Genomic DNA, 115,343 nt, shown 5'->3' on the forward strand with positions numbered 1-115,343 from the left:
CGCCGGCCAGCGCGGTGCAATAAAATCCATGCCGCCGCTGCCGTCGGGATAGCGCATCTGCAAGGGCAGGTCGAGAATGACATCGCTCGGATCTTGCCCCGACAGTTTGAGCAGGCGCAAGGTTTCGGTATAGGCGCCCAACAGGATATGCTGGCCATTGTCCAATACAGTGAGTTTGTCCTGCGCCTCGCGTTCAACCTTGCGCGCGCGGCCACCGAGGGTGCGCGCCGCTTCGTAGACGGTGACGGCATGGCCGGCGCGCGCCAGTTCCATGGCGGCGGCGCAACCGGCCCAGCCGCCGCCGATGACGGCGACCGACAGTGCTTGCAAGACTGCCTTAGCCACGTATCCAGGTCTTCCAGGCCAGCCACAGTTTGCGGATAGGCGTCAGCGAGATACGCTGCTTGAGCACATGGTAGCCGTCGCGCTCGACTTCATTGAGCAGGGTGCGGTAGATGGCGGCCATGATGAGCCCCGGGCGCTGGGCGCGGCGGTCTTCCGCCGGCAGCAGCGCGAAGGCCTCGTCATAGGTCTTTTGCGCGCGTGCCACCTGGAAGCGCATCAGGTTTTCAAAGTTTTCGGTGTGGCGCGCGTTCAGCAGGTCGGCCGCCGTGACATTAAATTGCTGCAATTCGCTGATCGGCAGGTAGATGCGCCCCTTGCGCGCATCTTCGCCCACGTCGCGGATGATATTGGTCAGCTGGAAGGCATGGCCCAGTTTCTCGGCGTACAGCAGGGTTTCCGGGCGGGTCGCGCCAAAAATACTGGCCGACAAGATGCCCACCACGCTGGCGACATGCCAGCAATAGCGGCTCATGGCCTGGTAATCGAGGTAGCGGGTCTGGTTCAAATCCATTTCCATGCCGTCGATAATTGCCTGCAAGTGCTTTTCTTCCAGCTTGTAGACGGCCAGGTGCGGTTCCAGCGCGCGCATCACGGGATGGGTGGGGTTGCCCTCGTACATGGACTTGACTTCCTTGCGCCACCAGACCAGCTTGGTACGTGCCACGTTTTCGTCCGTGCAGTCGTCCACCGTATCGTCGACCTCGCGGCAGAACGCATACAGGGCCGTGATCGCCTTGCGGCGCTCGACCGGCAGGAACAGGAAACTGTAGTAGAAGCTGGAGCCGCTCTGGGCGGCCTTTTGTTGGCAATATTCGTCGGGAGACATAGTCAAAAGTGCAAGGGTTACAGATCGAAGCCGCTATTCTATCGTCTTAGCGGGTAGGCGACGGTGGAAATAGCGGGTTTTCTTGAGCGGCGGCCGCCACGCTTTTGCGCGACATGCGCAGGGCGCGCCAGAAAATCACCAGCCAGTCGCGCCTCGACAGTTTCGGGCGGCGCCGGAATACGTCGTAATTGACGGCCTCGATCATTTCCAGGATGCGCAAGCCGCCTTGCACCACCAGGCGCAGCTCCCAGCCGATGCGTCCGCGCAGGCGCAGGGCCAGCGGCGCGCCGGACAGCATCAGCGCGCGCGTGCGCGCCACTTCGAAACGCATCAGCGCGCTCCATTTGCCATGCGCTTCGGGCCGTTCGAAGGCGGCCGGCGAGACGGCAAAGCGGTTCAGGTCTTCCATCGGCAGGTAGATGCGCTCCTTCTGCCGGTCGATCGCCACATCTTGTAAAAAATTAATTAGTTGCAAAGCAGAACATATTGCGTTGGAATCGCGTACATTCTCTTCATCGGCCGCCTTGTACAGGCTCAGCATCAACAGGCCGACCGGATTGGCCGAGCGGGCGCAATAGTCGAGCACGTCGGCATGGCTGGCGTAGCGCGTGGTCACCACATCCTGCTTGAAGGCGGACAACAAGTCGTAAAACGGCTGCATCGGCAGCTCGAATTTGGCGATGGTGGCGGCCAGGCGCACGAACATGGGGTTGGTTTCCGGCTCATGGCGCTCGATGCGTCCCAGCGCCGCCTCGTATTCCTGCAGGGCGGCCAGGCGTTCGGCGGGCAGGGCGTCGCCTTCATCGGCCAGGTCGTCCGCGCTGCGGGCAAAGGCATAGATGGCCTCGACGGCGGGTACCAGGCGGCGTGGCAATAAAACAGATGCTACAGGAAAATTTTCGTAATGGTCTACAGGCATGAACACACTTCTCTCATCATGCACGGCCAGCAACGGCCGATGCAAAGGTGACACAGTAAATAGTTATCGACGCAATAAAACAATGATTAATGACGCAAAAGTCACTAAAAAAATACCGCCACGATTATAATTACTAACCAGAAAGTCAGTAAGGAAAGACACTTCCTCGCCAGACTGTCTGCCATTGTCACAAATTTAAGGATATTGCGTGAGAAAAAGTTTGGCGCTACCCAGTCGGCAGGCAAAAAGTTTCCTCATATAAAAATCTAACAGCCCGCATAGTAAAGGAAAATACCTTGTTTGCCCTGAAAACCCTGCGCCGCGAGACCGGCGCCCCAGCTCTTCCCGCCCTGCGCCTGCTGGCGGCGGCCGCCCTGGCCGCCACGCTCGCCGCTTGTTCCAAGCCCGCGCCCAATGTCGACGACGTGCGCCCGGTGCGCGCCATCGTGTTGGCCAGCAGCAATGTCGATGTGAATGCCGAGTTCTCCGGCGAAGTGGTGGCGCGCGTGACCTCGCAGCTGGGCTTCCGCGTGGGCGGCAAGATCGTCGAGCGCAAGGTCGACGTGGGCGCCGTCGTCAAGCGGGGCCAGGTGCTGATGCAGCTCGATCCGCAAGACTTGCAATTGTCGCAGGCACAGGCCAAGGCCAGCCTGAACAGCGCGGAAACCAGCCGCGACCTGGCGCGCGCCGAACTGAAACGCTACCAGGATTTGCGCGAAAAGAATTTCGTCAGCCAGGCCGTGCTCGATGGCAAGGATGCCACCTACAAGGCGGCGCAGGCGCAGGTCGAAGCGGCGCAGGCTGTCTACCGTGGTCAAAGCAACCAGTCCGGCTACGCCAGCCTGTTGGCCGACGGCGACGGCGTGATTACCCGCCTTGACGGGGAAGTCGGGCAGGTGGTGTCGCCGGGCACGCCGGTGGCCGTGCTGGCACGCAATGGCGACAGGGAAGTGGTGATTGGCATTCCGGAGGACAAGGTCGAGACCATGCGCGGCGTGAAAAACGTGGTGGTGCGCCTGTGGGCCGACCCGAAACAGGCGCTGCCGGGCAAGATCCGTGAAGTGTCTCCGGTGGCCGACCCCGCCACCCGTACCTATCTGGCCAAGGTGACCATCCCCAACGCGCCCGAGGCGCGGCTGGGCATGACAGCGGTGGTGCAATTCGCATCCACCACGGCAACGCCGCAAATCAGGGTGCCGCTGACGGCGCTGTTCAATGAGAAATCGCAAAGCTCGGTGTGGGTGGTGGAGAATGGCGCCGTGAAACTGGTGAATGTCACCGTCGGCGGCGTGGCCGGCAATGATCTGTTGCTGAGCTCTGGCGTGAAAGAAGGCCAGACGGTGGTCACGGCCGGCGTCAATCTGCTGAAACCGGGCCAGAAGGTGACGATCCTCGGCGCCGAGCTGGTGGCGCCCGCCAAGGCCGCGCCTTTGGGTACCGCAGGGGCCGCCAAATGAAGGGCGGCTTCAATCTGTCACGCTGGGCGCTCGAGCATATACCACTGACGCGCTACCTGATGGCGGTGCTGCTGATCGGCGGCATGCTCAGCTATGCCAACCTGGGGCAGGACGAAGATCCGCCGTTTACCTTTCGCGCCATGGTGCTGCAGGCGTACTGGCCCGGCGCCACCGCCCTGCAGATGGCCGAGCAGGTGACCGACAAGCTGGAACGCAAGCTGCAGGAAACCCCGTATATCGACGAGATCACCAGCTATTCCAAGCCGGGCGAGACCTTGATTTTGCTGGAATTGCGCGAATCGACGCCGCCGAAGGAAACCTCGGCCGCCTGGTACCAGGTGCGGAAAAAAATCGGCGATATCAAGAATACCTTGCCGGCCGGCGTGGTGGGGCCGTTCTTCAACGATGAGTTCGGCGACACCTATGGCTCCATCTTCGCCCTGTCCGGCGATGGTTTTACCTATGCCGAAATGAAAGATTACGCCGATGACGTGCGCCAGCAATTGCTGGGCGTGTCGCAAGTGGCCAAGGTGGAACTGTTTGGCGTGCAGGATGAAAAGGTCAATATCGTCTTTTCACACAAGAAATTCGCCCAGCTGGGCATCCCGTTCGAGGCCATCGTCAATCAGCTGTCGGAACAGAACAGCATCAACGCCACCGGCGTGCTGGTCACGCCGACCGACAATCTGCAGGTGCGGGTCACGGGCGCCATGGTGAAAGTGAAAGACCTGGAAAACCTGGAGCTGCGCGCCAATGGCACCACTTTCCGCCTGGGCGACTTTGCCACCGTGAAACGCGAATTCATCGATCCGCCCAAGGACAAGATGCGTTTCAATGGCAAGGAAGTGATCGGCCTCGGCGTCTCGATGGAAAAGGGCGGCAATATCATCGAGATGGGCAAGGCCTTGCAGGCGACCGTCACGCGCATGGAAAAAGCGCTGCCGGTCGGCATCCAGCTGCAACGCGTGTCGAACCAGCCGGCGTCCGTGTCGGCCTCGGTCGGCGAATTCGTCCATACCCTGATCGAAGCCATCCTGATCGTGCTGGCCGTCAGCTTTGTCGCGCTGGGCTTGCATACAAAACCGCTGCGCATCGACGTGCGCCCGGGCCTGGTGGTGGCGCTGACCATCCCGCTGGTGCTGGCCGTCACCTTTTTGTTCATGCGCATGCTCGACATCGACCTGCACAAGATTTCGCTGGGCGCCCTGATCATCGCGCTGGGCCTGCTGGTGGACGATGCCATCATTGCGGTGGAGATGATGGTGCGCAAGATGGAGGAGGGCATGTCGCGCTTCGACGCCGCCACCTTCGCCTATACCTCGACCGCCATGCCGATGCTGACCGGCACCCTGATCACGGTGGCGGGCTTTTTGCCGATCGGCCTGGCCAAATCGACCGCCGGCGAATACACCTTTTCGCTGTTCTCCGTCAATGCGCTGGCGCTGATCATCTCGTGGGTGGTGGCGGTGGTGTTTACGCCCTATATCGGCTATTTGCTGCTGAAGGTCAAGCCGCACGCCAATAATGACCATGAGCTGTTCGATACGCCGAACTTCCGCCGTTTCCGCCGCGCCGTCACCTGGTGCGTGGAATGGCGCAAGACGACGATTGCCGCCACCCTCGCCATCTTCGCGCTGGGTATCTATGGATTCAATTTTATCGAGAAGCAATTTTTCCCCGATTCCAGCCGGCCGGAACTGATGGTGGAGATGTGGTCGCCCGAAGGTACGACGTTCGCGGCCAATGAAAAGCAGGTGAAGAAATTCGAAGCGTTCGTGAGCAAACTCGACGGCGTGGACAGCGTGACCAGCTATGTCGGCACGGGCAGCCCCCGTTTCTACCTGCCGCTGGACCAGATTTTCCCGCAGACCAATGTCTCGCAGATCGTGGTCCTGCCGAAGAGCCTGGCCGACCGTGAATTGCTGCGCAAGAAGATCGTCGATGTCTTCAAGCAGGATTTCCCGGAAGTGCGGGGCCGTGTAAAACTGTTGCCGAATGGCCCGCCGGTGCCGTATCCGGTGCAGTTCCGCGTCACCGGCACGGAAGTGGCCACGGTGCGCCATATCGCCGACCAGGTCAAGGATATCCTGCGCGCCAATCCGAATACGGTGGGTGTCAACGACAACTGGAATGAGTCGGTCAAGGTGATGCGCCTGGACCTTGACCAGGACAAGATGCGTGCGCTGGGGATCACGTCGAAGACCGTGATGCAGGCCGCCAATACCATCCTGTCGGGTACGGTGATCGGCCAGTTCCGCGAAGACAACAAGCTGATCGACATCCAGGTACGCCAGCCACTGGAAGAGCGCAACACGATTTCCGTGCTGAACGACACGAATATCCCAACCGCGAATGGCAAATCGGTGACGATTTCGCAGATCGCCCGCGTCCATTTTGTGTGGGAGCCGGGCGTGGTCTGGCGCGACAAGCGCGAATGGGCGATTACCGTGCAGTCCGACGTGGGCGACAATATCCAGGGCGCCACCGTCTCGACCCAGCTGGCGCCGCAACTGGATGCCTTGCGGGCAAAATTGCCGCCCGGTTACCGCATCACGCTCAAGGGCGTGGCGGCCAACAGCGGCAAGGCCGAGGCGTCGATCGCGGCCAATCTGCCGCTGGCAATTTTCCTGATATTCACCTTGCTGATGCTGCAGCTGCACAGTTTCTCGCGCGCGCTGCTGGTCTTCCTGACAGGGCCGCTCGGTGTGGCGGGCGCCGCGTTTGCCTTGCTGGCCTTGCACCGTCCGCTGGGCTTTGTCGCCAACCTGGGCGTGATCGCCCTGTTCGGCATGATCATCCGCAACTCGGTGATCCTGGTCGACCAGATCGAGCAGGATATCAAGGACGGTTCCGCGCCGTGGGACGCCATCATCGACTCGGCCGTGCGCCGCTGCCGTCCCATCGTGCTGACGGCCGCCGCCGCCGCGCTGGCCATGATCCCGCTGTCGCGCTCGGTGTTCTGGGGGCCGATGGCGGTCGCCATCATGGGTGGGCTGATCCTGGCCACGGCCTTGACCTTGCTGTTCCTGCCGGCCCTGTATGCGGCCTGGTTCCGCGTCAAGAAGCCGGTGGCGCTGGACAAGTAGTCCATCAGGGCGGCCCGCAGTAAAAAAGGCGGCATTCCTCAGGGAAATCCAGTAGAATGCCGCCTTTGCTCTGGCAGCCAGCTTTTATGGCAAGTAACATCAGCCATGCCAGAGCGAGGTAGCCAGATCGCTCCCGAGTTGTTAAAATCAGGAGTGTCTGGACCAGGCAGCAGAAGTAAGCGGTAAGCGGATGTGGTGGAATTGGTAGACACGCTGGTCTTAGAAGCCAGTGCTTCGGCTTGGGAGTTCGAGTCTCCCCATCCGCACCACCCCAGGCGGTTCCAGCCTGGACGTGCAATCAGGTTTTTCTCCGGCGAACATGCCATTCTCTCCATTTGATCGTTTCAGTCAGCTTTCGAAGCGCCATTTCGGCCGTTTTTCTGCATTTCAGCGTAAAACAGGCGGTTTTTGCATGAAAACTTGGCCCTTTCGGTATTTCTTTGTTTGGGGCGTGGCGGCAGATGACATATACTAATAGACGAAGCGGGCTGGAAAGCCTCGTTTCAGGCGATAACAAGGAATGCCGGAGATAGCGGCACAGACAGGGGGCAAGCAGGTTGTGGTGAGTCATTTGCCGCCGCCGGTATTCTCTGTGTCCGGGCCGCAAACCCGGGCCACTTTTCCAGGTCCTTTGTTATAATGCCACGCTTTACCGAATGAAGCCCGGCCCTGCGATTTATACATGAAGCAGTGCCGGACAGTCGGAGCCCTGCTGCAGTTTGAAGACAGCGGATTGTCTGGTGCCTGGTGATTATCGCCGGGCAGACCGGGTCCATTACCCTGTCGTCATGCTGGGCAGATGAATATGCGAGCGAGTGAAGCTGGACCCATGTCTTGCCGCCAGTGATGGCGCAAGGGGTCGGGTCTTCTTTTCTCGCACCAACAGTGTTTATTTTTTGGACGATTTTTTACATGGCAACTGCAGTCGAAACCTTGGGCAAACTCGAACGTCGTATCACCATCTCCTTCCCGCTGACGGACGTCCGCACGGAAGTCGAGAAGCGCCTGAAAGTGCAAGCCCGTACGGCCAAGGCACCGGGCTTCCGTCCGGGTAAAGTGCCGTTGAAAATGGTCGCGGCACAATACGGCTATCAAATTGAATCCGAAGTGCTGAATGACAAAGTCGGCCGCGCGTTCAACGACGCCGCCAACGAAAACAATCTGCGCGTGGCCGGTTTCCCGAACATCGTGCCGAAAGAAGAAGCCGCCGAAGGCCAGCTGGCATTCGACGCAACGTTTGAAGTGTATCCGGAAGTCACCATCGGTGACCTGGCCGCCGTTGAAATCGAAACCGTGCAAGCCGAAGTGTCGGAAGCCGAAATCGACAAGACCATCGACATCCTGCGCAAGCAGCGCGTGCACTTCCACACCAAGGGCGAAGCCGGCGAACACGGCGACGGCGGCGAGCCAGTCGCTGCTGAAGGCGACCGCGTGACGGTGGACTTCGTCGGTTCGATCGACGACGTGGAATTCCCTGGCGGCAAAGCTGATGGCTACGCTTTCGTGCTGGGCGAAGGCCGCATGCTGCCGGAATTCGAAGCAGCGACCCTGGGCCTGAAAGTGGGCGAGTCGAAGACTTTCCCATTGTCGTTCCCTGAGGACTACCATGGCAAGGACGTGGCCGGCAAGACCGCCTCGTTCACGATCACCCTGCAAAAGCTGGAATGGGCGCACCTGCCGGAAGTCGACGGCGAATTCGCCAAGTCGCTGGGCGTTGCCGATGGCGACCTGGCTAAAATGCGCGAAGACATCAAAGTCAACCTGCAACGCGAAGTCGCTGGCCGCGTGAAAGCACGCAACAAGGAAGCCGTCATGGACGCGCTGGTCAAGGTTGCCGAGCTGGACGTGCCAAAAACGCTGATCACCCAGGATTCGGACCGCCTGGCTGAAATGACCCGCCAGGACATGGCGCAGCGCGGCATGAACGTCAAGGATGTGCCTTTCCCACCAGAACTGTTCGCGGAAAAAGCCGAGCGTCGCGTACGCCTGGGCCTGATCCTGTCGCAACTGGTTGGCGACAACAACCTGCAGGCAACGCCTGAGCAAGTCAAGGCGCAAATCGAAGATTTCGCCCAAAGCTACGAAGACCCGCGCGAAGTGCTGAAGTACTACTACAGCGACCGTCGTCGCCTGGGTGAGATCGAAGCCCTTGTATTGGAAGAAAACGTCGTCACTTACGTGTTGGGCCTGTCGAAAGTGACCTCGAAAGCAGTTGCTTTCGATGAACTGATGGGAAGCAACGCACAAGCGTAAACCAGTTGGCATCCGGATGCCGCCATCTGCCGCAAGGCCGGGGCGGCGCCCTCTAACTGCTTCACAAGGAAATGAAATGACAGGTATGAACCGTAATCCAGCGCTGGACACACAGATGCTCGGCCTGGTGCCGATGGTGGTGGAACAAAGCGGCCGCGGCGAGCGCTCGTATGATATTTACTCGCGCCTGCTGAAGGAACGCTTGATTTTCATGGTCGGTCCGGTCAATGACCAGATGGCCAACCTGGTCGTGGCCCAGCTGCTGTTCCTGGAAAGCGAAAATCCGGAAAAGGAAATCTCGCTCTACATCAACTCGCCAGGTGGTTCGGTTTCGGCCGGCATGGCCATCTACGACACGATGCAGTTCATCAAGCCGGACGTCTCGACCCTGTGCACCGGCATGGCCGCCTCGATGGGCGCGTTTTTGCTGGCCGCAGGCGCCAAGGGCAAGCGTTTTTCGCTGCCGAACTCGCGCATCATGATTCACCAGCCGTCCGGTGGTTCGCAAGGCATGGCGTCCGATATCGAGATCCAGGCGAAAGAAATTCTCTACCTGCGTACACGTCTGAACGGCATCATGGCCGAACGCACGGGCCAGTCGATCGAACAGATCGCCAAGGACACCGACCGCGATCGTTTCATGTCCGCCGACGAGGCTGTCGAGTACGGTTTGATCGACAAAGTGTTGACCAGCCGCGCTTGATGTGCCCCTACCGGTATTGCTAAGTATTTAAGTAAACGCCCGGGCGCTCAAACGTTCGGGCGTTTCGCTTTTATTTCGGGTAGCATGGTGCTTGTGCATGCTTATCCGACTTGCGCCATGGGTGCCAGCCTCACGGGGTTGGCACCGCCTTCCCGGCCAGCGATTTTGCAATATTGTTAATGCAGTTCCAACCAAAATGCCTTATGTCAGACAAAAAATCCTCTAGCGGCGAAAAATTACTGTATTGCTCGTTCTGCGGCAAAAGCCAGCACGAGGTGAAGAAACTCATCGCCGGTCCATCCGTCTTTATTTGTGACGAATGCATCGACTTGTGCAACGACATCATCCGTGATGAAACGTCGAGCATCGAGACGGTGACCGGCGCCAAGTCGGACCTGCCGACTCCGCAAGAAATTGCCGCCATGCTCGATCAGTACGTGATCGGCCAGCAGACTGCCAAGCGCATCCTGTCGGTGGCGGTGTACAACCATTACAAGCGCCTCAAGCACCTGGGCAAGAAAGACGACATCGAACTGGCCAAGAGCAACATCTTGCTGGTCGGTCCTACCGGTTCGGGCAAGACCCTGCTGGCCCAGACCCTGGCGCGCATGCTCAACGTGCCGTTCGTGATCGCCGATGCGACTACCCTGACCGAAGCCGGTTATGTGGGCGAAGACGTGGAAAACATCATCCAGAAGCTGCTGCAAAGCTGCAACTATGATGTCGAGAAAGCCCAGCGCGGCATCGTCTATATCGATGAGATCGACAAGATTTCGCGCAAGTCCGATAACCCGTCCATCACGCGCGACGTGTCGGGCGAGGGCGTGCAGCAAGCGCTGCTGAAGCTGATCGAAGGCACCATGGCCTCGGTGCCGCCACAAGGCGGGCGCAAGCATCCTAACCAGGACTTCGTACAGATCGACACGACCAACATCATGTTCATCTGCGGCGGCGCGTTCGACGGCCTGTCGAAGGTCATCTCGAACCGTTCCGACAAGAGCGGCATCGGCTTCTCGGCCAGCGTGAAGAGCAAGTCGCAACGCTCGGCCAGCGATCTGCTGCTGGAAGCGGAACCGGAAGACCTGGTGAAATTCGGCCTGATCCCGGAACTGGTGGGTCGCCTGCCCGTCATCGCCACCCTGGCGGAACTGACGGAAGAGGCGCTGATCCAGATCCTGGTCGAGCCGAAGAATGCGCTGATCAAGCAATACTCGAAGCTGCTCGACATGGAAGGCGCGGAACTGGAGATTCGTCCGGCCGCCCTGCATGCGATCGCCAAGAAGGCGCTCGCGCGCAAGACCGGCGCGCGTGGTTTGCGTTCGATCCTGGAGCACGCCCTGCTGGACGTGATGTACGAACTGCCGAGCCAGCAAAACGTGGTGAAGGTCGTGATCGACGAAAACACCATCACCAGCGGCGCCAAACCTTTATTGATTTACCAAGAGACCGCCAAGGCCTCCGGAGAAAATTGATTACTGCTGAGACATTTGCATGAAAAAGGGTTTTGATTCCTTAATGCATGGCAGTACAATTTAAATCAATAATATTGCAGGCTTCAATCGGAAAGCCACTCGCGGCAGACCTGCTGCGCGTGGCTTTTTTACTATGAATGCCGCATTTATTAGAGTCATGCGGGTGTGTTTTGCGAAATAAACAAAAGAAAGTTTGTTTCACAGAATTATTTATTCTCGCCGGTCTTGTGTTTTGGCAGCGAGCGCCAACATCGTAAACACGCTTTCTATAAGGTACGCCATGACAACTTCCAAATTAACTGAGCAAACTCAACTGCCGTTATTGCCGTTGCGGGATGTCGTCGTTTTCCCGCATATGGTGATACCGCTGTTCGTTGGCCGTCCAAAGTCGATCAAGGCGCTGGAAGCTGCGATGGAGCAGGGCAAGAGCATCATGCTTGCCGCTCAAAAAGCAGCTGCGAAGGACGAACCATCGCCTTCGGACATCTATGAAATTGGCTGCGTCGCCAATATCCTGCAAATGCTCAAGCTGCCCGACGGCACCGTCAAGGTGCTGGTCGAAGGCGCACAGCGTGCCCGTATCAACCATATCAGCGATGCGCCCACGCACTTCATCGCCGACCTGACGCCGCTCGAATCCGAGCCGGGCGACGAGTCGGAAGTCGAAGCCATGCGCCGCGCGATCGTGCAGCAGTTCGACCAGTACGTCAAACTCAACAAGAAAATCCCGCCAGAAATCCTGGCGTCGCTGTCGGGCATCGACGATGCCGGCCGCCTGGCCGACACGGTCGCGGCCCACCTGCCGCTGAAGCTCGAACAGAAACAGGTCATCCTGGAAATTTTCAGCGTGGCCAAGCGCCTCGAACACCTGCTGGGCCAGCTCGAAGGCGAGCTCGACATCCTGCAAGTGGAAAAACGCATCCGTGGCCGCGTCAAGCGCCAGATGGAAAAGTCGCAGCGCGAGTACTACCTGAACGAACAGGTCAAGGCGATCCAGAAAGAACTGGGCGAGGGCGAAGATGGCGCCGACCTCGACGAGCTGGAGAAAAAAGTCGCTTCGGCCAAGATGCCGAAGGAAGCGCTCGACAAGGCCACCAACGAGCTGAAAAAGCTCAAGCTGATGTCGCCGATGTCGGCCGAAGCGACCGTCGTGCGCAACTATATCGACACCCTGGTCAACTTGCCGTGGAAGAAAAAATCCAAGGTCAACAATGACCTGGCGAATGCCGAAAAAGTACTCGAGGGCGATCACTATGGCCTGGACAAGGTCAAGGAACGCATCCTGGAATACCTCGCGGTGCAACAACGCGTCGACAAGCTGAAAGCGCCTATCCTGTGCTTCGTCGGTCCTCCGGGCGTCGGTAAAACCTCGCTGGGCCAGTCCATCGCCCGCGCCACGAACCGCAAGTTCGTGCGCATGGCGCTGGGCGGCGTGCGCGACGAAGCCGAGATCCGTGGCCATCGCCGCACCTACATCGGCTCGATGCCGGGCAAGATTTTGCAATCGCTGTCGAAAGTCGGCGTGCGCAATCCCTTGTTCCTGCTCGATGAAGTCGACAAGATGGGCGCCGATTTCCGTGGCGATCCGTCGTCGGCCCTGCTCGAGGTGCTGGACCCGGAACAGAACCACACGTTCTCCGACCATTACATCGAAGTCGATTTCGACTTGTCGGACGTGATGTTCGTGGCGACCTCGAACTCGTACAATATTCCGCCGGCCTTGCTCGACCGCATGGAAGTGATCCGTTTGTCCGGTTACACGGAAGACGAGAAAACCAGCATCGCCCAGCGTTACCTGCTGCCGAAACAGATCAAGAACAACGGTCTGAAAGAGGAAGAGATTTCGGTGGCCGAGTCGGCATTGCGCGACATCATCCGCTACTACACGCGGGAAGCCGGTGTCCGTTCGCTGGAACGCGAAGTGTCGAAGATCTGCCGCAAGGTGGTCAAGATGCTGCTGCTGAAAAAGTCGGACAAGAAGGTGATCGTCAACTCGAAGAACCTGGATAAATTCCTCGGTGTGCGCCGCTATGATTTTGGCGTGGCCGAGAAAGAAAACCAGGTGGGCCAGGTGGTGGGTCTGGCATGGACCGAAGTGGGCGGCGATCTGCTGACCATCGAAGCCGTGTCGATGCCGGGCAAGGGCGCGATCATCCGCACGGGCACCCTGGGTGACGTGATGAAGGAATCGATCGAAGCGGCCCGCACCGTCGTGCGCAGCCGTTCCGCGCGCCTCGGCATCAAGCCGGAAGCGTTCGAGAAGAGCGATATCCACATCCACGTGCCGGAAGGCGCGACGCCGAAGGACGGTCCGTCCGCAGGCGCCGCGATGACGGTGGCGATGGTGTCGGTGTTTACGGGCATCCCGGTGCGCGCCGACGTGGCGATGACGGGCGAGATCACCTTGCGCGGCGAAGTATTGCCGATCGGCGGCCTGAAAGAGAAGCTGCTGGCGGCCCATCGCGGCGGCATCAAGACGGTCCTGATACCCGAGCAGAACGTGAAAGACCTGGCCGATATTCCGGACAACGTCAAGAACAAGCTCGAGATCGTGCCGGTGCGCTGGATCGACAAAGTGCTGGAAATCGCCCTCGAACGCATGCCCGAAGCGCTGGCCGAAGTGCCTGCGGTGGAGCCTGTCGCTGCCGCGGCGGCCAAGCCTGACGCCACTGGCGAGGTAGTAAAACACTAACGTTTTACGGCCGTTTTACCCAAACAAGCGCTTTTAGAGCGCTTGTTTCATATTGAAACGTGAATTGCGGCCCCAAAGCGCTTGACACATATACAGTGCGGCTTGTTTAATACGGCTGCACATTTTTTTCGCCGCACCGCTGTAGCGCCAAAAGCGCCGCAACAGCGCGGTAAACGTTTTATACCTTTGTAATTGGGGATGCTAGTGAACAAGACTGAATTGATCGACCACATTGCTGAAACAGCTGACATTTCCAAAGCCGCCGCTGCGCGCGCACTCGACGCTGTTATCGGCGGCGTGACGGAAACCCTGAAAAACAACGACAGCGTGACACTCGTTGGTTTCGGCACTTTCTCGGTAAGCGAGCGTGCAGAACGCACCGGCCGCAATCCACGTACCAAGGAAGCGATCACCATCGAAGCGGCAAAAGTTCCAAAATTTAAAGCTGGTAAAGCTTTGAAGGATGCTGTAAACTAACGGACTTCGGTGAGGTGACAATCACCGAAAACATCTGGCGGCGCTTTCGGGTGCCGTAATTCAGCCCAGGTAACTGGCTGAAACAGATGCAAGTCGTACTGTGTATTTTTCGGAGTGGTAGTTCAGTTGGTTAGAATGCCGGCCTGTCACGTCGGAGGTCGCGGGTTCGAGTCCCGTCCGCTCCGCCAAAAAAATACGCTCTTAGGAGTGGTAGTTCAGTTGGTTAGAATACCGGCCTGTCACGTCGGGGGTCGCGGGTTCGAGTCCCGTCCGCTCCGCCAGAATATGAAGACCCGCGCTGCATGAATATGCAGCGCGGGTTTTTTGTTTTATGCGCCCGATTATCCTGATGCCGGCCGACGTAATTCCCTCGGCCTGTTTTTGATTATCAAATCCACCTTGTTTTAAATCTTGCTTAAGCCTGGACGGGTTTAATGCCGTGGCCGCCATGGCCGCTTGCGGGCCGGGCGCGCGCCCTGATTTACCCTTGCTATAGCGCTATGGGCATTGTAGAATCAGGAGGTAAAGGGGAAGTGGGCTTGTGTCCCGTCCATTCCGCCGAAGAAATCAAGGCGAACGCATGTTCGCCTTTTTTTATAGTGATCCACTCATCCCGAATTGGCTGACCATGTTTGAATTTATTCGTACCCATCGACGTTTGATGCAGTTTCTCCTGATGCTGGTCATCGTCCCGTCATTTGCACTGGTCGGTATCAGTGGTTATCAAAGCTTCGGCGACGGCGCGAACACCATCGCCAAGGTCGGCGACCAGGTCGTGACGCAGCAGCAATATGAAGAAGCGCAACGCCAGCAGATCGACCGCTACCGCCAGATGATGGGCGAGCAGTTCGACCAGAAAATGTTCGATACGCCGGAAGCGCGCCAGAGCATCCTTGACAACCTGATCGCCGAGCGCGCCGTGGCCGCCGAAGTCGGTCACAGCAAGCTGGTCATCAGCGACGCCGTGCTGCAGAAGGAAGTGCTGGAGATTCCTGGCCTGACCATGGCCGACGGTAAATTCGACCTGGAAAAATACAAGGCCATGCTGGCCGCCCAAGGCATGACGCCGCAGATGTACGACGCGCGCCGCCGCAGCGATCTGGCCCTGCAGCAACTGGCCGGCGCCGTGCAGAATACCGCATTTGCACCGAACACCGTGTCGAAGCGCTTGTCGGACATCACCTCGGAAGAGCGCGAAGTGCAGGAGTTGCTGTTGCCGGTGGCCCAGTTCGTGCCGGAAGTCAAAGTGACCGACGCCATGGTCAAGGATTTCTACGACAAGAACGGCAAGTTCTTCGAGATCCCTGAGCAGGCCAAGATCGAATACGTGGTGCTCGACGCCGCCGCCGTGGGCGACCAGGTCGACGTCAGCGACGCCGACGTGCAAAGCTACTACGACAAGAACCAGAAGGCCTACACCACCGCCGAAGCGCGCAACGCCAGCCATATTCTGGTGACCGTCAAGAAAGACGCATCCGCCGCCGACAAGGCCGCCGCCAAGGCCAAGGCCGAAGCCATCCTGGCCGAAGTGCGCAAGGCGCCGGCAACCTTTGCCGCCGTGGCCAAGGCCAAGTCGGAAGATCCGGCTTCGGCCGAACTGGGCGGCGACCTGGGTCCGGTCGTCAAGGACGCGCTGCCAAAACCGCTGGAAGAGGCCGCCTACAAGCTCAAGCAAGGCGACATCAGCGATGTCATCACCTCGGACTACGGCTACCACGTGCTGACCGTCACCAGCGTCAAGCCGCAGCACATCCAGACGCTGGACGAAGTGAAGGGTCAGATCACGGCCGACCTGCGCAAGCAATTCGCCGCGAAAAAATACTCGGAAATGGCCGAACAGTTCACCAACACCGTGTACGAGCAATCGGACAGCCTGAAACCGGTGGCCGACAAGCTGAAACTGAAAGTGGAAACCGTCGCCAACCTGTCGCGCACGCCGTCGCCAGCCCTGGGTACGGCGCCGTACAACAACGCCAAGTTCCTGACCGCCATCTTCTCGAACGATTCCCTGAAGGACAAGCGCAACACCGAAGCCGTATCCGTTGGCGCCAATACCCTGGTCGCCGGCCGCGTAGTGGAATTCAAGCCAGCCTCGAAACGCCCGTTGGCCGAAGTCGACGCCATGATCCGCCAGCGCGTGACCCTGGAAGAAGCGGCCAAGCTGGCCAAGAAAGCCGGCGAAACCAAATTGGCAGCGCTGAAAACCTCGGGTGACGCCACCGGTTTCGGCGCCGCGCAGTGGGTCTCGCGCAGCAAGCTCGACGGCGTGAACCGCGCCGCCATCGCGCAAGTGATGAAGGCCGACACCAGCAAGCTGCCAGCCTATGTGGGCGTGGAATTGCCGGCCCTGGGCTATGGCATCTACCGCGTCGGCAAGGTACAGCAGCCGGCCGAAGTGGACGCCGCGCGCCGCCAGCAAGAGAAAGACCAGATCGGCGGCATCCTGGCGCAACAGGAAATGTTCGACTACGTCGAGTACCTGAAACACAAGGCCAAGGTGAAGATCGTCAAACCGGTCACCGCCGCCGCCCCGGTCGCCGAAGCGCCGTAAGCTTCTTCCGCCGCAAAAAAATAGCCGCTTTCGAGCGGCTATTTTTTTATCTGACCAAACTGTCGGATTACGCCGCTGCGCGGCTAGTCCGACCTACCTTGCCCCCAATAAGGGCGACAACTGCGGCCATATATTTTTCAGAATGACCGGATGCGCCTGGGCGTTCGGATGCAGGCGGTCGGCCTGGAACCATTGCGGCTTGTCCATGATGCCTTCGAACATGAAGGGTACCAGCGGCGCTTTCCATTCTTTCGCCAGCTTGCCGTACACGCCGTAGAACTTGTCGGCATAATCGCGGCCGTAGTTGGGCGGCATGCGCATGCCGACCAGCACCACTTGCGCGCCGGTCTTCCTGGCCGCGTCGCCCATGGCGCGCAGGTTTGCTTCGGCGGCTGTCACGGGCAGGCCGCGCAGGCCGTCGTTGGCGCCCAGCTCGATCAGCACCACGTCGGGATTATGCTTGGCCAGCAGGGCCGGCAGGCGCGCGCGTCCGCCGCTGGTGGTCTCGCCGCTGATGCTGGCGTTGACGATGCGCGTGTCGTTCTTTTGCGCCTTCAGGCGTTGTTCCAGCAGCGCCACCCAGCCCGTGCCGCGCGCCAGGCCATATTCGGCCGACAGGCTATCGCCCAGCACCAGCAGCGTTTTTGGTGCAGAATAGGCGTTCGTCATGCTCGATACCAGCAGCAGGGCTGCCGCAGGAAGCAAGGACAGGGAGCGCCGCCGCGACTGGCTCGTATTTCCGGTACTTATTTGTTCACGAAATTTTTTAAGATAGATCAGCATGCCCGAATTCCCTAAAGCGACTTCCACCAATTTCATTCCCCAGGCAGCATCCGGCCATCAGCCGGCGCCCTCCGCAGCGAACCGTAGCGGCCAGCAAGCCATCGAAGTGGTGGGGCTGGCCAAGCGTGTACCCGATGCCGATGGTGAACTCACCATCCTGCATCAACTTGATTTTACCGTGCAAACGGCAGAGACGCTGGCCATCGTCGGCGCGTCGGGTTCCGGCAAGTCCACCTTGCTCGGTTTGCTGGCCGGCCTCGATACGCCCAGCGCCGGCAAGGTGATCCTCGACGGCACCGATATCTTCGCCCTGGACGAAGACGGCCGGGCCGGCTTTCGCAAGGAAAAACTCGGTTTCGTGTTCCAGTCGTTCCAGCTGCTGGCCCACCTGACTGCGCTGGAAAACGTGATGCTGCCGCTGGAACTGCGCGGCGACCCGGACGCCAAGGAAAAAGCGCAGGCCATGCTGGGCCGGGTCAACCTGGGCAGCCGCTTGAAGCACTATCCGAAATACCTGTCCGGCGGCGAACAGCAGCGCGTGGCGCTGGCGCGCGCCTTCGTGACCGAACCGCCACTGCTGTTTGCCGACGAACCGACCGGTAGCCTGGACGCCGCCACCGGCGAAGCCGTGATCCAGCTGATGTTCGAGCTGAACCGCGAACGGGGCTCGACCCTGGTGCTGGTCACGCACGACACCTCGATCGCGGCGCGCTGCGGGCGCACCATCACGATTGCGGCGGGGCGGCTGGTATAGCGTCAGGTTGACAGCGCGTTGATCAACTTGCGTATCGCGGGGATCAATTCGCCGGCCGTCAGGCCGATCGGCCCGGCGCCCGAGGCCACCAGCGCATCGGCCGCCGCGCCATGCAGCCACACGGCGCCCAGCGCCGCTTCCCATTCCGGCCAGCCCTGCGCCAGCAGGCTGCCGCACAGGCCCGCCAGCACGTCGCCGGTGCCGGCCGTTGCCAGCGCAGCGCTGCCGCTGGTGTTGACCACCACGCCGCCATCCTGGGCCGCAATCACCGTGCCCGAACCTTTTAATACGACGATCACGCCCAGTTGCGCCGCCAGTTGGCGGGCGGCGGCCAGGCGGTCGGCCTGCACTTCGGCCACCGTCATGTCGAGCAGGCGCGCCGCTTCCAGCGGATGCGGCGTCAGGATGGTGGCGCCGGCGCCGCTGCGCGTGGCCAGCGCCGATTGCAGTTCCGGTTCGGCCGCCATCAGGTTCAGCGCGTCGGCATCGAACAGCAGCGGGCTGTCGCTGTCGATGGCCCGCTGCAGCAGTTCCACGCTGTCGCTATCGCTACCCAAACCCGGGCCGGCCACCAGCGCGCTGAAGGCGATGCCGGCGAAATCCATGTCCTGCGCCCGCTTGCACATCAGTTCGGGCTGGCCGCTGTCATACGCCGGCGGCGTGCCTGCAAACGCGACATGCACGCGGCCCGCGCCCGCATGCAGGGCCGTGCGCGCCGACAGGATGGGCGCGCCCGCCATGCCGGTGGCGCCGCCGATCACGGCCACGCTGCCATGGCTGCCCTTGTGCGTGTTTTGCCGGCGCGGCCGCAGGTGGCGCGCGAACAGGTGCAGGCCATTCAATTGCGCGCCGGCCTGCGGCAGCAGGGCCGGCGCGATCGCCAGCGCCGCCACTTCCACCTCGCCCGCATGGTCGCGGCCATCGGCCGTGTGCAGGCCCGGCTTGTCGCCGATAAAAGTAATCGTGTGCGTGGCGCGGACAGCCACGCCATCGACGGCGCCCGTGTCGGCATGCAGGCCGCTGGGCACGTCGAGCGCCAGCACCGGGCAGCTTTGCTGGTTCACCAGTTGCGCCATCTCGCGGTACACGCCAGCGAGCGGGCGCGTGGCGCCGATGCCGAACAGGCCGTCGATGATCAGATTCCATGGCGCGGCATTGATGGCGGCGCTGGCCATGGTGGTGGCGCCATCGATAAAGCGGGTGGCGCTGTTGCGCGCGCGCGAGGCGGCCTGCTCGCGCTCGGGCGAGGTGGACGATGCCTCGGGCGCCAGCCACACCAGCACTTCGATGCCGGCGCCGGCCAGGTGGGCCGCCGCTTCCAGCGCGTCGCCGCCGTTGTTGCCGGGGCCGGCCAGCACCAGCACGCGCATGTGGGCCGCATCGCCGTCTTCCAGGTGGTTCAGTATTTTCAGGGCGGCACTGGCGGCGGCCTGGCCGGCGCGGGCCATCAGGGTGCCTTGCGGCAGGGCGGTTGCAGCGGCCGCTTCGATGGCGCGGATCTCGGCGATGCCGTAGAGCGGGGTGGCGGTGGCAAGCAGGGTCATGGGGCGTTTCCTCAGTCAATATGCGACCAACATAAGGCCGATGGACGCGCAATGCAAGGCGCACGCGTGCAAAACGCCGGGCAATCGAGCGGCTACAATAAGCATCTCACTTAGCGGAGGCACCATATGGACTGGCAATTCTGGATCGACCGTGGCGGCACCTTTACCGATATCGTGGCGCGCCGCCCCGATGGCAGCCTGGCCACGCACAAGCTGCTGTCCGAGCATCCGGGCCAGTACCGTGATGCCGCGCTGGCCGGCATCCGCCAGTTGATGGCCGTGGCGCCCGATGCGCCGTTGCCGGTGGACGAAATCGGCGCCATCAAGATGGGTACCACGGTGGCCACCAATGCGCTGCTCGAGCGCAAGGGCGAACCCACCGTGCTGGCCATCACGCGCGGCTTTCGCGACGCGCTGCGTATCGCCTACCAGAACCGCCCGAAACTGTTTGCGCGCCAGATCGTGCTGCCCGAACTGCTGTACCGCGAGGTGATCGAGATCGATGAGCGCATCGGCGCGCATGGCGAAGTGGTGCTGCGACTCGATGAGGCGGCCGCGCGCACGGCGCTGGCAGCGGCTCATGACCGTGGCCTGCGCTCGATCGCCATCGTGCTGATGCACGGCTACCGCCATCAGGCGCATGAAGCGGCGCTGGCGCGCATCGCGCGCGAGGTAGGCTTCACCCAGGTATCGGTATCGCACGAGGTGAGCCCGATGATGAAGCTGGTGGCGCGCGGCGATACCACCGTGGTCGACGCCTATCTGTCGCCGATCCTGCGCCGCTATGTCGACCAGCTGGCCGAAGAACTGCCCGGCGCGCACCTGCAATTCATGCAGTCGAACGGCGGCCTGACGGACGCGCGCGCCTTCCAGGGCAAGGACAGTATTTTGTCCGGCCCGGCCGGCGGCATCGTCGGCATGGTGCGCGCCAGCGCGCTGGCCGGTTTCGACAAGGTCATCGGCTTCGACATGGGCGGCACCTCGACCGATGTGTCGCATTACGCGGGCGAGTTCGAGCGCGTGTTCGAGACCCAGGTGGCCGGGGTGCGCATGCGCGCGCCGATGATGAGCATCCACACGGTGGCGGCCGGCGGCGGCTCCATCCTGCACTTCGACGGCGCGCGCTACCGCGTGGGTCCGGACAGCGCGGGCGCCGATCCGGGACCGGCCAGCTACCGGCGCGGCGGGCCGCTGGCGGTGACCGACTGCAACGTCATGCTGGGCAAGCTGCAGGCCGCGCATTTCCCGAAATTGTTCGGCCCGAATGCCGACGAGGCGCTGGACGTGGCCGGCGTGCGGGCCCAGTTCGAGGCGCTTGCGCGCACCGTGGGCAGCACGCCGGAAGACGTGGCGCAGGGCTGTATCGCAATTGCGGTCGGCAATATGGCCAATGCCATCAAGCAGATCTCGGTGCAGCGCGGCCATGACGTCACCGGCTATGCCCTCACCAGCTTTGGCGGCGCGGGCGGCCAGCACGCCTGCCTGGTGGCCGATGCGCTGGGCATGAAAACCGTCTTCATCCACCGCCTGGCCGGCGTGATGTCGGCCTATGGCATGGGCCTGGCCGACCAGAGCGCGATGCGCGAGCGGGCCATCGAAGAAAAACTGGGCGTGGACTTGCAGGCGCCGCTGGCGGACCTGGGCGCACAGGCGCGGGACGACCTGCTGCGCCAGGGCGTGGAGGCGTCGCGCATTACCTTGCTGCGGCGCGTGCACCTGCGCTACGAAGGCACGGATTCGGCGCTGGTGGTGCTGTTCGATAGCGATGCGGGCATGCAAGCCCAGTTCGAAACGGCCTATCAACAACGGTTTTCCTTCCTGATGCCGGCGCGCGCGCTGATCGTCGAAGCGATTTCCGTCGAAGCCATCGGCGCCTCGAACGCGCCGGCCGAAACAGCGCCCGCGTGGCCGGAACGGATTGGGCCGCTGGCGCCGATCGATACCGTGTCCATGTACTGCGATGGACAGTGGCGCGACAGCGGCCTGTATGCGTTTGATGCGCTGCGCCCCGCTGACGCCATCGACGGCCCGGCCATCATCACCGACGCCAACGCCACCACCGTGATCGAACCGGGCTGGCGCGCGCTGGTCTCCACGCAAGGCCACCTGGTGCTGCGGCGCGTGGCGGCCTTGCCGGCCCGGCAGGCGATCGGCACGCAGGCGGACCCGGTGATGCTGGAGATCTTCAATAACCTGTTCATGTCGATCGCCGAACAGATGGGTTTGCGGCTGCAGAACACGGCGCATTCCGTCAATATCAAGGAGCGGCTCGATTTCAGCTGCGCTATTTTCGACGCTAGCGGCAACCTGATCGCCAACGCGCCCCATATGCCGGTGCACCTGGGCTCGATGGGCGAGAGCATCCGCACCGTCATGACCCGCAATGCCGCCAAGATGCGGCCCGGCGACGTCTATATGCTGAACGATCCTTACCACGGCGGCACGCACTTGCCCGACGTGACGGTGATTTCGCCGGTGTTCGACCTGGCCGGCGTCACCATCCTGTTCTATGTCGGTTCGCGCGGCCACCATGCCGATATCGGCGGCACCACGCCCGGCTCGATGCCGCCGGACTCCACGCGCATCGAGGAAGAGGGCGTGCTGATCGATAATTTCAAGCTGGTCGACGGCGCCACCGGCCTGCTGCGCGAAGCGGAAACCCTGGCCCTGCTGGCGGGCGGCGCCTGGCCCGCGCGCAATGCGCGGCAGAACCTGGCCGACCTGCGGGCCCAGGTGGCGGCCAATCAAAAAGGGGCGGACGAACTGCGCAAGATGGTGGCGCATTTCGGCCTGGAGGTGGTGCAAGCGTATATGGGTCATGTGCAGGACAATGCCGAGGAAGCGGTGCGCCGCGTGATCCAGCAGCTGAAAGACGGCGCCTACACTTTGGCGCTCGACAACGGTGCGCAGATCCAGGTGGCGATCCGCGTCGATGCCGCTAGCCGCAGCGCCACGATCGACTTTACCGGCACGTCCGCCCAGCTGCCGAACAACTTCAACGCACCGTCGGCAGTCTGCATGGCGGCGGTGCTGTATGTGTTCCGCACCCTGGTCGATGACGAGATCCCGCTGAACGCCGGCTGTTTGAAACCACTCACCGTGATCATCCCGCCCGGTTCCATGCTCAAGCCGCAGTATCCGGCCTCGGTCGTCTCGGGCAATGTGGAAACCTCGACCTGCATTACCAATGCGCTGTATGGCGCGCTGGGCGCGATGGCGGCGTCGCAGGGCACGATGAACAACTTCACCTTCGGTAACGACAAATACCAGTATTACGAGACGATTTCGGGTGGCTCGGGCGCCGGCCCCGGTTTTGACGGCACCAGCGTGGTGCAGACGAACATGACCAATTCACGGTTGACGGACCCGGAAATCCTCGAATGGCGCTTTCCCGTGCGGCTGGACAGTTACAGCATCCGTGTAGGCTCGGGCGGAGCAGGGCGCTGGCGCGGCGGCAATGGCGGCGTGCGCCGCATGCGTTTTCTGGAAGCGATGACGGCTGCCATCCTGTCGAATAATCGCGTGCATCCACCGTTCGGCATGGCTGGCGGCGCAGCGGGCGCGCTGGGACGCAATTATATCGAGCGCATCGACGGCTCCGTCGAGCACTTGCCGCATATCGGCAAGGCGCAGATGCGGCCGGGCGATGTGTTCGTGATCGAGACGCCCGGCGGTGGCGGCTACGGCATGCCCGAATAAGCCGGCTGCGCGCCCGTCAGCTGCGCGCGCAACCGCCCCACGTCGCGCATCGGCGCGCGGCCGAACTGGCGGCTGTATTCGCGGCTGAACTGCGATTCGCTGGCGTAGCCGACCCGGTAGCCGGCTGTGCCGGCGTCGATTTGTTCCACCAGCAGCAAGCGCCGCGCTTCCTGCAGGCGCAAGGTTTTCTGGTACTGCATCGGCGTCATGGCCGTAATTGCCTTGAAATGGTGGTGCAGTGACGACACGCTCATGTTGGCCACGCCAGCCAGTTGCTCGATGCGCAGCGGCTCGCAGTAATTATGCTGTATCCATTTGATGGCTTGCCCGACCTGGTGCGACTGGCTGCTGGCCAGGGACATATGGCGCAGCCGCGCGCCGACCGGCCCCTTGAGCAGGCGGTAGGTCAGTTCGCGCTGGATCAACGGTGCCAGCGCCGCGATATCGGATGGCTGATCCAGCAGGCGCACCAGGCGCAGCATGGCGTCGAGCAGGTCGCCCGGCACTTCGCTGACGGAAATACCGCGCGTGACCGGGATCTGGCGCGAGAAGGACGCGTCGTCGCGGGCCGTCAGCGCGGCCACGTCGGCGATATCGATGCCCAGCACCACGCACAGGTGCGGCGACTGCGCGCTCGCTTCGACCACGCGCGCCTGCACCGGCAGGTCGACCGACGTCAGCAGATACTGCATGCGGCTGTAGTGAAAGACCTCGCTGCCCAGTGTCACTTCTTTCGCGCCCTGGGCGATGATCGCCACGCTGGGGCGCGCCGCATGGCACAGCGAATCGGTCGGCGCGTCGCGGCGCTGAAAGGACAGGCTCTCGATCGCCGTGCCGTAATCACCGCTGCCGGGGGCATGGCGGCTGATCAGGGCGGCGATTTCATCTTGCGGTAACAGGATAGGTGTCATGGTGGCGCCAGTGTAGCAGGGCGGCGCTGCAAGCGCAGCGTGTTGCCGGCCACATTCGGACTATCGTGCAAAGTTCTTGCAGGATCGCGGTAACGTGCGCTGCCGTGCTGGTGCACACTGTGACCTGTCGCATGCACGCCATGCGTGATCCCCGCAACCAGACCACAGGAGTGTTCAATGACCACCACCGCCAAAGGCTACGCCGCACTGAGCCCGACCAGCAAACTGCAGCCATTCACGTTTGAACGCCGCGCCCCGCGCGAAGACGACGTCGCCATCTCGATCAAATACTGCGGCGTATGCCACTCCGATATCCACCAGGCCCGCGACGAATGGGGCGGCGCGGCGTTCCCGATGGTGCCCGGCCATGAAATCGCCGGCATCGTCACCGCCGTCGGCGCCAATGTCAGCAAGTTCAAGGTGGGCGACCATGTGGGTGTGGGCTGCTTCGTCGATTCCTGCACCACCTGCAAGACGCGCAATGTCGACCTGGAACAGTATATGCCCGGCCTGGTGCAGACCTATAACAGCGTCGAAGCGGACGGCAAGACGGCCACCCAGGGCGGCTATTCGGACAGCATCGTCGTCAAGGAAGGCTATGTATTGTCGATACCCGACAACCTGCCGCTGGACGCCGCCGCGCCGCTGCTGTGCGCCGGCATCACGCTGTATTCGCCGCTGAACCATTGGAAGGCCGGCCCCGGCAAGCAGGTGGCGATCCTGGGCATGGGCGGCCTGGGCCACATGGGCGTCAAGCTCGCCCACGCCATGGGCGCCGAGGTGACGGTGCTGAGCCAGACCCTGTCGAAGCGCGAAGACGGCCTGCGCCTGGGCGCATCCCATTACTACGCCACCAATGATGCCGAAACCTTTACCAGGCTGGCCGGCACCTTTGATCTGATCATCTGCACCGTCGGCGCGTCCATCGACTGGAACCAGTACATCAACCTGCTGAAAGTCGATGGCAGCATGGTCATCGTCGGCATTCCCGACGGCGCCGTGCCGCCGATCGGCGCCTTCGGCCTGGTCGGCGCGCGCCGTAGCCTGTCCGGCTCCATGATCGGCTCGATCAAGGAAACCCAGGAAATGCTGGATTTCTGCGGCAAGCACAATATCGTCTCCGATATCGAAGTGATCCGCATTCAGGATATCAATGAAGCGTTCCAGCGCGTGGTGAAAAGCGATGTGCGCTACCGCTTCGTGATCGACATGGCGTCGCTGGCGGAGTAAGCTGCAATTTGTTGTTGTCGCTGAAATATAATCAAATAATTCAATTATTCATAAATAATTGGTGAAATTGATTTTATTTGTTGTTATCGCCTGCTGGTCGTGACACAATTACTTGTGAGCATCGCATAAGGATAGCAAGCAATGAGTCAGGACAGCAGTCAGGCAGTGACAAAGACGGGCAAGCCCGGTGCGATCAGGAAGATCGCCACCGGGCAGTTGCGCATGGGCATGTATGTCCACAAGCTGGTCGGCTCCTGGCTGACGACGCCATTCTGGCAAAGTTCCTTCCTCGTCGATTGTCAGCAGACGATCGACAAGATACGCGCCAGCGCCGTCACGGAGCTGTGGATCGATACCGGCAAGGGCTGCGACGTACAGGTGGTGTCGCCCGAACCGTGCGGGGCGCCCGCCGTCGCTGCGGCCATGTCCGCCGTGCCGGCGCCCGCGCCGGCTTTCCGTTTCGCCCCCGCCCCCCCCGCGCCCATGGCCCAGGAGCTCAAGCGGGCCGTCGCCCTGATCGATAAATCGAAGGTGGCGGTGCTGTCCATGTTCCAGGACGCACGCATGGGCCGCGCGATCGACCTGGAGGGGGCTTTGCCGATGGTGGACGAGATCGCCGGCTCGGTGATCCGCAATGCCAGCGCGCTGATCGGCCTGGCGCGGCTGAAAACCGCCGACAACTATACCTATATGCACTCGGTGGCCGTGTGCGCGCTGATGATCGCGCTGGCGCGCCAGCTGGGCCTGGACGACGCCGTCACGCGCGAACTGGGACTGGCCGGACTGCTGCACGACGTGGGCAAGATGGTGCTGCCGATGGCCATCCTGAACAAGCCGGGCAAACTCACTGTCGAGGAGTTCGATATCGTCAAAGGCCACCCGGCGGCGGGCCACGCCATGCTGCTGGGCGCCGGCGGTATCGGCGCGGTCGCGCTGGATGTGTGTTTGCACCATCACGAAAAATTCGACGGCAGCGGTTATCCGCATGGCCTGCGCGGCGAAGAGATCAGCCTGCATGCCCGCATGGGCGCCATCTGCGACGTGTACGACGCCGTCACGTCGAACCGCCCGTACAAGGCGGGCTGGGGACCGGCCGAGTCGCTGCGCCGCATGGCCGAGTGGGGCCGGGCCGGGCATTTCGACGAAAAAGTGTTTGCCGCCTTTGTCAAATGCCTGGGCATTTATCCTGTCGGCACGCTGGTGCGCCTGCGCTCGGGCAGGCTGGGCGTGGTGGCCGAACAGCCGGCGAGCGGCTCGCTGCTGCTGCCAAAAGTGAAGGTATTTTTTTCCAGCAAATCGCAGACCTATATCGTGCCGCAGCTGCTGGACCTGGCCCAGCCTGGGGTCGCCGACCCCATCGTCTGCTGCGAGGAGGCCAGCTCATGGGGGCTGGTCGATATCGACCGTTTCTGGATCGGCGAAGGCTGTGGCGGCCGCGCCTGAGCCTGTCTCTCAGGCGTGGTGCGTGTCACTGAAGCGCGCCTGGATGTCCAGCAGGCGCGGCATGATCCCGATGAACAGCGAGGTCAGCACAGGATCGAAATGGCTGCCGGCGCCGCCCTGCAGGTGCGCGATGATGTCGTCGATGTTCCAGGCCGGCTTGTAGGGGCGACGCATGCTGAGCGCATCGAACACGTCCGCCAGTGCGACGATGCGTGCCGACTCCGGGATGTCCGCGCCCTCCAGGGCGCCCGGATAGCCGCTGCCGTCCCATCGTTCGTGGTGCCTCAGGGCCACTTCGGCCGCCAGCCGGAATACCGGCGCCTCGCTTTTGCTCAGGATGTCGTGGCCGACCTGGGGATGCGTCTTCATGATGATCGATTCGTCCGCGTCGAGCGGGCCCGGCTTGCGCAGGATAGCCTGCGGCACGCCCAGCTTGCCGGTGTCGTGCATGGGTGCGGCCAGTTCCAGCTGCGCGCAGCGCGCAGGTTCCCAGCCGGCGGCGCCTGCCAGCGCGGCGGCATAGGCTGCCATGCGCCAGATATGGGCGCCGGTATCGGTGTCGTTATAATGACCGGCATGGCCCAGCATCAGGATGGCCTCGCGGTAGCTGCGTTCCAGCGCGGTGGCGCGGACCAGCGACAGATGGGCCGCCACCCGGGCGCGCACCAGCGGCGCGAGCACGGGCTTGACGATGTAGTCGACGCCACCCGCCGCGAAGCCGGCCGTTTCCTGTTCCTCGCCGCAGTTGGCGGTGACGAAGATGACTTGCAGCGCCTGCGTCGGGTCGATCTGGCGCAGCTGCGTGCACAGAGCATAGCCGCTGATGTCCGGCAGGCCTATGTCGAGCAGCACCAGGGCCGGACGGTGCTTGAGCACGGCTGCAATGGCCTCGGCGCCATTGCGCGCGTACACCAGGCGGTAATCGCTGCCCAGTATGCTGCGCAGCAGGGCCAGGTTGGCCGGCTCGTCGTCGACAGCCAGAATGACGGGCAGGTTCATGGCTCACTCCTCGATGGATGAAGGGTGGCGCATGGACAGGCTGCGTGCCGCCGTTTCGGCGCCGCGGAAATCGAAACAGGACAGTGGCGCCGCAATCAGCTCGATGTCGCCGGCCGGCAACAGCAGGCGCAGTTGATCGAGCAGTGCTTCGGCCGGCGCCGGATCATCGGCGTCCAGTGCCGTGATCAGCCGTTCCAGCAGGGCCTGCGCACCGGTGCCGCAGGCCGCCGTGGCGCGCAAGGCGGCCGGGCTGTCCCGCAAGTAGGCCGCGATGGCGTCGACGGCGCGCGCCAGTTCCGCCGCCAGCGGCGCCAGCGAGCCGCGCGCTTCGGCGCCGCTGGCCAGCAGGCGTTCGGTTGCCTGCGCCGCGCGGTGCAATGCCGGCAGCGCCAGGTTGCCGGCGATACCGCTCAGCTTGTGCGCCAGCGCCAGCGCGGCGCCGGCTTCCCCGGCATCGAGGTAGCGGCCGATCAGGGCCGCGCTGCCGCCATGGGCGTCGCCGAAGCGCTCCAGGTGCTGCCGGTAAGGCGCCTCGTCGAGCCACAGCGCCAGGCCCTGCCGCAGGTCGAATGCGCGCTCGCGCCCGCCGTCCGTGGTGGCCGCCGGAATCACTGCCAGCGGCCGTGCGCTGTGCGCGCCGGACTGGCGCCGGTGCAGCCGCGCGATCAGCGCGATCGTGGCCGGCACATCGAATGGTTTGCCGATAAAGGCGGCCATGCCCGCCTGGAGCGCCGCTTCCTGCTGCGCCTTGAACGCGCCGGCCGTCAGTGCGATCACGGGCAAGCTGTCGAACTGCGCCATGCGCCGTAGCCGCCGGGTCGCCTCGATGCCATCCATGACCGGCATCTGCACATCCATCAGCACGATGTCGGCCAGGGCGGGATGGGCGCACAGCCAGTCCAGCGCCTGCTGGCCGTCATGGGCGAACACCGGCCGGGCGCCCTGATCGCGCAAGATCTGGCCGGCCACGTCGCGGTTGATCTCGCTGTCGTCCACCACCAGCACGCACACGTCCTGCAGCGCGCGTCGCGGCGGCTCATGGGCCGGCAATCCGGCCGGGCAGGGTGGGATGGCCGGCAGCAGCCGCAAGGCAATAGTGAAGGAAAATTCGCTGCCCACGCCCGCTTCGCTCTGCAACGCCAGTTCGCCCCCCATCAACTGCACCAGCTGGCGGCAGATGGTCAGCCCCAGCCCGGTGCCGCCGAAGCGCCGGGTGGTCGAATTGTCGGCCTGGGTGAAGGCCGAGAAGACCGCCTCGCGCATGTCGGTGGCGATGCCGATGCCGCTGTCGCGCACGCAAAAGCGCAGCCGCACCACGTCCCCCACGCAGCCCTCGACGGCGATACGCAGCTCGACCTGTCCGGTGGCGGTGAACTTGACCGCGTTGCCCGTCAGGTTGACCAGCACCTGTTCCAGCCGCAGCGCGTCGACCAGCAGCGCCAGCGGCTTGCCAGTGGCCGCCACGGCCATGCCGGAGGCAACTTTGTCGAGCACGTCGGCCAGGCAAAACGGCGCCTGCTCGATCTGCATGTGGCCCGCTTCGATCTTCGAGACATCGAGCACGTCGTTGACGATGGACAGCAGGGACTGGCCAGCGGCGCGGATCTTGCGGGTCATGGCTTGCGGTTCCGGTTCAAGCCGCGCCCTCTCGAGCAACCACGTCATGCCAAGGATGGCATTGAGCGGCGAGCGGATTTCGTGGCTCATGTTGGCAAGGAACTGCGCCTTGCTGCGATTGGCCGCTTCGGCGGCGTCGCGCGCCCGGGCCATGTCTTCCTCGGCGCGCTTTTGGGCCGAAATATCCTGGGCGAAGATCAGCGTCGCCGGACCATCGGCCAGCATCACCCGCGTGGTGGTCTTGAGCACGGGTACCGGCCGGCCCTGCTTGCCCAGGCCCAGCGCCTCGAACCGCTGTTCGCTGGGCGAATCGGCTTCGATCAGCGCTTCATGGCCAGCGAGCACGGCGCGCGACTCCGCCGCGATCATGGCGCGCCACGGCAGGCCGGCAAGATCATCCTCGGCGGCATAGCCGTGCAGCGCGCGGTAGCGCGGATTGGAGTAGATGAAATGGCCGCCGCGCAGGATGGCGATGGCCAGCGGCGCATCTTCGATCAGGGTGCGGAAGCGAGCCTCGCTGCCGGCGATGGCCAGCATGGCCTGGCGTTCCTCTTCCTGTCCGGCGCGCCAGCCGGCCAGATGGGCGCGGCGCCGCTGCATCCAGTACAGCACGGCGGCGGCGCATAGCGCCAGCAGGCCGGAGACCAGCAGGTAGGCACGGGCCTGCCCGCGCAGCGGTGCGGCGATGGCCGCTTCGTCACGGCTCAGGCCGATCACGATGGCGCGGTCCATATGCAGCGATGGCGGGCGGATTGTCTCGAGCGCCATCACGCGCTGTTCGCCGGTGAGGTAGACCTTGCCGCTGAGGATGTTCTGCCGCAGGGCGCTGTCGCGGTGACGCCGGAAAAACGTGCCGGGACGATCCAGGTTGGTGCCGTCGATGCCGGGCCTGCTCGGATAATTGAGCAGTTGCCGCCCATCGCCATGGGCCGCCACTGCCCAGACATCAGGGGCGTACATCGCCGTGCGAAATTTGGCGGTAAAGTACTTCGGATCGAGCGTGGCCAGCACCACGCCGCCGAAACCGCCGTCCTTGCGCGGCACCATGCGCGCCACAGAGATGATCAGGTCGCCACGGATCGAGCGGTAGGGCGCTGCCACGTACAGCGTGGCCGCATCCGGCGCACGCAGCATGGACTGGAAATAGGCGCGCTGCGAAAAATTCCTGCCGATCACGTCAGGCATGCTCGATGCGGTCGCCACGCCGTCGCGGTCGAGCACCACCAGCGCCCGCACGCCCGGCATGGCGCCGACCATCGCGTCGAGCCGTCGCGGCAGTTCCAGCGCCACCGCGGGACCGGGCGGTGCGCCGAGATAGTCGTGGATAATGCCGGCCAGCGCCGCATTGGTGGCTTGCAGATCCGTTTCGATGTTGTTGGCCAGCAATGCGGCCAGTACGCGCAGCCGCTCATGCTCCGTTTCCTGCTGGCGCGCGCTTTCGGCCAGGTGGGAGAACGCCAGGCCGCTGCCGGCCAGCAGCAGCACGGCCCCGAGCGCCAACCACTCGGCAAGGTGGCGGCGCAGTGTCGTTGGGTCGGTTTTTTTGGCCATGCCACGATGCTATACCGTGCCCTTCCTATCGACAATGATATAGGTGACTACCATCATGATAGTGTTGCTAAAATGTAAAAATCTAAGGCGGGTCCGCATTGAATGCGACCCGGTTGCGCCCCTGCTGCTTGGCGCGGTAAAGCTCGGTGTCCGCTGCGCGCAGCAGCACGCCGGGACTGGACTGCCGATGCGGCAGGCAGCTGGCCGCGCCGGCGCTGATGGTGGCGATGCGGGGGCCGCCGGCCGGCAGGTGCGGGATTGCCAGCGCGCGCACCGCTTCGCACAGCGCCAGCGCCAGCGCAGCCGTGCCGGCCAGGTCGGTGCCCGGCAGCAGGCAGACAAACTCTTCGCCGCCATAGCGCGCCAGCAGGTCGTGCGGCCGCTTCAGGTGGTGGCGCAGTGACGCGGCGATCGCGCGCAGGCAGTCGTCGCCGGCCTGGTGTCCATAGTGATCGTTATAGCGCTTGAAATGGTCGACATCCATCATGATCAGTCCCAGCGCGGTTTGCTCGCGCACGGCGCCCTGCCAGGCGATGTTGAGACGCTGATCGAAGTGGCGGCGATTGGCCACGCCGGTCAGGCCGTCCATGTAGGCCATTTCACGAAATGCATCGGCCTGGAATTTCAACGCCAGGTGGGTGCGCACGCGGTTATGCAGCGTCACGGCATTGACCGGCTTGACGACAAAGTCGACGCCGCCAGCGTCCCAGCAGGCCATTTCCGCTTCGGCGCCTTCGTCGCCGGTGACAAAAATGACCGGGATGGCATGTGTTTCCTGCCCCAGTTTGAGTTCCCTGCACACTTGCAGCCCGCTCAGGCCGGGCATTTGCACGTCCAGCAGCACCAGGTCGGGCAGTCTCTCGCGGCACAGGCGCAGCGCCTGCGCGCCATCGGTGGCGACCAGCACTTCGTGCTCGGCGCCGAACATGCCGAGCAGCAGGCGCACATTGCCCGGCTGGTCGTCGACCACCAGCAGGCGGCCTCGCCGGCCATGCAGATCGTAGGGGTTGGGGCTGGCTTCATTCACGCTGTGTTTTCCTTGAATTTGATGGCGCGCAGCATGACGGCGGCCTGTTCCAGCGCCTCCGCGAAGCGCAGTTCTTCGACCGCCGCAGCGAGCCTGTCCATGCCGTCCGGCGCGGTCGCGCCATGGCGCGACCGCAGCGCATCGAAACAAGGCAGGGCCGCGCCATTTGCGCCGGCCAGCAGGCGCATCAGCGCCTCGAGCCCCTGCGCCAGTTCGCCCGCCGCCGGTTCTTCTTCGGGCGGCCGCTCATCTTCGCCGGCGGCCTGGCGCGCCGCGGCGCAGGCCGCCGGCAGCGCCGCCAGCAAGGCCTCGATGGCCTGCCGTGCGGCGCCGCCATCCTGCGGCGCCGACTGCTCCGCCTGCCGTGCCAGCGCGGCGACACGTTCGGCGCCGGCTGTCGCGGCCAGGCCCTTGATCTGGTGCAGCAGGGCGGCATCCGCGGCGGGCGCGTTGCGCAGGCGCGCCGCCAGTGCCTCGATCTCCGGCACGAAACCGCGCAGCAGGCGCCGGTAGAGCGCCACCTGGCCGCCGCAGCGGCCCAGCGCGGCGGCGGCGTTCAATACGGGCTGCGCATCGGACGGTACGGGACGCGTCCGCGCCGGCGCCGCAGGCACTCCACCGGTCAGCGCCAGGATCACGGCGACCAGCTGCTCCAGGTCGAACGGCTTGCCGACATGCTGGTCCATTCCGGCCGCCAGGGCCGCGGCGCGGTCGCCGGCCATCGCATTGGCCGTGACGGCGATGACGGGCAGCCGGCCGGCATGCGGCAGCGCGCGGATCGCGCGCGTGGCCGCATAGCCGTCCATGCCGGGCATCTGCACGTCCATCAGCACGGCGTCGCAGCGTTCCGCCGTGCCACCGAGGATATCGAGGGCGGTCTGGCCACAATCGGCCAGGGTGATCGCCGCGCCTTCGTGGCGCAGCAGCTCGAAAGCGAGCTGGCGGTTGAGCGCGTTATCCTCCACCACCAGCAGGTGCAGGCCGGCCAGGCGCTGGCCTGGCCTGTGCCGCGGCTTGGCCAGCGTCGCCGCCGTGCGGCAGGCCGTGATGCTGTCGTACAGGGCGGACGCGGTGGCCGGCTTGACCAGCAGGGCGTCGGGCTGGTCCGCATCGGCATCGTCCGCGCGAGGACCGCCGAGCGCGCCGGCGTGGCCGTCCAGCAGCGCGACCAGCTTGCCGTCCGGCGCCATGCCGCGCAGTTGCCGGCACAGCGCGGCGCTATCGGGGCTGGCCATGTCCCAGTCGAGCAGCATCAGGTCGTAGCGGGCGCCGCCGGCCGCCAGCGCGAGCGCGGCGGTGGCGCTGCCGGCGATGTCGACGTGGCAGCCGAACGACGCCAGCATGGCCGCCAGCACGCGGCGCGCACCGGCATGATCGTCGGCCAGCAGGCAGCGCAGTCCCTGCAGGTCGGCCGCCGGCAGCGGCGTTCCGGCCGGAGCCTGGGTCGCCGTGCAGTCGATCTCGAAGCTGAAGGTGCTGCCGGCGCCGGGCCGGCTGTCGACCCGCAGCTCGCCGCCCATCAGCCGCACCAGGCGCTGGCTGATTGCCAAGCCCAGTCCGGAACCGCCATAGCGCCGGGCGGTGGACGCTTCGGCCTGCGAAAAACCTTCGAAGATGCGCTCGCACTGGTCGGCGGCGATGCCGATGCCGCTGTCGCGCACGAAGAAAGCCAGCCTGAGCGGTTCTTCGGGACCGCTGGCGCGCCGGCATGACAGCACCACTTCGCCGCTGTCGGTGAACTTGATGGCATTGCCGGTCAGATTGATCAGCACCTGCTGCAGGCGCAGCGGATCGGCGATGATCCAGGCCGGCAGGCCCGCTTCGAGGTCGTACAGCAGTTCGATGCGCTTGTGGCCCAGGTTGGCGGCCAGGATCACCGCCGTTTCCGCCAGCAGCCGGTCGAGCTTGAACGCATGCGCTTCAAGGCTCAGCTTGCCGGCTTCGACGCGCGAGAAATCGAGGATGTTGTTGAGCAGGCCGAGCAGGGCGCGTGCGGCCTGCTCGGCCTTGTTGGCATGGTCGGCCTGGCGCGCTTGCAAGGGGCTTTGCCGCAGCAGCTTGAGCATGCCCAGCACGGCGTTCATCGGGGTGCGGATTTCATGGCTCATGTTGGCCAGGAAGTCCGATTTGGCGCGATTGGCCGCTTCCGCTTCGCTGGTGCGCACTTCGAGCGCATGGCGCGCGGCGCGCCGTTCGCTCAGGTCGGCCGCCATGCCCAGGTAACCGATCAGGGTACCGTTTTCATGCTTGAGCGCGGTCACCGACAGCAGTACCGGCACGCGTGCGCCGTCCTTGCACAGGAAGGTCCATTCGTGTTCGTTGGGCAAGCCCCGCAGCGCCTTGGCGACGAGTACATCGAAGCCCGTCGCGAGCGGCTGGCCCAGTTCGCGCGCAAATTCCGCGGCCCGCGCCGCCACCTCGTCCGGGTCATGAAAAATCATCGGCGTGACCCGTCCGATGACCTCGTCGGCGGCATGGTCGAGCAGGCGCTGCGCCGCCGGATTGAAGACGGTGACCAGGCCGCTGATATCGCTGGCGATGATTGCATAGGCGGCGTTGTCGAGGATCGCCTGCTGCTGCGCGGCCAGGTCGCGGATTTGCGCGGTGCGCTCGATCACCTGGCGTTCCAGCGAGCGGTTCAGCTCGAGAATCTGCGCCGCGCTGGCCTTCTGTGCGCTGATGTCGCGCACGGTCTTGGCCGCGCCGATCACATTGCCGTTGGCGGCGCGGATCGGTGAAATCGTCACGGACACGTCGACCAGAGTGCCGTCCTTGCGGCGCCGCCTCGTCTCATGGCTCGATATCACCTCGCCGCCCCGGATACGTTCCAGTATCTGGCGCTCCTCCTCCACATCGCTGCCCGGCATCAGCAGTTGCGCCAGCGGCCGGCCGCAGGCTTCCTGGGCGCTATAGCCGAAAATCCGTTCGGCGCCGCCGTTCCAGCTGGTGATGACGCCGTCGAGTGTCTTGCCGATAATGGCGTCATGGGAGCTGGCGACGATGGTGGCCAGTTCGGCCCGCTCGCGCGCCGCGCGCCGCCGCAGCCGGTACAGCAGCAGCAAGGCGCCGCTGCCCAGCAAGGCGCCGCTGAGCGTGACCAGCAGGGTATGGAGCCTGGCGGCGTTGATGGCGGGCGCCAGCAGCGCTTCGGGCAGGGCGACGATCAGCGTCAGGTCGCGTTGCCGCCGCTCGGGATCGAGGCGCACACGGCTGACGGCGAGATATTCCACTTCCCGGCCAAGGCGCGCGGCCATGCCGTCGGCGCGCCGCACCGGCTGGTGCTCGTCCTGCCAGCGCCAGCGCTGTCCGCGTTCCTGGCCGAAGCTGCGCGCGGCATCCGGCTGCAGCAGATAGCCGCCGCCGCCATCGAGCAGGTACATGCGGAAGTCGCCGCTCTGGCCGGTACTCAGGCGCGCCAGCGGCGCATCGAGGTTCAGGTTGAGCACCACCACGCCGGTGAGGCGGCCGTTTGCGCCGAATACCGGCGTGGCCGCGCGCAGCACACGGTGCAGCGGATACTCGATGCGGCCGGCCTCGCGCTGCAGGCTGAAGTCGGACATGTGCACCTGGCCTGGCGCCAGGGCGGCGGCGGCTCGCACGTAGTCGCGCTCGCCGAGCCGTTCCAGCCGGCCGGCGGGCGCCACGCTGATGCGCGCACCACGCCGGTCGACATGCACCAGTTCCCGCCAGCCATCGGCCACGCCGATCAGGCGTGTCTGGCCCAGTTCCGGCTTGGAGGCAAGAAACGCCGACAGGACCTGCGGCAGCTGCGCGCTGTTCCTGGCCGAGGCACCGCCTCGGCCAGGAACAGCGCGTCGCGCCGCAGCTGTTCGATGTCGGCGGCCATGCCGGCGGAGCGCAGCTTGACCGAGGCGGCCATGCGCGACTGGTGCGACGCCAGTAGCTGACCGCGCTCGCGCTGGCCGGCCAGGTACGCGAGCAGTATCGTGCTCAGCACGAGCAGCGCCAGGCACGACGCCACCAGGATCGCCGTGCGGCGGGTGCTGGCGGCCGGAGGGTGGGCAATGGAAGTGGACATGAAGGCGCGCCTGGTTGATGGATAAATTATTGCCGGTAACGTATGTTTCCACAAATAAACAATATAATCAACAAATATAACGATTTAAATGAATATGTGGTTTTTTTACGCGACACTGCCGTGTGTCAATCCGCTTCGGCTTGCCGGTATCCCGCCGCACCGGGAAGCCGCAGGGAAAAGGTGGAGCCGTGGCCGGGGGCGGAGTCCAGCCTGAGCGCGCCGCCCATCAGCGCCGCCAGGTGCGAGGCGATCGACAGCCCCAGGCCGGCGCCTGCGCGGGCGCGGTTCGGCGCGTCGTCGGCCTGGGAGAACTTGTCGAAAATCCCTGCCTGCAGCGCCGGCGCGATGCCGGGGCCACTGTCGGCTACCTCGAAGGTCCAGCCTTGGGCATCGGCGGCCACCCGCAGCGTGACATGGCCGGCGCGGGTGCAGCCGACCGCATTGTCGAGCAGGATGTCGAGCACGCGCACCAGCTTGGCGCGGTCGGCATGCAGCGGCGGCAGGCCCTCGCGCAGTTCCAGTTCCAGCGCCAGGCCCTTGCTCCTGGCCTGCGCGCGATGCGGCGCCAGCGCCTGTTCCAGCATCGGTGCCAGCGCCACCGCGGCGCTGGCCACGCGCAGCTGGCCCGATTCGAGCGCGCTCAGCTCGAGCACCGCCTCGATCATGGTCAGCAGCCGGCGGCCGCTGTCGCGCACCGCCTGCGCGAATTCCACATGCAGCGGCTGCTGCAGTTCGTCGAGCAGCAGCTCCGAAAACCCCATGATGCCGTTCAAGGGGGTGCGCAGTTCATGCGACATGTTCGACAGAAAGCGGGACTTGGCCTGGTTGGCGGCGATGGCGCGCTTGCGGCTGGCGATCAGGCGGCCGACCAGCACAAGCAGCGCGCCGCAAAACAGCATGATGGCGGCCGTGCTGACGCCAGCGAGCAGCAGCGACTGGTTGCGCCGCGAGACATACTCGGCCAGCACCGCATCGCTGTCCAGCCCGACAAGCATGTACAGCGGATAGCCGGCCAGCTTTTCAAAAGCGTAGTAGCGCAGCACGCCGTCGACCGGGCTGCGTTCGATGAAGGTGCCGCGGTCGCGCCCCTGCATCTGCGCGAACAGGGCGCTGGCGCCGAGATACTGGCCGACCGAATCGATGCCGCCGACACGCCGCGCGCGCACCACGCCGTCGGTGCCGATCATGGTGATCGAGCTGCGCTCGCCCAGGTCGACCTCGTCGTACAGGCGGGTGAAATAATAAGGGTCCATCGACACCACCACCACGCCCTTGAAGGCGCCATCGGCATCGTTGATGCGGCGCGTCATCTGGATCGACCATTTTTTCGAGACCCGCCCCAGCACCGGCTTGCTGATAAAGAGCCCGCCGGTATCGCGTTGCATGTGCACCCGGATATGTTCGCGGTCGCTCAGGTTGGTCGGCTTGAATGGCTGGCTCGACAGCACGGTGTCGCCATGCGCATCGACGATGGTAAACAGATTGTAGAGATTGCCCGGGTTCAGGCCGTTCCTCAAGTCCTCGCGGATATCGAGCGCGCGCCCCATCGCGTTGTAGCGGTAGCGCAGGTAAGTGACGGCCTGGTCGGCCGCTTCGATCGTGCGCACCGCGTGTTCGTCGAACACGCGCGCCATGCTGCGCGCATCGCGCTGCGCGTCGGCAATGGCGCCGGCCCGCGCCTCGCGCAGCTGCCACCAGGTGGCAGTCCAGATGCCGGCCGTCAGCAGTACCACGAACACGCACAGCAGCGCGCGCGCATCGATGCGTTCCCAAGCCCGGCCCTTGCTGTCAGCAGACATGGCGACTCCTGATATGTCAGTGTGTAAAACACGAGTATAACCACTAAACAAATAAAAGAAATAAATTAAATCCAATAAATAATTCAATTTATTCGTTATAATTGACAAAAAATGACATGATATTTCTTGGGGGGAATATGAAGGTACTGCTGGTGGACGATGATCAGATGAATCTGAGCCTGTTCTCGCACATGTTGAAGAAAGTGCCCGACGTGAAGGCCGTGGCCATGAGCGAGCCCCTGCAGGCGCTGGCCTGGTGCGGCGCGAACCGGCCGGACCTGGTGCTGGTCGACTACATGATGCCCGTGATGGACGGGCTGCAATTTCTCGCCGCGCTGCAGGCCGCTTTCCCCGCCGATCCGGTCGCCGTGATCATGATCACGGCCGCCAGCGACAGGGAGGTGCGCCACCGCGCGCTGCAGATGGGCGCCAATGATTTCCTGACCAAGCCGGTCGACAATATCGAATTTCAGGCGCGCGTGGGCAACCTGCTTGCGCTGCGCTCGGCCCAGCGCGAGCTGAAAGAACGCGCCGAGACGCTCGAAGAGGCGGTGGCCCAGGCCACGCGCACCATCGCGGCCGGTGAGCTCGAAGCGATCCATCGCCTGTCGCGCATGGCCGAGTACCGCGATCCGGAGACCGGCAGCCATCTGCTGCGCATGGCCTGCTATGCCCGGCTGCTGGCGGCCAGCCTGGGGCTGGACCTGCGTGAGCAGGAACTGATCTATGCGGCCGCGCCGATGCACGATATCGGCAAGATCGGCATTCCCGACCATATCCTGCTCAAGCCGGGCCCGTTGGATGGCGCCGAGATGGCCGTCATGCGCACGCATTCGCAGATCGGCGCCACCATCCTGCACGGCAGCGCCTCGCCGCTGCTGCGGGCGGCCGAGCTGATCGCGCTGCATCACCACGAACGCTATGACGGCAGCGGCTATCCGTTTGGGCTGGCCGGCCGGAATATCGCCCTGTATGGGCGTATCGTCGCCGTGGCCGATGTGTTCGACGCGCTCACCTCGGAGCGCCCCTACAAGCCGGCCTGGGACTGCGAACGTGCTTTTTCCTATTTGCAAGAGGGTGCTGGCAGCCATTTCGACCCGGCCTGTGTGGAGGCGTTCCTGCGCCAGCGCGAGGCGGTGCTGGCCATCCATGACATGTACCGCGACAGCTTGCCTTGCTTACCGCGGCCGGGTTTTTATCTTATTTATCAAGGAGGTATCATGAAATGGTTTGAGAATATGAAAATCGCCGGAAAACTGGCCCTGTCGTTCGGCGTCGTGCTGCTGCTGGCGGCGGCGATGGGCGCGTTTGCCCTGCTGTCGATGTCGCGCATGGACGATGCGTCCGATGAACTGTCGAAGAACTGGCTGCCCAGCGTCGAGGCGGCGATGCAGATGCGCATCGAACTGGGCGAGGCGCGGCGCTGGGAACTGGCCCACCTGCTCAGTACCGACGCTGCCAGGATGAGCGACTACGAGGCGCGCGATGCGCGCACGCTCGATGCGCTCAGGAAGGTCCAGGCGCGCTATGCGACGCTGGTCTCGAGTCCGCAGGAAGACGCGCTGTACAAGTCCATCGTGTCGCTGTCGGCGCAGTTCATCGAGGAGCATGGGCGCATCATCGCTCTGTCGCGCGCCATGAAAAAGGACGAGGGGCGCGCGCTGACGCTGGCCAAATCGGCGGCGCTGATGGTGCAGCTGAGCGAGCGCATCAATGAGCTGGTGGCGCTCAACGTGGCCGGCGGCGAAAAGGCTGGCGTCACCGCCAACGATACCTACCTGCAGGTGCGCCTGTGGACTGGCGTGCTGCTGGCGGTCTCGCTGGCATTGGGCGTGACGGTGGCGATCATCCTGGCGCGCGGCGTGGCCGGCCCGCTGGCGCAGGCGGTCGGCGTGGCGCGGCGGGTCGCCGCCGGCGACCTGGGCGCGCGCATCGACGTGCGTTCGAACGACGAGAGCGGACAACTGATGCAGGCCCTGCGCGACATGAACGCCAGCCTGCACTCCCTGGTGGGGCAGGTGCGCGGCGGCAGCGACGCGATCGCCACCACCTCGGCGCAGATCGCGGCCGGCAACCAGGACCTGTCCTCGCGCACCGAGCAGCAGGCCGGCTCGCTCGAGGAAACCGCCTCGTCGATGGAGGAGCTGACGGCCACCGTGCGCCAGAACGCGGACAATGCGCGCCAGGCCGATACGCTGGCCAAGGCGGCGTCGGAACTGGCCGTGCGTGGCGGGGCGGTGGTGCGCGAAGTGGTCGGCACCATGGCGGCGATCAATGCCTCGTCGCGCCAGATCGCCGAGATCATCTCGGTGATCGACGGCATCGCTTTCCAGACCAATATCCTGGCGCTCAACGCCGCCGTCGAAGCGGCGCGCGCCGGCGAGCAGGGCCGCGGCTTCGCGGTGGTGGACACCGAGGTGCGCAACCTGGCGCACCGTTCGGCGGTTGCGGCGAAAGACATCAAGCAGCTGATCGATACCTCGGTGGGGCAGGTTGCCGCCGGCTCGACGCAGGTGCAGCAGGCCGGTACGGCGATGGATGACATCGTTGGCGGCATCACCCGCGTCACCGACATCATGGGCGAGATCAGTGCGGCCAGCCGCGAACAGACGCTGGGCATCGAGCAGATCAATGAAGCCGTGGCGCAGATGGACCAGGTGACGCAGCAGAACGCGGCGCTGGTGGAGCAGGCGGCGGCCGCCGCCGAGTCGATGCAGGAGCAGGCGCGTTCGCTGAGCGAGCTGGTTGGCACGTTCCGCCTGGAACCGCAGGACGCCGGGGTGCCCGTCCATGCCGCGCGGCCCGCGCCGCGCGCCGCCGGGCGCGCGCTGCTGGCCGCGGCCTGAAGTTCGTATTTCTAGAGGCGCGCCAGCCAGCGGTTGACGACCGCGTTGAGCTGGGCCGCGCTGAACGGCTTGGACAGGTAATCGTCCATGCCGGCCTGTTCGCATTGCAGGCGGTCGTCGTCGGTGGCGCCGGCCGTGAGGGCCACTACCGGGGTGCGCGGCAGCGCCAGGCGCGCCTCTTTCTCGCGCAGCGCGCGGCAAGCCTGGTAGCCGTCCATGACCGGCATCATGCAGTCCATCAGTACGACGTCATAGCGCTCGCGCGCCAGCGCGGCCAGCGCCAGTTCGCCGTTTTCCGCGATATCGATCCGGTGGCCGTGCCGGCGCAATTGCAGCGAGACCAGCTGGCGGTTCATGTCGGTATCGTCGACCAGCAGGATGCGTGCCGGCGCATCGGCCTGTGCGGGGGGCGATAAAAGTGGGCGGGCCGGCGCCGCGAGCGCATCGGCATCGGGCATGGCGTCTGGCGCCAGCACGCTGACGCAGACGATGCGAAAGGTGAAGCGCGCGCCAGCGCCGGGCATGCTGCTGCAATCGATGGTGCCGCCCATCAGTCCGACCAGGTGTTTGCAGATGGACAGTCCCAGCCCGGTGCCGCCGTACACGCCGCTGATGCCCTGGTCGCCTTGTGAAAACGGCAGGAACAGGCGCTCGCGCTGTTGCGGCGTGATGCCGATGCCGCTGTCCTGCACCGCGAAGTCGAGGCAGGGCCGGCCGTCTTCCAGCGCCGGCGCCAACGATACCGTCACCTGGCCGGCGGCGGTGAACTTGACGGCGTTGCTGACCAGGTTGCCCAGCACCTGGGCAATGCGCGCGCGGTCGGAACAGGACAGCGGCGCCAGCGCCGGGTCGATCTCGGCGCGAATCACGACACCCTTCCTGGCCGCCTGCGCCTGGTGCAGCGCGATCACGTCGGCGACCAGTGCGCGCGGATTGAACCAGTTCGCTTCGATCGCCATCTGGCCTGCCTCGACCTTGGACAGGTCGAGAATATCGTTCAGGATATGCATCAGGTCGTCCACCCCGGCGCTGACATGGCCCGCGTACTTGCGCTGGTCCTCGTCGAGCCGTGTCTCGAGCAGCAGTTCGGCCATGCCGGCGATACCGCTCATCGGCGTGCGTATCTCATGGCTCATCAGGGCCAGGAAGCGCGACTTGGCGGCATTGGCCTCTTCGGCCGCCGCCTTCAGCGCCAGCGCCAGCGCCGTGTCCCGCTCCTGCCGGCGCAGCAGCGACGCCATCAGCCACAGCACCACCGACAGCGCGGCCAGGTTCAGCAGCGCCGCGCCGCCCATCGCGCGCAGCATGCGCCGCCAGTCGGCCAGGAAGACCTTTTCGGTGACGGTCACGTTGACCACCAGAGGATAGCCCCGCACCAGCCGCGCCGCGCCCAGGCGGTGCACGGGCTTGCCGCCTTCTGCGGCGCGCGGGGAGCTGGTCTCCAGCACGCCGTGCCCCGCGCCCTGGTCGATGATGCGGCGCGTGGTGCCGCCCAGGTTCTGGCGGCCCATCTGCTGCGGCGCCTCGGGCCACCGCGCCAGCAGCGTGTAGTCGCTACGGTACAGTGAAAAGGCGGCGGCCTCGCCGATGCTGGTGCGCCGGAAAAAATCACTGAAGAAATCGCAGGAGAGGCCGACCAGCACCACGCCGAGGAATTGCCCCTGTGCGCCGTCGATGCGCCGGCTCAGGTAAAACGTCCATTTGCCGTTGACCTTGTTCTGCACCGGCGCGCTGACATACGGTGCGGCGCCGGGGTGGTCGCGGTGATAGGCAAAGTAGTCGCGCTCGGCCAGGGTGATGGCCGGCGTGGGGTAGGCGCGCGTAAAGGCGATCAGCGCGCCGTCGGCGCCGATGATGCTGGCGACGTCGATCTGCGGCACGCCGCCGATCTTGTGGCGCAGCATCTGGTGTGCTTGCAGGGTGGCAAAGGTGGTGCGCAGGGGCGATGCGCCCGCCGGCGTGCCGTCGGCCACTTCCCTGGCCACGCTGTCGAGCACCAGGCTGGCCGCCGTCATGCTCTGCGAGGTATTTTCAGCCAGCAGCAGCGACAGATTGCCCAGGTCCTGGCGCCAGTCGTCGATGGCTTCCTTTCGCAAGATCCAGGCCGAGGCCACGCTGCGCAGGGCCAGCGCGCTGATCAGCACGGCGCCGATCAGCATCAGCGTGGTGCGCGGGCGATAGCGGCCGGCCAGGCGATGCAGCAGCGGGCGGACGCCGCCCTCCAACCTCATCGGACAGCGCCGCCATGGCCGGCGATGCTGTGCCGCACTTCCTCGCATGTCAGCGCGAACAGTTGCGCCACGCGCTGCAGCGCGGCTGCGCCGGGCAGCTCACCGCGGCGCGCCTGCCGTTCCAGTTCGGCCAGCAGCGTGCTGATCTCGTGTGCGCCCAGCAGCACGGTGGTGCCGCGCAGCGTGTGGCAGGCATGGACGACGGGCGCCAGCGCCCCGGCGCCGCAGGCCTGGTCCAGGCGCGCCAGCAGGGCCGGGGCCGTATCGAGAAAAGTCAGGGACAGGCTGTGGAACAGTTCCTGGTCGCCGCCGGTGGCTGCCAGCAGCACCAGCGGGTCGATCATCCGGTAGAGTTTGCTCATGGCGCGCTTTGCGGAAAAAGGGGCGGCGAAAGAGTGAAAGGGCGTTCAGCTGTTGCCTGATGCGCGCCGGGCATGGTCTGCGCAGCAGGCGCGCAAATAGCCGCGCAGCTCGTCATAATTGACCGGTTTGGAAAAGAACACGACCCCGGGCGGTACGCCGCCGCGTTCGGCCAGGTCTTCCGTCGACAGGCTCGACAGCATGGCGATATGCATGTCGGCCAGTTGCGGATCGGCCATGATCGTGCGGATCACTTCGTAGCCATCCATGCCTTCCATGACAATGTCGGCCAGCAGGATGTCGGGCTTGTGGCGCGCGATCTCGATCAGCGCCTGGTAGCCGTTCTCGCAGAAGCGCAGGTCGGCCCGCAGGGCCCAGGAACTGATCTGCTTGTCATACAGGGCACGCTGCAGCGGAATGTCTTCGATCACCAGGATGGACACCGGCGTTCCTTCGGCCGGGCGCATGCGCCCGGCGCGCGTTTCCTGGCCGGTGGCGCCGCCCTTGTAGGCCTGCACGGCCGCCAGGGGAATGCGGCGGTGGCCACCCTTGGTTTTCCAGGCTTCGATCACGCCCGCCTCAACCAGTTGTTGCACCGAGGTAACCGAAATACCGAGGATTTCGGCGGCTCTTTGGGTGGTGCAGACTTCAGCGCTTTGCATGGACGGAGAGAAAATGGCGATTTAAAACCCCATCATACAGATATGCAATAAGAAAATCAAATTCAACAAATAATGCAATTTAATGGAAGGTGCGGAGGCGACACCTGGTCCGCCGGCGTGACACCAGCTTGCGCGGCGCGGGCATGGTCAGGTCGCGATACCGTACTTGTGCTGCGTCGCCACGTATTGCTGCCTCAGCGATTCGAGCTTCGGATGCTTGGGATCGATCTTGCGGATCACCTGCAATTGCTCCTGCAGCTGTTCCGCCAGCACCGGTTCCCAGCCCAGCATGTTCAGCTGGCGCAGGATCGCTTCCACCGAGGCGAACAGCACCGGCATATTGCCCGGCGTGCGGCGCAGGGCCTGGCGCAGCATGAAGACGGCGCCCTTGAACTCGCCGCTTTCGGTCTTGCCGGCGGCGTCTTCCAGCAGTTCCTGCACCTGGTTCTTGATCTGCTGGCCCAGGCCCTTGGCCAGGTCGTGGCGGCCGGCCTTTTCAAACACGTCCACCGCCTGTTCCATGCTGACGTCGCTGTCGGCTTCGTTGACCATCTTCATCATGACTTCCGAGGCGGCGTCGTCGAGATTGTTTTTTAGACAGCTTTGCACCAGGCCCACCTTCAGCTGGGTCGACAGGCCCTGCGCCATGTTGGCGGCGTTGGCGGCCTGCTGCAGTTCACTGGCGGCGCCCAGGTCGTTGCCGGCCAGTTCATGCAGCATGGCGGCCGAGATGGCGCGGCAGGCCTCGACATTGGCGCCGCCGCGCAGCGAGCGTTCCATGTCGCGCAGCACGCCGCTGGCCTGCGGGCCATCGCCCTTTTTCACCAACGTTTTCACCAGGTTGACATGGTCTTCCGGGTCGCGGAATTCCGAATATTTGGCCTTGATCACCACCTGCTTGTAGGCCCGTTCGGCCGCGCCGATATCGCCCGACTCGAACGCCATGCCGCCCAGGCGGCGCAGGCGGCGCACCACGTGCGGGGAGATCGTCACCGCGTCCTCGAGGATTTTCTTGGCCTGCAGCGGCTGGCCCATCGCCTCGTGGTTTTGCGCCAGCAGGTCGTAGGCGGCCATGAAGCGGGGGTTCTGCTCGACCAGCACGCCCAGCGCCGCTTCCACTTCCTCGTGGCGCTGCTGCGCGAACAGGGTGCGCGCCAGGCCCAGGTGGACCCAGGCCATGGGCCGCGTGGCCAGCATGTCGGCATAGATCTGCTCCGCCTCTTTCCACTCGCCCAGCGACAGCTGCAGCTCGGCGCGCAGGCGCACGAAATCCGCAGCCAGGCGCGGATGCTTCGCTTCGGCCGCCAGGCAGGCCTTGACGGCGCCATGCAGGTCGCCCTTGTCCATCAGCTGGTAGGCGGGCAGGAAGAGGGCGCGCCGTTCGATGGCGCGCGCGATGCGCCCGCTCAGCACATCGACCGTAAACGGCTTCAATATGTAGTCGGACGGCGTCAGTTCGGCCGCGCTGACCACCTTGCTGTGGACGGCCTCGGAGGTCAGCATGATGAAGATGGTCCAGGGCTTGACCAACTGGTGGTGGCGCAGGTCTTCCAGCAGTTGCTGGCCGTCCTGGCCGTCCGAGCCACTACCAAGATCGTATTCACACAGGATGATATCGAAGGATTTATTGGTCAGCAGGCGGATCGCGGTGCCGGAATTGACCGCGTATTCGACCTTGCTGATGGCCGCCTGGTTCAGCATATTATGCAAATTGCCGCGCATGCTGGGGTTGGGGTCGACAATGAGGACAGATAAGTTGCTATTTTCTGGCATCGTTCAGCTCTCGTTGATCCGTCCGGCCGTCAGGGGCCGACTGCAGACAGGTGGTCGTGGCAACAGCGTTTTTATCAGCATACTGCAAAGCTGCGCACCGTGACCATTAACATAGCGTGTATCGGAACGCGCTGCGCGCCAGCACTGCATGCCAGCCAATTTCGGCTAAAAAGAGGGGGTAAAAACGGGTATAATGCGCGCAAAGGAAATTTGCCACACCATGATCTTGTCTTGTCATACCTACCTTTAACCCGCAGCCACGCTGCATCAACCACCTTCCAACCATGTTGATACTGCCGGGTTCCAATGCCCTGTCCGCTTTCCGTAGCACCCGTTTGCTCACCCAACTGCAAGCCGTTTCGCCTGCCATCGTTGCGGTGCAAGCACGCTATGTCCATTTCATCGATGCCAGCGCGCCCCTGTCGGAAGACGACAGCACGCGCCTGGGCGCCTTGCTGACCTATGGCGAGCCGGCCCAGCCTGACAATACCGATGGCGCGTCCGAAGAGTTCTTCGTCATTCCCCGTTTCGGCACCATCTCGCCGTGGGCCTCGAAAGCCACCGATATCGCCCACAACTGCGGCATGGCGCACATCAAGCGCGTCGAGCGCGGCGTCGCCTTCCGCATCAACCTGAAATCGGGCATCCTGGGCAGCGCCATCGGCGCCGGCAAGCTGGCCGCCGAACAGGTGCAGGCTGTAGCCGACCTGCTGCACGACCGCATGACCGAATCGGTGCTGCGCAGCGCCGACCAGGCGCAGGACCTGTTCCGCACCCTGGAAGCGCGCCCTCTGGAGTCGATCGACTTGCTGGGGCAGGGCAAGGCCGCGCTGGAAACGGCCAACGTGGAGCTGGGCCTGGCCATGTCGGAAGACGAGATCGACTACCTGGACGCCGCGTTTACGAAAGCCGGCCGCAATCCGACCGACGTCGAACTGATGATGTTCGCGCAGGCGAACAGTGAACACTGCCGCCACAAGATCTTCAACGCCGACTGGACCATCGACGGCGTGGCGCAGCCCAAGTCCCTGTTCGGCATGATCAAGAACACGCATGAACTGCAGCCGAAGGGCACCGTGGTTGCCTACAGCGACAATTCGTCCATCATGGAAGGCGCCACCGTCTCGCGTTTCTACCCGCGCGGCGCAGGCCACGAATATGCGGCATCAAGCGAACTGACCCACACCCTGATGAAGGTCGAGACGCACAACCACCCGACCGCGATCTCTCCATTCCCTGGCGCCTCGACCGGCGCGGGCGGCGAGATCCGCGACGAAGGTGCGACCGGCCGCGGCGCCAAGCCGAAGGCCGGCCTGACCGGTTTTACCGTGTCGAACCTGTCGCTGCCGGGCGCCGTGCGCAGCTGGGAAACCGCCGCTTCCGTGACGGCGCCGCTGTCCGGCCGTGAAGAAGCTGCGCAGTACGGCAAGCCGGAACGCATCGCATCGCCGCTGCAGATCATGATCGAGGGACCATTGGGCGGCGCCGCGTTCTCGAACGAATTTGGCCGTCCGGTGCTGGGTGGTTATTTCCGCACCTACGAGCAGAACGTGGGTAGTGACAAAGACGCCGTGTTCGGCTACCACAAGCCGATCATGATTGCCGGCGGCATCGGCAATATCTCGGCGCAGCACACGCATAAAAACGATATCCCGGTCGGCAGCCTGCTGGTGCAACTGGGCGGCCCCGGCATGCGCATCGGCATGGGCGGCAGCGCCGCCTCGTCGATGACCACCGGCAGCAACACGGCCGACCTGGACTTCGATTCGGTCCAGCGCGGCAACCCGGAAATGGAACGCCGCGCCCAGGAAGTGATCAACGCCTGCTGGCAGATGGGTCCCGACAATCCGATCATCTCGATCCACGACGTGGGTGCGGGCGGCTTGTCGAACGCCTTCCCGGAAATCACCAACGACGCCAAGCGCGGCGCGATTTTCGACCTTCGCAAAGTGCCGCTGGAAGAGTCGGGCATGGCGCCGAAGGAAATCTGGAGCAATGAATCGCAGGAACGCTATGTGCTGGCGATCGCGCCGGAAAGCCTGCCACTGTTCAAAGCCATGTGCGAACGCGAACGCTGCCTGTTCGCCGCCGTCGGCGTGGCCACCGAAGAGCGTCAACTCAAATTGATCGACACGGAACTGGGCAACGAGCCGGTCGACATGCCGATGGACGTTTTGCTGGGCAAACCGCCGAAGATGCAGCGCGACGTGGTCCACGTGGCCAACGACTTCCCTGCCATCGATCTGACCGGCATGGACCTGGTCGACGTGGCGCAAAAAGTGCTGCTGCTGCCAACCGTGGCCGACAAATCCTTCCTGATTACCATCGGCGACCGCAGCGTGGGCGGCATGACCGTGCGCGACCAGATGGTGGGACCATGGCAGGTGCCGGTGGCCGATTGCGCCGTCACCACCATGAGCTTCGAGGGTTATCTGGGCGAAGCGATGGCGATGGGCGAGCGCACGCCGCTGGCCGTGATCGACGCCGCAGCCTCGGGCCGCATGGCCGTTGGCGAAGCCGTCACCAATATAGCGGCCGCCGCGATTGCCGACATCTCCGACATCAAATTGTCCGCCAACTGGATGGCCGCCTGCGGCCAGCCTGGCCAGGACGCGGCCCTGTACGACACCGTGAAAGCGGTCGGCATGGAACTGTGCCCGGCGCTGGGCATCAGCATCCCGGTCGGCAAGGATTCGCTGTCGATGCGCACCACCTGGAAAGACGAAGACAATGGCGCGGCGAAATCCGTGACCTCGCCGGTGTCGCTGATCGTGTCCTCGTTCGCGCCGGTCACGGACGTGCGCAAATCGCTCACGCCGCAACTGAAAACCGACGCGGGCGACACCTCGCTGATCCTGATCGACCTGGGCCGCGGCAAGAACCGCCTGGGCGCTTCGGCACTGGCGCAAGTCATGGGCCAGCTGGGCAACGCCACGCCGGACGTCGACAGCGCGGAAGACCTGAAAGGCTTCTTCACCGCCATCCAGCAACTCAATAGCGACGGCAAGCTGCTGGCCTACCATGACCGTTCCGACGGCGGCCTGTACGCCACCCTGGCGGAAATGGCCTTTGCGGGCCATACCGGCATGTCGGTGAATCTGGACATGCTGACCATGGAAGGCGAGCATTCCAGCGACTGGGGCGACGCCAAGAACTGGACCGGCCAGGTGGCCGAGCGCCGCAACGAGCTGACCCTGCGTGCCTTGTTCAGCGAAGAGCTGGGCGCCGTGATCCAGGTGCGCGCTGAAGAAAAATCCATCGTCATGGACGTGCTGCGCACCTTCAACCTGGGCGCCTGCAGCCATATCATCGGCAAACTGAACGACCGCGACGTGGTCGAATTCACGCGCGATGCCAAGCTGATCTACACACAGCCGCGTGCCGAATTGCACCGCCTGTGGAGCGAAACCAGCTGGCGCATCGCCCGCCTGCGCGACAACCCTGCCTGCGCCGACGCCGAATACGACCGCCTGCTGGACCTGCAAGACCCGGGCATGACGCCTGTCGTCACGTTCGACCAGAACGAGAATATCGCCGCCCCGTTTATCGCCACCGGCGTGCGCCCGCGCGTTGCCATCCTGCGCGAGCAGGGCGTCAACTCGCATATCGAAACGGCCTACGTGATGCACCAGGCAGGCTTTACCGCCATCGACGTGCACATGAGCGACCTGATCGCCGGCCGCGTGAAACTGGACGACTTCCAGGGCGTGATTGCGGTGGGCGGCTTCTCGTACGGCGACGTGCTGGGCGCCGGCGAAGGCTGGGCAAAAACCATCCTGTTCAACGCCAGCCTGGCCGACCAGTTCGCGCGCTTCTTCGCCCGCACCGACAGCTTCGGCCTCGGTATCTGCAACGGCTGCCAGATGATGAGCAACCTGAAATCCATCATCCCCGGCGCCCACGCCTGGCCGAAGTTCACGCGTAATAAATCGGAGAAATTCGAAGGCCGTTTCGCCATGGTCGAAGTGATGGACTCCCCATCGATCTTCTTCAACGGCATGACCGGCACGCAAGCAGGCATCGCCATCGCCCACGGCGAAGGCTGCGCCGACTTCTCGCAAACCGGCGACATCACCCAGGTCCACAAAGCCATGCGCTTTGTCGACAACAAGGGCGCCGCCACCGAAGGCTACCCGTACAACCCGAACGGCTCGCCGGAAGGCATTACCTCGGTCACCACGCCGGATGGCCGTTTTACCGTGCTGATGCCGCATGCGGAGCGGGTGTTCCGGAGCGTTCAACAGTCGTATCATCCTGAGGCTTGGGGTGAGGATTCGCCGTGGATGCGCATGTTCAGGAATGCACGGAAGTTTGTGGGGTAATCTGGCCCTGATAGCGCGGCGCTTTGAGATTGAAGCGCCGCTGTTGGGGTAGGAATGAGAAAGCCGCTGTCGGGAGATAGCGGCTTTTTTCGCCTTATTTACGGAGAAAATGGAAGGCTATAAAAACTTGGCGACTTCAACAATGATGATTGCCGACGGCACCAGCAAGAACTGCGCAATCACCGTTCCCGCCAATCTGCTCCCTACCAGCCACACCACCGCCCGCCTGAATTGCGATTCCTCGATCTTCCCTTCGATAACATCATCCGTCATGCCCGACATATGCGGGTCGATAAACACTGCCATCATGACGGTGGCGCCACCGTTGATAATCGACGACAAAGTGCTGGACGTGACGCGCACGCTGGGATCGAGCACGCCCGCGTACAGGGCCGCGAACACGCCCACCGTCCACAGCGCCGTGGCGATCACGTTCATGGCGGTCATGGAGACGGATACCCCCGAGTCTTTGCGTAAACCTGTCACGTTGGCGGGCTTGGGCAGGCTGGCGGACGTCCTGACGTAAGACAGGCCACCCTTGAAGACACCGTGCAGTATCAGTTTCGGTACCGAGCGGTGCACTTGGAAATGTTCGACGGCGCGGCAGAAGACGCGCTGGAAGGTGGGGATCAGGATGGCACCGATAATCGTGGCCAGACTGGCGGAGAGCAGCAGCCAGCGGAAATCCACGAGCAGGGCGTCGGCCGTGATCTGGTGATCGATACCGGTTTCGACGCGTTTGGCAAGGAAAGGGCCCAAGAAGGAATTCGAGGTGCGCGAGACCAGCATCAGGATGCTGAACAAGGCCAGTGACACCGCGATGCGCCGCGTGCGGATGCCGGCGATGCGCACTGAATACGCGAGCGTGCCAATAATATGGATGATAAATGTCAGGGCGCAAATCAACAGCAGCTGCTTGTCCATCACTTCCTTGTCGTATATAAAAATGTAGCGCCATGCTGCCATGAAGTTACCTGTTTTTCAACTATAAAGAGCGCAACCTTATTGCGATTGCCAGAGGGTGATCGCCGTTGGCGGCATCTCGTACGGCGACGTGCTGAACGCCGGCGAAGGCTGGGCAAAAACGAATCTGTTCAATGCGAGCCCGGCCGACCAGTTCGCGCGCTTCTTCGCGCGCACCGACAGCTTCTGCCTGAGCATCTGCAACGGCTGCCAGATGATGAGCAACCTGCAATCCATCATCTCCGGCACCCACGCCTGGCCGAAGTTCACGCCCAATAAATCGGAGAAATTCGAAGGCCGCTTTGCCATGGTCGAAGTGATGGACTCCCCATCGATCTTCTTCAACGGCATGACCGGCACCCAGGCTGGCATCGCCATCGCCCACGGCAAAGGCTACGCCGACTTCTCGCAAACAGGCGACATCACTCAGGTCCACAAAGCCATGCGCTTTGTCGACAACAAGGGAGCCGCCACCGAAGGCTATCCGTACAACCCGAACGGCTCGCCGGAAGGCAATTACCTCGATGACCACGCCGGATGGCTGCTTTACTGTCTTGATGCCATATGCGGAGCGGGTGTTCCGTTCGGTACAGCAGTCTTATCATCCTGATGCATCGGGTGAGGACTAGCCTTGGATGAGGATGTTCAGGAACGCGCGGAAGTTTGTGGGGTAAGTTACCCAAAAAGGGGTATTTATAAAATCAGGAACTTTTCTGTCTTGCCACAGGAAAGTCATTTTTTGACAATTTCTTTAAGAAAATTGACGAATTTTTTTATGGTCGGTTCAAAACTTTGGAAATCGCAACCCATGGAAAAATTAACATATTTCACAATAAAAATATTTATCTTTTTCATAAAATGTGGGAAAATATATTTTTAATTTTTTTGAAGGGGAAAAATGAAGACTATATCCATAGGTGTGCTGAATATTGTGTTGCCTCCACCTCACAGCCCCGAGACGTATATAGCGCTATGGCGTGCCGCATTCAAGAAACGTAAGCCTGTTATGATAAGGGGAGATGTTGGAGGAATGATCGGCTCGCTTAAGCGAGAGTCAGAATTTGAGTGGATTTCGGGTGACTTATACAAATTTCTTAATATTGATAACAATGGAAAATGGTTGGATTTAAGTACTACTGAGCCAGCGGCAGCTGAAGATGTAGCTCAGAATGTTTCAATTCCACCACACTATCGGCCAAATTTGCGAAGTTTGCCCTATATCTTTGTTCCAGAGAAGCATAGATTGCTTTTTATCTCACGACTTGATCAATCTAATAATTTGTCACCTAGTATGGCAAAAAATTTAGTCGAGAGACTGTTAAATTCAGCAGAGCTTCAGAAGGTTTATGGCGAAGTTACAGTTACAATTGAACCCGCTTATGATAGTTTGGATAGAATTTTTGAACTTCAGCAAATCAGAAGTTTGAAAATTGAAGTGAGTCCTCCTAACGCGTTAGGGGATGTTGAGAGAGAACTTTTTGATTGGTTGGATGAGCAAAATGCGACAAATTTCAAACAAGAGTTAGAATCAAATAGTGCAGATGGTTTGCAGCCAACCGAGAAAGTGAAAGAAATCGCAGAAGTTGCAAAATCTAATGGTTTTGTTGAAGGTAGAGGGAAAAATGAAGATGGTAGAGTTGTTACATTATCAACAAAAGATCATCCATTTGAGGAAAGACTAATTTTTGATCAGAAAATTCAAAATCTTTTAGATGCTTTTGTAGAGGCTGTTCCGAGTATCTTAGGGAAAATTTTGAATAAAGTTAGGAGAAGAAGAAAGGGATGACATGTCTAAAATTCCAAACGAGCAAAAGAGAAAAGAAATTCGCATTATAGTTCAATATAAGGATTTTTTTGATATTTTAAGTCGTTACTGGGCTGCTCACGGTAGTTGTCAACAAAGATGTCGCGTCAAGTCATGCAGCTTTTCTTAATTCCTCTGGCGGTTTCCGCTCCGGATTCAGCCAGACCTCATCGTTCAATTCCCAATCCCGCGTAGTCCCGGTCCAGCGCTCTGGATGACGTTGCTTGGCGGCCTCGTAGACCTGCTTGCGGTGCTTGAGGATCGCTCCGTCCCGGCCATCATGGCGTTGCGCAGGCGTCACGAATTTCAGGCCGCTGTGCTTGTGCTGATGGTTGTACCACTGCACAAATGACAGCGTCCATTGCCGCGCCTTTTCGATACTTTCAAACGGCTTGCTCGGATAGTTCGGCCGGTATTTGCAGGTCCGGAACAGCGACTCGGCGTAGGCATTGTCGTTGCTCACACGGGGCCTGCTGAACGACGGCATGATCCCCAGCTTTTCCAACGTCGCCAACATTGTGGAGCCTTTCATCGAGCTGCCATTGTCCGAGTGCAGCACCACCTCACGCCCGGCCAGTCCCTCTGCCAGACTGGCTTTGCGCATCAGCAGCGAGGCCATTTCCGCCGACTCGGCGATGTTCACTTCATGCCCGACGATCTTGCGGCTGTAGACGTCAAGAACCATGTACCAGTAAAAATATAAACCCCGCACACCGGTCGGCAACCAGGTAATGTCCCACGCCCACAAGCGGTTCGGTTCGATTGCGCAGTGGCTCGTGACGACCCTTGTGCTGGGCTTCTTCGCCCGACCGCGGTGATGCTGCTGCTTCTCTTCTTTCAAGATCCGGTAGACGGTCGATTCTGATGCCAGATACTCGCCCCGGTCAGCCAAGGTCGGCACGATCTGGCTAGGCGGACTGCTGGCAAATTCAGGGCTGTTGGCAACCGTCAGAATCTGCTGGCGTTCCTCTTCGCTCAGCTTGTTGGCCGGCGCCCTGCGGCGGCTGCCTTTGCGCCCGTCGGCCTGGCTGCCATCACTGTCGAGCATCCAGCGCTGATAGGTTCGAAGGCTGATCTCCAGCGCACCACATGCCTGCGCACGCCGACACCCGCCGTCAACGGCTTCTTCAACCAATATCATCACCTGCTGGCGATCTGGGGTGCCGATCAATCGTCCTCGGGCTCCCCCCAGATCGCCTGTGCTTTTTTTCTGAGAATGATCAGCGCCGCTGCCTCTGCCAGTGCCTTCTCTTTGCGCTGCAAATCCTTCTTCAATTGCTTGATTTCTTTGCGGTCGCTTTTGCCTTGCTCGCGCAGTTCCCGGTTGCGCTCGGCCGGCGCTTCATTGGCCTGCTGGCAAGCCTCGCGCCAGTCGGCAACCTGTTCGACGAACAAGCCTTTGCCCCGACAGTATTGAGCCAGTTCGGCCTCGTTCATGCGTGCCGTTTCCAGCACCACCCCAAACTTATCTGCCGACGACCACACGACGGCATTCTTTCCATTTCCCGGCACCGGCACTCCCTGAGACTGTAGATTTCGTCGCCAAGTATAAAGTGTCTGTTCCGAGATGCCATTCTCCTTCGCCAGGGCCGACACCGGCCTGTTCTCCGGCGGCATCATCTGCCGAAGAATGGCTTCCTTGCGTTCTGCTGGATACTGATTCACTGTACGTCTTTGCTCCGCCCCCGGATGGATTAAAGTGATTCAAGTGACGCGACATCTATCCTGACATAGGGGGCTCATGGGAAGTGGTCAGATATTATATATTCCCCTTATTTTCATATAGCTGTTTTTATAAGTGCTATAAGTTCAAATTATTGGTTGAGTCATAATTGGTATGAGCCTGCTTTAGCTTCGTTGCCAACCCTCCTTGGCTTTGGGGTTTCCGGCTACGCGATATGGATTGGCTGGGGTAACGATAAAATGAGAGATGCCTTAATTAAGCTTAACTCTCCTGGAGCCGATTCTGCATATATACGTGTAAGTGCTATTTTTGCCCATTTTGGACTTGTTCAAGTTACTGCACTTATATTAGCAATTATATGTCAAGCATTAAATTATAGTCCATCTCAAAATAGTATTTTGGCTATGGGGTTAAATTTTGTGGGATTGTCGAAAGATTTTTTTCATTTTTTTAAACCTGTTGGAGATGCATTCGGTTATTTCTTTTTTGTTTATTCTATAATGTCTATATTGGAAGCTACTTTGGCTCTTTTTCGATTGGCTACATGGTTTCAGCGACTTGGAAGAACTTAATTTTAGAAGATGTTAACGATATCTGTAGGATTTAATTTTCTCTTTCTGAATTTTATGAGAGATGTTTGTAATGTGGATGAAATTGATTAAGTGTTTTTATTGGTTCAAGTTTAGCGTGTGTTGTATTTGACTTGTATTTCAACCACGCGCCCCCAGCTAGGTTCTGGTGGTAGTGTTCATCGCTGCTCAATCCCAACCAACCCGGAGATCCCCCATGAGTTTCGATTCCTTTCTGTCCAAACTGAAGACCAAGGCAAGTGAACTGAAGACCGAAGCGCTGAAGTACAAGAACAAGGATTTCCTGAACGCCGCGATGGCGGGCTCGGCCCTGATCGCGATGGCGGACGGCAGTGTCAGTGCGGAAGAGAAGCAGAAGATGGTGAAATTTATCGAGAGCAATGATGCGCTGTCGGTATTTACCACCACCGATGTGATCAAGGCCTTCCAGGACTTTGTCAGCCAACTGGAGTTCGACAAGGATATCGGCGAGGCCAAGGCTTACCAGGCGCTGGGCAAGATGAAGTCGAACGTGGAAGCGTCGCGGCTGCTGGTGCGCATGATTATTGCCGTCGCTTCATCGGATGGCAACTTCGACGCCAATGAGCATCGCGTGGCCAGCAAGATTGCCAAGGAACTCAATCTGAATCCGGCCGAGTTCGAACTGCAGTAAGGAGTGTGCTGGCGTCCGCCGCCAGCAGCTTCTACGCCAGCCGCTGCAGATTGTCGAACACCAGTTTCTGAAGCGGTTTGTCGTGCTGGTCGCAACGGGCGCGCAGCATGGCCAGTTCGACACTTTGTTTGTCGGCAAACGGATCCTTGAGTACCTGTGTGTGCCAGGCATAGTCGAGCCAGCCGGTGCTGGTCTCCTGCATTTTTTTGCCTCCTGGTATGCGTCGGGGTGCCAGGTAGCCTGTGCCTGGCGGTGGCGCGGCTGCGTACTGTAGCAGCTCAGGTTAATGTTGCCGTAGTGGCGATAGCCATTATGACTAATGGCCAGTGGATATGTCTTCTGATCGGATCTGATTCCTGCCAAGCCCCTCTAGTCAGGGACATCGCAAAAATTGTGATTGACTTTTTTATCAGATTTGCCAGCATAATGCCCGGTACGGCAATCAAGGCTACGCAAATGCTTGCGCCTAGCAGCAGCAAAGTAAATTTCGCATCGATGTTGTCAGCCAGATGCTCATTGCCAACTAGCCCTAGAAATACTGGTTCCCAGGGCAGCTGTAGCACGGCGGATAACAGGAAAAACAGGGCCGGCCAGATGGCGTTGACCAAGTTTCCTTTCCAGCCTTTGCCTGAAGGTTGTATCAGTAACGCTGAGGTGAACAGGAACAGGCAGTAGATGATCACGGCGTTGGCTATATGCCGTTGCTGTCTTGCAATTGCATATGTGAAAAAGAAGGCAAAGATGCAGCTGACTCCGATACCAATGATTTCCTCGGGAGGACGTGGCAGATGCTGGTTTTTTGTTTCTGACGAGGTCCAGCGGTGCTTGCTCATGACGGCGTATACGTGCGAACAAAAGCTGAGGAAAGACAGGTAAAACGCGATTCTGCACAGGATGCCGATATAGCCATCAAGTCGATGAAAATGCTGCAAGTTCAATAATCCCGACATCACTTCCAGGATGCTGCTGATAGCCAGGACGCTCCCTGATATGGATAAAACGATAAATGATTTTTGCATGCTGTCGACTCCCGCTCGTTGGGACCATCATTGCAGGTCCAACGGCTATGGAAGCATGTTCGCTTTGTCGTCGTCGTGTTCAACTTCAAGCTTGCCGTTGAGCTTGCGCATCGCAGGTTCAATTTCAACTGGCATGTAGCATTTCAAGTGGATCCCTCAGTCAAGACACTTTGCCGACTAATTTAAGCTGTACCCGTTTCGATTGCTTCAGCTGCTCGGCGGTAAGCGTCGTCCCACCGCCGTCTACCCTTGAGCATCGCACGATGCCATGATTGAATTTGGGACACAAATTGGTTGTGTCCACAAATTTATTTATGGACACAATCATTCAACCAGTTGCAATTAGGGCGAAACGCGGGCCGTATCGCCGTCACAGCGATGAATTCAAGCGTGCCGCTGTCGCACGTACGCAGGTCGATGGCGCCTCTGTCTCGCTGATCGCCCGCGAACTCAAGATCAACACCAATCAGTTGTTCAGTTGGCGCAAGCGTTTCGGTGACCAGGCGCTTGCCGGCGGCAATGCGCCAAGCCAGCTGGTGGCCGTCACAGTGCTCGACACCTTGCCCGCAAGTGCACCGGTCGCCAGCGTCCCGCCCGGCGTGATCGTGCTCAGCGTGGGCCAGGCCCAGCTGCGTCTGGAAGGCCAGGTCGACGCGACCACGCTGACGCTGTTGCTGGCGCGGCTACTGCCATGATCGGTTTGCCAGCAGGCACGAAGATATGGCTGGCCGCCGGCGTCACCGACATGCGTGCAGGCATGAACGGGCTGGCCGTCAAGGTGCAGGCGGCGCTGGCCGAAGACCCGTTCAGCGGCCACGTGTTCGTGTTTCGGGGGCGGCGCGGCGACATGCTCAAGGTGCTATGGTGGAGTGGTGATGGCCTGTGCCTGCTGTCCAAGCGGCTTGAGCGCGGGCGCTTCGTCTGGCCGCAGGCCGCCGACGGCAGTGTCGCCCTGACGCAGGCACAGCTGTCGATGCTGCTCGAGGGCATAGACTGGCGTCGGCCAGAGCGTACCTGGCGCCCGACAGCGGCCTTGTAAACGTCACGAACCTCGCGTAAACTCGGCCCATGCTCAACCCTGCCGACCTGCCCAACGACATCGATGCCCTGAAGGCATTGCTGTGGGCACGCGAGGTCGAAGTGGCGGGTTTGAAAGCGCAGTTGAATACCCGCGCCGCCGAGATCGAGCATCTGAAACTGCAGATCGCCAAGCTGCGGCGCATGCAGTTTGGCCGCAAGTCCGAAAAACTCGACCACCAGATCGAACAACTGGAGTTGCAGCTTGAAGACTTGCAGGCCGACGACGCCGAGGCCGAACGGGAGATGCCGGCAGCGGACCAGGCGCCGCGCAAACGGGCGGCACGCAAGCCTTTGCCCGAGCATCTGCCGCGTGATGAACAGCGCTACCTGCCTCCCGATGAAGCCTGCCCGTCCTGCGGCGGCAAGCTGCATCAACTGGGCGAGGACGTGGCCGAGCAACTCGAGTTCGTGCCGGCCAGCTTCCGCGTGATCCGTCACGTGCGCCCGAAACTGGCCTGCGGCGGCTGCGACGCCATCGTGCAGGCGCCGGCGCCAAGCCGGCCGATCGCCCGCGGTATCGCCGGTCCGGGCCTGCTGGCGCATGTGCTGGTGGCCAAGTTCGCGGATCACCTGCCGTTGTACCGGCAGTCGGTGATCTACGCACGCGAGGGTGTCGAGCTGGACCGGGCCCTGCTGGCCAGCTGGGTCGGCGCTGCCAGTGCGCTGCTGCGCCCGCTGGTCGAAGCGATCCGTCAACACGTACTGGCTGGCACCAAACTGCATGCCGATGACACGCCGGTACCAGTGCTCGCGCCTGGCAACGGCAAAACCAAAACCGGGCGGCTGTGGACTTACGTGCGTGATGATCGGCCAGCTGGCGACAACACGCCGCCGGCGGTGTGGTTCGCCTACTCGCCTGATCGTAAAGGCATCCATCCGCAAAGCCACCTGGCCCAGTTCAAGGGCGTGTTGCAAGCCGATGCCTACGCCGGCTTCAACGCGCTGTACGACAACGGCGATATCCACGAGGCAGCCTGCTGGGCGCACGCGCGGCGCAAGTTCCACGACCTGCATGCCGCACGGCCATCGCCGCTGACCACCGAAGCGCTGCGGCGCATCGCCGAGCTGTATCTGATCGAAGCCGAAATCCGTGGCAAACCGCCGGACCAGCGCAAGTCAGTGCGGCAGACAGAAGCATGCCCCTTGCTCGATGACCTGGAGCGCTGGCTGCGCACGTCTCTGGAAAAGCTGTCCCGCAAGTCGGACACGGCAGCGGCCATCCTGTATGCCCTGAACCTGTGGCCGGCCCTGACGCGCTACTGCGACAACGGCGCCATCGAGATCGATAACTCGGCAGCCGAACGGGCATTGCGCGGTATCGCCATCGGCCGGCGCAACTACCTGTTCGCCGGCGCCGACAGCGGTGGCGAACGGGCGGCCGCGATCTACTCGCTGATCGGCACCGCCAAGCTCAATGGTATCGACCCCGAAGCCTGGCTGCGCCATGTGCTGGCCAACATCGCCGATCATCCGGTCAACCGGGTTGACGCCTTCCTGCCCTGGAACTGCACCGCGCAGCTCCCTTCAGCCTAAACAACACGCCGCTTCCCAGCGGTGTGAGGCCATCATCTAGCAAATCAACACCCAGTTCAAGACGGCGCTGGCTTTACGCTTACGCTCGGCGTTGACCCACTCGTAAGGAAAATTGACACCTAGCCGCCTCCAGTCGGGTGGATAGGGCAGGTCTATAGCAAGGGATAAGGCAGACTGAGCTAGCCCGGATTTGATGGAGGGTCACCAATTTGAGAAAATAGTGACCTCCAAAGGAATCCTCAACGCCCGGCAAACACCGTCGACGCGATTCTTTCCTGCGTCACGCCTCCACCGGCCAGGTTTTGCGCCGGCACCACCATCACCAGTTCGCCGCCCACGCTGCCGTCATCGTGGTGGTCGATGCGCACTTTCAGCTTGCGGTCGAGGGCCACAAAGGCATTGCGGCTGCTGGCGATGATGCGGTGTTCTTCCTGCTTGCCGATGCGGGCGTACATTGCCGCACCTTCGCGGCGCAATTCCAGCGTGTCGCCGTTGGACAAGTCGTAGCCGCCGGCAAATTGCTTGAATTCGTCGCGCCACATGCGATACGGCCTGGCCGGCAGGTCGATCGACAGGTTATGGGCTGGCACGGCCACGCGCTGGCTTTCCGGGATGGGCTCGCTCTGGTCCTGGCTTTGGCTCTGGGCCTGGGCGGTGCCGGCAAGCGCGAGGGCGAGGGTGGCGCTGAGTAAAACGGATTTCATGATGAACTCTCCATTGGTATTTTTTGACAGGCCGCAGGCATGTGCGGTTTGAACGGACTGGCCTCGATGATGTGACTTGCAAGCAAGACAAGATGCGGGGGCTGGAAGGCAGTCTAGGCAAGGGCGTGGGCGTGCGCATCCTCCATACGGTGGAGATGTGGCAAAAAAGACAGTTTTCTCAGTGCGGCGTGGCGCCAGGATGGGGCAGGCTGGCAACGCATTGGTGGATCAGCGCCATCAATTCGCCCTGGCGCCGGGTGCCGGTCTTGCCGTAGACATGATGCAGATGGGTCTTGACGGTGCTGGCAGTGACGCCGCAATGACTGGCGATGTCGCCGATGGCGTGGCCGCGCGCCAGCGCCTGGCAGATATGCGCCTCGCTGGGCGTCAAGGCAAACAGCTGTTGCAGCGCCGGCGCGCAGGTGGTGCAGGCGTCGGGGTCGTGGGCCAGCAGCAGGGCGCAGCGTACGCGCGCCTGCGGGCCGGCTGCAGCCTGGAACGGGGCGACGGTCAGGGTCAGGGGCGCGGCATTGGCGCGCGGCAGTCGCAGCGACTGGCAGGCTGAACAATGCGGCCCGGCCTGGGCGATCACGGCCCGTACCGTGTTGCACAGCTGCGGCGCCACTTGCCAGCGCAGGCCGGCCGTGGGCGGCGGATGCGGGCAGGCGGCGGCCGATGGGCTGAACAGCCTGAGCGCTGCCGCGTTGGCATGCAGCACGTTCAACTGCGCGTCAAGCAGCACCACCGCCACGCCCAGCACGTCCAGCACTTGCGCGCTGTAGTGCTCCACCGCCGCGCCGCCGGCCGGGTAGCGGCGGTATTGCAGCGCCCGCTGTAGATGGGGCAGCAAGGTTTTCATGATTGAAAGCAAGCGTTCCGGCGAGAGGCCGGTCAAAACAGCATAGTCGCCGCGTCAAATCGATGTCAAGCTGGGCATGTTGCCGGTCAATACCGGGCGCGTGGCAAATGCGCGCGAGCAAAGTGTATCCATAGGGTAAGCTTCGTCTGTAAGCTATTTCGCAACTCTATCAAAAATACATGACGCCAATAATGATTCCCGATGTCGCCCTGGTCGACAATACCGAACAACGCACGCCGCTGGTGCTGGTGCTGGACTGCTCCGGCAGCATGGCGGGCGAGCCGATCGACTTCCTGAACCAGGGCCTGGCGCTGCTGGAACAGGAGCTGAAATCGGACGTGATCGCGGCCAAGCGCGTGCGTATCCTGGTGATCCAGTATGGCGAGCACGATGAAGCGATGGTCGCGCGCAACTGGTGCGACGCGATGGACTTCACGGCGCCGCGCCTTGAAGCGAACGGCACCACGCCGACCGGCGCGGCCGTCGAGCTGGCACTGGCCGAGATCGAGCAGGAAAAGCTGCGTTTCCGCCAGGCCGGCGTGGCCTACACCCGGCCCTGGCTGTTTCTGATGTCGGACGGCGAGCCGACCGACCGCTGGCAGCGCGGCGCCGAACAGGCGCGTTCCGCCGAGCAGGCCAACAAGGTGGCGATCTTTCCGATTGCGGTGGGCGAGGGCGCCAATCTCGACATGCTGGGACAGTTTTCCAGCCGTGGCGAACGCGGTGTCAAGCAACTGAAAGGCTTGCAGTTCCGCGAACTGTTCCTGTGGCTGAGCGCCAGCATGCAGGTGGTGTCGCAGTCGCGCCCGGGCGCGCAGGCGCAGCTGGCCTCGACCGATGGCTGGTCGGTGGTGCCGACCTGAGATGGCGGCAATTGACTTGAAAGAAACCTGCTGGCGCGTGTTTGGCGCTTCCGTGGCGGGCAAATCGCACCTGGACAAGGGGATACCTTGCCAGGATGCGCATGCGCACGTGAAGGTGGGCGCGTCGCTGGTGGCGGTGGTCTGCGATGGCGCCGGTTCCGCGCGGCACAGCGAGCTCGGTGCGCAATTTGTCGCCACCACGCTGGCGCAGGCACTGGCACATGAACTGCGGCAGGGCGCCAGCATCCAGGACCTGCACGACGGTGCGCTGGCGTGCGCCATGGCGCAGGTGCGCGGAGGGCTCGAAGCGCTGGCCGACAACCATGGCGCCGTGCTCGACGACTACGCCACCACGGTGGTGGGCGTGGTAATGGGGGCGTCGGTGGGCCTGTTCTTTCACCTGGGCGATGGCGTGGGCGTGGCGCAGCTGGACGATGGCGGCGAAGTCATTTCGCTGCCGGCCAATGGCGAATACGCCAATGAAACCTGGTTTCTCAGCGGCGAACGCTGGCCCGACCAGCTGCGCCTGCTGCCGATACCGCGCTGCGTGCGCGGCCTGGTCCTGATGAGCGATGGCTGCATGCCATTTGCCATGAGCAAGCACAATGCTTCGCTGTATGCGCCGTTCATGGGCGCGGTGCAAAATTATTTGAGCTGCATGGACGATATCGTGCTGGGCGAAGAGGCGCTGGCGCACACCTTGCTGGACCCGCGCACGCACCAGATCACGGGCGACGACAAGACGCTGCTGATCGCCTTGCGCGCATGAGCGTGGACAAGACGGCAGGACCAGGCGACACCGTCTGGCTGGACGGCAAGCGCAGCCTGGTGCTCGGCAAGCTGATCAAGAGCGGCGGCGCCGGCAGCGTGTATCTGCTGCCCGGTTCGCCCGCGCAGGTAGCCAAGCTCTACCATCCGCATATCGACCTGGCCGCCAACCGGCGCAAGCTGGGCGGCATGCTGGAGCTGACGCCCGAGCTGCCGGACAAACTGGAAAACGGCAAGCGCTACGTGCAGATCGCCTGGCCGCAGGCGGCGGTGCGGGACCGGCAGGGCAACTTCCTCGGCTTTGTGATGCCGCTGCTGGACATGGCGCATACGGCCGAGCTGGAGCAGGTGCTGCAGGAACGCCAGGCGCGCGCGGCCGGCTTGCCGACAGGCCTGGGCGCCAAGGTGACGCTGGCGGCCAACCTGGCCGGCGTGCTGGCGGCGCTGCACCAGCAACAGCATTATGTGGTCGACCTGAAACCGGTCAACCTGCGTTTCTATCGCGATTCCCTGTACATCGCCATGCTCGACTGCGACGGTTTTTCCATCCAGGGCAAGGGCGAGCGCTACAAGGCAGAGCAGTTCACCAGCGACTACCTGGCGCCCGAGTATCAAAGCAAGGGCATGCCGGCCGGCGCGGAAGCGGCGCAGGACCGCTTTGCGCTGGCGGTGGTGATTTTTCAATTGCTGAACTTTGGCATCCATCCCTACAGCGGCCGGCCCGCCAACGCGCATGTGCCGACCGATCTCCCGGGCCGCATCCGCGCAGGCTATTATGCGTATGGCGTCAAGCGCCACAAGGCCATTGCGCCAAACGTCACCAGCGGCCACGGCTTGATGCCGCCCGAGGTGCGGGCGCTGTTCGACCGCGCCTTTGGCAAATCGGGCCACGCGCGGCCGTCCGCCAGCGACTGGGCCCAGCTGCTGCGCGGCCTGGCGCTGCGCCATGCCGATCCGGCGCAAAACGGCATCGTGGTCTGCCAGGTGAATCCCGAACACCAGCATTTTACCGGCCTCGCCTGCGCGGCCTGCGCGCGCGACAAGGCCATCGCGGCCGCCGCTGCCGCTTCGCTGCTGGCGCAGCCGGTGGTGCGGCGCCAGCCGCCCGGACGTCGCGCGTCCACCGTAACACCGATCCTGCCGCCGGCCCAGGCGCCGATTCCGTCGGCCGGCGTGTCGGGCAAGAGCTGGGTGGTGATCGTGGTCCTGATCGTGCTGTTCCTGATCGGCTTTTCGGCCTATACCTCGGCGCCGGGCACGCAGGCGCAAAAGCAGGCCGACGCGGTGCTGGCACAGCAGAATGCCTCGCTGTACCAACTGCAATGGCAGCAGCGCAGCCGGGTGGTGGCGGAAGCATCGGCAGTGCGCGCCAGCATCCGCTCGCTCGACAGGGCGCTGGCGGACCGGCGCGATGCCGACGTGCAACTGGGGCTGCAATTGCTGGCCAACATGCAACAGGATGAGGGACGCAGCGACCCCACGTTGTCGCGCCTGCGCCGCACGCTGATGGAAGCGTCTGGCTGGGGCTTCGGCATGGATGCGGCGCAGGCCGACAAGTTGCGCGACCAGCTGATTGCCCAGCCGCGCGACTACTTGGTGGCAAACGCCCTGGGCAGCATGCACCTGGGGCTGCGGGAAACCGAGGCCGCGCGCCAGTATTTCGAGCAGGCGATCTGGGCGCTGCCGACCGACGCCGTGGCCTGGCTGGGCCTGTCGGCCACGGCGCTGCGCGGCAACGATGGCAAGCTGGCCATGCGCATGGCGGCCTTCGCTTACCTGGCCGCCGTGCGCCACCCGGAAGCGGGCGGGCAGGGCAATATCGACATGCGCATTCGGCGCACCACCACCATGCTGGGCCTGGCCATGCCGCCCGAGACCCGCAAGCAGTGGACGGCGGTGCTGGCGGATGGACAGCAGGAAATGGTTCGGCTGGCCGCCTTGCCGCGGCTGGCCGACCGGCCCGCCGGCGTCGAGCGCGACAGCCTGCAGGCCGTCCATTACGATGACGCCGGCCCGCTCAAGCTGGCCGGCGACAGCACGCTGACGATCAGCATCGACGCATCCGGCCTGCCGCAAAAAATCGTCGCCAGCAAACCGGCCCACGAAAAGCTCAATAAGGCGTGGCTGGAGCAAGCCAGGAAATGGCGCTACCTGCCCGCCATCAGCCACGGCAAGCTGCAGGCATCGACGGTGGAAGTGCTGGTGCGCTACCGCGACGGCAAGAGCAGTTTCAGCCCGGCACCAAAGCCAGCTGCGGCCGCAGGGGACGCATCGTGAAGCCTGGCGACACCATCGTCCTCGAGGATGGGCAAACCCTGGTACTGGGCAAGCTGATCAAGAGCGGCGGCGCGGGCAGCGTGTATCTGCTGCCCGGCTCGCCCACCCAGGTGGCCAAGCTCTATCATCCGCACCTGGACCGCGAGGCCAACCGCAAGAAGCTGGCGGCCATGCTGGAGTTGTCGCCGGAACTGCCGGACCAGCTGGAAAACGGCAAGCGCTACGTGCAGATCGCCTGGCCGCAGGCGGCGGTGCGGGACCGGCAGGGCAACTTCCTCGGCTTTGTCATGCCTTTGCTGGACATGGCGCACACGGCCGAGCTGGAACAACTGCTGCAAGAGCGCCAGGCGCGCGCGGCCGGCTTGCCGACCGGGCTGGGGGCGAAGATGACGCTGGCGGCCAACCTGGCCGGCGTGCTGGCGGCGCTGCACCAGCAACACCATTATGTGGTCGACCTGAAACCGGTCAACCTGCGCTTCTACCGCGATTCCCTGTATATCGCCATGCTCGACTGCGACGGCTTTTCCATCCAGGGGCGCGATGAGCGCTACCGCGCGGAACAGTTCACCACCGATTACCTGGCGCCCGAGTGCCAGGGCAAGGGCATGCCTGCGGGGGCGGAAGCGGCGCAGGACCGCTTTGCGCTGGCGGTGGTGATTTTCCAGTTGCTGAACTTCGGCATCCATCCCTATGGCGGCCGGGCCGCCAGTACCCTGGCGCCGACCGAGATTGGGGCGCGCATCCGCGACGGTTACTATCCGCATGGCATCAAGCCGCACCGCGATATCGTGCCGAACGTCACCAGTGGCCATGCGCTGATGCCGCCGGAGCTGCGTACCCTGTTCGACCGCGCCTTTGCCGGCCCGGCGCACGAGCGGCCATCGGCGCCCGAGTGGATGCGGCTGCTGCGCCGCTACGCGCTGCGCAATGCCGACCCATCGTCGAATGCGCTGGTGGTCTGCCGGGCCTATCCCGAACACCAGCATTTTGCCGGCCTGGGCTGTGCCGCCTGCGCGCGCGTGGAAGCGATTGCCGCTGCGGCGGCGGACGCCTCGGCCGCCAGACAACAGCTGCAGGCACTGGCGCAGGCACAGCTGCCGACGATTTCCGCCACGCACTACCTTTATACCGGGGCACCGCTGACACGGCGCGCCTCGCTGGGCACGCCGGCCCTTCCGCCGCGCTGGTCGCTGGCCATCTCGGGCAGAAGCTGGACCCTGATCGTGGTGCTGGTGGCGCTGCTGCTGTTCGGCTTCAGCCTGTATACCTCGTCGCGCAACCAGGCTGCGCAGCAAGTGGCCGCGCCCGCGCAGGCGCAGCCCGACAGTTCGGTGCGGCTGCTGGCATGGCAGCGGCGCGCCAGCACGGGCACCGAGCCGTCTTCGGTGCGCATCGCCATTCGCGCGCTGGAACAGGCGATGGCGAACAAGCGCAACGATGAAGTGCTGCTGGGCCTGCAAATGCTGTACCGCATGCAGCCCGATGACAAAAGCAAGGCGACGGCGATGGAGCGCTTGCGCCGCAGCATGATGGAAACCGCCATCCTGCCGTCGGCCATGGACGAGCGCCTGGCGGACGCCTACCGTGACCAGCTGATTGCCGATCCGCGCGACCATATGGTGGCGTCCGTGCTGGGCCGCATGCATCTGGCGGCCAACGAGCCGTTGGCCGCGCGCCAGTATTTTGAACAGGCCATCTGGGCGAGGCCGGCCGATGGCGTCGCCTGGCTGGGACTGGCGGCCATCTCGGTGCGCCGCAAGCAGGGCCTGCCGTCCTTGCGACAGGCCGTGCTGGGACTGGTCGTTGCGCAAAGCCAGGCGGATGCGGCTGGCAAGGAAGAGGCCGGCAAGCGCATGGAGCGCGCGGCCAGCATCCTGGGCCTGGGCATGGCGCCGGACCGCCTGGCCGAATGGCAGGCCACCCTGGCCTACGCCGGCGAAGTCGCGCGCGGCGTGCTTGAAACCGTGCCGCCACCGGAGCGTGCGGCTGCGGTGGAGCTGGACTCCCTGCAACCGCTATCGTATGACGAGAATGCCGCCACCGGCAAGCTGAGCGGCGAGAACACGCTCACCATCGCCTTCGATGCGGCCGGCGTGCCGCAGAGCATCACCGGCAGCCAGCCCGCGCACCGGCGCCTGAACGAGGCCTGGCTGGAAGCGGCCAGGCAATGGCGCTACCTGCCGGCCGTGCGGCGTGGCGACTTGCAGCCGTCTTCGGTGCAGGTCGTGGTGCGCTATGCCGGCGGCAAGATGGCGTTCAGGCCGGCGTCGCCGCAAGTCACTACTATTGGAGTTGGAGAAAACAGATGATCGCATTAGCTACCTTGGCCCGGCTGCTGCCGCTGTTGCTGCTGGCCTGGCCGGCCACGGCGCGGATGGAAATCGTGCAGAGGCAAGTGATTGCGGCCATTTCAAGCGAACCGGACAGCGAAGGCGCCGATGTGCTGACCCTGGCGGCCCCCACCGGCTGCGGCGGCAACCAGTTGCGCATGGATGCCCGGACACTGGGCATGAATGATGCCGACTATGCGGCCATGAAGCCGGAGCTGGCCAAGCGCATCCGTGACAAAACGCCGCTGCTGCTCAGCCTGGATGGCTGCCCCCGGCCGGGCAGCACCGGCGAGGCGGCGGTGCCCGTGATCCGCAAGCTGGTCGGCTGCTCGCCGTCCTTGTGTGCGGACGGCAAGGCGCGCCTGTATCTCGATGAAAACCTGTTTCCGCAGGAGCGGCGCCGTGCGCCCTATGCGCTGGTAGTGCCGCTGCCGCCGGGCAAGCAAAAGAATACCTGGAAGGTCGATATTTTTACTGTGCAGCAAGGCAAGACCTTGCGCCTGGCGACCCATGTCGATGGCCCCGACTATGTGTATGGCAACCGCGTCGGCGGCTACACTTTTTATTATCCGAACGGACAGATCGAACAGCGGGTGCCGCAAAACGACTATGGCCGGCAGGAAGGCGAGTCCGTCAGCTTTTATGAGGATGGCACAGTGCAGTCGCGCAGCCACTGGCGCGACGGTTTGCCGGAAGGCAGGCAAAGCGATTATCACAAGACGGGCCAGCTGCGCGAAGCCGTCGAATACCGCAACGGCGCGCGGATCGACGGCCCCGCCGAGACCTTCGATGAAGACGGCAAGCTGCGCACGCGCATGACGTATGTCGACGGCAAGCTGGAAGGCGAGATGCTGACGTATTACCCGGATGGCACGGTGGCCAGCCGCAATGTCATGAACAAGGGAAAATTCAACGGCCCCAGCACCATTTACTATCGCGACGGCAAGCTGCGCAGCACCGTCAACCAGATCAACGATGCGCCCGAGGGCGAGGAGCGCGAGTATCACCCGGACGGAAAACTGGCCAGCCTGCGCGTCTACAGCGACAATGGCGTCTTGCGCAGCGACCAGCAATACAATGAACAAGGCGTGCTGCGCGTGCAGCGGCAGTGGGACCGGCGCCAGCGTGAACAGGGCAGCTTCCGCTCATGGTACGACAACGGCAAGCCGCAGCAGCTGGTGGAGTATGTCGACGGCCAGCGCGAGGGCTGGAGCCGCACATGGCGCGAGGATGGCAGCGTGGAAGGCGAATGCCGGTTTGTGAAGGGGGAAGGGCAGGGGTGCGGCAACTGATGCTACCGCACCTGTGGTGACTTATCGATGCGGCGGCGTCAGCACGCTGGCGATTGCCTTGGGCAAGGTCTCGGGATAATCGCGGCTGAAGTGCAAGCCGCGGCTTTCGCGGCGCGACAGGGCGCTGTTGACGATCATCGAGGCGACATCGACCAGGTTGCGTAGTTCCAGCAAATCGTGCGTGATGCGGAAGTTGCGGTAGTACTCGTCGATCTCTTCCTTGAGCAGGGCGATGCGGTGCTGGGCCCGCTCCAAACGCTTGGTGGTGCGCACGATGCCGACGTAGTTCCACATGAAGCGGCGCAGTTCGTCCCAGTTGTGCGAAATCACCACTTCCTCGTCGGCATCGGTCACGCGGCTTTCATCCCAGTCGGGCAGATACGGCGTGCCGAGTTTTTCCTTGCTTTCGATATCCTGGGCGCAGGCGCGGCCGATCACGATGCATTCCAGCAGGGAATTGCTGGCCAGGCGGTTCGCGCCATGCAGGCCGGTGCAGGCCGTCTCGCCCACCGCATACAGGCCCGGCAGGTCGGCGCGGCCGGCCAGGTCCGTCACCACGCCGCCGCAGGTGTAGTGGGCGGCCGGCACGATGGGGATAGGCTGTTTGGTGATGTCGATGCCCAGTTCCAGGCAGCGCGCGTAAATGGTGGGGAAGTGTTCGATCAGGAATTCGGCCGGCTTGTGGCTGATGTCCAGGTGCACGTAATCGAGGCCGCGTTTCTTGATCTCGAAGTCGATGGCGCGCGCCACCACGTCGCGCGGCGCCAGTTCGGCCCGCTCGTCGTGGGCCAGCATGAAGCGCTGGCCGGCCGCCGCGCCCGCTTCCGGCGGCAGTTTCAGTAGGCCGCCTTCGCCGCGGATCGCTTCGGTGATCAAAAAGGATTTGGCATACGGGTGGTACAAGCAGGTCGGGTGGAACTGGATGAATTCCATGTTCGACACGCGGCAGCCGGCGCGCCAGGCCATGGCGATGCCGTCGCCGCTGGCCGTGTCCGGATTGGTGGTATACAAATACACCTTGCCGGCGCCGCCCGTGGCCAGCACGGTGTGTTCGGCGGCAAAGGTCAGTACCTTGCCGGTCTGCTCGTCCTGCACGTACAGGCCGTGGCAGTGCGGCTGGGCATTGCGCTGCACCGGCTTCATGCCCAGCTTGTCGGAGGTGATCAGGTCGATCGCGCAATGGTGTTCGAACAGGGTGATATTCGGATGGGCACGGACTTTTTCTTCCAGCGTCACTTGCACGGCATGGCCGGTGGCATCGGCCGCGTGGATGATGCGGCGCTGGCTGTGGCCGCCTTCGCGCGTCAGGTGGAAACCCAGCTCGGCCGAAGCGTCGCGCGTAAACGGCACGCCTTGCTCGATCAGCCATTCGATCGCTTCGCGGCCGTGCTCGACGATATAGCGCGTGGCGCTCTCGTCGCACAGGCCGCCGCCGGCGATCAGGGTGTCTTCGATATGCTGCTGGTGGCTGTCCCCGGAGTCGAGCACGGCGGCGATGCCGCCCTGTGCCCAGTTGCTGGCGCCATCGAGCAGCGCACGTTTTGAAATGATCGCGACGGTGCGCGTCTCCGCCAAATGCAGTGCAACCGAGAGACCCGCCAGGCCACTGCCGACAATCGCTACATCAAATTTCATGACATTTATATTTATTTTAGGGGAAGCATACTATAGTCCATTTCACATGATACGGACATGTGTTGAGATAAATTCTGTGAATCAAAGATAGCTGAGGTTGGGGTTTGCGACTCATCAAGGCTTGGGTTGAACAGTTCGCCATGATGGCAAGACCAGTTCCAGTCTGCCAGTTTCCCTGGTAGCAGTGGCCTTGCCTTCGGGGGAGACATGATCCGCATATTCAGCCATTACGTGTCGAAGACAGCCTTTGTGCTGTTATTGCTGGAAATTTTGATATTGCTGTTTTCAGCGACCTTCACCTCCCTGATCGGGCTGGCCGACAGCCGCGGCATGCTGCGCGCGGGCGAGGTCTACCTGGCCTCGTCGATTTTCGCGCTGGTGATCGTGTTGTCGATGAGTGCGCTGGGCATGTACCAGCACCGCTCGCGCGAGGATATCCGCAACACCCTGCTGCGCATCCTGCCGGCGTTCGCCCTCGGTTTCGCGGTGCTCAGCCTGCTGGTGCGTTTCGTGCCGTCGCTGCATTTCGGGCGCGGCAGCGTGATCATCTTCGGCCTGGGCGCCATCGGCGTGCTGCTGGCGCGGCTGGTGGTGTTCAAATCGTCGCAGTCGGCGCTGATGGAAGGACGTTTGATCCTGGTCGGCGGCGGCGCGCTGGCCAGGGAGTGCATGGACCTGGCGGCCAGCAAGATCGGTTTCCATCAATTCACGGTGGTGGGCTGCATGAATGTGCCGGGCGAACAGTGCTGCGTGCCGGCCTCGTCCATGTTGCCGGCCGGTTTGTCGCTGCTGGCCATGGCCCGGCGCTACGACGCCCAGGAAATCGTGGTGTCCGTCAGCGACCGGCGCAACGGCGCCTTTCCCGCGCGCCAGTTGCTCGAATGCGCGCTGGGTGGCGTGCGCGTGATCGACGCGGCCACGTTTTTCGAGCGCGAAACCTGCCAGATCCGCATCGATTCCCTGCAACCGAGCTATCTGATCTATGGCGGCGGTTTCGACCAGAGTTTTTTCCGTGCCGCCTCGAAGCGCCTGTTCGACCTGGCCGCCAGCGCCACCATTTTCGTCGCCTCGCTGCCTGTAATGCTGATCACCATGTTGTGCATCCGGCTGGAAGACGGCGGCCCGGTATTTTACGAGCAGGAAAGGGTGGGGCTGGACGGCGTGCCCTTCAATGTATTGAAATTTCGCAGCATGCGCTGCGATGCCGAGCGCGACGGCACGCCGACCTGGGCCCAGGCCAATGACAGCCGCGTGACGCGCGTGGGCCACTGGATACGCAAGCTGCGCATCGACGAATTGCCGCAGATGCTCAATGTGTTTCGCGGCGAAATGAGTTTTGTCGGGCCGCGGCCGGAACGGGCCTTTTTTGTCGACCAGCTCAAGGAGCAGGTGCCTTATTACAATATCCGCCACAGCATCAAGCCCGGCATCACGGGCCTGGCCCAGGTGCGCTACCAGTACGGCGCCTCGGTCGACGACGCCGTCAAGAAGCTGCAATACGATCTGTATTATGTGAAAAACAACAGCTTGTTCCTCGACCTGCTGATCCTGCTGGAAACGGTGCAGGTTGTACTTTTCGGCAAGGGCAGCCGGTGAGTTCGGAGCCGGTCTTGCTGGCCGTGGCCGACGCGGCCGCGCTCAGCCACGGTGTCGCTTCGCTGGCGTTTTTCCTGCTCTCCCTTTTACTGATCAGCAACTGGCGCGCACGCCGGCATGCGCGCGCCTTGCTGGCCGCCTGTCTGGTGACGGGCGCGTGGGCCACCGGCGTGGTCGTGCTGGTGCTGCTGGAGCGGCGCTGGTCGCTGTTTGGCGATGGCCTGGAATTGCTGCGCACCCTGGCCTGGCTGGTGTTCCTGCTGCTGCTGATCGCGCCGTCGCGCGCGCGCCTGCTGGCCCTGGTGGCGGGCGGGTGTGGCGTGGCGGCGATCGGCCTGGTGCTCTGGTGGTCGGTCTTGCCGCAACTGGACGCCGCTCAGGCCGCGCTGGCGCGGACCGCCGCCATCGCCTGCCGCTTGCTGTTGGCCGTGCTGGGCATGCTGCTGGTGGAACAGTGGTACCGCAACACGCCGCCGCTCAAGCGCTGGGGCATCAAGTTTGCGTGCCTGGGTGTGGGAGGCCTGTTTGCTTACGATTTTTACCTGTACAGCGATGCGCTGCTGTTTCGCGAGATCAATGACGATATCTGGGCCGCGCGCGGCATCGTCGATGCGCTGTGCGCGCCGCTCCTGGGCGTGTCGGCGGCGCGCAATCCGGGCTGGGCGCTGGGTTTGTCGGTGTCGCGCCAGATGCTGTTCCGTTCGGCCGCCTTGCTCGGTTCGGCCATCTACCTGCTGGCGATGGCGGCCAGCGCTTATTATTTGCGCTATTTCGGCGGCGCCTGGGGTTCCTTGATGCAGATGGCCTACCTGGGCGGCGCCATGCTGCTGCTGGCCGGCGTGCTGTTTTCGGGCGCCTTGCGCGCCAAGCTCAAGGTGTTTATCAATAAACATTTTTACAAGGCGATTTTCGATTACCGTGAAGAATGGCTGCGCTTTACGCGCGCCTTGTCCGAAGATGGCCCGGCCCTGGGCGAACGCACCATCCAGGCGGTGGCGCAACTGGTGGAAAGCCCGGCCGGCGGTCTGTGGATCGTGCGCGAGGCGGGCGTATTGACACCGGTGGCCAGCTGGAACTGGCCGCCGCAGCTGCCGTTCGAAGCGGCGGATGGGTCCCTGTGCCGCTTCCTGGAAGCGCGGCAATGGGTGATCGAAGTGGCCGACTGCCAGCGATCGCCGCGGCACTACGGCGGACTGGTATTGCCGCCGGCGCTGCTGGCGCTGCCCGCCATCTGGCTGCTGGTGCCCTTGATGCTGCACGGAAAACTGTTCGGCGTGGTGGCGCTGGCCCGGCCACGCGCGCGCATCGGCCTGAACTGGGAAATCCGCGATGTGCTGAAAATTGCCGGCAGCCAGGCGGCCAGCTACCTGGCGCACCGCGAATCGCTCGATACCCTGACGGTGGCGCGCCAGTTCGAATCGTTCAACCGCATGTCGACCTTTATCGTGCATGACCTGAAAAACCTGGTGTTTCAATTGTCGCTGCTGCTCAGCAACGCGGAAAAGCACCGCGCCAATCCGGCTTTCCAGGAAGATATGCTGGCCACGCTGGAGCATTCGGTGCAGAAGATGAAGACCCTGCTGCAGAAGCTGGCGCGTGGCGAGGCGCATGATGCGCCCGCGCCCTTGCGGCTGGACGGCCTGCTGCAACTGGCGGTGGCGGCCAAGGCCAGCCTGGAACCAAAGCCGCAACTGGACATTGTCGATGGCGAACTGACGGTGCTGGCCGACCGCCTGCGCCTGGAACGGGTGCTGGGCCACTTGATCCAGAACGCCATCGAGGCCACCGCCAGCAGCGGCCGGGTGGACGTGCGCTTGCGGCGCGAACAGCGCACGGCGGTGGTCGAACTGAGCGATACCGGCGCCGGCATGAGCGAGCAATTCATCCGCGAGCGCCTGTTCAAGCCCTTCGACACCACCAAGACGGCGGGCATGGGCATCGGCGTGTTCGAGAGCCGCGAATATATCCGCGAAGTGGGCGGCAGCCTGGAAGTGCGCAGCGAGCCGCAGGTGGGCACCACCTTTCGCGTGATCCTGCCGCTGCATCCCGCCTGAAACACACCTGAAGCGCAAAGGAAACCGCATGGGCAAGCAGAAACTGCTGGTGATCGAAGACGATCCCGGCCTGCAAAAGCAGTTGCAATGGAGTTTTGACGGCTACGAGGTGCTGCTGGCGGGCGAGCGCGAGGCGGCGCTGGCGCAAACAAGGCGCCACCAGCCGGCCGTCGTCACGATGGACCTGGGCCTGCCCCCCGACCCGGACGGCGCCACCGAAGGGCTGGCCACCTTGCAGCAGATCCTGGCGCTGGCGCCCGACACCAAGATCATCGTCTTGTCGGGCAACCAGGAACGCGCGCATGCGTTAAAGGCGATCGCCCTGGGCGCCTATGATTTTCACCAGAAACCGTTCGATGCCGACATGCTGGGCCTGGTGATCGCGCGCGCCTTTTATCTGCACGCGATGCAGCAGGAAAACCGCCGCATGCTGCAGACCCAGGCCGATTCGCCGCTGGCCGGCATCGTCAGCCGCGACCCCGGCATGCTGAAGCTGTGCCGCAGCGTGGAAAAAGTGGCGCCCTCGTCGGCCAGCGTGATGCTGCTGGGCGACTCGGGCAGCGGCAAGGAATTGATCGCGCGCGGCTTGCATGCGCTCAGCAGCCGCAGCGGCCAGCGTTTTGTCGCCATCAATTGCGCGGCGATTCCCGAGCACCTGCTGGAAAGCGAGCTGTTCGGTTATGAGCGGGGCGCGTTTACCGGTGCGGCGCGGCAAACCCTGGGCAAGATCGAACTGGCCCACGGCGGCACGTTTTTTCTTGATGAGATCGGCGACATGCCGCTGGCGCTGCAGGCGAAATTGCTGCGCTTTTTGCAGGAGCGCGTGATCGAAAGGGTGGGCGGGCGCGGCGAGATCGCGGTCGATGTGCGCATCGTCTGCGCCACGCACCAGGACCTCAAGGCGCTGGCAGGCCAGGGCCGTTTCCGCGAAGACCTGTATTACCGCCTCAGCGAAATCGTGCTGCGCATTCCGCCGCTGCGCGAGCGGGCCGGCGACAGCGCCTTGCTGGCCCACCATTTCAAGAACAAGTTCTGCGCCAGCGAAGGGCGCGCCAGCCTGCATTTCAGCACTGACGCGCTGCAGGCGATCGAGTCGTATGACTGGCCCGGCAATGTGCGCGAAGTGGAAAACTGCATCAAGCGCGCCGTCATCATGTGCGACGGCCCGCACATCACGGTCGACGACCTGGGCTTGCCGGAGCATGCGCACGCGCCGGCGCCGGACGAGAGCATCAACCTGCGCCAGGCGCGCGACGCGGCCGAATACAAGGTCATGGTGCGCGCGCTGGCGCGGGCCGACGGCAATATCGTCAAGGCGGCCGAACTGCTGGGCGTGAGCCGCCCGACCCTGTACGACCTGATGAACCACCACGGCATCAAATAGCCGCGGTTGCTTGCCCGGCATGTATCAATATCAAGTTTGTGTATGGCGTCGCACATACGCTGGCGGCGCGGCGCGGCATCCTTGTTCTCATCAACTACAAGGAGGCGTCATGAACGCAATCAGCTTATTAATGAAGGACCACAAGAACGTCAAGGCATTGTTTGCCCAGTACGAAGGCTTGAGCGACCGTTCCTTCGCGACCAAGAAAAAACTTGCTGATCAAATCTGCCATGAACTGACCGTGCACACCCAAGTGGAAGAAGAAATCTTCTATCCGGCCGTGCGCCGGCCCATCCATGACGGCGACCTGATGGACGAAGCGGTGGTCGAACACGCCAGCGCCAAGGAACTGATCGCGCAAATCCTCGCCATGGACCCCAGCGAAGACCTGTATGACGCCAAGGTCACCGTGCTGTCCGAGCAAATCGAGCACCACGTCAAGGAAGAAGAGGGCGACATGTTTCCCAAGGTGCGCAAGACCGGCGTCGACCTCGACGCGCTGGGCGAAGAAATGGCCGCCCGCAAGGAACAGCTGGCCGCCGGCACCTGATCACACCACCATATTTTTATAACAGGGGAAACTCATGCAAGCTACGCAATTGTCCGTCTCGGACCTGAATCAACCTGGCGTCTCCTGGGGCGCCGTCATCGCGGGCGCCGCAGCGGCCGCCGCCTTGTCCTTCATCCTGCTGATCCTGGGCGTCGGCCTGGGCTTGTCATCCGTCTCGCCATGGTCGTTCAATGCGACCGCCATTGGCGTGAGCACCATCGCCTGGCTGGCGTTCATGCAACTGGCCGCGTCCGGCATCGGCGGCTACATGGCCGGCCGCCTGCGCGCCAAATGGAGCTCGGTGCATACCGATGAAGTGCATTTCCGCGATACCGCCCACGGCTTGCTGGCCTGGGCCGTGGCAACCCTGTTGACGGTGGCCTTGCTGGCCGGCGGCACGCGCGCCGTGCTGAGCGGCGCCATCGACGCAGGTACGGGCGTGGCGGCGGCGGTTGCGCCAGCTGCGGCCGCCGGTGCCGGTGCAGCCGCATCGAATGCCAGCGAAGGCAGCAGTGGCGTTAATCCACTCGATTATTTCTCGGACATGCTGATGCGCTCGGCACCTGCGCCGGCTACGGCAACCGGCGCGCCGGCCATGCCTGCTGCCGATGCACCGGTGAACGCCGCCGACCAGCGCGTTGAAATCGGCCGCATCTTCGCATCGAGCCTGTCGAACGGCACCCTGGCCGCCGACGACCGCGCCTACCTGGGCCAGGTGGTGGCCAAGCGTACCGGCTTGACGCAAGCCGAAGCGGAAGCCCGTGTCGACGCCGTCTATGGCCGCGCCAGCAAGGCTGCCGCCGACGCCAAGGCCAAGGCCCAGCAAGCGGCCGAAACGGCGCGCAAGGCTGGCGCCCATACGGCCCTGTGGATGTTTGTCGCCCTGCTGCTGGGCGCCTTTGTCGCCGCCCTGGCAGCGACCTTCGGCGGCCGCCAGCGTGACCACGAGCGCGTATTGCGCCACGTGTCGATCTGATCATTTACCTTATTACAGGAGAAACTCCATGCGTTCCATCCTCTTGCTGTTGCTGGGCATCCCGCTGCCGATCGTGATCCTGATCGCCATCTTCGTCCACTAAGCGTTTCCGCTTTGCGGACAGAATGAAACATCGGGCGCATACCGCAAGGTCTGCGCCCGATTTGTTTTGTGGTGGCCAAACAAGAACGTTGAATCTGTGCACCACGTTTTTCACTCGCGATGTTGCTCGAAAAGCCAGTTTCGCCACCAGTAACCAGGGTAGAGATCGGCATGCAACTGGTGATCGAGGCCGTCATACTCCCTGAAGAAAATGCGTTGGCCACCGCGTTTTTCAATCAGCTTGCTGAACCTGAGGTCGGCAAAAATCGGGTTCTCGGTATCGGCGTTGCCATGCATGACCCAGATCGGCAAGTCCCGCAGCAGCTCCGCGGAGCTATTTGCTGGCGCGATGCCCGAGACCGGCATGATGGCGGCAAACAAGTTTGGCTTCAAGGTTGGCGCAAGCCAGGCGGCCGAGCCGCCCATCGAGAATCCGAGCGCATAGATTCTCGCGCCGTCCACCGGGTGTTGTTGGGCGAATGTTTCGACCAGTTCCAGCGCCGCGACCAGGGCCGTCGCGTGTTCGGCGTATTGATCCGGTGACGGCGGGCCGTAGTTTGCGCTTCGGACTGGAAACTGCGGTACCAGGACATAGGCTTGATATCGCGCGCGTATCTCCGGCATGGCCCAGGATTTTGCCAGGCGATCGAGCTGGCGCAGGTTGTCGGTGCCGATGCCGCCGGAGCCGTGCAGTTGCAGTATCAGGGGATAGCGCACGCCTGGCTCCGGGTTCAGTGGCGCCAGGAGTCTGTACGGCAGCACCGTCCCATCCGATGCCGTAAAAGTATGCTGCGTAAATAAGCCGGGTTCGACGGACGACACCACGTCACGCGCCATCGGTGCCGCGCCATTGATCACCTCATGCCTCGCCATGTGATGAGCGCATCCGCTCAGTGCAGCGAGGACGACGAGTGCCATCGGCAGTACGAGTTTGTTCATGTAGACCCTTGGGAGTGTGAGCGCAGCATATGTTCCCAAAAGCATGGCTGGCAGGACGGCTGGTGTCAAAGCTTATTTTTCTGCATCCGACGGTATTGGTGGCACGGATTTGTGTTGCGTCAAACGGCTGTGTAAGATAGCCGGACCACTTATTCGAGAACCTCCATGACTGCCACCTCCAAGCGCTCCTTCCTGAAAACCGCCGCCATCGCCGTGCTTGCCGGCAGCATGCTGGCCTCGTGCTCGACCTTGATCGGCCCGCGCGACGTCAATCTGTCACTCGCCAAGATGCAGCAGGGACTGGAACGCCGTTTCCCGATCGACAAGCGGGTGCTGTCGGTGCTGGAGGTGAAGGTCAGCAATCCGCAATTGTCCTTGCAGCCTGAACGAGAGCGGGTGGCGCTGTCGGTCGACGCCAGCGTGACGCCGCCGTTTGTGCGCCAGCACTGGCGCGGCAACCTGGCCATCTCGGGGCGCCTGCGGCTCGACCCGCAGCGCAATGCCGTGTACCTCGCCGACGCCAGCGTGGACCGGGTCAATATCGAGGGAATGGATGAGTCGCAGCAGCGCCAGTTCGCCAAGGTGGCCAGCCTGGTGGCCGACCAACTGATGCATGAAACGCCGATCTACACCTTCAAGCCCGAGGATCTGCGCTATGCGGGCGTGCAGTTCGTGCCGACGCAGATCAGAACCACCGGCAGCGGCCTGGTGGTGACGGTCGAGCCGGTGAAATAGGCCAACAGCGGCCGTCAGTGTGAGGAAACAAACTCGACGCCGGCAAACGTGGGCGGAATGGCAAAGCTCGCCCGCATGCGCCGGGCCTCCGCCGCCGGGGCCAGGCCGAACAGCCGCCGGAACTCCCGGCTGAACTGCGACGCACTGGTATAGCCCACGGCGTGGCATGCCGCTTCCGCCGTCAGGTCCTGGCGCACCATCAGCAAGCGGGCCTGGTGCAGCCGCGTCGATTTCAGGTATTGCATCGGCGATGTCTGCGTGATCGCCTTGAAGTGGTGGTGGAAAGCCGGAATGCTCATGCCCGCTTCGCGCGCCAGCTGCGCCAGGTCGAGCGCTTCCGCGTAAGCGGCATGGATGCGGCGCAGCGCGCGGCCTATCCTTCCATACTGGCCTTTCAGCGCCAGCGCCTCGCGCATCGCGCGTCCCTGGGCGCCGGTCAGCACCCGGAAATACAGTTCGCGCAGCAGGCCCGGTCCCAGCACGACCGCCTCCAGCGGCCGGTTCAAGGCCTCCAGGAAACGCAAGATCGACAGGCGCATGTCCGTATCGATGGGGCTCGACAGCATGCTCTGCGGTGCCTGGGCCGCTTCGGCCACGGCCTGGCGGTCGATATGCAGCATCAGCTCGGCGGTGATGGCGAAATCGAGGTGCAGGTAGAGCGCGAGCAGCGGCTGGGCCGGCGTCGCATCCGTTTCCATGTCGAACGGTACGGGAACCGACACGGCCAGGTAATGCTGCGCATCGTACACATACAGTTTGTCGCCGAAGTAACCGCGCTTGCAGCCCTGGCAAACGATGACGATGCCCGGATCGTAGAGTACCGGCGTGCGCGTCAGGGCCCGATCGGAACGCAGTATCCGCACGCTGGGCAGGGCGGTGAGGTTATAGCCTTCGGCCGGCGCCAAGGCGCGCAGCAGTTCGACCATGCGCCGCTGCGCCTGGCCGGCAGCGTCGTCGAGTGGATAGTCGGCTATCGGATGAAACATAGTTTTAGGCAAGAAATATAGCGGATCATGGTTTATTGGAGCGATTCTTGAAGAATAACATGCCATTTCCATTAACTTACTTGCAGAAGGCCCTATGGCATCCAATAAACTCTTGCTGATCACCGGCGTCAGCAGCGGCTTCGGCCGCGCCCTTGCGGAACAAGCGCTGGCGGACGGTCACCGCGTGGTCGGCACGGTCAGGAATCCGCAGGCCGCGGCGGCGTTCGAAGCCCTGTGTCCGGCGCGTGCCCACGCGCGCCTGCTTGACGTGACGCAATTCGATGCCATCGACGGCGTCGTCGCCGAGATCGAAGCAAACCTCGGCGCGGTCGATGTGCTCGTCAACAATGCCGGTTACGGACACGAAGGCATCCTGGAAGAATCGCCGCTGTCAGATATGCGCCGCCAGTTCGAGGTCAACGTCTTCGGCCCGGTCGCCATGATCAAGGCCGTGTTGCCATACATGCGCACGCGCCGGCGCGGCCATGTCGTCAACATCACGTCGATGGGCGGCTACCTGACGATGCCCGGCATCGCCTATTACTGCGGCAGCAAATTCGCGCTGGAAGGCATTTCGGACACGCTGGCCAAGGAAGTCCGGGCGTTCGGTATTGCGGTGACTGCCGTCGCGCCAGGGTCGTTTCGCACCGACTGGGCCGGCCGTTCGATGCAGCGCACCGCCCGCTCGATTGCCGACTACGATGCCCTGTTCGATCCGGTTCGCCAAGCGCGGCAGGAGAAAAGCGGCAGGCAGCTGGGCGATCCTGGCAAGGCGGCGCGCGCGATACTGGCCATTATCGAGGAGCTCGCGCCGCCGACGCATTTGCTGCTGGGCAGCGACGCGCTGCAGCTGGTGCGGGGCAGGCTGGCCGAGCTTGGGCGCGAGATCGATGCGTGGGAGCAGCTCACGCAGTCTACCGATGGTTGATTGCCGATCAATGTACCGATGATGATCCCCCAGAAATGACAAAACCGCCCGTGGGCGGTTTTGTCATTTCTGATGCGCAAGCACGCTCAGATATAGTAGATCAGCGCAATGATGGCGACCACCAGCGCGATGCGCGTCAGGTTGTAGGCGTTCTTGTTCCAGGCCTTGAAGCGGCGGCGGTACTGGCCCATGGCCCACGAAATGCGGAACAGCTTGCTGATGCCGCCGGCCTGGTCGCCCAGTTCGTTGGGCGAAGCGGCCGCCGTCATCAGGGTGCGGCCCAGCCAGCGGTTCAGCGCCTGCGCCCAGCGGAAACGCATCGGGCGTTCGATGTCGCAGAACAGAATGATGCGGTCGCTGTCGGCGTCGTTGCGGGCCCAGTGGATATAGGTTTCGTCGAACATCACGGCCTGGCCGTCGCGCCAGCTGTGGCGCTCGCCATCGACGTCGATAAAGCAGCGGTCATCGTTCGGCGTCTGCAGGCCCAGGTGGTAGCGCAGGGAGCCGGCAAACGGATCGCGGTGCGGGTTGAGCTTGCCGCCGGACGGCAGTTCGGCAAACATGGCGGCCTTGATCGACGGAATCGATTGCAGCAGGGCATAGGTTTGCGGGCACATCTGCTGTGCCGACGGGTGGCTGGCGTCATACCATTTCAGGTAAAAACGCTTCCAGCCGTATTTGAAGAAGGAATTGAAGCCGACATCGTCGTTCTTCTCGGCCGCCTTGATCTTTTTCAGTTCCTGCAAGCGCAGCGCTTCATCGCGGATGATATGCCAGTTCTGCTGCAGCGGCGCCAGTTCGGGAAAGTCGGAGACGGCCAGGTAGGGCGTGGCCGGCACTTTTGAAAACGTGTGCATGAACAGGTTCAGCGGCGCCATGAACGACGAGTGGTCGAAAATCTGGCGCCGGAACGGCAGGCGCACCTTGCCCCGGAAATGGATATGTAAAACGGAAAACACAAAAATGCCCAGCAAGGCCCACTTCATACTCAACCTCGATTGTAAAGAATGGGGCAATTATAACCAGTTAATGCGCGCAGCCATGGGGCAGGGTCGAATGCGCGGCTGGCGCCTGCATGGACAAAAAGGCAGGAGCGCGTCCTGGCGCTAAGTGAAGTGCCACACATTGTAGAGAAATAAGTGCTGAAACTTTGTCTAAAAGCAAATATATAGTACTTTTAGGCATCAAAATTGAGTTTCTGAAAATCTTTTTTTGTTTCCTATGAGTTATAGTTTCGCCTATAGAGAAAGCGCCGGTCCAGACCCGCGCCACTCGTTCGGCAAGACCCCCGACAGCCCAAAAAACGCCAGTCACCGGCCTGTATCCCATACCAGGATACCGCCTGCATCGTATCGCCTGCTGTACCACCTATCGCATCGACGCCGCCGTGTCCGGCAAGCATGTTTATTACAGGAACAGGATTAATCATGAAGTCACAACGTAGTCTTACCATCGGCATGCGCCTGACCCTCGGCTTTGCGGCCCTGGTGGCGCTGATGCTGGTGCTGGCCGCTTTTGCCATGCTGCGCATCGGCGCCATTTCGAATGCCATGAAGGCCCAGGAAACCGTGCAGCAGCAAAAACTCGAACCGCTGTACGTGGCGCGCGAGGCGCTCGACCAGACCGGCCTGGCGGCCCGCAACGCCTATATTTTTCACGATGAAGCGGCCGCCAGCAGGGAGCTGGCGATTCTCGACCAGCAAAAAGCGCTGTACCTCGATGCGTTGTCGAAACTCGCGCCGGTGTTCAAGGGCGACCCGCAGTTCGACAAGGTCAGCATCGGCCTGAACGCCATGGCGCAGGAACTGCTGCGCCCGCGCCAGTTGCGCGAGGCCGGCAAGATGGAAGAGTACGGCACTTTCCTGGTCAATGACTGCAGCCCCCTGCGGCGCCAGATCGTGGCCGATATCGATGCGGTGCTCAAATCGGTGCAGCGCGAGTCGGCACAGGCCAGCGAAGCGGCGCACGCCATCTATGGCCAGTCGGTACGCTGGATGGCCGTGCTGGCCGCGGTCAGCGTGCTGGTCTGCGTGGTGGTCGGCACCGTCATCACGCGCCGGTTGCTGCGCCAGCTCGGTGGCGAGCCCGACTATGCGGCGGCGATTGCCGACCGCATCGCCCATGGCGAACTGGGCATCGAAGTGGTGACGCGTCCAGGGGACGACAGCAGCATGCTGTTCGCCATGAAGACCATGCGCGACAATCTGTCGGCGATAGTCGGCAAAGTGCGCCGCGGCACGGAAAACATTGCGGCCGCCTCGACCGATATCGCCTCGGGCAACCGCGACCTGTCGCTGCGCACCGAGCAGCAGGCCGGTTCGCTGGAGGAGGTGGCCTCGTCGATGGAGCAATTGATTGCCACCGTGCGCCAGAACGCGGAAAACGCCCAGCAAGCCAATCACCTGGCGCGCGAAGCGTCCAAGGTGTCGGAGCAGGGCGGCAGGGCGGTGGCCGAGGTGGTGCAGACCATGGGCCTGATCAACGCCTCGTCGAACAAGATCGTCGACATTATCGGCGTGATTGACGGCATTGCGTTCCAGACCAATATCCTGGCGCTGAACGCCGCCGTGGAAGCGGCCCGGGCCGGCGAACAGGGCCGTGGCTTTGCCGTCGTCGCCACCGAAGTGCGCAGCCTGGCCCAGCGCTCGGCCGCCGCCGCGCACGAGATCAAGGCGCTGATCCACGATTCGGTCAGCAAGGTCGGCACCGGTACCGTGCTGGTGGAAAAAGCGGGCGCCACCATGCATGACGTGGTGGCCGGCATCGGCCGCGTGACGGGCATCATGGCCGAGATCAGCCTCGCCACGCAGGAGCAGGGCGCCGGCATCGAGCAGATCAACCGCGCCATCGTCGACATGGATAAAGTCACGCAGCAGAACGCGGCGCTGGTCGAGCACGCGGCGGCCGCCGCGCACCAGCTGCAGCAGCAGGCGCAGCAGCTGGAGCAGGAAGTGGGCGTCTTCAAGCTGGCCCACGCCCGGCACCGGCCGCTGCTGCTGGCGGCATAGCCTGCGAAGCGCGGCAAGGTGCGCGCGGTTCCGCTGTTACGCGCTACAATGATGGCCGGACCAGCGCACCCAGGATCGCATATGCAGTTGCACCGGCGTCACGATGTCGACCGCCCGGACTTCTTCCCGAAGGCCCGCGTGCCGGTGCTGCGCCATATTCTCGGCGCCATGGGCTGGGCCGTGCTCACCTGCATTCTCTGCTTTGCCATCCTGGCCGCCGCCAAGGCGCTGCTGCCGCCCCAGTACTGGGGAGTGCATACCGGGCTGGCCAGGTTCCAGCGCGAAATGTCGCTGCCGCTGCTGCTGTTCTGGGTCGTTATCTATTCGCCCATCCTTGAAACCTTTCTCGGCCAGCTGCTGCCGCTGGAAATCCTGCGGCGTCTGCATGTGGGCCAGCCAGTGAGCATTTTTATCGGTTCCATCCTGTGGGGCATCGTGCATTATCTGAGCGGCGGCTTGCTGCATGCAATCGTCGCGCTCGGTTCCGGCGCCATGTTCAGCTTTGTCTACCTGCGCTACCGCGAGCCGGGCGTGGCGCCCGCCTATGCGACCACCGCCCTGGCCCGCGCCGTCAACAATGCCCTGCTGCTGGTCGCCGTCGCCTACGGTTTCGACGCCTGAGGACGCGCCTGGCGCAGCAAATACGGCAGCAATAGCGCGGTAGCCACCGCCAGCGCTGACAACAGCAGCAATAATTGGCGGAACGCCACGTCATAACTGGCGCGCAGCAGGTCCATATTGCCTGATAGCAGTTGCGCGGCCTGCCGCAAATCGCCGAGCGCGGCGCGGCTGGCCGCTTGCGCCAACGGCAGGCCTGCCGGCAGCGATTCCGCCAGGCTGATGCCGATCAGGCCGGCCAGCACGGCGCCGGCCACCGCCAGCGCCACCCCGTCGGCCGAGACGCGCACGGTATTGAAGATGCCGGTCGCCATGCCGGCCCGATCCGCTTCCACCACATTCAGGGCCATCGCGTCCATCAAGCCCCAGGGCAGGCCGATGCCGGCGCCGATCAGCAGCAGCGCCCAGGACGTTGCCGCGCCGGCCATGGCCAGCCAGGCCAGGCCCAGGGCGGCCAGCAGCAAGCCGGCCGCGCACAGGAAGGAGGGGCTCCACCAGCGCAGCAGCATGCTGGCCAGCACAGGCACCAGCAACAGCGGCGCGGCCAGGGCCATCATCAGGCGCCCGGCCGCCAGCGGCGCCATGCCGTCGACACCGATGAAACGCCCGGGCAGCATGACGATCAGCACGATAAACAGGAAAGCGGGCGAGGCGGCCAGCACCTGCACGCCGACAAACTGGCGCTGGCGGAACAGCGACAGGTCCAGCAATGGCTGCGCGGTTCCTTTTTCGATACGTATGAAAGTTGCGAACAGCAGCAAGGCCGCCAGGGCCGGCCACAGCACCCATGGGCTGCGCCAGCCATGCTCGGGCGCCAGCAGCAGCGCCACCGTCAGCAGGCCCAGCGCGCCGCTGAAGGTGAACGCGCCGGGCCAGTCCAGCCGGCTGCCGGCATGCGCCGGGTCATGCGGCACGCTGGCACCGGCCAGCAACAGCCCCAGCGCGCCGAGCGCGGCGGTGGCATAGAAGATGGCCGGCCAGGGCGCCACGGCCAGCACGGCGCCGGCCGCCAGCGGACCGAAGGCCAGGCCCAAGCCAAATGTCGTGCCCAGCAAACTCATCACCCGGTTGCGCGCCGCGCCCTGGAACAACGGTGACAGCGAGGACATGGCCGCGGCAAACGCGGCCGCGCCACCCAGGCCCTGCACGAAACGCAGTGCGGCGATCAGGGGCACGGACGACGCGCTGGCGATGGCGACGGTGGCCAGGCAGAACACGCTCAAGCCCGCCAACCAAACGCGGCGCCGGCCCAGCAGGTCGGTCAGGCTGCCGGCCACCATCATGGCGCTGCCATAGCTGAGGATATAGGCGTTGAGCACCCAGTTCAGGGCCAATGGACTGGCGCCCGCCACCTGGCTCAGGGCCGGCAGCGCCACGGCCGGGCCGGTAAACGAGAGCGGTATCAGCAGGCCCGTCAGGCAGGCGGCCAGCACTTGCAGCGACAGGGTGCGGCGGGTGGAAGCGGTGGAAACAATATGCATGGCGACTCGCGGCAAGAGGAAGATGCCAGAGTATGGCGGCGCGGCGATTGCAGAAAAATGGGCTAGACTGACGAACATAGCGGACAAATATGTCTTGAATTAGTCACAAGGGAATAAAATGGATAGCCTGGGCAGTATCGCCATGTTCGTGCAGGTGGCCGACAGCGGCAGTTTTTCGGCCACCGCCCGCCAGCTGGGCTTGTCGTCTTCCGCAGTGGGCAAAAGCGTGGCGCGCATGGAGGCGCGGCTGGGCGCGCGCCTGTTCCGGCGCAGCACGCGCCATCTGTCGCTGACAGTGGAAGGGGAACAGTTCCTGGCGCGCTGCCGGCGCATCCTGGCCGAGGTGGAGGCGGCCGAGCACGAACTGAGCGCTTCAGCGAAGGGGCCCAGCGGGAAACTGCGCATCAGCCTGCCACGCTACAGCGGCCTGTTCGATACGGCCATCCTGGCCTTCATGCGGGCCTATCCGGCCGTCGAGCTGGACCTGGATTTTTCGGATACGCTGGTCAATGTCGTCAGCGACGGCTACGACGTCGTGGTGCGCACGGGTGCGCTGGCCGATTCGGGCCTGGCGTCGCGCCGCCTGTGCACGTTTCGCCGCCTGCTGGTGGCTGCGCCTGCATACCTGGCCCGGCATGGCCGTCCCGCCACCCCGGCCGGGCTGGCGCAACATGCACAGCTGCATTATCGCTTTCCCGCCACCGGCAGGCTTGAGCAATGGCCGCTGGCGCCCGGCGATCCCGTGGCCGCTTCTGCGATGGTCTGCAATAGCGTGGAGATGCGCGTGTTCCTGGCTGTGCAGGGGCAGGGCATCGCCTATCTGCCAGCGTTCACTGTCGGGCGTGAGCTGGCGGCGGGACAGCTGGAAAGCCTGCTTGATGACCATACGCAGGAACAGGCGACCTTCTGGCTGCTGTGGCCGGCCAGCAGTCATCTGCCGTCGCGGCTGCGCGTTTTTATCGATTTTCTGGTTGAAAAGCTTGAGAACGGCGGGCCGGCGTCGCGGCCCGGGGAACCCTGGTTTGGCACTTGATCCGGTACATGCTTTGCCGGTTCGTCTATTTCTGGCCTTCCTGTTTTTTGCGTGCCCTGTTAAAAACTGGCGCGCAGCGTTAATTGTGCGTTGCGCGGGTCGCCATAATAGCCGCTGCCATACAGGCCATAGCCGCTGTAATACATCTTGTCGAACACATTGTTGATGTTCAATACTGCGCTGAGCCGGCTGTTGACCACGTAGCGCGCCATCAGGCCGGCCACGGCGAAGCTGCCTTCATCGGCGCGCGCCGGCACATCGCCCGTCAGGGTGGTGCTGTACCAGGTGCGGCCCTGCCAGTTCAGGTTGGCGCCGACCGTCAGTTGCCGCCAGGCGCCGGGCAAGCTTGCGGTCGAAAAACTCGCCCTTGATGCCGCTCTCCCACGAGGCGCCGGTGGTGGGCGGCAGCGCCCGCGCGTTGGCGTCGCTGACCGATTGCGGATCGAAAATGCTGGCGTAGCTGAGGTAGGCTGAATAGGTGGCGTTCAGGTCGTAGACGGCGCCCGCATACGGCACCAGCTGGTGCCTCTCCTTTGCGTCATCGCGTCCCGTGCCGCCCCAGCCATACACCAGGTCGCCCGTGCGTTCGTACGAATTGAGGCGGCTGCCGACGATCAGCGACAGGCCGTCGGTCGGCTTGAAGCGAGCCGCGCCATAGGCGGCGTATTCCTTGAATGCATATTGCTGCGTCAGGCTGACCTGCATGGCCGCAGGCCGTGGCACGGCATTGTTCCAGCGGCGATAGTCGATCTCCACATTGCCGCCGCCATAAGCGATGTAGTTGGAATCGCGGTGGCTGGCATTGATGCCGAACACCAGTTCATGCTGGCGCCCCAGCCACTGGAACGGCCCCGTCGCATAGGCATCGAGCGAATTGCTGTCGATGACATAGGTCTTGGCGCCGCGCTGCAATGTGGCCAGGCCCGTCGCCTGGTCGGGATAGGGGCCCCAGCTGATGATATTGGCTTGCAGCTGGTCCGTATCGCCCTTCCAGTGGCTCGCTTCGGCCCGCAGCTGCCAGCCATTGTCGAACAGGTGTTCCGCGGCGGCAAATACGCGCGTGCTGTTGCTGCCCGCGTCGGTCCAGCGCGCGGCCGGATTGAAGGAGCGGGCAAAGCGGGTGCGGCTGCCATCGCTGTAGAACAGCGGATTCTGGCCAAAAGACGAGCCTTGCGAGCCGATCTTCTGGTAGTCTAGCCCGGCCAGCACCTTTGTGCGTGGCGACAGGTCCGCCTCGATCACGCCGTAGGCCACAGTCTTGTTCTGGCGGTAGTAATCGATATGCGAGCCATGATCCTGGTAGGCCGCCACCAGCCGCGCGCGCAGCGAGCCGTCGGCATTGAGCGGGCCGGACAGGTCAGCCTCGGCCCGGTAGCGGTCTTCGCTGCCCAGGCTAACCTGCGCATGGGCCTGGAACTGGCGCGTGGGCTTCTTGCGCACCAGGTTGACGGCACCGGCCGGGCTGCCGGCGCCGCTCATCAGGCCATTCGCGCCGCGCACCACTTCCACCCGGTCATAGATCGCCATGTCGCGGATGCCCAGGCCGTTCGAGTTGGTGCCAAAATCAAAGGTGGGCACGCCGTCATACTGGAAACTATTCAGGCTGAAGCCGCGCGCATAGTAGTTGTAGCGCTCGGAATCGTCGTGCGAGACGGTCACGCCGGGCGTCTGCTGCAGCACGTCGGCCAGGGTGGCGATGCCCTGGTCGTCCATCTGCTGGCGCGTGATGACGGTCAGCGACTGTGGCGTTTCGCGCGGCGACAGCACGAAACGGGTGGCGGTGCCGGCCAGCGCCGCCGCATAGGCGCCGCTGTTTTCCGTTTCCGGCACCGGCGCGTTGCCGGCCGTGACGGTGATCTCGGCCAGGCTCTGTTCGCCGCCCTGGATCGCGTCGGCCGTTTTGGTCAGCGCACGCAAGGCGAAGTCGGCTGGCCCCAGGCGTACCGCCGTCAGGCCGCTGCCTGCCAGCAGCAGGCGCAGCGCCGTTTCGGCGTCGTGGCTGCCCGCCAGGCCGGCGCTGTGCAAGCCGCGCAGCTCGCCGGCCTGGTAGGTCAATGTCAGGCCGGCCTTGCGGGCCAGCTGTTCCAGCGCCGCGTCGAGCGGGCCGGCGGCGATCTGCAAGGAGTAGACGGCGCTGTACGCCGCGCCCTGCTGGGCCATGGCGGGCGCCGCCAGCAGCAACAGGGCGGCGGCGACGGCGCTGGCCAGGGTGGAACGGCAGGGAAGGTGTTTTATCGAAGAAGAGATCATGGCGCTTTCAAGGTGAGTGGTGTCTGACTGGTTGCCGTGCGGGCCGGCCAGATCCCCTCAACTTTTTTACGCTTTTTTCAAGGTGACCCAGAAACGCGTGCGGTAGACGGCGACGATGGCCTGTGTTTGCAGCAGCACGCGCAAGGCCCGTTCCGGATCGCCGAGCTGGAATACGCCGGAAATTGGCAGCTGCGCGATGTCGGCGTCGCACTGCAGCAGGCCGTGGCGGTGGCGCGCCAGTTCCGCCACCAGCCGTCCCAGCGGCATCTCGCGCGCCACGATCACGCCGTCCAGCCAGGCGGCCGGATCGTCGTGCCGGTCCTGGTCGCGCCAGATGCGCACGCCATCGGTCAGCAGCGCGTCGCCCGCCCGCGCCAGCACTGGTTCCGCGCTGGCGGCCGTCGCCTGCATCTGCACGGCATCCTGCTGCACGGTCAGGCGCGTCAGCGGCACTGCGCCGTCCTCAAGGCGGCGGACGGTAAAGCGCGTGCCCAGTGCCTGCATGCGGGCCGTGTCCGTATCGACCCGGAACGGCCGGCGCAGCGCATCGATGCCGGTGGTGACGGCGATTTCGCCGCGCAGCAGCGTCAGCAGGCGGCGCGCGCCATCGTATCGCACGTTGACGGCGGTGCCGGCATTGAGATTGAGCAGGCTGCCGTCGGGCAGCGTGACGGCCAGGCGCTGGCCGGTGCCGGTGTGGTAGTCGGCGCGGCTGTCGAGCACCAGCCAGGCGCCGGTGCCGGCCACGCCGAGGGCGGCGGCCAGCTTGAGCGACTGGCGGCGCTGGCGCCGGCGCGCCAGGCTGGCGTCCAAGGTGGCGCGGCTTGCGTCCGGCGGCAGGCCGGAGAGCTGGCCTTGCATGGCGGCGATGCGCTGCCACGCTGTTTCATGGCGGGCATCGGCGTCACGCCATTGCCGCAGGGCTTGCAAGGTGGCTGGCAGCGGGCCATGCAGTTGCAGCCGCACGGCCCAGGCGATGGCTTGCTCGACCGGATCGTCCTGTCCTTGCGGCGAGACCTGTCGCATCAGGAAAAGTACACGCGGTAGCAGGCGCGCCAGGCGCTGGCCAGGTCGCGTTCGACGGTGGCCAGCGACACATCGAGCCGCGCGGCGATGGCCGATCCGGCCAGGCCGTCGAGCTGGGCCAGCAAAAATGCCTGGCGGGCGCGCGGCTTGAGGGCGTCGAGCGCCGTGTCCAGCCGCAGCAGCGTTACGATGATCAGCAGACGCGCTTCGGGCGACGGCGCCACCTGTTCCGGATGAAAGGCCAGCGCCTGCAGGTAGGCTTGTTCCACGTCGCGGCGCCGGTAATGGTCGATCACCAGGCCTTGCGCGATGCGCGTCAGGTAGGCGCGCGGGGTGCGCAGCGCCGCTGGCGGACGGTCGCGGCGCTGCAGGAGGCGCATGAAAGTGTCCTGCGCCACATCGGCCGCGTCAGCACCGCTGCCCAGCTTGTGCCGCAGCCAGCCCTGCAGCCAGCCGTGATGGGCGCTGTACAGGACGGACAGATCGGGCGGCGCGGCAGGGGGCATGGCGGGTCAGGAGTGCAATAATTGAGAATGATTCTCAATTATTGCATTGGCGGCGGGCGCTGGCAAGTGCCGCCGGTGCGCCGCACGGCAGGAAGCGCGCTGTCCAAGAGCGCCGGCATTTGTTATAGTTCCAGCCATCTTTCCCTACGCCCCACGCCATTACCCATGTCCAACACCCTCAGCACGCCCCGCACTTTCGGTACGCCTTTGTCTTCCACCGCCATCAAGGTCATGCTGCTCGGTTCCGGCGAACTGGGCAAGGAAGTGATCATTGCCCTGCAGCGCCTGGGGGTGGAGGTGATCGCGGTCGACCGTTATCCGAACGCGCCCGGCCATCCGGTGGCGCACCGCTCGCATGTGATTGACATGAGCGACGGCGTGGCGCTGGCCGCCCTGATCGATCTGGAAAAGCCTGACCTGATCGTGCCCGAAATCGAAGCGATCGCCACCGATACCCTGGCGGCGCTGGAGGCGGCCGGCCAGATCACCTGCATTCCGACCGCGCGCGCGGCCCAGCTGACGATGAACCGCGAAGGCATACGCCGTCTGGCGGCCGAAGACCTTGGCGTGGCGACGTCGCCGTACCGCTTCGCCAGCAGCTTGCAGGAATTGCAGCTGGCCTGCCAGGAAATCGGTTTTCCCTGCGTGGTGAAACCGGTCATGTCGTCGTCGGGCAAGGGCCAGTCAAAGCTGGACAGCGCGGCGGAGGTGGAAACCGCGTGGGCGTATGCGGCCAGCGGTAGCCGGGTCGACACGGGCCGGGTGATCGTCGAAGGCTTTATCGATTTCGACTACGAGATCACCCTGCTGACGGTGCGCGCCATCGGTGCCTCCGGCCAGGTCGAGACGCAGTTCTGCGAGCCGATCGGCCACCTGCAGGTGCAGGGCGACTATGTGGAATCGTGGCAGCCGGCGCGCATGGCGCCGCTGGCGCTTGAACGTTCGCGCGAGATCGCGCGCAAGGTGACCGATGACCTGGGTGGCCTGGGCCTGTTCGGCGTCGAGCTGTTCGTCAAGGACGATATGGTCTGGTTCTCGGAAGTGAGCCCGCGGCCGCACGACACCGGCATGGTGACCATGGCCAGCCAGGTGCAGAGCGAATTCGAACTGCACGCGAAAGCCATCCTGGGCTTGCCCGTCAACGTGGCGCTGCGCTCGCCGGGCGCGTCGGCCGTGATCTACGGCCAGCTGGAAGCGAAAGGCATCGCCTTCGAAGGCGTGGCTGACGCCTTGAGCGTGCCTGGCGCCGACCTGCGTTTGTTCGGCAAGCCCGAGTCGTTTGCGCGCCGCCGCATGGGCGTGGCGCTGGCTACCGCCGACGATGTCGATACCGCGCGCCAGCGCGCCGTGCTGGCCGCCTCGAAAGTCCAACCCGTGGAGAAAACATGAGCGAAGAAGAGATCCCCTACATAGTCCCGTCGGAACACGCGGTGGTCGGCAAGGCGGCCGGCGCGCAGATGCTGGCCAACGCCTGCGCCGCGCGCGACGCCTTTTATGCCAGCCTGGGCGCCATCGACGGCGATGTGCTGGCGCCGCTGGTGAACCCGTCCTTCATGGGCGGGCCGCGCTGGCCGTCGCTGCGCCAGGCCTGGCGCGTGATCCGCCGGCCCGGTTCTATCATTATCGCCAGCGATGGCCTCAGCGACCCGTTCGAGGACGACGACGATATCTTCGAGCCACGCGGCTACCTGGTGGAGGTCTGCGTCGAGGCGCCCCTGTCCAGCGTCGAGGGCGATGATATCGCCGGTTCCTGGCTGTTCGACCTGGTATATCAATTGAGCCAGAACGTGGCCGATCACGGTTCGATCGACTTGCTGGTCGAGCGCCATGGCAGCGTGTCGATGGCGCTGGACCTGCAAGCGCCGCCCGATGGCCTGGAAGACGAGAATGAACAGGTGGGCGTGCTGATCGACGCCACGGCGCCGACCATTCCCGCTTTCTTCGATACGCCGTATGGCCCGGTGATGATGTTGACGGCCACCGTGCTGCAGCCGGCGGAACTGGCCGATATCGGCGCGGCCGAAGACCGCGCCGGCGCGCGCGGCGCTGGCCAGGGCCCTGGCCGCCTCGCCGACCGGGCGCCTCAGCGTGGCTGACCGTCCGGCCGTCATTCTGCCGTAGGGCTGTCCTTGTCAGCTTTGGCCTCGGCCGGCGGCTCCTGCCACTGGCCGGCTTTCTTCAGCTGGTTTTTCAGGCCCTGCAAGGGGAAACCCAGTGCGTAGGCCCTGGCCGCATGCTCGCGCGCCTGCGCGTACTCCTTGCGCTTGACGTACAGCAGGCCCAGGTTGTACTGCAGGGTGGCGTGTTCGGGCGACCGGCGCGCCGCTTCCTGCAGTTGTTCCAGCGCCGCCGCCTCCTGTTTGGTGGCCAGCAGGTAGTTACCGAACACCATGCGCGCCGTCGTGTCGTGCGGCGCATAGGCGATGGCGCGCTCGAAATAGCAGCTGACCGTGTAGCGCGCGCCCACCGGTTGCACGCGCTTGTCGCGCTGGCCCAGCTTGGCCATCGCGGCCAGTGCCCGGTGATGGTTGGGGAAGTGCTCCAGGGTGTAGCTGATGTCGCCACCCAGGCTGCCCGTCATGCCCTGCTTCAGGCTTTCCACATCGCGCGAAAAATGGTATTGCTCGACCACCGCCAGGCCGGCCCGGTCGTCCGGGCTGGTGTAGTCGCCGCCCGGATCGTGTTTTACATACGGCGGGCAGGTCGATTGCGCGGCGGCGGGGTCGCAGCACGCCAGGCAGGCGCACAGCATCAGCAGGATTTTCATGGTGAACTCCGGTGGATGACCTGGTCGAGCAGTTCGGCCAGCGCATGGCTGCGCGCCTGGCGCGACTGCAGCAGGATGGCGCCCTGGCTGGCCAGCGGCGCGCGGCCCTGGCGCGCCAGTTCCAGGAAACGCAGCAGCGCGCGCGCGCAGTCGCCGCTCGAGGCCAGCTGGCCGATGGTGTCGATGCCGCACAGGCGCAGCTTGGCCGCGCTGTCGCCGGCCAGGTCAGTCAGGGCCAGCACGGGCCGGCGGCAGCGCAGGTATTCATACAGCTTGGCGGGAATCTGGCCGTTGCAGTTGGCCGCCTGCAGCAGCAGCAAGCCGTCGGCCGACTGCATTTCGCGCAGCGCCTCCTGGTGCGCCTGCAATGGCGCCAGGGTGACCAGGTCGGCGATGCCGAATTTGGCCAGCAGGCCGGCCAGCCAGGCGTCGTGGCCGGTGGCGCGCAGCAGCAGCTGGAAATTGTGCGCTGCCAGCACGCCGCCTTGGCGCAGCTTGGCCAGGGCGGCGAACAGCGCTTGCGGATCGCGCTCGGACGGATAGATCACGCCGCTGTGCAGCAGCAGAAAGCGGCTGCGGTGGCTGCCTGCCGCGTGGCTGGCGCAGTCAGTAAATCCGGCCTCGTCGTAGCCGTTCTCGATCAGGCAAAAGCGTTCGGCCTCCACTTGCGCCAGGCGCCGGCGGTGGCTGTCGAGGGCGCCCGGCGTGGTGCAGACGATGGCCGCGCTGCGGGCGGCGATGCGCTGTTCGATCCAGCCATGCAGGCGGTGCACGCGGGCATTGGCGGGATACGGCGCGGTCGGGTCGCTGTCGTCGATCATCGGGTCGCGCTGGTCGGCGATCCACGGCAAGCCCGTGAGCTTGTGCAAGGTCAGGCCGATCAGGTGGGCGGTGGCGATCGGGTAGGTGGACCAGATCGCGTCGGGCCGGTAGCGCCGTATCATGGCCAGGCCAGCCGGCACGGCGCTCAGCCACCAGGAACTCCAGCGGTCGGGCAGGGCCAGGCAGGCGGGATAGCGCCCGCGCAGCGACAGATGGCGCGCCGCATCGAGCGCCGCGCTGCGCCGCACCGTCAACTGGCCGTCGTCCGTGGCCCGGTCGCTGGTGTGGTCGTAGGCGCGCGGGCTGGCACTCAATATCAGCGGCTGCCAGCCCGCTTCGGGCAGGTAGCGCGCGAAACCCTGGGTGCGCAGCACGCCGCTGCCGCCTTGCAGCGGCGGAAAATGATAGGCCACCATCAGCACGCGGCGCGGGCCCGGCTGCACGGTCAGCATGAAGCGATCCAGTCGGCGCACAGGCGTTCGACCCGGGCGCGCGCGGCGGCGCTGGAAAAAGTATGATTGGCGCCAGGCACCTCCTCTTGGCGCCAGTTGCGGCGCTGGCCCAGTTCGCGCCAGGCGCGGTCGTTTGCCAGCAGGGTGGTCCATTCGCGCGCGCCCAGGTCATCGCCGCTCAGGATCAGCAGCACCTTGCCGCGAAAGCAGCCCAGCGCCTGGAACAGCAGGGCTGCCGGGGCCAGCGCATCCTGCTGGCTGTTATGGGTGTCGGCCGCCACCTGGCGCAGCGACGCCAGGCTGTCTTTCATTTGCACGCCGCCGCCGGCCAATTTGCGCCAGAAGTCCGCTTGCAGCAGGCGCGGCAAATAATAGTGGCGCAAGGTGGCGCGCGCCAGCACCGCCGGGCTGCGCACCCAGGGATTGAGCAGGATCAGGCCGCTGATGCGCGGGTCGCGCGGCGCGTGGCAGGCGGCCGCCGTGGCGCCGTCGCACAAGCCCCACAGCACCACCTCGCGCAGGGCCGGCACGGCGGCGAAAAACTGCGCCAGCGCGGCGGCGATGTCGGCGTCGACCTGGCGGTAGTCGCGTGGTGCCCCTTCGCTGTCGCCCATGCCGCGGTAGTCGAAGCGCAGCACGGCGACGCCGCGCGCGGCCAGGAAGCGCGCCAGCAAAACGAACTGGCGGTGGCTGCCGGCGCGGTATTGCGGCCCGCCCGTGACGATCAATACGCCGCGCGGGCCCGGCGTGGACGGCATTGTCAATATGCCGACCAGGCGCGCCTCGGCGTCGTCGGCGCAGCGAAAGCGCAGCGCCAGCTGGTGGACGGTTGCCAGGGTGTCCGTGGTGGACAGTTCAGCATGCATGCCGGGGATCTCCTTCGTCGAGCCAGTCGTGGCAGACACTGGCGGTAGCGTCCAGCAATTGTGGGCACTCGAGCAATTCGGCGCTGTTCCAGAACGGACCGTCGGCAAAGCCGGCGATGTGCAGCGCCACGCCTACACCGCGCCATTGCTCGGCCAGGCTGGCGGTGGGTGCCGGCAGCACGGCGGCTTCGCCGCTCAGATATTCCAGCCAGTAGACGGGCAGCGGCGGGCGCAAGCTGCTGGCCGCCATCGCGTCGATGGCCTGCGCCAGTTCCGGCGCCAGCAGGTAGCCGGCCACTTCGACGGCGCGTCCGGCCGCCAGTTCGGCGCGCGCATGGCCGGGCGCTTCGGCCTGGCCCGCCAGCATGCTGCCGGCCAGGCGCAGGCGCAGGAAACGGTCGATGGCGCGCCGGCCGTCCAGTTCCGGCTGCCACAGCAGCAGCCGCTGCAGCGGCACCGGCGGATGCGCGGCCAGTTCCAGCGCCAGCAGGGCGCCCAGGCGCAAGCCCCACACGGTCAAGGGGCCGTCGACCCGTTGCGCCAGCCAGGCGCAGGCCAGGTGCAGGTCGTTGCGCCAGATGCTCCAGCGCGCGTCGCCGAAGTCGCCGCTGCTGTCGCCGCAGCCGTACAGGTCGAGCTGCAGCACGCTGTAGCCGGCGGCGGCAAAGGCCCGCGCCTGCATCGCGGCGATATGCCGGCTTTTGTTGAGTTCCTCGGCAAACGGGTGGATGTAGACGATGCCGCCACGCGCGGGCCGGCCCGGCGCCGGCAGGTGCAGCAGGCAGTAGCGCTGGCCGCCGGAGGCCGGCAGGAAAAACGGCAGCAGGCTGGTGGTGGCATTGAGCATCAGCGCAAATCCGCTTGCGCCAGCTTGGCGTCGACAAACGCCTGCAAGGTGCCGACGGTGGCGAAATGGCGGGCGTGGATGTCGTCGTCCTCGATGGTGAAGCCGAAATGGTCTTCCAGCGCGGCGATCACGCCGATTACGGCCATCGAATCGAGTTCCGGCAAGCTGCCCAGCAGCGGCGTATCGTGCGCCAGCGGCTGCGTACCCAGACCCAGCGCGGCGCGCAGGATGGCGGTGATGGTATCAAGTGGCGGCATGGCGGCTCCAGGGTAAATGATCAAAGCGGAAACTGGGGAAACTGGCGGGGTGGCGCGACAAATGCAGATAAGGCGGCAGGCTGGCGATCATCCATTGCCAGCGGCCGCAGCGGACAAAAGTGGCCGTGCCCAGGCTGATGGCGCCCAGGCGCGCATGGGCCGCCAGCGAGCCGCGGTTGAAGCGCGAGATGCGGCTGCACGACCAGCGCACGCCTTGCGCGTGCAGCCGGGCGTTGGCTTCCTCCCACAGGCGGGCGAACACCAGTGCGCCGCGCTGCTGCGGATGGACCCAGACGTCGAGGTCCCACGACAGTTCGGGCGCCAGCACATAGCGCGCGCGCACCTCGTCTTCCTGGCAGGCGCCGCGCAGCAGCCACAGCCAGCCGGCCATGGACGGCGCCGCATCAGTTGCCTGGTGGATCTGCGCCACCAGGCATTGCGCGCCCTGGCGGTAGCGGTCCAGCAGCACCGTCAAAGGCCGCGCGGGGCCGGGCGGCAGCGCTTCGGCCGCCAGGCAGGGGGTGACGGCGATCGCCTTGCCGCGCCCCCGGCACAGCGAACCGGGCGCGACCGGCTGGGCCACGAACTGATAGCGGTGCAGCGCGCAACGTTCGCCGGGCACCGCCTGCAGCAGGCGCGCGCACGCATGCCAGGCGCCGTCAACCCAGCCCAGCTGGCGCAGGCTGGCGGAGATACGGCGAACGAGGTTCAGGAACCAGGCCATGGCGAAATAGGATGGGGCGGCTGGACAGCCAACGTTGTCCATTAGAGCGCAGCGGCGCTGATGAGTCTTGCGCCGCCTCAAGTTGTGCCCCCGCGCCCTGTTAGTTGATAAAAATCAAGAACTGCCCCGGCATTTGTCCCAATCATAGGGGGATGCATGAAATGCATCATGCGCGCATAGACAAGGGCAGACGATGGCGACACTGATCCATGACTTTATCTTCGAGACGGCCCGCCTGGCGCCCGCCGCGCCGGCCTTGAGCTACCAGGGCGTGCCGCTGGCGTATGGCGCGCTGGCGCAAAGCGTGCGCGACTGCGCCGGCGCGCTGCTGCAGCTGGGCTTGCGGCGCGCCGCGCGGGTGGCCGTCTATCTGGAAAAACGCCAGGAAAACGTGATCGCCATGTTCGGCGCGGCGGCCGCCGGCGGCGTGTTCGTGCCCGTCAATCCGCTGCTGAAACCCGAGCAGGTCGCTTATATACTGGGCGACTGCGGCGTGTCCGTACTGGTCACCTCGCGCGAACGGCTGGCGCAGCTGGCGCCGGTGCTGGCCAGCTGTCCCGGCTTGCGCGCGATTATCGTGACCGGCGAGCGCGGCCCGGACACCGCCCTGGGCGGCGTGCAGATCCTGTCCTGGTCGTCGGTGCTGGAGCTCGGCGCCGACCTGCCGGCCAAGTCCCGCGACATGCACGCCATGATCGATCAGGACATGGCGGCGATTTTATATACGTCGGGCAGCACCGGCCGGCCCAAGGGCGTGGTGCTGTCGCACCGCAATATGGTGGCCGGCGCGGTCAGCGTCTCAAGCTACTTGCGCAATACGCCGCAGGACCGGCTGCTGTGCGTGCTTCCGCTCAGCTTTGACTATGGCCTGAGCCAGCTGACCACGGCGTTTGCCAGCGGTGCCTGCGCCGTGCTGATCAATTACCTGCTGCTGCGCGACATTGTCGAAGCGGTGGAGCAGGAGGCGATCACGGGCCTGGCGGCGGTGCCGCCGCTGTGGATACAGCTGTCGCAGCTGAGCTGGCCCTTGTCGACGCCCTTGCGCTATATCACCAATTCGGGCGGCGTGATGCAGCCGGGCACCGTCGACAAGCTGCGCGCGCAGCTGCCGCGCACGCAGATATTCCTGATGTATGGGCTGACGGAAGCGTTCCGCTCCACCTATCTTCCGCCGGAACAGCTGGCCAGCCGCCCCGATTCGATCGGCAAGGCGATTCCGAATGCCGAAGTGCTGGTGCTGCGCGCCGACGGCAGCGTGTGCGACGACGAGGAACCGGGCGAACTGGTGCACCGTGGCGCGCTGGTGGCGCTCGGCTACTGGAACGATGCGGCGCGCACGGCCGAGCGCTTCAAGCCGCTGCCGCCCCAGGCCGATGGGCTGGTGCTGCCCGAACTGGCCGTCTGGTCGGGCGACACGGTGCGCCGCGATGCCGATGGTTTCCTGTATTTCGTCGGCCGCAACGATGAGATGATCAAGACCTCGGGCTACCGGGTCAGCCCGGCCGAGATCGAGGAAGTGGCGTATGCCAGCGGGCTGGTGGGCGAGGCGGCCGCGCTCGGTGTGCCGCATCCCTTGCTGGGTGCGGCCATCGCCCTGCTGGTGACCCCCGCGCCGGGCGTGGAACTGGGGCGCGAGGCGCTGCTGTCGGCCTGCCGCAAGCATTTGCCTGCCTACATGATGCCGCTCTGGATCGATATCCGCGGCGAGGCCTTGCCGCGCAATCCGAACGGCAAGATCGACCGGGCGCTGCTGGCGCGCGAGATTGCCGAGGTGCTTGCCGCCATCCCCGTCAACGCCGGGGAGCGGCCATGAACGCGCGCGGCCTGCCCGTGCATGCGGCCCTGCAACAACTGGCGGCGCGCGATGATGTGCTGCAGTTTGGCGGCTTGTCCCTGACCCGGCTGGCGCAACGTGTGGGGCGCACGCCGTTCTACGCCTACGACCGCGCGCGGATCGCGGCCCGCGTGGCAAGCTTGCGCGCCGCGCTGCCGCCAGGGGTGCACCTGCATTATGCGATGAAGGCCAATCCGATGTCGGCCGTGGTGCAGTGGCTGGCGGGGCTGGTTGACGGCATCGACGTGGCGTCGGGCGGCGAACTGGCCACCGCGCTCGACACCACCATGGCGCCAGGTGCCATCAGCTTTGCCGGCCCCGGCAAAAGCGAAAGCGAGCTGGCGCGGGCCGTGGCGGCCGGCGTGCTGATCAATGTCGAGTCGCGCGCGGAGCTGGAAAAGCTGGCCCTGGCCAGCGACCGGCTGGGCGTGGCGGCGCGGGTCGCCGTGCGGGTCAACCCCGATTTCGCGCTGCGCCGCGCCGGCATGCGCATGGGCGGCGGCGCCCAGCCGTTCGGTGTCGATGCGGCGCTGGTGCCGACCTTGCTGGCGCGCATAGGCCAGCTGCAACTGGATTTCCACGGCTTTCACGTGTTTTCCGGCTCGCAAAACCTGTCGGCCCCGGCCCTGGCGGAAGCCCAGGCGGCCAGCGTCGAGCTGGCGCTGCAATTGGCGCATGACGCACCGTCCGCCTTGCGCGTGCTCAATATCGGCGGCGGCTTCGGCGTGCCGTACTTTCCGGGCGACATGCCGCTGGACCTGGCGCCGCTGGCCGACAACCTGCAGCGCCAACTGGACAAGCTGGCCAGGGCGGCGCCCGGCGCCCGTCTGAATATCGAGCTGGGCCGCTATCTGGTGGCCGAGGCCGGCATCTATGTGTGCGCGGTGATCGAGCGCAAGTTGTCGCATGGCCAGATATTCCTCGTCACCGATGGCGGCTTGCACCATCACCTGGCCGCGTCGGGCAATTTTGGCCAGCTGATCCGCAAGAATTATCCGGTAGCGATCGGCAACCGCCTGCACGGCGGCGAGCGCGAAGTGGTGTCCGTGGTCGGGCCGCTGTGCACGCCGCTGGACTTGCTGGCCGAACAGATGGAAATGGCGCGCGCGGCCGAGGGCGACCTAGTGGTGGTGTTCCAGTCGGGCGCCTATGGCCTGACGGCTAGCCCGACCGCGTTTCTCGGCCATCCCTTGCCGGCCGAGGTGCTCGTATGAGCGGCCTGTGCGGTTGGCTGGGGGACGGGGATGTCTCGGCGATCAGCGCCATGGCGGCACCGCTGTCGCGCCTGGACCAGGCGCCATTGCAGTGGCGTACGGGCGAGAAAGGCACGGTGGCCGTGGCGGCCGGCGACGGTGCCAGCCATCTGTATCAGCAGGATGGCTTGCTGATCGCCCTCTGGGGCCACCCCATGCTCGATGATTCCGCCTTGAATGTGGCGCAGCGGCTGGCGCCTGTCTGGCTGGCGCGCGGCGCGGCCGCCTGCGCGGCCTTGTCCGGCGAATTTGCGCTGGCCGTCGTCGATGGTTTTTCCGGCCAGTTGCTGCTGGCCGTGGATCGCGCCGGCAGTTATCCGCTCAGCCATGTGAGCAATGCGCAGGGCGTGTTCTTTGCCTCCTCGAACGACGCGATGTTGGCCCATCCGGCAGTGCGCGGCGCGCTCGACCCGCAGGCCCTGTATCACTATCTGTTTTTCCATATGGTGCCCGCGCCGGAAACGCCGTGGCTGGGCTGGCAGCGCTTGCTGCCGGGAGAATACCTGCATGTGCGCGCGGGAAAACAGTGCAAGGGAAGTTACTGGTCGCTGGCCTTCCAGGAAAAAACCATGGCCACCTTTGCCAGCCGCCAGCAGGCTTTTTTGCGCATTTTGCGCCTGGCGGTGGAAAGCAGCCTGGGCGATGTGGCGGCCACCACCGGCGCTTTTCTCAGCGGCGGCACCGACAGTTCCACCATCGCCGCCATCGTGCGGCAGGTGACGGGATCGGGCGCGCGCGCCTATTCGATAGGCTTTGACGCGCCCGGCTACGACGAAATGGCGTATGCGCGCCTGGCCGCCAGCCACGCCGGCTGCGTACACCATGAATATTATGTGACGGCGGCCGACGTGCTGGCCGCGATCCCCGCCATGGCGGCCGGGTTCGACCAGCCCTTCGGCAATGCCTCGGCGATCCCCGCCTACTATTGCGCGAAAATGGCGCGCGACGACGGCATGACGCGCATGCTGGGCGGCGATGGCGGTGACGAATTGTTTGGCGGCAACGAGCGCTATGCGCGCCAGGCCTTGCTGTCCAGCTATGAACGCCTGCCGGCCATGCTGCGCCAAGGCATCATCGAACCGCTGCTGTTCCGTGCAGGGTTGACGCGGCCATCGCGGCTGGGGGACAAGGCGCGCAGCTATATCGAGCAAGCCACCATGGCGCTGCCGGCCCGGCTGGAAAGTTATAACTTGCTGCAGCGCTATGGCCATCGCACGGTGCTGGAAGATGCTTTCCTGGAAACCATCGTTCCCGGCATGGCGCTCGATCAGCTGAACAGCGCATATTTGCAGCGGCCGGAACGCCAGCTGAGCCAGATCAATGCCTTGCTGGCTCTCGACATGCGCTTCACCCTGGCCGACAACGACTTGCCCAAGGTGCGCAAGGCTTGCGAACTGGCCGGCGTGGAGGCGGCGTTTCCCTTCCTGCACGACGCGATGGTGGCGTTTGCCGCCAGCCTGCCGCCCGGCGACAAGCTCAGGGGCATGCGGCTGCGGCCGTTTTTCAAGCAGGCGCTGGCCGATATTTTGCCCCGGGCCATCTTGCGCAAGAAAAAGCACGGTTTTGGCCTGCCGTTCGGTTTGTGGCTGCAAAGCCATGCACCGCTGCGTGAGTTTGCTTTCGACAACCTGGCCCAGCTGCGCCTGCGGGGCATCGTGCGGCCCGGCTTTATCGACGATCTCCAAGGCCGCCTGCTGCTGGAGCATCCCGCGTATCACGGCACCATGGTGTGGATACTGATGATGCTGGAACAATGGCTCAGCGCGCATGCACTGGGCTTTGCCGCCGGTTCTGGCGCAGCCGCCATAAAAATGCCAGGCGTCCTCGATCCCACGGCGTAAAACGGGGCAGCTGGAACAGATCCAGCCCGGCGCCCGGCCGCGCCACGCCCCAGTCGGTGGCCAGCGCGGCGGTAAAGCCCAGGCTCTTGACGATCTCGACATGGGCCGGCCCGTAATCGCGGCCGGCCTTGCCGTTCGGATAGGCAAACAGGGTCATGGGCGCTTGCAGCAGCTGTTCCAGCTCGCGCTTGCCGTTGGCGATATCGTTGCGCGCCGCGCGGTCGGACATGGCGGCCAGGATGGGGTGGCTGACCGTATGCGCGCCGATGCCCATGCCGGCCGTGTGCAGCCACTGCAGCTGGGCAGTAGTCAGCATCGCAGGGGCCATGGTGCGCGTGGCCCCCCCCGCGCGCCGGCGCAGTTCGACGGCCAGGCGCTGGCGCTGTTCGAACGGCAGGTATTTCAGGTGCGCCAGCACATGCTCGATGGCGGCGCGGCGCTGGGCCAGGCTGGCCAGTGGCAGGCAGTCCAGCCCCAGGTCGCGCAAATCCAGGGAGGCGCCCGGCGCCTGGCGCACGGCGTCGATCACGCGGTCGTTCCACATCTGCCCGCCATTCAAATAGCCGGTGGCGATAAAAAAAGTGGCGTGCAAGCCGTATTGCCGCAGCAGGGGCAGCGCGTGTTCGGCATTGTCGGCATAGCCATCGTCGAAGGTAATGCAGGCCGCGCGAGGCGGCAGGCTGCCGTCCTGCAGGCGCTGCACGGCCACAGGCAAGGGCAGCACCGTATAAAAGCGCTTGAGCAGGCGCAACTGGCGCTCGAACAGGGCGCGGTCGACTTCGCCGGGGAACAGCGGGTCGGGCCGGGCCAGCACCCGGTGGTAGATCAGGATCGACAGCTCGGTCCCGCTCATGGCTGGCCCGCCATGCCGGACTCGGCCGCTGCCGGCCCCTTGCGCAGCGGCACCAAACGCTGCGCTTTCACGTGCTGCTCGACCAGGATGCGGGTGGCGATCAGCACCGCCATCAAATAATAGGGCATGTCGAAATACAGCAGGCTGAGGAAAGCGCCGCCGACGGCAAAACCCACCATGCTGGCCTGGCACATGGTGGCCAGGCCCAGCGCCCAGGCCAGCTCGGCCTTGCCGCGCGACTGCCGGATAATGGCGGCCGCCGTGCGCCAGGTGGCGCAGCCCAGCGCCAGGTAGAGCGCCAGGCCGACGAAGCCATGTTCGCCGAGGGCCTGGAAATAAATGCTGTGCGCCGCGTGCACGGCCTGCGGATCGGGCGCATAGCGGGCAAAGATGCCCGCATCGGACACTTCGAAGCCGCCGCCCAGGAAACGGTCGCGTGCCAGGTTGTACGCCATCTGCCAGGCATTCAGGCGGCCCTGGGCCGAACTGTCTTCCTGGAAGGTATTGATGGTATCCATGCGCTCGGCCCAGCGCTCGGGCATGAAAGCGAGCAGCAGCGGCCCCAGCAAGCACAGCAGCGCGCCCAGCGCCACTTTCTTGCCGCTCTTGATCCACATGAACAGACACATGGCGGCGATCGCCAGCAGGCCGCCGCGCGAATACGAGCCCAGCGCGGCCAGGGCGCTCAGCACCATCGCGGCCGTCAGTCCATGGCGTACCCAGCGCTTATCGCTATTTTGCTGCAGGTAATACATCAACGGTATCGTGATGATCAGCGCCAGGGCCAGCGCATTGTTGTCGCCGATAAAAGTCGCTTCCGGCCCCCAGACCCGTTCCGTGCCGCCGCTGCGGATGGTGAAGATGCCGCCCTTGACGCCATAAAAGCCGATCGAGCCGACCAGTACCCACACCAGCCGGATGATATCGGTGCGGGTGCGTATCAGCATCATCACCACAAAGCTCATCAGCATGATCTTCATGACCTTGTTCCACTGCACCCAGGATGGCCCCGGCAGCAGCGCAAACGGGGTCGTCACGTTCATCCACAGCACGAACAGCAGCAGCAATACGCTGACGGGCGTCATCGGCAGGCCCTTGGGCGTGCGCGACAGCAACATGCCGAACATGGTGACCACGGCGATGATCATGGCGAACGGCAGCTGGGTGGCAAAGCCCCAGCCTTGCGTATGCGGATTCATCACGCTGACCCAGACCCACATCAGGGCGCCAGTGGCGGGCACCTTGACGATGAAGGGGAGCGAGCCGAACACGATAAGGGTAATCAGTATGTCGCGCATGGAGAGACGGTTTCCTGGCTGGCGGTGTCGCCTAGTGTTATCGCATCGCAGGCGCCTGGCATTGACGCCTGTCAACGGCTGGGGAAATTCGCTCAGTACACTGCTCGGTAACCTTGCCTTCCCCCAAACACAGGAGACGCGCGCTTGTTGACCGTACTGATGGCGACCTACAACGGCGCCGCCACCTTGCCTGAAGTACTGCGGGCGTACACGGCGCTGGCCAGGCCCGCCGGCGGCTGGCGCCTGGTGATTGCCGACAATGGCAGCAGCGACGCGACCGCCGAGGTGATCGCCGCTTTCCAGGGGCGCTTGCCCCTGAGCACCTTGCACGTGGCGCGGCGCGGCAAGAATGCGGCATTGAACGCCGCGCTGGAACTGGTCTTGCGCCAGCGCGGTGACGGCCAGGAGTTGCTGGTGTTTACCGACGACGATGCGATTCCCCAGGTGGACTGGCTGCGCCGCCTGCAGCATTGCGCCGCGCGCCAGCCCGGCCATGCCCTGTTTGGCGGCGCCATCGTGCCCGCCTGGCGTCTCCCTCCCGCGCCATGGCTGCTTGCTCGCACGCCAGCGGGCCTGACCTGGGGTTTGACCGAACGCGGCCTGCCGGACGGCCCCATTTATCCGGGGCTGGTGTGGGGCGCGAACATGGCGGCGCGGCGGCGCATTTTTGCCGATGGCCTGCGCTTTGACGACAGCATCGGCCCGAATGGCGCCAGCTATGCCATGGGCGGCGAAGTCAATTTCAACCTGCGCCTGGCGCAAGCGGGCCACCTGGCCTGGTTTTGCCCGCAAGCATGCGTGGCGCATATCATTCGCGCCCATCAGGTGGCGGTGCCGTGGGTGCTGCGCCGCGCCTGGCTGCATGGACGGGGTCGCTTTCGCCAGCAGACAGACAGCACCGTGCCGCGCTGGATGCTGGGACGTTTCCTGCGCGATAGTATCGGATGGCTGGGCGCCTGGCTGCGGCGCGACCGTGAACACATGTTCGTGCGGCGCTGGGAGCTGGCCAATATCGCCGGCTATTGCCAGGAGGCGTGGCAAAAAGCGTGGCAAAACAGGGTGCGGCGCCCCGCGCGCATCCTGATCACCAGCTACTCGGGCGAGCTGGGCGGCATGGAGCTGCGCATGGCGCAGGAAGCGCGCATGCTCGACGGCGCCGGCTATCACAGCCTGCTGGCGCTGCGGCGCTTTGCCGGCTTCGACCGGTGGGCGCAAGGCTTGCGGGCCCGGCAGGTGCGCATCAGCGTGTACCAGCCGCCGCTGTTCATCGAGCACTGGCCTTGGCGCCGGCTGAACTTGCTGCGCGCGCGGCTGACGGGCGCCTGGCGGCTGCGGCGCTACCGGGCCGATCTGGTCCATGTGGCGTTTTGCTGGACGGCCTATGGCGCCTCCATCCTGTGGCAGGCCAGCCGCTGCCGGCTACCGGCCGTGGTCAGCGTGCACAACGCGTTTCCACTGGAACCGTTCAGCGCCTGGCAGCGGCCGTTGCTGGCCACGGCCATGCAGTGTGTCAAGGGCGTGTATGCAGTCTCGCCATCGGCCTTGCAACATTTCATGGACCTGTACCGCGACATGCTGGCGCCTGGCACGCGCCTGGCCGTGATACCGAACGGCGTCGATACCGATCTGTTTACCGTGTCGGACGAGCGGCGGCGGCTGGCGCGCGAACAGCTGGGCTTGCCGCAGGATGCGCTGGTGCTCGGTTCGGTGGCCAGGCTGTCGCCGCAAAAACGGCCCGAGGCGCTGCTGGCCATGTTTCTGCGCCTGCGGCCGCGCTTTCCCGGACTGTACCTGGTGCTGGCCGGCACCGGACCGCTGGAAGCGGCGCTGCGGCTGCAGGTGCAGGCGGCCGGTGCCGATGGGCAAGTAATCTTTACTGGCTACCAGGCCCGCATCGAGCTGCTGATGCCGGCCTTCGACCTGCATCTGCTGCTCAGCCGCAACGAAGGCTTTGGCATCGCCACCATCGAGGCGATGGCCTGCGGCGTGCCGGCCGTGGGAACGGATGTGCCCGGCACCCACGATATCCTGCACGATTGTGCCGGTGGCCTGCTGCTGCCGCTGGCCGACGAGCTGGCCGCCTGCGAGTCCGTGGCCAGCCTGCTGCAGGATGCGCCCCGGCGCGCGCAAATGGCGCTGGCGGCCCGCCGCGAAGCCGAGCAGCGCTATTCGATGCCACGGCTGGAACGGCAGTTACGCCAGTTCTATGCCGGCCTGGTCTGACCGGCGCCCCGGATGAGCGCCACCCGCCACTCGCTGCTGTTTTCCTTTGCCGAAAAATACACGGTGCTGCTGCTGGGCATGGTCGCCACCATGATCCTGTCGCGGTTGCTGACGCCGGCCGAAGTGGGCGTGTATTCGCTGGGCGCGGTGCTGGTGGCGCTGGCCCAGGTGGTGCGCGACTTTGGCGTCGGCCAATACCTGATCCAGGAAAAGCAGCTCGACATGGTCAAGCTGCGCGCGGCGCTGGCCACCAGCCTGCTGGTCGCCTGGCTGCTGGCGCTGCTGGTGCTGGCCGCCAGTGGGCCGCTTGCCGGTTTTTACCAGGAACCGAGGCTGCGGCTGGTGCTGCAATTGCTGTCAATTAATTTTGTCCTGATCCCGTTCAGCGCGTTGACCATGCCCATCTTGCGCCGGCAGCTGCGCTTTCGCGCCATCTACGCCATCAATGCGGCCAACAGCGTGACGAATCTGCTGGTGGCGGTCGGCCTGGCGCTGCTGGGCTACAGCTACATGAGCATGGTGTGGGCGGCGCTGGCCGGCAGCCTGGCCTCCCTGCTGGCGAGCCTGCTGCTGCGGCCCCGTGAACTGCCGTGGCTGCCGGGCCGGCAAGGCATGCGCACGGTGGCGGCGTTTGGCGCGTATTCGACCGGAGGCGGGCTGATCGATGAAGCCAGCGTGGCGGCGCCGGACCTGATCATCGGCAAGCTGATCGACATCGAAAGCCTGGCTCTGTTCGGCAAGGCGCAAAGCGTGCTCAATATGTTCAACCAGCTGATCACCAGCGCGATTTCGCCCGTGGTGTTTCCCCTGTTCGCCGCCAACGAGCGCGCGGGCGGGCAGGGCGGGGCGGGGCCGGCCTATCTGCGCACGGTCAGCTACATGACGGCCTTGAGCTGGCCGTTTTTCTTCTTTCTTGCATGCATGGCTTTGCCCTTGGTCAAATTGCTGTACGGACAGCAGTGGATCGCCTGTGTGCCCTTGATACGCATCATGTGTCTGTCATCGGCCGTGTATAGCATGTTCAGCATGGCACGCTACCTGCTGGTGGCCACCGGCAAGATGCGGGTGCAAGTCGGTATCGATGCCTGGTCCGGCGTGCTGAAGGTGGCGCTGGTGCTGGCGGCGGCGCCGTTCGGCCTGGTGGCGGTGGCCTGGGCGGTGGTGCTGGCGCTGTTGCTGCGCAGCTGGCTCAGCTACCGTTCGCTGCGCGCGGCCTGCAATCTCGACTGGCGCTTGCTGCTGCGCACGGTCAGCAAAAGCCTGCTGCTGTGTGGCTGCACCGCGCCGGCGCCGCTGCTGGTGGCGCTGTGGCTGCCCGATGACCTGCCGCACGCCATGCCCTTGCTGGCGCTGCTGGCAACCGGGCTGGCCAGCCTGCTGTGCTGGATCGCCGGCATTTTTCTGTTGAAACATGAACTCGCTGCCGAATTTTTGCTGCTCCAGCGCAAACTGGCCGGCAAGCTGCTGACGGCCAGGACACCACCTTGAAGGAAACCCATGCGAGTTGGCATCCTGTCTTATCCCATGCTGTTCCAGCGCGACGGCGGCCTGCAGATACAGGTGCGGGAAACCGTTGCCGCCCTGAACCGCCTGGCACCCAGCGCCGCACGGCCATTGCAGGTGCGGCTGGTCGATGCCAATCACGACCGGCTGGCCGATTACGATCTGATCCACGTGTTTTCCGCGATCAATGGCAATTTTCGCATCGTTGAAATGGCGAGCGAGCTGGGCCTGCCGGTGGTGTTGTCGCCGCTGCTGTCGCCGGGCTGGAACCGTGCCACGGCCCGCCGCGCCGAGCTGGCGGACCGGCTGGCAGGCCGTTTGACGGACTGGATGGTGCAAACCAGCTACGCCCAGACCAAGCGCGCGCTGCAACTGGCCAGCCTGGTAATTGCCTTGGGCGAGGCCGAGCGCGATGCCATCACGCAGGGATTCGGCGTTGTTGCGGAAAAAATCCGCGTGTTTCCGAATGGCGTCAATCCGCATTTCTTTACGGCCAATGGCGACCTGTTCCGGCGCGAGACGGGGATCGCCGGCCCCTTCGTGCTGATGGTCGCTAGTATTTCTCCGTATAAAAACCAGCTTGGCCTGGCGCTGGCGCTGGCTGGCAGTGCGCTGCCGGTGGTGCTGATCGGCGCCGCGCCGCGCCACGAATTGCCATATCTGCAGCAACTGCTGGCCTTGCCGCACGTCAGCTGGCTGGGCAGCCTGGAGCATGCCGATCCGCTGCTGGCCAGCGCCTATCATGCGGCCGCTGTGGTGGCCCTGCCCAGCCAGGGCGAAGTGCTGCCGCTGTCGGTGCTCGAAGCGCTGGCGGCCGGCACGCCGGTGGTGATGACGGCGCAAAGCGCGCTCGAGCTGCCTGACTCCACTTTTGCGCTGCGCAAGGTGCGCTGGGACGATGGCGCCGCCCAGCGCCTGGTCATCGAACAGCTGGTGGCCGAGCAACCCGAGCGCGTCAGGGTGCAGGCGCTGGTCAGTCAGTTCAGCTGGGACAGGGTGGCGGCGCAGATCGCCGACTGCTATCATGGTCATGCCCAGTTGCATGGCGCCAGCCTGCCGGCCGGGAGGCGCCATGCTGTTTAACTCCTTCAGCTTCCTGTTTTTTTACCTGCCGATCGTGCTGGCCGGCTATTTTTTGCTGGGAAGGTCGGGCCGGCCGCTGTTGCCCGCCGCCTGGCTGGCGGCCGCTTCGCTGTTTTTCTACGGCTACTGGGAGATACGTTATGTGCCGCTGCTGCTGGCATCGATCACCGTCAACTACCTGGGCGGACGGCTGATCGGCGCTTCCACGGGGCCGGCCAGGAAGCGCGCGCTGGTGGTGGCGCTGGCGGCCAATCTGTGCCTGCTGGCCTGGTACAAATACGCCAATTTTTTCGTCGACAGTGTCAATACCCTGGCGCACGCCGCTGGCGCTGGCGGGCTGCCGCCGCTCGATATCATGCTGCCGATCGGCATCTCTTTCTTTACCTTTACCCAGATCGCCTTCCTCGTCGATTGCTACCGGGGCGAGGTGCGCGAATACCGCTTTATCCATTACGTGCTGTTCGTCAGCTATTTTCCGCACCTGATAGCCGGGCCGGTGCTGCATCACCGCGAAATGATGCCGCAATTCGCCGATGCGGCCAATACGCGCCCGCATGCGAGTCAATTCGCCATCGGCCTGTCGATTTTCGTGGTCGGACTGGCCAAGAAGGTGCTGATTGCCGATAACCTGTCGACGCTTGCCATCCCCGTGTTTGCCGCCGGCGCCCAGCCGACCCTGCTGGAAGCGTGGATCGGCGTGCTGGCGTATACCTTCCAGCTGTATTTTGATTTTTCAGGCTATTCCGACATGGCCATCGGCCTGTCGCGCCTGTTCGGCGTCAAGCTGCCGCTCAATTTCAATTCGCCCTATCAAGCTGTCAATATCGCCGAGTTCTGGCGCCGCTGGCACATGACCTTGTCGCGCTTCCTGCGCGACTACCTGTATATCGCGCTGGGCGGCAGCCGGCGCGGGCAGGCCATGCGCTACCGCAACCTGATGCTGACCATGCTGCTGGGCGGCTTGTGGCATGGCGCAGGCTGGACCTTTGTCATCTGGGGTGGCCTGCACGGGCTGTACCTGGTGGTGCAGCAAGCCTGGCAGCAACGGTTCGGCGTGGCGGCCAGCCGCTGGTGGCCGCCGCTGCTGACGTTTTTTGCCGTGATGCTGGCCTGGATCTTCTTTCGCGCGCCTGACGTGGCCACGGCCTGGGACATCGCCGGCGCCCTGTTCGGGGCGAATGGCGTGAGCCTGCCGCGCGGCCTGGAAGCCTATGCGGCGGCGCTGGCGCACTCGGGCTGGCAGCCGGCCTTCAACGGCATCCGCTGGATACAGCTGGAAGGACCGGGCCTGCCGGTGTTGCTGCTGGCCATGCTGCTGGCCTTCAAGGCGCCGAATACGCAGGAAATATTTGTGCATTACGATCCTTGTATTGAAAAAGTCTTTCAAGACGGCCAGCTGGGCCGCCGGGCCTGGCACTGGCGGCCCACGCGCCGCTGGAGCCTGGGGTTTGCCGCGCTGTTTGTCGCCTGCATCTTCGGCATGAACCGCGTCACCGAATTTCTCTACTTTCAATTCTGACCATGGCTACCTCGGATACCCTGTCTTCACGCCGCTATGTCGGCCTGTTCTGCGGCTGCGCGGCCGGCGCGCTGTTGCTCGTTTCCACTGTAAATTACCAGGTCGATCCCTATCTGCTGCACCAGTGGGACAGCCCGCTGCTGCAGCGGCTGCAGCCGACCCGCGAAAAGCTCAGCGTGTGGGGCAAGACCTATGCCGTGGCGCGCTACCGGCCGGCCGTCGTGTATATCGGCAATTCGCGCACGGAAATGGGCTTGCCGGCCGGCGTGCGCGAGCTCTTCGATGGCAAGACCGTCTTCAACAGCGCCGTCTCGGGCGCGTCGATCGGCGACGCCATGCTGCTGGCCCGGCACGCGGCAAGGGTCAGCCATGTCGACACCATGGTGTGGGGCATCGATGCGCCCTCGTTTTCGATGGAGCAGGGCTCGGCCGGCATCGAGCCGGGCCTGACGGACGAGGGACCCGCCTTTTTCGCGCGGCGCGCCCTGCTCAACGTCAAGCGCGGCCTGACGGTCGACATGACGCAAGACAGCTTGCGCCTGCTGCAAGGCAATTTCGGCAGCGTGTGCCTGTCCAGCCTGGCCCTGCATGGTCAGCGCGACCACCGCTGCTTCAGCGATCGCATCAAGGGCTGGGGCGGCACGGCGCCGGCCATGGTGCCGCGCCTGCAGGAATTCGGCGACGGCGCCGGCCCCACGCCGGACGCGCTGCAAGCGTTCGACGCCACGGTCGGCAAGCTGTGCCGCGACGGCACGCGCTTGCGCCTGTATGTCAATCCCACCCATGCGATGACGATGGACGTGCTGTACTGGCGCGGCAAGTGGCCGGCCATGGAGCAGTGGCAAGGCGATATCACCAGGCTGGCCGAACGCCACCGGGCCCAGGGCTGCGACCTGCGCTTGGTCGACTTTTCAGGCTTTAACAGCATTACCAGCGAAGCCATACCGCAATTTGGCGGCAGGCGCGAAATGCGCTATTACTGGGAAGCATCGCACTACCGCGACAATGTGGGCCGCATGATATTGTCGCGCCTGTTCGGTGGCGATAGCGGCACCGTGCCCGACGACTTCGGCATCGAATTGCGCAGCGAGAACCTGGCCGCGCACCAGGCCGCCATGCGCGCCGCGCGTGACCGCTTCCACCAGGACCATCCGCAGGAAACCGCCTTCGTGCGCAAGCTGATCACCTTGCCGCGGGTACGGCAGTGATCTTTTTACAATAATTTCTTTGCAATCGTTTTCCAGGGCAGAGGAAGCGTACGCTATGATGGCGTTTTTGCCATCGGCCTCACTACTTTTCCAGGAAGCCCCATGAAAATCGCCTTCTTTGGCAGCCAGCCCTACGACCGCCGCTTCTTCGACGAAGCCCTGCCATCCCAGCCCGATGCATCCAGCATCGAGCTGGTCTATCACGACGCCTTGCTCGGAGCGGACACCGCCATCCTGGCGCAGGGCGCCGGCGCCGTCTGCGTGTTCGTCAACGATGTGCTCGACACCGCCGTGCTGGAAGCCTTGCACAGCTACGGCGTGCGCGCCATCCTGCTGCGCTGCGCCGGCTACAACAACCTGGATTTGCCGACAGCCAGGCGGCTGGGCTTTTTTGTCGCGCGCGTACCGGCGTATTCGCCTGAAGCGGTGGCCGAGCACACCCTGGCCATGGTGCAGACCCTGAACCGCCACACGCACCGCGCTTACGCCCGCGTGCGCGAAGGCAATTTTTCACTCGATGGCTTGCTGGGGTTCAACCTGCATGGCAAGACGGTGGGCATCGTCGGGACCGGCAAGATCGGCCTGGCCACGGCGCGCATCTTCAGGGGCTTCGGCTGCAAGGTGCTGGGCCACGACCCCTATCCTTCGCCTGATTTTGCCGAGCTCGGCACGATGGTCGACCTGCCGCAGCTGCTGGCCGAGGCGGACATCGTCTCGCTGCATTGCCCCTTGATGGACAGCACGCGCCACCTGATCGGCCCGGCCACCTTGCCGCAGATGAAGCGCGGCGCCATGCTGGTCAATACCTCGCGCGGCGGCCTGATCGATACTGGCGCCGTGATCGATGCGCTCAAGTCGCGCCAGCTGGGCGCCCTGGCGATCGATGTGTACGAGCAGGAAAGCAGCCTGTTCTTCCACGATCACTCGTCCGACATCATTGACGACGACATCTTCCAGCGCCTGATGACGTTCCCGAATGTGCTGGTGACTGGACACCAGGGCTTCTTTACCATCGAAGCGCTGCGTGAAATCGCCGCCATCACATTTCACAACCTCGACTGCTTCCGCAATGGCGGCGATTGCGGCAATAGCGTGGCTTGAACTCAGGCCGGCGCCGGTTTCTTTTTCGGCGCGGCTTTCGGCTTGGGCGGCGGCAGGGCGTCGGTGGTGCGCCGCGCCAGCTGGACCAGCCAGTCGCGCTCGTCCCACTGTTCGCCGCCGATCAGGAACCAGGGCTTGGCTTGCGGATAGGGTGGCGCCTCCTGCGGCGTGCCTATCCAGGCCCGCCCGGCGTCGGTCGGCTTGATATACAGCTGGTCGTCGGCGATGATCGCGAACATCTTGCCATCGCAGTACAAGCCTGTTTCGCCGAACATTTTCTTTGCCACCAGCGCGCCCGCGCCGGCCATCTGGTCGAGCAGGAAGTCGACCGTACCTTGCTGTGATGCCATGTATGCTCCCCGAGAGTGTTCAGTGTAGCGCAAAAATCGGCTACACTGCCCGGCCATCGTTGCAGGACCACCAACATGAACGCCATCGTCCACCACGGCATCACCATCGTCACCCTGGCCATCGGCGCCGATATCGCCAGTGTCTGCGTGCCGGGCCAGACGGCGATCTGCGAACGGCCCGACGGCTGGTGGCTGTATTTTGTCGACAGCGACGGCAGTGTCGACGGCTATGATCGTCCGTTCGGCAGCCATGCGCAGGCGCTGGGGGCGGCCAGGGCGGCCGCCGAGTTCAGCGCGGAATAGCTCGGGCGCTCAGTGTTGCTGCGCCAAGATACCCTGCGGCAACTCCATCGCGGGCTGCGCATCGTCCGCCAAGCCTTCCTTCACCAGCCGGGCACAGCCTTTTTCGCAGGCCAGCAGGGACTGGCGCAGCAAGGGGAATTCGCTGCGCCAGCGCCGCAGGATGGCTTGTTCGTCGCTGCGCGCGGCGTCGTCGAGGTAGACGGCCGCGCCTGGCGCCAGGCGGGGAAACAGCAGCGGACCGGCCGGATAGCGGGCATGCGTGGCGGTCGCCTGCGGCGGGCCGTCGATCACCAGCATGTCGATCGGCAAGCCGGCGGGCAGGCGGTCGGTGGCGTACCAGGGCCAGGTTTCGCCCTGCAAGGGATGCGCGCGCAGCGGCGCGGCGATCACTTGCGCCCAGTCCGACAGGCCGTGGCGCGCCAGCTCGGCCCGTGTCTGCGCCGCATATGCGGCATCGTGCTCCAGGCTGTAGACCTGGCCCGCGCCCTGCAGCTGCATGCAGCGCGCCAGCACCACGGTCGAAGCGCCGCTGCTGCATTCGACCACCACCTGCGGCCGCGCCGAGAGCGCATGGCGCGCAAGTTCCAGCAGGAAATCGGGCGAGCCGGCCCAGCCGCGCGTGCACGGCAGGCTTTTGTCCAGCTTCAGCTCGCGCTGCAGGCCATCGAGCGCTTCGAGCTGGCGGAACAGGGTGGCCGGCGCGCTGTCGGCCTGGTCGCGCAACTGGTGCGCCAGCAAATGGATCAGGCGCACCTTGTGCAAGGTCCAGGCGCACAGCAGCAGGATGGCGGCGAGCAGCAGGAGAGTAAGGTAGTTGGACATGAAAGAGCCTTTCTAGAAAAAATCAGGTCACCTTGCTGACCACATAGCGGTATTTGCCCGAGGCCTCGGCGGCGATCTCGTCCACCTCGTCGGTATCGATCGCCACCTGCGCGCCCAGCCTGGCCTGGAAGCCGGCCACGATGAGCGCGCGGGTAGTCGCGTCCAGCAGTGGCAGGCACACCAGCAGCACGCGCGTGTGCAGCAGGCTTTCCTGGATGATCTTGAAGCCGCGCACCTGCGGCAGTTCGCGCAGGATGTATACCAGCGCCAGGCCATGCATCACGGTGCCGTCCGTGGCGGTGAGGAAATCCGTGCTGCGGCCCTCGATTTTCTGCAGCAGCGGCAAGCCGCGCCCGCAACCGCAGGGCGCCGTGCCCAGCGCGCCGATGTCGCCGGTGGCGTAGCGGATGAAGGGGTAGTCGCGCGTGGCCAGGTGGGTGACGACGATTTCGCCGAGGCTGCCCGGCGGCAGCGGCTGGCCGGCGGGATCGACGATTTCGACGATGATGTCTTCGGCCGTGATGTGCATGCCGCCATGCGGGCATTCGTGGGCGATAAAGCCGGCGTCGCGCCCGCCGTAGCCATTGGCCACCGGGCAGCCGAAGGCGGTGGCGATCTGCGCGCGCTGCTCGTCGTACAGGCGCTCGGAGGTGACGAAAGCGACTTTCACGCCCAGGCCGTCGAGCGGCACGCCGTGCGCGCCGGCATGGCTGGCGATGCGGCACAGCGCCGACGGGTAGCCGAACAGCATGCGCGGGCGCAGCCGCCGCAGCCGGTGGATGAAGCCGTCGACCCTGGCGGGCGACATGGCAAACGCCGGC

General features: G+C 64.1%; 89 protein-coding genes, 3 tRNA genes and 1 pseudogene (2 of these 93 running past the window's edge). 51 read left to right on the forward strand and 42 right to left on the reverse strand.

Annotated features, from left to right (window positions below):
- The 3 genes in view from hpnE to hpnC are tightly spaced (at most 46 nt apart) and all read right to left on the reverse strand, a layout consistent with a single transcriptional unit that may run on beyond the window.
- Nucleotides 1-345, reverse strand: partial view of a hydroxysqualene dehydroxylase HpnE gene (hpnE, locus tag Q8L25_RS19785; RefSeq protein WP_308921007.1) — the start only. 1,032 nt of this gene lie to the left of the window's left edge; only the first 345 of its 1,377 coding nucleotides appear in the window; the start codon lies at nucleotides 343-345; its stop codon lies off the left edge, out of view.
- Nucleotides 338-1,171: a presqualene diphosphate synthase HpnD gene (gene hpnD, locus Q8L25_RS19790; protein WP_308921008.1), complete on the reverse strand. Its 834-nt coding sequence runs from the start codon at nucleotides 1,169-1,171 to the stop codon at nucleotides 338-340. Before hpnD ends, hpnE begins: the two co-directional genes overlap by 8 nt.
- A 46-nt stretch (nucleotides 1,172-1,217) precedes the next feature.
- Nucleotides 1,218-2,090: a squalene synthase HpnC gene (hpnC, locus tag Q8L25_RS19795; RefSeq protein ID WP_308921009.1), complete on the reverse strand. Its 873-nt coding sequence runs from the start codon at nucleotides 2,088-2,090 to the stop codon at nucleotides 1,218-1,220.
- A 296-nt stretch (nucleotides 2,091-2,386) separates the two neighbouring features.
- Between hpnC and Q8L25_RS19800 the strand changes: the two genes are divergently transcribed.
- From Q8L25_RS19800 to Q8L25_RS19850, 11 genes are all read left to right on the forward strand, one after another.
- Nucleotides 2,387-3,547, forward strand: coding sequence for an efflux RND transporter periplasmic adaptor subunit (locus Q8L25_RS19800; protein ID WP_308921010.1), 1,161 nt, complete (start codon nucleotides 2,387-2,389; stop codon nucleotides 3,545-3,547).
- Nucleotides 3,544-6,633, forward strand: coding sequence for an efflux RND transporter permease subunit (locus tag Q8L25_RS19805; protein ID WP_308921011.1), 3,090 nt, complete (start codon nucleotides 3,544-3,546; stop codon nucleotides 6,631-6,633). The genes Q8L25_RS19800 and Q8L25_RS19805 overlap by 4 nt, the downstream gene beginning before the upstream one ends.
- A gap of 186 nt (nucleotides 6,634-6,819) precedes the next feature.
- Nucleotides 6,820-6,902, forward strand: a tRNA-Leu gene (locus Q8L25_RS19810).
- Nucleotides 6,903-7,545: 643 nt separating this feature from the next.
- Nucleotides 7,546-8,886, forward strand: coding sequence for a trigger factor (gene tig, locus Q8L25_RS19815; RefSeq protein ID WP_308921012.1), 1,341 nt, complete (start codon nucleotides 7,546-7,548; stop codon nucleotides 8,884-8,886).
- An 85-nt stretch (nucleotides 8,887-8,971) separates the two neighbouring features.
- Nucleotides 8,972-9,589 carry an ATP-dependent Clp endopeptidase proteolytic subunit ClpP gene (gene clpP, locus Q8L25_RS19820; protein ID WP_374106380.1) on the forward strand — a complete coding sequence of 206 codons (618 nt, stop codon included), beginning with the start codon at nucleotides 8,972-8,974 and terminating at the stop codon, nucleotides 9,587-9,589.
- A 203-nt stretch (nucleotides 9,590-9,792) separates the two neighbouring features.
- The gene (gene clpX, locus Q8L25_RS19825; RefSeq protein ID WP_308921013.1) at nucleotides 9,793-11,061 is read left to right on the forward strand and encodes an ATP-dependent Clp protease ATP-binding subunit ClpX; all 1,269 of its coding nucleotides are present in this window, start codon (nucleotides 9,793-9,795) and stop codon (nucleotides 11,059-11,061) included.
- Between the two features lie 280 nt (nucleotides 11,062-11,341).
- Nucleotides 11,342-13,753: an endopeptidase La gene (gene lon, locus Q8L25_RS19830; RefSeq protein WP_308921014.1), complete on the forward strand. Its 2,412-nt coding sequence runs from the start codon at nucleotides 11,342-11,344 to the stop codon at nucleotides 13,751-13,753.
- Nucleotides 13,754-13,957: 204 nt separating this feature from the next.
- Nucleotides 13,958-14,230 carry an HU family DNA-binding protein gene (locus Q8L25_RS19835; RefSeq protein WP_065309571.1) on the forward strand — a complete coding sequence of 91 codons (273 nt, stop codon included), beginning with the start codon at nucleotides 13,958-13,960 and terminating at the stop codon, nucleotides 14,228-14,230.
- A 111-nt stretch (nucleotides 14,231-14,341) separates the two neighbouring features.
- A tRNA-Asp gene (locus tag Q8L25_RS19840) sits at nucleotides 14,342-14,418 on the forward strand.
- A 16-nt stretch (nucleotides 14,419-14,434) separates the two neighbouring features.
- Nucleotides 14,435-14,511, forward strand: a tRNA-Asp gene (locus Q8L25_RS19845).
- Between the two features lie 380 nt (nucleotides 14,512-14,891).
- Complete coding sequence (locus tag Q8L25_RS19850; RefSeq protein WP_374694186.1) at nucleotides 14,892-16,781, forward strand: SurA N-terminal domain-containing protein; 1,890 nt, start codon at nucleotides 14,892-14,894, stop codon at nucleotides 16,779-16,781.
- A 93-nt stretch (nucleotides 16,782-16,874) separates the two neighbouring features.
- Here Q8L25_RS19850 and Q8L25_RS19855 read toward each other — a convergent pair whose 3' ends face one another.
- Nucleotides 16,875-17,450 carry an arylesterase gene (locus tag Q8L25_RS19855; protein ID WP_308921016.1) on the reverse strand — a complete coding sequence of 192 codons (576 nt, stop codon included), beginning with the start codon at nucleotides 17,448-17,450 and terminating at the stop codon, nucleotides 16,875-16,877.
- Between the two features lie 220 nt (nucleotides 17,451-17,670).
- On the opposite strand from Q8L25_RS19855, the gene Q8L25_RS19860 reads away from it, so the two are divergent.
- Complete coding sequence (locus Q8L25_RS19860; protein ID WP_171899005.1) at nucleotides 17,671-18,318, forward strand: ABC transporter ATP-binding protein; 648 nt, start codon at nucleotides 17,671-17,673, stop codon at nucleotides 18,316-18,318.
- Between the two features lie 2 nt (nucleotides 18,319-18,320).
- Here Q8L25_RS19860 and Q8L25_RS19865 read toward each other — a convergent pair whose 3' ends face one another.
- Nucleotides 18,321-19,862: an NAD(P)H-hydrate dehydratase gene (locus Q8L25_RS19865; RefSeq protein ID WP_308921017.1), complete on the reverse strand. Its 1,542-nt coding sequence runs from the start codon at nucleotides 19,860-19,862 to the stop codon at nucleotides 18,321-18,323.
- Between the two features lie 126 nt (nucleotides 19,863-19,988).
- Between Q8L25_RS19865 and Q8L25_RS19870 the strand changes: the two genes are divergently transcribed.
- Nucleotides 19,989-23,561: a hydantoinase B/oxoprolinase family protein gene (locus Q8L25_RS19870; RefSeq protein ID WP_308921018.1), complete on the forward strand. Its 3,573-nt coding sequence runs from the start codon at nucleotides 19,989-19,991 to the stop codon at nucleotides 23,559-23,561.
- Here Q8L25_RS19870 and Q8L25_RS19875 read toward each other — a convergent pair.
- The gene (locus tag Q8L25_RS19875) at nucleotides 23,543-24,472 is read right to left on the reverse strand and encodes an AraC family transcriptional regulator (RefSeq protein ID WP_308921019.1); all 930 of its coding nucleotides are present in this window, start codon (nucleotides 24,470-24,472) and stop codon (nucleotides 23,543-23,545) included. The two genes, Q8L25_RS19870 and Q8L25_RS19875, sit on opposite strands and share 19 nt — an antisense overlap.
- A gap of 177 nt (nucleotides 24,473-24,649) precedes the next feature.
- On the opposite strand from Q8L25_RS19875, the gene Q8L25_RS19880 reads away from it, so the two are divergent.
- On the forward strand, nucleotides 24,650-25,702 hold the full coding sequence (locus Q8L25_RS19880) for an NAD(P)-dependent alcohol dehydrogenase (protein ID WP_308921020.1): 1,053 nt from the start codon (nucleotides 24,650-24,652) through the stop codon (nucleotides 25,700-25,702).
- Between the two features lie 141 nt (nucleotides 25,703-25,843).
- Nucleotides 25,844-27,145 carry an HD-GYP domain-containing protein gene (locus Q8L25_RS19885; RefSeq protein ID WP_308921021.1) on the forward strand — a complete coding sequence of 434 codons (1,302 nt, stop codon included), beginning with the start codon at nucleotides 25,844-25,846 and terminating at the stop codon, nucleotides 27,143-27,145.
- A 9-nt stretch (nucleotides 27,146-27,154) separates the two neighbouring features.
- Here Q8L25_RS19885 and Q8L25_RS19890 read toward each other — a convergent pair whose 3' ends face one another.
- The 6 genes from Q8L25_RS19890 to Q8L25_RS19915 all read right to left on the reverse strand — a co-directional run bounded on the left by Q8L25_RS19890 (nucleotide 27,155) and on the right by Q8L25_RS19915 (nucleotide 38,177).
- A complete protein-coding gene (locus Q8L25_RS19890) occupies nucleotides 27,155-28,144 on the reverse strand; it encodes an HD domain-containing phosphohydrolase (protein WP_308921022.1) in 990 nt (329 codons plus the stop codon).
- 3 nt (nucleotides 28,145-28,147) lie between these two features.
- Nucleotides 28,148-31,312 carry an ATP-binding protein gene (locus Q8L25_RS19895; protein WP_308921023.1) on the reverse strand — a complete coding sequence of 1,055 codons (3,165 nt, stop codon included), beginning with the start codon at nucleotides 31,310-31,312 and terminating at the stop codon, nucleotides 28,148-28,150.
- An 82-nt stretch (nucleotides 31,313-31,394) separates the two neighbouring features.
- Nucleotides 31,395-32,339 carry a diguanylate cyclase domain-containing protein gene (locus tag Q8L25_RS19900; RefSeq protein ID WP_308921024.1) on the reverse strand — a complete coding sequence of 315 codons (945 nt, stop codon included), beginning with the start codon at nucleotides 32,337-32,339 and terminating at the stop codon, nucleotides 31,395-31,397.
- Nucleotides 32,336-36,040 carry a PAS domain S-box protein gene (locus Q8L25_RS19905; protein WP_308921025.1) on the reverse strand — a complete coding sequence of 1,235 codons (3,705 nt, stop codon included), beginning with the start codon at nucleotides 36,038-36,040 and terminating at the stop codon, nucleotides 32,336-32,338. Before Q8L25_RS19905 ends, Q8L25_RS19900 begins: the two co-directional genes overlap by 4 nt.
- A gap of 5 nt (nucleotides 36,041-36,045) precedes the next feature.
- The gene (locus tag Q8L25_RS19910; RefSeq protein WP_308921026.1) at nucleotides 36,046-36,378 is read right to left on the reverse strand and encodes a hypothetical protein; all 333 of its coding nucleotides are present in this window, start codon (nucleotides 36,376-36,378) and stop codon (nucleotides 36,046-36,048) included.
- Between the two features lie 125 nt (nucleotides 36,379-36,503).
- Nucleotides 36,504-38,177: an ATP-binding protein gene (locus Q8L25_RS19915; protein WP_308921027.1), complete on the reverse strand. Its 1,674-nt coding sequence runs from the start codon at nucleotides 38,175-38,177 to the stop codon at nucleotides 36,504-36,506.
- Between the two features lie 137 nt (nucleotides 38,178-38,314).
- Here Q8L25_RS19915 and Q8L25_RS19920 point away from each other — a divergent pair, with 137 nt between their 5' ends.
- Nucleotides 38,315-41,023: a methyl-accepting chemotaxis protein gene (locus Q8L25_RS19920; RefSeq protein WP_308921028.1), complete on the forward strand. Its 2,709-nt coding sequence runs from the start codon at nucleotides 38,315-38,317 to the stop codon at nucleotides 41,021-41,023.
- Between the two features lie 11 nt (nucleotides 41,024-41,034).
- Here the strand turns inward: Q8L25_RS19920 and Q8L25_RS19925 are convergent, their stop codons facing one another.
- The 4 genes from Q8L25_RS19925 to Q8L25_RS19940 form a co-directional block, all read right to left on the reverse strand.
- A complete protein-coding gene (locus Q8L25_RS19925) occupies nucleotides 41,035-43,254 on the reverse strand; it encodes a response regulator (RefSeq protein ID WP_308921029.1) in 2,220 nt (739 codons plus the stop codon).
- On the reverse strand, nucleotides 43,251-43,616 hold the full coding sequence (locus Q8L25_RS19930; RefSeq protein WP_308921030.1) for an Hpt domain-containing protein: 366 nt from the start codon (nucleotides 43,614-43,616) through the stop codon (nucleotides 43,251-43,253). The genes Q8L25_RS19925 and Q8L25_RS19930 overlap by 4 nt, the downstream gene beginning before the upstream one ends.
- A 45-nt stretch (nucleotides 43,617-43,661) precedes the next feature.
- Nucleotides 43,662-44,276 (reverse strand): response regulator, encoded by a 615-nt coding sequence (locus Q8L25_RS19935; RefSeq protein ID WP_308921031.1) that lies wholly within the window; start codon nucleotides 44,274-44,276, stop codon nucleotides 43,662-43,664.
- 147 nt (nucleotides 44,277-44,423) lie between these two features.
- A complete protein-coding gene (locus Q8L25_RS19940) occupies nucleotides 44,424-45,977 on the reverse strand; it encodes a tetratricopeptide repeat protein (protein WP_374694320.1) in 1,554 nt (517 codons plus the stop codon).
- Nucleotides 45,978-46,333: 356 nt separating this feature from the next.
- Here Q8L25_RS19940 and purL point away from each other — a divergent pair, with 356 nt between their 5' ends.
- Nucleotides 46,334-50,371, forward strand: a complete 4,038-nt coding sequence (gene purL, locus Q8L25_RS19945; RefSeq protein ID WP_308921033.1) for a phosphoribosylformylglycinamidine synthase — start codon at nucleotides 46,334-46,336, stop codon at nucleotides 50,369-50,371.
- 117 nt (nucleotides 50,372-50,488) lie between these two features.
- Here purL and Q8L25_RS19950 read toward each other — a convergent pair whose 3' ends face one another.
- A complete protein-coding gene (locus tag Q8L25_RS19950) occupies nucleotides 50,489-51,295 on the reverse strand; it encodes a lipid II flippase Amj family protein (RefSeq protein WP_308925765.1) in 807 nt (268 codons plus the stop codon).
- An 85-nt stretch (nucleotides 51,296-51,380) separates the two neighbouring features.
- On the opposite strand from Q8L25_RS19950, the pseudogene Q8L25_RS19955 reads away from it, so the two are divergent.
- Nucleotides 51,381-51,963: pseudogene (locus Q8L25_RS19955) on the forward strand (phosphoribosylformylglycinamidine synthase subunit PurQ); the annotation flags it as partial.
- Between the two features lie 269 nt (nucleotides 51,964-52,232).
- Nucleotides 52,233-53,120 (forward strand): DUF4747 family protein, encoded by an 888-nt coding sequence (locus Q8L25_RS19960; protein WP_308921034.1) that lies wholly within the window; start codon nucleotides 52,233-52,235, stop codon nucleotides 53,118-53,120.
- Between the two features lie 130 nt (nucleotides 53,121-53,250).
- Here the strand turns inward: Q8L25_RS19960 and Q8L25_RS19965 are convergent.
- A protein-coding gene (locus Q8L25_RS19965) for an IS3 family transposase (RefSeq protein WP_308920467.1) occupies nucleotides 53,251-54,803 on the reverse strand; the annotation gives its coding sequence in 2 pieces (ribosomal slippage) (nucleotides 53,251-54,338 and nucleotides 54,338-54,803; 1,554 coding nt in all).
- A gap of 156 nt (nucleotides 54,804-54,959) precedes the next feature.
- Here Q8L25_RS19965 and Q8L25_RS19970 point away from each other — a divergent pair.
- Both Q8L25_RS19970 and Q8L25_RS19975 read left to right on the forward strand, forming a co-directional pair.
- Nucleotides 54,960-55,394 carry a hypothetical protein gene (locus Q8L25_RS19970; RefSeq protein WP_308921035.1) on the forward strand — a complete coding sequence of 145 codons (435 nt, stop codon included), beginning with the start codon at nucleotides 54,960-54,962 and terminating at the stop codon, nucleotides 55,392-55,394.
- A gap of 214 nt (nucleotides 55,395-55,608) precedes the next feature.
- Nucleotides 55,609-56,064, forward strand: a complete 456-nt coding sequence (locus Q8L25_RS19975) for a tellurite resistance TerB family protein (RefSeq protein WP_308921036.1) — start codon at nucleotides 55,609-55,611, stop codon at nucleotides 56,062-56,064.
- Between the two features lie 31 nt (nucleotides 56,065-56,095).
- Here the strand turns inward: Q8L25_RS19975 and Q8L25_RS19980 are convergent, their stop codons facing one another.
- Together Q8L25_RS19980 and Q8L25_RS19985 are read right to left on the reverse strand one after the other, a co-directional pair.
- The gene (locus Q8L25_RS19980) at nucleotides 56,096-56,266 is read right to left on the reverse strand and encodes a hypothetical protein (protein WP_308921037.1); all 171 of its coding nucleotides are present in this window, start codon (nucleotides 56,264-56,266) and stop codon (nucleotides 56,096-56,098) included.
- Between the two features lie 76 nt (nucleotides 56,267-56,342).
- A complete protein-coding gene (locus Q8L25_RS19985) occupies nucleotides 56,343-57,083 on the reverse strand; it encodes a hypothetical protein (RefSeq protein ID WP_308921038.1) in 741 nt (246 codons plus the stop codon).
- A gap of 314 nt (nucleotides 57,084-57,397) precedes the next feature.
- Between Q8L25_RS19985 and Q8L25_RS19990 the strand changes: the two genes are divergently transcribed.
- From Q8L25_RS19990 to Q8L25_RS20000, 3 genes are read left to right on the forward strand one after another with little or no spacing between them, the layout of a single operon-like run.
- A complete protein-coding gene (locus Q8L25_RS19990; protein ID WP_308921039.1) occupies nucleotides 57,398-57,778 on the forward strand; it encodes a transposase in 381 nt (126 codons plus the stop codon).
- Nucleotides 57,775-58,122, forward strand: coding sequence for an IS66 family insertion sequence element accessory protein TnpB (tnpB, locus tag Q8L25_RS19995; RefSeq protein WP_070346880.1), 348 nt, complete (start codon nucleotides 57,775-57,777; stop codon nucleotides 58,120-58,122). The genes Q8L25_RS19990 and tnpB overlap by 4 nt, the downstream gene beginning before the upstream one ends.
- Before the next feature lie 29 nt (nucleotides 58,123-58,151).
- Nucleotides 58,152-59,696: an IS66 family transposase gene (locus Q8L25_RS20000; RefSeq protein ID WP_308921040.1), complete on the forward strand. Its 1,545-nt coding sequence runs from the start codon at nucleotides 58,152-58,154 to the stop codon at nucleotides 59,694-59,696.
- Nucleotides 59,697-59,935: 239 nt separating this feature from the next.
- Here Q8L25_RS20000 and Q8L25_RS20005 read toward each other — a convergent pair whose 3' ends face one another.
- Both Q8L25_RS20005 and Q8L25_RS20010 read right to left on the reverse strand, forming a co-directional pair.
- Nucleotides 59,936-60,400: a hypothetical protein gene (locus Q8L25_RS20005; protein WP_308921041.1), complete on the reverse strand. Its 465-nt coding sequence runs from the start codon at nucleotides 60,398-60,400 to the stop codon at nucleotides 59,936-59,938.
- A 178-nt stretch (nucleotides 60,401-60,578) separates the two neighbouring features.
- The gene (locus Q8L25_RS20010) at nucleotides 60,579-61,259 is read right to left on the reverse strand and encodes a LuxR C-terminal-related transcriptional regulator (RefSeq protein WP_308921042.1); all 681 of its coding nucleotides are present in this window, start codon (nucleotides 61,257-61,259) and stop codon (nucleotides 60,579-60,581) included.
- Between the two features lie 179 nt (nucleotides 61,260-61,438).
- Between Q8L25_RS20010 and Q8L25_RS20015 the strand changes: the two genes are divergently transcribed.
- From Q8L25_RS20015 to Q8L25_RS20035, 5 genes are read left to right on the forward strand one after another with little or no spacing between them, the layout of a single operon-like run.
- Nucleotides 61,439-62,122 (forward strand): VWA domain-containing protein, encoded by a 684-nt coding sequence (locus Q8L25_RS20015; protein ID WP_308921043.1) that lies wholly within the window; start codon nucleotides 61,439-61,441, stop codon nucleotides 62,120-62,122.
- Between the two features lie 16 nt (nucleotides 62,123-62,138).
- Nucleotides 62,139-62,891: a PP2C family serine/threonine-protein phosphatase gene (locus Q8L25_RS20020; RefSeq protein ID WP_308921044.1), complete on the forward strand. Its 753-nt coding sequence runs from the start codon at nucleotides 62,139-62,141 to the stop codon at nucleotides 62,889-62,891.
- On the forward strand, nucleotides 62,888-65,167 hold the full coding sequence (locus tag Q8L25_RS20025) for a hypothetical protein (protein ID WP_308921045.1): 2,280 nt from the start codon (nucleotides 62,888-62,890) through the stop codon (nucleotides 65,165-65,167). Before Q8L25_RS20020 ends, Q8L25_RS20025 begins: the two co-directional genes overlap by 4 nt.
- A complete protein-coding gene (locus tag Q8L25_RS20030) occupies nucleotides 65,164-67,476 on the forward strand; it encodes a hypothetical protein (RefSeq protein ID WP_308921046.1) in 2,313 nt (770 codons plus the stop codon). The genes Q8L25_RS20025 and Q8L25_RS20030 overlap by 4 nt, the downstream gene beginning before the upstream one ends.
- On the forward strand, nucleotides 67,473-68,789 hold the full coding sequence (locus Q8L25_RS20035) for a toxin-antitoxin system YwqK family antitoxin (protein ID WP_308921047.1): 1,317 nt from the start codon (nucleotides 67,473-67,475) through the stop codon (nucleotides 68,787-68,789). The genes Q8L25_RS20030 and Q8L25_RS20035 overlap by 4 nt, the downstream gene beginning before the upstream one ends.
- Nucleotides 68,790-68,810: 21 nt before the next feature.
- Here the strand turns inward: Q8L25_RS20035 and nadB are convergent, their stop codons facing one another.
- Nucleotides 68,811-70,424, reverse strand: a complete 1,614-nt coding sequence (gene nadB / locus Q8L25_RS20040; RefSeq protein ID WP_308921048.1) for an L-aspartate oxidase — start codon at nucleotides 70,422-70,424, stop codon at nucleotides 68,811-68,813.
- A gap of 207 nt (nucleotides 70,425-70,631) precedes the next feature.
- On the opposite strand from nadB, the gene Q8L25_RS20045 reads away from it, so the two are divergent.
- The 5 genes from Q8L25_RS20045 (at nucleotide 70,632) to Q8L25_RS20065 (ending at nucleotide 76,984) form a co-directional block, all read left to right on the forward strand.
- On the forward strand, nucleotides 70,632-72,020 hold the full coding sequence (locus Q8L25_RS20045; RefSeq protein WP_308921049.1) for a TIGR03013 family XrtA/PEP-CTERM system glycosyltransferase: 1,389 nt from the start codon (nucleotides 70,632-70,634) through the stop codon (nucleotides 72,018-72,020).
- Nucleotides 72,017-74,074 (forward strand): XrtA/PEP-CTERM system histidine kinase PrsK, encoded by a 2,058-nt coding sequence (prsK, locus tag Q8L25_RS20050; protein WP_308921050.1) that lies wholly within the window; start codon nucleotides 72,017-72,019, stop codon nucleotides 74,072-74,074. The genes Q8L25_RS20045 and prsK overlap by 4 nt, the downstream gene beginning before the upstream one ends.
- Before the next feature lie 28 nt (nucleotides 74,075-74,102).
- Nucleotides 74,103-75,458: a PEP-CTERM-box response regulator transcription factor gene (prsR, locus tag Q8L25_RS20055; RefSeq protein ID WP_308921051.1), complete on the forward strand. Its 1,356-nt coding sequence runs from the start codon at nucleotides 74,103-74,105 to the stop codon at nucleotides 75,456-75,458.
- A gap of 109 nt (nucleotides 75,459-75,567) precedes the next feature.
- Nucleotides 75,568-76,008, forward strand: coding sequence for a hemerythrin domain-containing protein (locus tag Q8L25_RS20060; protein ID WP_308921052.1), 441 nt, complete (start codon nucleotides 75,568-75,570; stop codon nucleotides 76,006-76,008).
- 34 nt (nucleotides 76,009-76,042) lie between these two features.
- A complete protein-coding gene (locus Q8L25_RS20065) occupies nucleotides 76,043-76,984 on the forward strand; it encodes a hypothetical protein (protein ID WP_308921053.1) in 942 nt (313 codons plus the stop codon).
- Nucleotides 76,985-77,197: 213 nt separating this feature from the next.
- Here the strand turns inward: Q8L25_RS20065 and Q8L25_RS20070 are convergent, their stop codons facing one another.
- Nucleotides 77,198-78,025: an alpha/beta fold hydrolase gene (locus tag Q8L25_RS20070; protein WP_308921054.1), complete on the reverse strand. Its 828-nt coding sequence runs from the start codon at nucleotides 78,023-78,025 to the stop codon at nucleotides 77,198-77,200.
- A gap of 165 nt (nucleotides 78,026-78,190) precedes the next feature.
- Here Q8L25_RS20070 and Q8L25_RS20075 point away from each other — a divergent pair, with 165 nt between their 5' ends.
- Nucleotides 78,191-78,760: a DUF1439 domain-containing protein gene (locus Q8L25_RS20075; RefSeq protein WP_308921055.1), complete on the forward strand. Its 570-nt coding sequence runs from the start codon at nucleotides 78,191-78,193 to the stop codon at nucleotides 78,758-78,760.
- 14 nt (nucleotides 78,761-78,774) lie between these two features.
- Here the strand turns inward: Q8L25_RS20075 and Q8L25_RS20080 are convergent, their stop codons facing one another.
- Nucleotides 78,775-79,746 carry an AraC family transcriptional regulator gene (locus tag Q8L25_RS20080; RefSeq protein WP_308921056.1) on the reverse strand — a complete coding sequence of 324 codons (972 nt, stop codon included), beginning with the start codon at nucleotides 79,744-79,746 and terminating at the stop codon, nucleotides 78,775-78,777.
- A 94-nt stretch (nucleotides 79,747-79,840) separates the two neighbouring features.
- Between Q8L25_RS20080 and Q8L25_RS20085 the strand changes: the two genes are divergently transcribed.
- Complete coding sequence (locus Q8L25_RS20085) at nucleotides 79,841-80,674, forward strand: oxidoreductase (RefSeq protein ID WP_308921057.1); 834 nt, start codon at nucleotides 79,841-79,843, stop codon at nucleotides 80,672-80,674.
- 86 nt (nucleotides 80,675-80,760) lie between these two features.
- Here the strand turns inward: Q8L25_RS20085 and lpxO are convergent, their stop codons facing one another.
- Nucleotides 80,761-81,660 (reverse strand): lipid A hydroxylase LpxO, encoded by a 900-nt coding sequence (gene lpxO, locus Q8L25_RS20090; RefSeq protein WP_308921058.1) that lies wholly within the window; start codon nucleotides 81,658-81,660, stop codon nucleotides 80,761-80,763.
- A 441-nt stretch (nucleotides 81,661-82,101) separates the two neighbouring features.
- On the opposite strand from lpxO, the gene Q8L25_RS20095 reads away from it, so the two are divergent.
- Both Q8L25_RS20095 and Q8L25_RS20100 read left to right on the forward strand, forming a co-directional pair.
- Nucleotides 82,102-83,682: a methyl-accepting chemotaxis protein gene (locus Q8L25_RS20095; protein ID WP_308921059.1), complete on the forward strand. Its 1,581-nt coding sequence runs from the start codon at nucleotides 82,102-82,104 to the stop codon at nucleotides 83,680-83,682.
- An 81-nt stretch (nucleotides 83,683-83,763) separates the two neighbouring features.
- A complete protein-coding gene (locus Q8L25_RS20100) occupies nucleotides 83,764-84,303 on the forward strand; it encodes a type II CAAX prenyl endopeptidase Rce1 family protein (RefSeq protein WP_308921060.1) in 540 nt (179 codons plus the stop codon).
- Here the strand turns inward: Q8L25_RS20100 and Q8L25_RS20105 are convergent.
- Nucleotides 84,285-85,781, reverse strand: coding sequence for an MFS transporter (locus Q8L25_RS20105; RefSeq protein WP_308921061.1), 1,497 nt, complete (start codon nucleotides 85,779-85,781; stop codon nucleotides 84,285-84,287). The genes Q8L25_RS20100 and Q8L25_RS20105 overlap by 19 nt on opposite strands.
- 118 nt (nucleotides 85,782-85,899) lie before the next feature.
- Here Q8L25_RS20105 and Q8L25_RS20110 point away from each other — a divergent pair, with 118 nt between their 5' ends.
- Complete coding sequence (locus Q8L25_RS20110) at nucleotides 85,900-86,814, forward strand: LysR family transcriptional regulator (RefSeq protein WP_308921062.1); 915 nt, start codon at nucleotides 85,900-85,902, stop codon at nucleotides 86,812-86,814.
- A gap of 59 nt (nucleotides 86,815-86,873) precedes the next feature.
- Here the strand turns inward: Q8L25_RS20110 and Q8L25_RS20115 are convergent, their stop codons facing one another.
- From Q8L25_RS20115 to Q8L25_RS20130, 4 genes are all read right to left on the reverse strand, one after another.
- A complete protein-coding gene (locus Q8L25_RS20115) occupies nucleotides 86,874-87,158 on the reverse strand; it encodes a TonB-dependent receptor (RefSeq protein ID WP_308921063.1) in 285 nt (94 codons plus the stop codon).
- A complete protein-coding gene (locus Q8L25_RS20120; protein ID WP_308921064.1) occupies nucleotides 87,052-89,064 on the reverse strand; it encodes a TonB-dependent siderophore receptor in 2,013 nt (670 codons plus the stop codon). Before Q8L25_RS20120 ends, Q8L25_RS20115 begins: the two co-directional genes overlap by 107 nt.
- Nucleotides 89,065-89,130: 66 nt before the next feature.
- Entirely contained in the window at nucleotides 89,131-90,090 is a 960-nt protein-coding gene (locus Q8L25_RS20125; protein ID WP_308921065.1) for a FecR domain-containing protein, read from the reverse strand.
- Complete coding sequence (locus Q8L25_RS20130) at nucleotides 90,090-90,596, reverse strand: sigma-70 family RNA polymerase sigma factor (RefSeq protein WP_308921066.1); 507 nt, start codon at nucleotides 90,594-90,596, stop codon at nucleotides 90,090-90,092. Before Q8L25_RS20130 ends, Q8L25_RS20125 begins: the two co-directional genes overlap by 1 nt.
- Nucleotides 90,597-90,761: 165 nt before the next feature.
- Here Q8L25_RS20130 and purT point away from each other — a divergent pair, with 165 nt between their 5' ends.
- The gene (purT, locus tag Q8L25_RS20135; protein ID WP_308921067.1) at nucleotides 90,762-91,985 is read left to right on the forward strand and encodes a formate-dependent phosphoribosylglycinamide formyltransferase; all 1,224 of its coding nucleotides are present in this window, start codon (nucleotides 90,762-90,764) and stop codon (nucleotides 91,983-91,985) included.
- A complete protein-coding gene (locus Q8L25_RS20140; protein WP_308921068.1) occupies nucleotides 91,982-92,692 on the forward strand; it encodes a hypothetical protein in 711 nt (236 codons plus the stop codon). The genes purT and Q8L25_RS20140 overlap by 4 nt, the downstream gene beginning before the upstream one ends.
- Nucleotides 92,693-92,703: 11 nt before the next feature.
- Here Q8L25_RS20140 and Q8L25_RS20145 read toward each other — a convergent pair whose 3' ends face one another.
- From Q8L25_RS20145 to Q8L25_RS20170, 6 genes are read right to left on the reverse strand one after another with little or no spacing between them, the layout of a single operon-like run.
- Nucleotides 92,704-93,363, reverse strand: a complete 660-nt coding sequence (locus Q8L25_RS20145; protein WP_308921069.1) for an ABC transporter permease — start codon at nucleotides 93,361-93,363, stop codon at nucleotides 92,704-92,706.
- Nucleotides 93,360-94,637, reverse strand: a complete 1,278-nt coding sequence (locus tag Q8L25_RS20150) for a glycosyltransferase (protein ID WP_308921070.1) — start codon at nucleotides 94,635-94,637, stop codon at nucleotides 93,360-93,362. Before Q8L25_RS20150 ends, Q8L25_RS20145 begins: the two co-directional genes overlap by 4 nt.
- Nucleotides 94,631-95,503: a hydrolase 1, exosortase A system-associated gene (locus Q8L25_RS20155; RefSeq protein WP_308921071.1), complete on the reverse strand. Its 873-nt coding sequence runs from the start codon at nucleotides 95,501-95,503 to the stop codon at nucleotides 94,631-94,633. The genes Q8L25_RS20150 and Q8L25_RS20155 overlap by 7 nt, the downstream gene beginning before the upstream one ends.
- A complete protein-coding gene (locus tag Q8L25_RS20160) occupies nucleotides 95,493-96,350 on the reverse strand; it encodes a hydrolase 2, exosortase A system-associated (RefSeq protein WP_308921072.1) in 858 nt (285 codons plus the stop codon). The genes Q8L25_RS20155 and Q8L25_RS20160 overlap by 11 nt, the downstream gene beginning before the upstream one ends.
- Nucleotides 96,350-96,607 carry an acyl carrier protein gene (locus Q8L25_RS20165; RefSeq protein ID WP_308921073.1) on the reverse strand — a complete coding sequence of 86 codons (258 nt, stop codon included), beginning with the start codon at nucleotides 96,605-96,607 and terminating at the stop codon, nucleotides 96,350-96,352. The genes Q8L25_RS20160 and Q8L25_RS20165 overlap by 1 nt, the downstream gene beginning before the upstream one ends.
- Nucleotides 96,594-97,331 carry a hypothetical protein gene (locus tag Q8L25_RS20170; RefSeq protein WP_308921074.1) on the reverse strand — a complete coding sequence of 246 codons (738 nt, stop codon included), beginning with the start codon at nucleotides 97,329-97,331 and terminating at the stop codon, nucleotides 96,594-96,596. Before Q8L25_RS20170 ends, Q8L25_RS20165 begins: the two co-directional genes overlap by 14 nt.
- Nucleotides 97,332-97,524: 193 nt before the next feature.
- Here Q8L25_RS20170 and Q8L25_RS20175 point away from each other — a divergent pair, with 193 nt between their 5' ends.
- From Q8L25_RS20175 to Q8L25_RS20185, 3 genes are read left to right on the forward strand one after another with little or no spacing between them, the layout of a single operon-like run.
- Nucleotides 97,525-99,144, forward strand: coding sequence for an acyl-CoA ligase (AMP-forming), exosortase A system-associated (locus Q8L25_RS20175; protein WP_308921075.1), 1,620 nt, complete (start codon nucleotides 97,525-97,527; stop codon nucleotides 99,142-99,144).
- Nucleotides 99,141-100,379, forward strand: coding sequence for a pyridoxal-dependent decarboxylase, exosortase A system-associated (locus Q8L25_RS20180; RefSeq protein WP_308921076.1), 1,239 nt, complete (start codon nucleotides 99,141-99,143; stop codon nucleotides 100,377-100,379). Before Q8L25_RS20175 ends, Q8L25_RS20180 begins: the two co-directional genes overlap by 4 nt.
- Nucleotides 100,376-102,259 (forward strand): asparagine synthase-related protein, encoded by a 1,884-nt coding sequence (locus Q8L25_RS20185; protein WP_308921077.1) that lies wholly within the window; start codon nucleotides 100,376-100,378, stop codon nucleotides 102,257-102,259. Before Q8L25_RS20180 ends, Q8L25_RS20185 begins: the two co-directional genes overlap by 4 nt.
- On the opposite strand, the gene Q8L25_RS20190 is transcribed toward Q8L25_RS20185, so the two are convergent.
- Both Q8L25_RS20190 and Q8L25_RS20195 read right to left on the reverse strand, forming a co-directional pair.
- A complete protein-coding gene (locus Q8L25_RS20190; protein ID WP_308921078.1) occupies nucleotides 102,177-103,112 on the reverse strand; it encodes a polysaccharide deacetylase family protein in 936 nt (311 codons plus the stop codon). The two genes, Q8L25_RS20185 and Q8L25_RS20190, sit on opposite strands and share 83 nt — an antisense overlap.
- The gene (locus Q8L25_RS20195) at nucleotides 103,109-104,410 is read right to left on the reverse strand and encodes a putative O-glycosylation ligase, exosortase A system-associated (RefSeq protein WP_308921079.1); all 1,302 of its coding nucleotides are present in this window, start codon (nucleotides 104,408-104,410) and stop codon (nucleotides 103,109-103,111) included. The genes Q8L25_RS20190 and Q8L25_RS20195 overlap by 4 nt, the downstream gene beginning before the upstream one ends.
- Before the next feature lie 144 nt (nucleotides 104,411-104,554).
- On the opposite strand from Q8L25_RS20195, the gene Q8L25_RS20200 reads away from it, so the two are divergent.
- The 6 genes from Q8L25_RS20200 to Q8L25_RS20225 all read left to right on the forward strand — a co-directional run bounded on the left by Q8L25_RS20200 (nucleotide 104,555) and on the right by Q8L25_RS20225 (nucleotide 113,047).
- Nucleotides 104,555-106,633, forward strand: coding sequence for a glycosyltransferase (locus Q8L25_RS20200; protein WP_308921080.1), 2,079 nt, complete (start codon nucleotides 104,555-104,557; stop codon nucleotides 106,631-106,633).
- Between the two features lie 12 nt (nucleotides 106,634-106,645).
- Nucleotides 106,646-108,121 carry an oligosaccharide flippase family protein gene (locus Q8L25_RS20205; RefSeq protein WP_308921081.1) on the forward strand — a complete coding sequence of 492 codons (1,476 nt, stop codon included), beginning with the start codon at nucleotides 106,646-106,648 and terminating at the stop codon, nucleotides 108,119-108,121.
- A 9-nt stretch (nucleotides 108,122-108,130) separates the two neighbouring features.
- Nucleotides 108,131-109,219, forward strand: a complete 1,089-nt coding sequence (locus Q8L25_RS20210; protein ID WP_308921082.1) for a glycosyltransferase family 4 protein — start codon at nucleotides 108,131-108,133, stop codon at nucleotides 109,217-109,219.
- Nucleotides 109,209-110,738: an MBOAT family O-acyltransferase gene (locus Q8L25_RS20215; protein WP_308921083.1), complete on the forward strand. Its 1,530-nt coding sequence runs from the start codon at nucleotides 109,209-109,211 to the stop codon at nucleotides 110,736-110,738. The genes Q8L25_RS20210 and Q8L25_RS20215 overlap by 11 nt, the downstream gene beginning before the upstream one ends.
- Nucleotides 110,739-110,740: 2 nt before the next feature.
- A complete protein-coding gene (locus Q8L25_RS20220; RefSeq protein ID WP_308921084.1) occupies nucleotides 110,741-111,946 on the forward strand; it encodes a hypothetical protein in 1,206 nt (401 codons plus the stop codon).
- A 102-nt stretch (nucleotides 111,947-112,048) separates the two neighbouring features.
- On the forward strand, nucleotides 112,049-113,047 hold the full coding sequence (locus Q8L25_RS20225) for a 2-hydroxyacid dehydrogenase (protein WP_308921085.1): 999 nt from the start codon (nucleotides 112,049-112,051) through the stop codon (nucleotides 113,045-113,047).
- A 2-nt stretch (nucleotides 113,048-113,049) separates the two neighbouring features.
- On the opposite strand, the gene Q8L25_RS20230 is transcribed toward Q8L25_RS20225, so the two are convergent.
- Nucleotides 113,050-113,397 (reverse strand): TfoX/Sxy family protein, encoded by a 348-nt coding sequence (locus Q8L25_RS20230; protein WP_308921086.1) that lies wholly within the window; start codon nucleotides 113,395-113,397, stop codon nucleotides 113,050-113,052.
- Between the two features lie 75 nt (nucleotides 113,398-113,472).
- Here Q8L25_RS20230 and Q8L25_RS20235 point away from each other — a divergent pair, with 75 nt between their 5' ends.
- On the forward strand, nucleotides 113,473-113,700 hold the full coding sequence (locus tag Q8L25_RS20235; RefSeq protein WP_308921087.1) for a hypothetical protein: 228 nt from the start codon (nucleotides 113,473-113,475) through the stop codon (nucleotides 113,698-113,700).
- 9 nt (nucleotides 113,701-113,709) lie between these two features.
- Here the strand turns inward: Q8L25_RS20235 and Q8L25_RS20240 are convergent, their stop codons facing one another.
- Together Q8L25_RS20240 and Q8L25_RS20245 are read right to left on the reverse strand one after the other, a co-directional pair.
- Nucleotides 113,710-114,522 (reverse strand): class I SAM-dependent methyltransferase, encoded by an 813-nt coding sequence (locus Q8L25_RS20240; protein WP_308921088.1) that lies wholly within the window; start codon nucleotides 114,520-114,522, stop codon nucleotides 113,710-113,712.
- Between the two features lie 22 nt (nucleotides 114,523-114,544).
- Nucleotides 114,545-115,343, reverse strand: partial view of a glycosyltransferase gene (locus tag Q8L25_RS20245; RefSeq protein ID WP_308921089.1) — the 3' portion only. It continues 1,634 nt past the right edge of the window; only the last 799 of its 2,433 coding nucleotides appear in the window; its start codon lies beyond the right edge, outside the window; it ends in the stop codon at nucleotides 114,545-114,547.

Source organism: Janthinobacterium sp. J1-1 (assembly GCF_030944405.1).
In the GTDB taxonomy this organism is placed as follows: Bacteria; Pseudomonadota; Gammaproteobacteria; order Burkholderiales; family Burkholderiaceae_D; genus Janthinobacterium.

Excerpts from the sequence above, each read along its gene's own strand:
- hpnD (WP_308921008.1), bottom strand. The coding sequence starts at position 1,171 with ATGTCTCCCGACGAATATTGCCAACAAAAGGCCGCCCAGAGCGGCTCC.
- hpnC (WP_308921009.1), bottom strand. The coding sequence starts at position 2,090 with ATGCCTGTAGACCATTACGAAAATTTTCCTGTAGCATCTGTTTTATTG.
- Q8L25_RS19805 (WP_308921011.1), top strand. The coding sequence starts at position 3,544 with ATGAAGGGCGGCTTCAATCTGTCACGCTGGGCGCTCGAGCATATACCA.
- tig (WP_308921012.1), top strand. The coding sequence starts at position 7,546 with ATGGCAACTGCAGTCGAAACCTTGGGCAAACTCGAACGTCGTATCACC.
- clpP (WP_374106380.1), top strand. The coding sequence starts at position 8,972 with ATGAACCGTAATCCAGCGCTGGACACACAGATGCTCGGCCTGGTGCCG.
- clpX (WP_308921013.1), top strand. The coding sequence starts at position 9,793 with ATGTCAGACAAAAAATCCTCTAGCGGCGAAAAATTACTGTATTGCTCG.
- lon (WP_308921014.1), top strand. The coding sequence starts at position 11,342 with ATGACAACTTCCAAATTAACTGAGCAAACTCAACTGCCGTTATTGCCG.
- Q8L25_RS19850 (WP_374694186.1), top strand. The coding sequence starts at position 14,892 with ATGCAGTTTCTCCTGATGCTGGTCATCGTCCCGTCATTTGCACTGGTC.
- Q8L25_RS19855 (WP_308921016.1), bottom strand. The coding sequence starts at position 17,450 with ATGACGAACGCCTATTCTGCACCAAAAACGCTGCTGGTGCTGGGCGAT.
- Q8L25_RS19865 (WP_308921017.1), bottom strand. The coding sequence starts at position 19,862 with ATGACCCTGCTTGCCACCGCCACCCCGCTCTACGGCATCGCCGAGATC.
- Q8L25_RS19870 (WP_308921018.1), top strand. The coding sequence starts at position 19,989 with ATGGACTGGCAATTCTGGATCGACCGTGGCGGCACCTTTACCGATATC.
- Q8L25_RS19875 (WP_308921019.1), bottom strand. The coding sequence starts at position 24,472 with ATGACACCTATCCTGTTACCGCAAGATGAAATCGCCGCCCTGATCAGC.
- Q8L25_RS19880 (WP_308921020.1), top strand. The coding sequence starts at position 24,650 with ATGACCACCACCGCCAAAGGCTACGCCGCACTGAGCCCGACCAGCAAA.
- Q8L25_RS19885 (WP_308921021.1), top strand. The coding sequence starts at position 25,844 with ATGAGTCAGGACAGCAGTCAGGCAGTGACAAAGACGGGCAAGCCCGGT.
- Q8L25_RS19890 (WP_308921022.1), bottom strand. The coding sequence starts at position 28,144 with ATGAACCTGCCCGTCATTCTGGCTGTCGACGACGAGCCGGCCAACCTG.
- Q8L25_RS19895 (WP_308921023.1), bottom strand. The coding sequence starts at position 31,312 with ATGGCCAAAAAAACCGACCCAACGACACTGCGCCGCCACCTTGCCGAG.
- Q8L25_RS19910 (WP_308921026.1), bottom strand. The coding sequence starts at position 36,378 with ATGTCCACTTCCATTGCCCACCCTCCGGCCGCCAGCACCCGCCGCACG.
- Q8L25_RS19915 (WP_308921027.1), bottom strand. The coding sequence starts at position 38,177 with ATGTCTGCTGACAGCAAGGGCCGGGCTTGGGAACGCATCGATGCGCGC.
- Q8L25_RS19920 (WP_308921028.1), top strand. The coding sequence starts at position 38,315 with ATGAAGGTACTGCTGGTGGACGATGATCAGATGAATCTGAGCCTGTTC.
- Q8L25_RS19925 (WP_308921029.1), bottom strand. The coding sequence starts at position 43,254 with ATGAGGTTGGAGGGCGGCGTCCGCCCGCTGCTGCATCGCCTGGCCGGC.
- Q8L25_RS19930 (WP_308921030.1), bottom strand. The coding sequence starts at position 43,616 with ATGAGCAAACTCTACCGGATGATCGACCCGCTGGTGCTGCTGGCAGCC.
- Q8L25_RS19935 (WP_308921031.1), bottom strand. The coding sequence starts at position 44,276 with ATGCAAAGCGCTGAAGTCTGCACCACCCAAAGAGCCGCCGAAATCCTC.
- Q8L25_RS19940 (WP_374694320.1), bottom strand. The coding sequence starts at position 45,977 with ATGCTGAACCAGGCGGCCATCAGCAAGGTCGAATACGCGGTCAATTCC.
- purL (WP_308921033.1), top strand. The coding sequence starts at position 46,334 with ATGTTGATACTGCCGGGTTCCAATGCCCTGTCCGCTTTCCGTAGCACC.
- Q8L25_RS19950 (WP_308925765.1), bottom strand. The coding sequence starts at position 51,295 with ATGGACAAGCAGCTGCTGTTGATTTGCGCCCTGACATTTATCATCCAT.
- Q8L25_RS19960 (WP_308921034.1), top strand. The coding sequence starts at position 52,233 with ATGAAGACTATATCCATAGGTGTGCTGAATATTGTGTTGCCTCCACCT.
- Q8L25_RS19975 (WP_308921036.1), top strand. The coding sequence starts at position 55,609 with ATGAGTTTCGATTCCTTTCTGTCCAAACTGAAGACCAAGGCAAGTGAA.
- Q8L25_RS19980 (WP_308921037.1), bottom strand. The coding sequence starts at position 56,266 with ATGCAGGAGACCAGCACCGGCTGGCTCGACTATGCCTGGCACACACAG.
- Q8L25_RS19985 (WP_308921038.1), bottom strand. The coding sequence starts at position 57,083 with ATGCAAAAATCATTTATCGTTTTATCCATATCAGGGAGCGTCCTGGCT.
- Q8L25_RS19990 (WP_308921039.1), top strand. The coding sequence starts at position 57,398 with ATGGACACAATCATTCAACCAGTTGCAATTAGGGCGAAACGCGGGCCG.
- tnpB (WP_070346880.1), top strand. The coding sequence starts at position 57,775 with ATGATCGGTTTGCCAGCAGGCACGAAGATATGGCTGGCCGCCGGCGTC.
- Q8L25_RS20000 (WP_308921040.1), top strand. The coding sequence starts at position 58,152 with ATGCTCAACCCTGCCGACCTGCCCAACGACATCGATGCCCTGAAGGCA.
- Q8L25_RS20005 (WP_308921041.1), bottom strand. The coding sequence starts at position 60,400 with ATGAAATCCGTTTTACTCAGCGCCACCCTCGCCCTCGCGCTTGCCGGC.
- Q8L25_RS20010 (WP_308921042.1), bottom strand. The coding sequence starts at position 61,259 with ATGAAAACCTTGCTGCCCCATCTACAGCGGGCGCTGCAATACCGCCGC.
- Q8L25_RS20015 (WP_308921043.1), top strand. The coding sequence starts at position 61,439 with ATGACGCCAATAATGATTCCCGATGTCGCCCTGGTCGACAATACCGAA.
- Q8L25_RS20025 (WP_308921045.1), top strand. The coding sequence starts at position 62,888 with ATGAGCGTGGACAAGACGGCAGGACCAGGCGACACCGTCTGGCTGGAC.
- Q8L25_RS20035 (WP_308921047.1), top strand. The coding sequence starts at position 67,473 with ATGATCGCATTAGCTACCTTGGCCCGGCTGCTGCCGCTGTTGCTGCTG.
- nadB (WP_308921048.1), bottom strand. The coding sequence starts at position 70,424 with ATGAAATTTGATGTAGCGATTGTCGGCAGTGGCCTGGCGGGTCTCTCG.
- Q8L25_RS20045 (WP_308921049.1), top strand. The coding sequence starts at position 70,632 with ATGATCCGCATATTCAGCCATTACGTGTCGAAGACAGCCTTTGTGCTG.
- prsR (WP_308921051.1), top strand. The coding sequence starts at position 74,103 with ATGGGCAAGCAGAAACTGCTGGTGATCGAAGACGATCCCGGCCTGCAA.
- Q8L25_RS20060 (WP_308921052.1), top strand. The coding sequence starts at position 75,568 with ATGAACGCAATCAGCTTATTAATGAAGGACCACAAGAACGTCAAGGCA.
- Q8L25_RS20065 (WP_308921053.1), top strand. The coding sequence starts at position 76,043 with ATGCAAGCTACGCAATTGTCCGTCTCGGACCTGAATCAACCTGGCGTC.
- Q8L25_RS20070 (WP_308921054.1), bottom strand. The coding sequence starts at position 78,025 with ATGAACAAACTCGTACTGCCGATGGCACTCGTCGTCCTCGCTGCACTG.
- Q8L25_RS20075 (WP_308921055.1), top strand. The coding sequence starts at position 78,191 with ATGACTGCCACCTCCAAGCGCTCCTTCCTGAAAACCGCCGCCATCGCC.
- Q8L25_RS20080 (WP_308921056.1), bottom strand. The coding sequence starts at position 79,746 with ATGTTTCATCCGATAGCCGACTATCCACTCGACGACGCTGCCGGCCAG.
- Q8L25_RS20085 (WP_308921057.1), top strand. The coding sequence starts at position 79,841 with ATGGCATCCAATAAACTCTTGCTGATCACCGGCGTCAGCAGCGGCTTC.
- lpxO (WP_308921058.1), bottom strand. The coding sequence starts at position 81,660 with ATGAAGTGGGCCTTGCTGGGCATTTTTGTGTTTTCCGTTTTACATATC.
- Q8L25_RS20095 (WP_308921059.1), top strand. The coding sequence starts at position 82,102 with ATGAAGTCACAACGTAGTCTTACCATCGGCATGCGCCTGACCCTCGGC.
- Q8L25_RS20100 (WP_308921060.1), top strand. The coding sequence starts at position 83,764 with ATGCAGTTGCACCGGCGTCACGATGTCGACCGCCCGGACTTCTTCCCG.
- Q8L25_RS20105 (WP_308921061.1), bottom strand. The coding sequence starts at position 85,781 with ATGCATATTGTTTCCACCGCTTCCACCCGCCGCACCCTGTCGCTGCAA.
- Q8L25_RS20110 (WP_308921062.1), top strand. The coding sequence starts at position 85,900 with ATGGATAGCCTGGGCAGTATCGCCATGTTCGTGCAGGTGGCCGACAGC.
- Q8L25_RS20120 (WP_308921064.1), bottom strand. The coding sequence starts at position 89,064 with ATGATCTCTTCTTCGATAAAACACCTTCCCTGCCGTTCCACCCTGGCC.
- Q8L25_RS20125 (WP_308921065.1), bottom strand. The coding sequence starts at position 90,090 with ATGCGACAGGTCTCGCCGCAAGGACAGGACGATCCGGTCGAGCAAGCC.
- Q8L25_RS20130 (WP_308921066.1), bottom strand. The coding sequence starts at position 90,596 with ATGCCCCCTGCCGCGCCGCCCGATCTGTCCGTCCTGTACAGCGCCCAT.
- purT (WP_308921067.1), top strand. The coding sequence starts at position 90,762 with ATGTCCAACACCCTCAGCACGCCCCGCACTTTCGGTACGCCTTTGTCT.
- Q8L25_RS20140 (WP_308921068.1), top strand. The coding sequence starts at position 91,982 with ATGAGCGAAGAAGAGATCCCCTACATAGTCCCGTCGGAACACGCGGTG.
- Q8L25_RS20145 (WP_308921069.1), bottom strand. The coding sequence starts at position 93,363 with ATGAAAATCCTGCTGATGCTGTGCGCCTGCCTGGCGTGCTGCGACCCC.
- Q8L25_RS20150 (WP_308921070.1), bottom strand. The coding sequence starts at position 94,637 with ATGCTGACCGTGCAGCCGGGCCCGCGCCGCGTGCTGATGGTGGCCTAT.
- Q8L25_RS20155 (WP_308921071.1), bottom strand. The coding sequence starts at position 95,503 with ATGCATGCTGAACTGTCCACCACGGACACCCTGGCAACCGTCCACCAG.
- Q8L25_RS20160 (WP_308921072.1), bottom strand. The coding sequence starts at position 96,350 with ATGCTCAATGCCACCACCAGCCTGCTGCCGTTTTTCCTGCCGGCCTCC.
- Q8L25_RS20165 (WP_308921073.1), bottom strand. The coding sequence starts at position 96,607 with ATGCCGCCACTTGATACCATCACCGCCATCCTGCGCGCCGCGCTGGGT.
- Q8L25_RS20170 (WP_308921074.1), bottom strand. The coding sequence starts at position 97,331 with ATGGCCTGGTTCCTGAACCTCGTTCGCCGTATCTCCGCCAGCCTGCGC.
- Q8L25_RS20175 (WP_308921075.1), top strand. The coding sequence starts at position 97,525 with ATGGCGACACTGATCCATGACTTTATCTTCGAGACGGCCCGCCTGGCG.
- Q8L25_RS20180 (WP_308921076.1), top strand. The coding sequence starts at position 99,141 with ATGAACGCGCGCGGCCTGCCCGTGCATGCGGCCCTGCAACAACTGGCG.
- Q8L25_RS20185 (WP_308921077.1), top strand. The coding sequence starts at position 100,376 with ATGAGCGGCCTGTGCGGTTGGCTGGGGGACGGGGATGTCTCGGCGATC.
- Q8L25_RS20190 (WP_308921078.1), bottom strand. The coding sequence starts at position 103,112 with ATGAGCGGGACCGAGCTGTCGATCCTGATCTACCACCGGGTGCTGGCC.
- Q8L25_RS20195 (WP_308921079.1), bottom strand. The coding sequence starts at position 104,410 with ATGCGCGACATACTGATTACCCTTATCGTGTTCGGCTCGCTCCCCTTC.
- Q8L25_RS20205 (WP_308921081.1), top strand. The coding sequence starts at position 106,646 with ATGAGCGCCACCCGCCACTCGCTGCTGTTTTCCTTTGCCGAAAAATAC.
- Q8L25_RS20210 (WP_308921082.1), top strand. The coding sequence starts at position 108,131 with ATGCGAGTTGGCATCCTGTCTTATCCCATGCTGTTCCAGCGCGACGGC.
- Q8L25_RS20215 (WP_308921083.1), top strand. The coding sequence starts at position 109,209 with ATGCTGTTTAACTCCTTCAGCTTCCTGTTTTTTTACCTGCCGATCGTG.
- Q8L25_RS20220 (WP_308921084.1), top strand. The coding sequence starts at position 110,741 with ATGGCTACCTCGGATACCCTGTCTTCACGCCGCTATGTCGGCCTGTTC.
- Q8L25_RS20225 (WP_308921085.1), top strand. The coding sequence starts at position 112,049 with ATGAAAATCGCCTTCTTTGGCAGCCAGCCCTACGACCGCCGCTTCTTC.
- Q8L25_RS20230 (WP_308921086.1), bottom strand. The coding sequence starts at position 113,397 with ATGGCATCACAGCAAGGTACGGTCGACTTCCTGCTCGACCAGATGGCC.
- Q8L25_RS20235 (WP_308921087.1), top strand. The coding sequence starts at position 113,473 with ATGAACGCCATCGTCCACCACGGCATCACCATCGTCACCCTGGCCATC.
- Q8L25_RS20240 (WP_308921088.1), bottom strand. The coding sequence starts at position 114,522 with ATGTCCAACTACCTTACTCTCCTGCTGCTCGCCGCCATCCTGCTGCTG.